This window comes from Exiguobacterium sp. E4787, assembly GCF_018618375.1.
GTDB classification, from domain to species: domain Bacteria; phylum Bacillota; class Bacilli; order Exiguobacteriales; family Exiguobacteriaceae; genus Exiguobacterium; species Exiguobacterium chiriqhucha.
Window position 1 is genome coordinate 112,361 of the sequence record NZ_JACSLY010000003.1, and the last position, 96,088, is coordinate 208,448.

Annotated in this window: 110 protein-coding genes, 8 tRNA genes, 2 rRNA genes, 1 pseudogene and 2 riboswitches (1 of these 123 only partly in view); of the genes and pseudogenes, 30 read left to right on the top strand and 91 right to left on the bottom strand. The window is 53.2% G+C overall.

All coding sequences use genetic code 11. The features are described from left to right. Together KNP80_RS05450 and KNP80_RS05455 are read left to right on the top strand one after the other, a co-directional pair. Positions 1-103 carry the 3' portion of a Gfo/Idh/MocA family protein gene (locus tag KNP80_RS05450; protein WP_214711242.1) on the top strand. It extends 809 nt beyond the left edge of the window, so 103 of the gene's 912 nt are visible here — the last part of the coding sequence; its start codon lies beyond the left edge, outside the window; its stop codon occupies positions 101-103. A 15-nt stretch (positions 104-118) separates the two neighbouring features. Beyond that, positions 119-304, top strand: a complete 186-nt coding sequence (locus tag KNP80_RS05455; RefSeq protein WP_214711241.1) for a hypothetical protein — start codon at positions 119-121, stop codon at positions 302-304. A 37-nt stretch (positions 305-341) separates the two neighbouring features. On the opposite strand, the gene KNP80_RS05460 is transcribed toward KNP80_RS05455, so the two are convergent. Beyond that, on the bottom strand, positions 342-1,259 hold the full coding sequence (locus KNP80_RS05460) for a DMT family transporter (protein ID WP_214719073.1): 918 nt from the start codon (positions 1,257-1,259) through the stop codon (positions 342-344). A 324-nt stretch (positions 1,260-1,583) separates the two neighbouring features. On the opposite strand from KNP80_RS05460, the gene abc-f reads away from it, so the two are divergent. Then, entirely contained in the window at positions 1,584-3,434 is a 1,851-nt protein-coding gene (abc-f, locus tag KNP80_RS05465) for a ribosomal protection-like ABC-F family protein (protein WP_214719071.1), read from the top strand. Between the two features lie 17 nt (positions 3,435-3,451). On the opposite strand, the gene KNP80_RS05470 is transcribed toward abc-f, so the two are convergent. Together KNP80_RS05470 and KNP80_RS05475 are read right to left on the bottom strand one after the other, a co-directional pair. Then, positions 3,452-3,613, bottom strand: a complete 162-nt coding sequence (locus KNP80_RS05470) for a hypothetical protein (protein ID WP_214719069.1) — start codon at positions 3,611-3,613, stop codon at positions 3,452-3,454. 709 nt (positions 3,614-4,322) lie between these two features. Then, positions 4,323-5,177, bottom strand: a complete 855-nt coding sequence (locus KNP80_RS05475) for an HAD family hydrolase (protein WP_214834060.1) — start codon at positions 5,175-5,177, stop codon at positions 4,323-4,325. Between the two features lie 192 nt (positions 5,178-5,369). Between KNP80_RS05475 and kynU the strand changes: the two genes are divergently transcribed. The 6 genes from kynU (at position 5,370) to KNP80_RS05505 (ending at position 12,113) form a co-directional block, all read left to right on the top strand. Beyond that, positions 5,370-6,647 (top strand): kynureninase, encoded by a 1,278-nt coding sequence (gene kynU, locus KNP80_RS05480; RefSeq protein WP_214834063.1) that lies wholly within the window; start codon positions 5,370-5,372, stop codon positions 6,645-6,647. An 11-nt stretch (positions 6,648-6,658) separates the two neighbouring features. Continuing rightward, a complete protein-coding gene (gene kynA / locus KNP80_RS05485) occupies positions 6,659-7,498 on the top strand; it encodes a tryptophan 2,3-dioxygenase (RefSeq protein WP_214834066.1) in 840 nt (279 codons plus the stop codon). 14 nt (positions 7,499-7,512) lie between these two features. Continuing rightward, positions 7,513-8,136 carry an arylformamidase gene (gene kynB, locus KNP80_RS05490; RefSeq protein WP_214834069.1) on the top strand — a complete coding sequence of 208 codons (624 nt, stop codon included), beginning with the start codon at positions 7,513-7,515 and terminating at the stop codon, positions 8,134-8,136. Positions 8,137-8,261: 125 nt separating this feature from the next. Continuing rightward, positions 8,262-9,248 (top strand): glycosyltransferase family 2 protein, encoded by a 987-nt coding sequence (locus KNP80_RS05495; RefSeq protein ID WP_214719047.1) that lies wholly within the window; start codon positions 8,262-8,264, stop codon positions 9,246-9,248. Beyond that, positions 9,196-9,585 carry a GtrA family protein gene (locus KNP80_RS05500; RefSeq protein WP_214719046.1) on the top strand — a complete coding sequence of 130 codons (390 nt, stop codon included), beginning with the start codon at positions 9,196-9,198 and terminating at the stop codon, positions 9,583-9,585. The genes KNP80_RS05495 and KNP80_RS05500 overlap by 53 nt, the downstream gene beginning before the upstream one ends. After that, a complete protein-coding gene (locus KNP80_RS05505; RefSeq protein ID WP_214834072.1) occupies positions 9,582-12,113 on the top strand; it encodes a YfhO family protein in 2,532 nt (843 codons plus the stop codon). Before KNP80_RS05500 ends, KNP80_RS05505 begins: the two co-directional genes overlap by 4 nt. Here KNP80_RS05505 and KNP80_RS05510 read toward each other — a convergent pair. Next, positions 12,106-12,990, bottom strand: coding sequence for a MurR/RpiR family transcriptional regulator (locus KNP80_RS05510; protein WP_214834075.1), 885 nt, complete (start codon positions 12,988-12,990; stop codon positions 12,106-12,108). The genes KNP80_RS05505 and KNP80_RS05510 overlap by 8 nt on opposite strands. A gap of 203 nt (positions 12,991-13,193) precedes the next feature. Between KNP80_RS05510 and KNP80_RS05515 the strand changes: the two genes are divergently transcribed. Further along, the gene (locus tag KNP80_RS05515) at positions 13,194-14,591 is read left to right on the top strand and encodes a 6-phospho-beta-glucosidase (protein ID WP_214719040.1); all 1,398 of its coding nucleotides are present in this window, start codon (positions 13,194-13,196) and stop codon (positions 14,589-14,591) included. 38 nt (positions 14,592-14,629) lie between these two features. Here the strand turns inward: KNP80_RS05515 and rbsB are convergent, their stop codons facing one another. The 7 genes from rbsB to KNP80_RS05550 form a co-directional block, all read right to left on the bottom strand. Then, positions 14,630-15,541, bottom strand: a complete 912-nt coding sequence (gene rbsB / locus KNP80_RS05520; protein WP_214834078.1) for a ribose ABC transporter substrate-binding protein RbsB — start codon at positions 15,539-15,541, stop codon at positions 14,630-14,632. 22 nt (positions 15,542-15,563) lie between these two features. Further along, positions 15,564-16,529, bottom strand: a complete 966-nt coding sequence (locus tag KNP80_RS05525) for an ABC transporter permease subunit (RefSeq protein WP_021065942.1) — start codon at positions 16,527-16,529, stop codon at positions 15,564-15,566. A 1-nt stretch (position 16,530) separates the two neighbouring features. Continuing rightward, positions 16,531-18,009 (bottom strand): sugar ABC transporter ATP-binding protein, encoded by a 1,479-nt coding sequence (locus KNP80_RS05530; protein ID WP_214719036.1) that lies wholly within the window; start codon positions 18,007-18,009, stop codon positions 16,531-16,533. A gap of 11 nt (positions 18,010-18,020) precedes the next feature. Continuing rightward, positions 18,021-18,410, bottom strand: a complete 390-nt coding sequence (gene rbsD / locus KNP80_RS05535; RefSeq protein ID WP_214719034.1) for a D-ribose pyranase — start codon at positions 18,408-18,410, stop codon at positions 18,021-18,023. Further along, positions 18,410-19,294 (bottom strand): ribokinase, encoded by an 885-nt coding sequence (rbsK, locus tag KNP80_RS05540; RefSeq protein WP_214719032.1) that lies wholly within the window; start codon positions 19,292-19,294, stop codon positions 18,410-18,412. The genes rbsD and rbsK overlap by 1 nt, the downstream gene beginning before the upstream one ends. Continuing rightward, entirely contained in the window at positions 19,291-20,274 is a 984-nt protein-coding gene (locus tag KNP80_RS05545) for a LacI family DNA-binding transcriptional regulator (RefSeq protein WP_214833399.1), read from the bottom strand. Before KNP80_RS05545 ends, rbsK begins: the two co-directional genes overlap by 4 nt. 101 nt (positions 20,275-20,375) lie before the next feature. Next, positions 20,376-20,927, bottom strand: a complete 552-nt coding sequence (locus KNP80_RS05550; RefSeq protein ID WP_214834081.1) for a GNAT family N-acetyltransferase — start codon at positions 20,925-20,927, stop codon at positions 20,376-20,378. 67 nt (positions 20,928-20,994) lie between these two features. On the opposite strand from KNP80_RS05550, the gene KNP80_RS05555 reads away from it, so the two are divergent. Further along, complete coding sequence (locus KNP80_RS05555) at positions 20,995-21,441, top strand: DUF4385 domain-containing protein (RefSeq protein WP_214719028.1); 447 nt, start codon at positions 20,995-20,997, stop codon at positions 21,439-21,441. Here the strand turns inward: KNP80_RS05555 and KNP80_RS05560 are convergent, their stop codons facing one another. The 3 genes from KNP80_RS05560 to KNP80_RS05570 form a co-directional block, all read right to left on the bottom strand. Beyond that, entirely contained in the window at positions 21,442-21,879 is a 438-nt protein-coding gene (locus KNP80_RS05560) for a GNAT family N-acetyltransferase (protein ID WP_214834084.1), read from the bottom strand. It lies immediately after the preceding gene. A gap of 88 nt (positions 21,880-21,967) precedes the next feature. Beyond that, complete coding sequence (locus KNP80_RS05565) at positions 21,968-22,417, bottom strand: OsmC family protein (RefSeq protein ID WP_214834087.1); 450 nt, start codon at positions 22,415-22,417, stop codon at positions 21,968-21,970. A gap of 45 nt (positions 22,418-22,462) precedes the next feature. Further along, positions 22,463-24,028: a GGDEF domain-containing protein gene (locus KNP80_RS05570; RefSeq protein ID WP_214719024.1), complete on the bottom strand. Its 1,566-nt coding sequence runs from the start codon at positions 24,026-24,028 to the stop codon at positions 22,463-22,465. Positions 24,029-24,089: 61 nt separating this feature from the next. Between KNP80_RS05570 and KNP80_RS05575 the strand changes: the two are divergent. Continuing rightward, positions 24,090-24,539: pseudogene (locus KNP80_RS05575) on the top strand (RNA-guided endonuclease TnpB family protein); the annotation flags it as partial. 71 nt (positions 24,540-24,610) lie between these two features. On the opposite strand, the gene KNP80_RS05580 reads toward KNP80_RS05575, so the two are convergent. From KNP80_RS05580 to KNP80_RS05645, 14 genes are all read right to left on the bottom strand, one after another. Further along, the gene (locus KNP80_RS05580; RefSeq protein ID WP_214834090.1) at positions 24,611-25,246 is read right to left on the bottom strand and encodes an SDR family oxidoreductase; all 636 of its coding nucleotides are present in this window, start codon (positions 25,244-25,246) and stop codon (positions 24,611-24,613) included. A gap of 23 nt (positions 25,247-25,269) precedes the next feature. Further along, positions 25,270-25,908, bottom strand: a complete 639-nt coding sequence (thiE, locus tag KNP80_RS05585) for a thiamine phosphate synthase (RefSeq protein WP_214834093.1) — start codon at positions 25,906-25,908, stop codon at positions 25,270-25,272. Further along, the gene (gene thiD, locus KNP80_RS05590; protein ID WP_251132336.1) at positions 25,880-26,719 is read right to left on the bottom strand and encodes a bifunctional hydroxymethylpyrimidine kinase/phosphomethylpyrimidine kinase; all 840 of its coding nucleotides are present in this window, start codon (positions 26,717-26,719) and stop codon (positions 25,880-25,882) included. The genes thiE and thiD overlap by 29 nt, the downstream gene beginning before the upstream one ends. Continuing rightward, a complete protein-coding gene (gene thiM / locus KNP80_RS05595; protein WP_214834095.1) occupies positions 26,716-27,504 on the bottom strand; it encodes a hydroxyethylthiazole kinase in 789 nt (262 codons plus the stop codon). Before thiM ends, thiD begins: the two co-directional genes overlap by 4 nt. Beyond that, positions 27,501-28,175, bottom strand: coding sequence for a thiaminase II (gene tenA, locus KNP80_RS05600; RefSeq protein ID WP_214719004.1), 675 nt, complete (start codon positions 28,173-28,175; stop codon positions 27,501-27,503). Before tenA ends, thiM begins: the two co-directional genes overlap by 4 nt. Positions 28,176-28,256: 81 nt before the next feature. Continuing rightward, positions 28,257-28,361: riboswitch (TPP riboswitch) on the bottom strand. 61 nt (positions 28,362-28,422) lie between these two features. Then, positions 28,423-29,871, bottom strand: a complete 1,449-nt coding sequence (gene pelG, locus KNP80_RS05605) for an exopolysaccharide Pel transporter PelG (protein ID WP_021065927.1) — start codon at positions 29,869-29,871, stop codon at positions 28,423-28,425. Then, a complete protein-coding gene (gene pelF, locus KNP80_RS05610; RefSeq protein WP_214833389.1) occupies positions 29,852-31,270 on the bottom strand; it encodes a GT4 family glycosyltransferase PelF in 1,419 nt (472 codons plus the stop codon). Before pelF ends, pelG begins: the two co-directional genes overlap by 20 nt. Then, positions 31,267-33,114 carry a DUF2194 domain-containing protein gene (locus KNP80_RS05615; protein ID WP_214834099.1) on the bottom strand — a complete coding sequence of 616 codons (1,848 nt, stop codon included), beginning with the start codon at positions 33,112-33,114 and terminating at the stop codon, positions 31,267-31,269. The genes pelF and KNP80_RS05615 overlap by 4 nt, the downstream gene beginning before the upstream one ends. Next, complete coding sequence (locus tag KNP80_RS05620; RefSeq protein WP_214834102.1) at positions 33,096-34,034, bottom strand: tetratricopeptide repeat protein; 939 nt, start codon at positions 34,032-34,034, stop codon at positions 33,096-33,098. Before KNP80_RS05620 ends, KNP80_RS05615 begins: the two co-directional genes overlap by 19 nt. A gap of 4 nt (positions 34,035-34,038) precedes the next feature. Beyond that, positions 34,039-35,196, bottom strand: a complete 1,158-nt coding sequence (locus KNP80_RS05625; protein ID WP_214834105.1) for a GAF domain-containing protein — start codon at positions 35,194-35,196, stop codon at positions 34,039-34,041. Positions 35,197-35,368: 172 nt separating this feature from the next. Continuing rightward, positions 35,369-36,196, bottom strand: coding sequence for a glycoside hydrolase family 191 protein (locus tag KNP80_RS05630; protein WP_353047973.1), 828 nt, complete (start codon positions 36,194-36,196; stop codon positions 35,369-35,371). A gap of 218 nt (positions 36,197-36,414) precedes the next feature. After that, positions 36,415-36,567, bottom strand: coding sequence for a hypothetical protein (locus KNP80_RS05635; protein WP_021065921.1), 153 nt, complete (start codon positions 36,565-36,567; stop codon positions 36,415-36,417). Positions 36,568-36,615: 48 nt separating this feature from the next. After that, entirely contained in the window at positions 36,616-37,455 is an 840-nt protein-coding gene (locus KNP80_RS05640; RefSeq protein ID WP_214834108.1) for an aminoglycoside 6-adenylyltransferase, read from the bottom strand. Continuing rightward, on the bottom strand, positions 37,452-38,054 hold the full coding sequence (locus tag KNP80_RS05645) for a pentapeptide repeat-containing protein (protein WP_214718982.1): 603 nt from the start codon (positions 38,052-38,054) through the stop codon (positions 37,452-37,454). Before KNP80_RS05645 ends, KNP80_RS05640 begins: the two co-directional genes overlap by 4 nt. A 53-nt stretch (positions 38,055-38,107) precedes the next feature. Between KNP80_RS05645 and KNP80_RS05650 the strand changes: the two genes are divergently transcribed. After that, the gene (locus KNP80_RS05650; RefSeq protein ID WP_214834111.1) at positions 38,108-38,554 is read left to right on the top strand and encodes an NUDIX hydrolase; all 447 of its coding nucleotides are present in this window, start codon (positions 38,108-38,110) and stop codon (positions 38,552-38,554) included. Here KNP80_RS05650 and KNP80_RS05655 read toward each other — a convergent pair. After that, positions 38,528-39,235, bottom strand: coding sequence for a YjjG family noncanonical pyrimidine nucleotidase (locus tag KNP80_RS05655; protein ID WP_214718978.1), 708 nt, complete (start codon positions 39,233-39,235; stop codon positions 38,528-38,530). The two genes, KNP80_RS05650 and KNP80_RS05655, sit on opposite strands and share 27 nt — an antisense overlap. A gap of 72 nt (positions 39,236-39,307) precedes the next feature. Here KNP80_RS05655 and KNP80_RS05660 point away from each other — a divergent pair, with 72 nt between their 5' ends. Further along, positions 39,308-40,150 (top strand): GNAT family N-acetyltransferase, encoded by an 843-nt coding sequence (locus tag KNP80_RS05660; protein WP_214834114.1) that lies wholly within the window; start codon positions 39,308-39,310, stop codon positions 40,148-40,150. Between the two features lie 12 nt (positions 40,151-40,162). On the opposite strand, the gene KNP80_RS05665 is transcribed toward KNP80_RS05660, so the two are convergent. From KNP80_RS05665 to KNP80_RS05675, 3 genes are all read right to left on the bottom strand, one after another. Next, complete coding sequence (locus KNP80_RS05665) at positions 40,163-41,110, bottom strand: alpha/beta hydrolase (protein WP_214834117.1); 948 nt, start codon at positions 41,108-41,110, stop codon at positions 40,163-40,165. 172 nt (positions 41,111-41,282) lie between these two features. Then, the gene (locus tag KNP80_RS05670; RefSeq protein ID WP_214709186.1) at positions 41,283-42,038 is read right to left on the bottom strand and encodes an HAAS domain-containing protein; all 756 of its coding nucleotides are present in this window, start codon (positions 42,036-42,038) and stop codon (positions 41,283-41,285) included. Next, complete coding sequence (locus KNP80_RS05675) at positions 42,013-42,366, bottom strand: PadR family transcriptional regulator (protein WP_214834119.1); 354 nt, start codon at positions 42,364-42,366, stop codon at positions 42,013-42,015. The genes KNP80_RS05670 and KNP80_RS05675 overlap by 26 nt, the downstream gene beginning before the upstream one ends. 170 nt (positions 42,367-42,536) lie before the next feature. Here KNP80_RS05675 and KNP80_RS05680 point away from each other — a divergent pair, with 170 nt between their 5' ends. Beyond that, positions 42,537-43,994: an aldehyde dehydrogenase family protein gene (locus tag KNP80_RS05680; RefSeq protein WP_214834121.1), complete on the top strand. Its 1,458-nt coding sequence runs from the start codon at positions 42,537-42,539 to the stop codon at positions 43,992-43,994. Positions 43,995-44,039: 45 nt separating this feature from the next. On the opposite strand, the gene KNP80_RS05685 is transcribed toward KNP80_RS05680, so the two are convergent. The 4 genes from KNP80_RS05685 to KNP80_RS05700 form a co-directional block, all read right to left on the bottom strand. Continuing rightward, on the bottom strand, positions 44,040-44,378 hold the full coding sequence (locus tag KNP80_RS05685; RefSeq protein ID WP_114165343.1) for a zinc ribbon domain-containing protein YjdM: 339 nt from the start codon (positions 44,376-44,378) through the stop codon (positions 44,040-44,042). Between the two features lie 66 nt (positions 44,379-44,444). Further along, complete coding sequence (locus KNP80_RS05690; protein ID WP_034779652.1) at positions 44,445-44,957, bottom strand: GNAT family N-acetyltransferase; 513 nt, start codon at positions 44,955-44,957, stop codon at positions 44,445-44,447. Between the two features lie 113 nt (positions 44,958-45,070). Further along, the gene (locus tag KNP80_RS05695) at positions 45,071-45,400 is read right to left on the bottom strand and encodes a four-helix bundle copper-binding protein (protein ID WP_034779654.1); all 330 of its coding nucleotides are present in this window, start codon (positions 45,398-45,400) and stop codon (positions 45,071-45,073) included. 83 nt (positions 45,401-45,483) lie between these two features. After that, entirely contained in the window at positions 45,484-46,095 is a 612-nt protein-coding gene (locus KNP80_RS05700) for a protein kinase family protein (RefSeq protein WP_214718969.1), read from the bottom strand. A gap of 153 nt (positions 46,096-46,248) precedes the next feature. On the opposite strand from KNP80_RS05700, the gene KNP80_RS05705 reads away from it, so the two are divergent. From KNP80_RS05705 to KNP80_RS05715, 3 genes are all read left to right on the top strand, one after another. After that, complete coding sequence (locus KNP80_RS05705) at positions 46,249-47,145, top strand: aldo/keto reductase (protein WP_214718967.1); 897 nt, start codon at positions 46,249-46,251, stop codon at positions 47,143-47,145. 286 nt (positions 47,146-47,431) lie between these two features. Continuing rightward, complete coding sequence (locus tag KNP80_RS05710; RefSeq protein WP_286038450.1) at positions 47,432-48,706, top strand: hypothetical protein; 1,275 nt, start codon at positions 47,432-47,434, stop codon at positions 48,704-48,706. 122 nt (positions 48,707-48,828) lie between these two features. Next, positions 48,829-49,686, top strand: a complete 858-nt coding sequence (locus KNP80_RS05715; RefSeq protein ID WP_214718965.1) for a pirin family protein — start codon at positions 48,829-48,831, stop codon at positions 49,684-49,686. 25 nt (positions 49,687-49,711) lie between these two features. On the opposite strand, the gene KNP80_RS05720 is transcribed toward KNP80_RS05715, so the two are convergent. Genes KNP80_RS05720 through KNP80_RS05735 form a run of 4 tightly spaced genes read right to left on the bottom strand, consistent with a single transcriptional unit; the run spans position 49,712 to position 51,437 of the window. Then, entirely contained in the window at positions 49,712-50,014 is a 303-nt protein-coding gene (locus tag KNP80_RS05720; protein ID WP_214833350.1) for a hypothetical protein, read from the bottom strand. A gap of 60 nt (positions 50,015-50,074) precedes the next feature. Continuing rightward, positions 50,075-50,539 carry a GNAT family N-acetyltransferase gene (locus KNP80_RS05725; protein ID WP_214833348.1) on the bottom strand — a complete coding sequence of 155 codons (465 nt, stop codon included), beginning with the start codon at positions 50,537-50,539 and terminating at the stop codon, positions 50,075-50,077. Beyond that, the gene (locus KNP80_RS05730) at positions 50,539-50,856 is read right to left on the bottom strand and encodes a hypothetical protein (protein ID WP_214718957.1); all 318 of its coding nucleotides are present in this window, start codon (positions 50,854-50,856) and stop codon (positions 50,539-50,541) included. Before KNP80_RS05730 ends, KNP80_RS05725 begins: the two co-directional genes overlap by 1 nt. A gap of 56 nt (positions 50,857-50,912) precedes the next feature. Then, complete coding sequence (locus KNP80_RS05735; protein WP_214718955.1) at positions 50,913-51,437, bottom strand: GrpB family protein; 525 nt, start codon at positions 51,435-51,437, stop codon at positions 50,913-50,915. 154 nt (positions 51,438-51,591) lie between these two features. On the opposite strand from KNP80_RS05735, the gene KNP80_RS05740 reads away from it, so the two are divergent. Both KNP80_RS05740 and KNP80_RS05745 read left to right on the top strand, forming a co-directional pair. Beyond that, the gene (locus KNP80_RS05740) at positions 51,592-52,134 is read left to right on the top strand and encodes a TraR/DksA C4-type zinc finger protein (RefSeq protein WP_214718953.1); all 543 of its coding nucleotides are present in this window, start codon (positions 51,592-51,594) and stop codon (positions 52,132-52,134) included. Between the two features lie 138 nt (positions 52,135-52,272). Then, on the top strand, positions 52,273-52,752 hold the full coding sequence (locus KNP80_RS05745) for a helix-turn-helix transcriptional regulator (RefSeq protein WP_214718950.1): 480 nt from the start codon (positions 52,273-52,275) through the stop codon (positions 52,750-52,752). A gap of 17 nt (positions 52,753-52,769) precedes the next feature. Here the strand turns inward: KNP80_RS05745 and KNP80_RS05750 are convergent, their stop codons facing one another. From KNP80_RS05750 to KNP80_RS05760, 3 genes are all read right to left on the bottom strand, one after another. Continuing rightward, positions 52,770-53,762, bottom strand: a complete 993-nt coding sequence (locus KNP80_RS05750) for a M23 family metallopeptidase (protein WP_214718947.1) — start codon at positions 53,760-53,762, stop codon at positions 52,770-52,772. A 182-nt stretch (positions 53,763-53,944) separates the two neighbouring features. Further along, a complete protein-coding gene (locus tag KNP80_RS05755) occupies positions 53,945-54,100 on the bottom strand; it encodes a hypothetical protein (protein ID WP_214834124.1) in 156 nt (51 codons plus the stop codon). Between the two features lie 23 nt (positions 54,101-54,123). Further along, on the bottom strand, positions 54,124-54,921 hold the full coding sequence (locus KNP80_RS05760; RefSeq protein ID WP_214833342.1) for a GNAT family N-acetyltransferase: 798 nt from the start codon (positions 54,919-54,921) through the stop codon (positions 54,124-54,126). 71 nt (positions 54,922-54,992) lie between these two features. On the opposite strand from KNP80_RS05760, the gene KNP80_RS05765 reads away from it, so the two are divergent. Continuing rightward, positions 54,993-55,457, top strand: a complete 465-nt coding sequence (locus tag KNP80_RS05765; RefSeq protein WP_214718939.1) for a GNAT family N-acetyltransferase — start codon at positions 54,993-54,995, stop codon at positions 55,455-55,457. Here the strand turns inward: KNP80_RS05765 and KNP80_RS05770 are convergent. The 4 genes from KNP80_RS05770 to KNP80_RS05785 form a co-directional block, all read right to left on the bottom strand. Beyond that, positions 55,438-56,025 (bottom strand): GNAT family N-acetyltransferase, encoded by a 588-nt coding sequence (locus KNP80_RS05770; RefSeq protein ID WP_214833339.1) that lies wholly within the window; start codon positions 56,023-56,025, stop codon positions 55,438-55,440. The genes KNP80_RS05765 and KNP80_RS05770 overlap by 20 nt on opposite strands. A gap of 91 nt (positions 56,026-56,116) precedes the next feature. Continuing rightward, entirely contained in the window at positions 56,117-56,710 is a 594-nt protein-coding gene (locus KNP80_RS05775; protein ID WP_214718933.1) for an NUDIX hydrolase, read from the bottom strand. Next, positions 56,707-56,880 carry a hypothetical protein gene (locus tag KNP80_RS05780; protein ID WP_214834128.1) on the bottom strand — a complete coding sequence of 58 codons (174 nt, stop codon included), beginning with the start codon at positions 56,878-56,880 and terminating at the stop codon, positions 56,707-56,709. The genes KNP80_RS05775 and KNP80_RS05780 overlap by 4 nt, the downstream gene beginning before the upstream one ends. Before the next feature lie 66 nt (positions 56,881-56,946). Beyond that, positions 56,947-57,252, bottom strand: coding sequence for a hypothetical protein (locus tag KNP80_RS05785; RefSeq protein WP_214718928.1), 306 nt, complete (start codon positions 57,250-57,252; stop codon positions 56,947-56,949). Between the two features lie 147 nt (positions 57,253-57,399). Between KNP80_RS05785 and KNP80_RS05790 the strand changes: the two genes are divergently transcribed. Then, positions 57,400-57,714 (top strand): hypothetical protein, encoded by a 315-nt coding sequence (locus tag KNP80_RS05790; RefSeq protein WP_214718927.1) that lies wholly within the window; start codon positions 57,400-57,402, stop codon positions 57,712-57,714. An 85-nt stretch (positions 57,715-57,799) separates the two neighbouring features. Continuing rightward, positions 57,800-58,585 (top strand): SDR family oxidoreductase, encoded by a 786-nt coding sequence (locus tag KNP80_RS05795; RefSeq protein WP_214834131.1) that lies wholly within the window; start codon positions 57,800-57,802, stop codon positions 58,583-58,585. Between the two features lie 32 nt (positions 58,586-58,617). On the opposite strand, the gene KNP80_RS05800 is transcribed toward KNP80_RS05795, so the two are convergent. The 11 genes from KNP80_RS05800 to KNP80_RS05850 form a co-directional block, all read right to left on the bottom strand. Continuing rightward, a complete protein-coding gene (locus KNP80_RS05800; RefSeq protein WP_214718925.1) occupies positions 58,618-59,412 on the bottom strand; it encodes a GNAT family N-acetyltransferase in 795 nt (264 codons plus the stop codon). A 67-nt stretch (positions 59,413-59,479) separates the two neighbouring features. After that, the gene (locus KNP80_RS05805; protein ID WP_214834134.1) at positions 59,480-59,980 is read right to left on the bottom strand and encodes an NUDIX hydrolase; all 501 of its coding nucleotides are present in this window, start codon (positions 59,978-59,980) and stop codon (positions 59,480-59,482) included. After that, positions 59,977-61,044 (bottom strand): saccharopine dehydrogenase family protein, encoded by a 1,068-nt coding sequence (locus tag KNP80_RS05810; protein ID WP_214834137.1) that lies wholly within the window; start codon positions 61,042-61,044, stop codon positions 59,977-59,979. The genes KNP80_RS05805 and KNP80_RS05810 overlap by 4 nt, the downstream gene beginning before the upstream one ends. Positions 61,045-61,172: 128 nt before the next feature. After that, a complete protein-coding gene (locus tag KNP80_RS05815; protein WP_214833332.1) occupies positions 61,173-61,802 on the bottom strand; it encodes an NADPH-dependent FMN reductase in 630 nt (209 codons plus the stop codon). Continuing rightward, positions 61,799-62,791 carry a ring-cleaving dioxygenase gene (locus KNP80_RS05820; RefSeq protein ID WP_214834141.1) on the bottom strand — a complete coding sequence of 331 codons (993 nt, stop codon included), beginning with the start codon at positions 62,789-62,791 and terminating at the stop codon, positions 61,799-61,801. The genes KNP80_RS05815 and KNP80_RS05820 overlap by 4 nt, the downstream gene beginning before the upstream one ends. 36 nt (positions 62,792-62,827) lie before the next feature. Continuing rightward, positions 62,828-63,262: a MarR family winged helix-turn-helix transcriptional regulator gene (locus KNP80_RS05825; RefSeq protein ID WP_251128983.1), complete on the bottom strand. Its 435-nt coding sequence runs from the start codon at positions 63,260-63,262 to the stop codon at positions 62,828-62,830. Positions 63,263-63,396: 134 nt separating this feature from the next. Continuing rightward, entirely contained in the window at positions 63,397-63,831 is a 435-nt protein-coding gene (locus tag KNP80_RS05830; protein ID WP_214834148.1) for a GNAT family N-acetyltransferase, read from the bottom strand. A gap of 10 nt (positions 63,832-63,841) precedes the next feature. Next, positions 63,842-64,969, bottom strand: a complete 1,128-nt coding sequence (locus KNP80_RS05835) for a tetratricopeptide repeat protein (protein ID WP_214834150.1) — start codon at positions 64,967-64,969, stop codon at positions 63,842-63,844. Between the two features lie 49 nt (positions 64,970-65,018). Next, complete coding sequence (locus KNP80_RS05840) at positions 65,019-65,558, bottom strand: ribonuclease FAU-1 family protein (protein WP_214718912.1); 540 nt, start codon at positions 65,556-65,558, stop codon at positions 65,019-65,021. 64 nt (positions 65,559-65,622) lie between these two features. Further along, the gene (locus KNP80_RS05845) at positions 65,623-66,675 is read right to left on the bottom strand and encodes a DUF58 domain-containing protein (RefSeq protein ID WP_214834153.1); all 1,053 of its coding nucleotides are present in this window, start codon (positions 66,673-66,675) and stop codon (positions 65,623-65,625) included. Positions 66,676-66,678: 3 nt separating this feature from the next. Next, positions 66,679-67,599 carry an AAA family ATPase gene (locus KNP80_RS05850; RefSeq protein ID WP_214718910.1) on the bottom strand — a complete coding sequence of 307 codons (921 nt, stop codon included), beginning with the start codon at positions 67,597-67,599 and terminating at the stop codon, positions 66,679-66,681. A gap of 98 nt (positions 67,600-67,697) precedes the next feature. Here KNP80_RS05850 and KNP80_RS05855 point away from each other — a divergent pair, with 98 nt between their 5' ends. Then, positions 67,698-68,393 (top strand): hypothetical protein, encoded by a 696-nt coding sequence (locus KNP80_RS05855; RefSeq protein WP_214718909.1) that lies wholly within the window; start codon positions 67,698-67,700, stop codon positions 68,391-68,393. Between the two features lie 92 nt (positions 68,394-68,485). Beyond that, positions 68,486-69,232 (top strand): hypothetical protein, encoded by a 747-nt coding sequence (locus KNP80_RS05860; protein ID WP_214718908.1) that lies wholly within the window; start codon positions 68,486-68,488, stop codon positions 69,230-69,232. A 1-nt stretch (position 69,233) separates the two neighbouring features. Here the strand turns inward: KNP80_RS05860 and KNP80_RS05865 are convergent, their stop codons facing one another. Next, a complete protein-coding gene (locus KNP80_RS05865; protein ID WP_214834156.1) occupies positions 69,234-70,202 on the bottom strand; it encodes an aminoglycoside phosphotransferase family protein in 969 nt (322 codons plus the stop codon). A 42-nt stretch (positions 70,203-70,244) separates the two neighbouring features. Here KNP80_RS05865 and KNP80_RS05870 point away from each other — a divergent pair, with 42 nt between their 5' ends. The 3 genes from KNP80_RS05870 to KNP80_RS05880 all read left to right on the top strand — a co-directional run bounded on the left by KNP80_RS05870 (position 70,245) and on the right by KNP80_RS05880 (position 71,571). After that, the gene (locus KNP80_RS05870) at positions 70,245-70,565 is read left to right on the top strand and encodes a hypothetical protein (RefSeq protein WP_214834159.1); all 321 of its coding nucleotides are present in this window, start codon (positions 70,245-70,247) and stop codon (positions 70,563-70,565) included. 24 nt (positions 70,566-70,589) lie between these two features. Then, positions 70,590-70,688: riboswitch (TPP riboswitch) on the top strand. A gap of 64 nt (positions 70,689-70,752) precedes the next feature. Then, on the top strand, positions 70,753-71,241 hold the full coding sequence (gene thiW, locus KNP80_RS05875) for an energy coupling factor transporter S component ThiW (RefSeq protein WP_214834162.1): 489 nt from the start codon (positions 70,753-70,755) through the stop codon (positions 71,239-71,241). Positions 71,242-71,304: 63 nt separating this feature from the next. Continuing rightward, complete coding sequence (locus tag KNP80_RS05880) at positions 71,305-71,571, top strand: hypothetical protein (RefSeq protein ID WP_214718900.1); 267 nt, start codon at positions 71,305-71,307, stop codon at positions 71,569-71,571. Here KNP80_RS05880 and KNP80_RS05885 read toward each other — a convergent pair. After that, positions 71,566-72,045, bottom strand: a complete 480-nt coding sequence (locus KNP80_RS05885) for a GNAT family N-acetyltransferase (protein ID WP_214711183.1) — start codon at positions 72,043-72,045, stop codon at positions 71,566-71,568. The genes KNP80_RS05880 and KNP80_RS05885 overlap by 6 nt on opposite strands. Then, positions 72,027-72,527, bottom strand: a complete 501-nt coding sequence (locus tag KNP80_RS05890) for a YcxB family protein (RefSeq protein ID WP_214834165.1) — start codon at positions 72,525-72,527, stop codon at positions 72,027-72,029. The genes KNP80_RS05885 and KNP80_RS05890 overlap by 19 nt, the downstream gene beginning before the upstream one ends. A gap of 93 nt (positions 72,528-72,620) precedes the next feature. Between KNP80_RS05890 and KNP80_RS05895 the strand changes: the two genes are divergently transcribed. Beyond that, entirely contained in the window at positions 72,621-73,019 is a 399-nt protein-coding gene (locus tag KNP80_RS05895) for a VOC family protein (RefSeq protein WP_214834168.1), read from the top strand. Positions 73,020-73,128: 109 nt separating this feature from the next. Further along, entirely contained in the window at positions 73,129-74,958 is a 1,830-nt protein-coding gene (locus KNP80_RS05900; protein WP_214834171.1) for an LTA synthase family protein, read from the top strand. A 19-nt stretch (positions 74,959-74,977) separates the two neighbouring features. Here the strand turns inward: KNP80_RS05900 and KNP80_RS05905 are convergent, their stop codons facing one another. From KNP80_RS05905 to KNP80_RS06050, 30 genes are all read right to left on the bottom strand, one after another. Further along, positions 74,978-75,862: a VOC family protein gene (locus KNP80_RS05905; RefSeq protein WP_214718885.1), complete on the bottom strand. Its 885-nt coding sequence runs from the start codon at positions 75,860-75,862 to the stop codon at positions 74,978-74,980. Between the two features lie 14 nt (positions 75,863-75,876). After that, positions 75,877-76,161 (bottom strand): putative quinol monooxygenase, encoded by a 285-nt coding sequence (locus KNP80_RS05910; RefSeq protein ID WP_214834174.1) that lies wholly within the window; start codon positions 76,159-76,161, stop codon positions 75,877-75,879. A 102-nt stretch (positions 76,162-76,263) separates the two neighbouring features. Next, positions 76,264-77,676 (bottom strand): methyl-accepting chemotaxis protein, encoded by a 1,413-nt coding sequence (locus KNP80_RS05915; protein ID WP_214833301.1) that lies wholly within the window; start codon positions 77,674-77,676, stop codon positions 76,264-76,266. A 192-nt stretch (positions 77,677-77,868) separates the two neighbouring features. Beyond that, on the bottom strand, positions 77,869-80,529 hold the full coding sequence (locus KNP80_RS05920; protein WP_214834178.1) for an MMPL family transporter: 2,661 nt from the start codon (positions 80,527-80,529) through the stop codon (positions 77,869-77,871). Positions 80,530-80,532: 3 nt separating this feature from the next. Beyond that, on the bottom strand, positions 80,533-80,976 hold the full coding sequence (locus KNP80_RS05925; RefSeq protein ID WP_021065862.1) for a MarR family winged helix-turn-helix transcriptional regulator: 444 nt from the start codon (positions 80,974-80,976) through the stop codon (positions 80,533-80,535). Positions 80,977-81,061: 85 nt separating this feature from the next. Further along, entirely contained in the window at positions 81,062-81,565 is a 504-nt protein-coding gene (locus KNP80_RS05930) for a GNAT family N-acetyltransferase (RefSeq protein WP_214834181.1), read from the bottom strand. Beyond that, entirely contained in the window at positions 81,553-82,026 is a 474-nt protein-coding gene (locus KNP80_RS05935; RefSeq protein ID WP_214833297.1) for a YfbM family protein, read from the bottom strand. Before KNP80_RS05935 ends, KNP80_RS05930 begins: the two co-directional genes overlap by 13 nt. Positions 82,027-82,098: 72 nt before the next feature. After that, positions 82,099-83,031 carry an NAD(P)/FAD-dependent oxidoreductase gene (locus KNP80_RS05940; RefSeq protein WP_251128982.1) on the bottom strand — a complete coding sequence of 311 codons (933 nt, stop codon included), beginning with the start codon at positions 83,029-83,031 and terminating at the stop codon, positions 82,099-82,101. A 68-nt stretch (positions 83,032-83,099) separates the two neighbouring features. Next, complete coding sequence (locus tag KNP80_RS05945; RefSeq protein ID WP_214834186.1) at positions 83,100-83,786, bottom strand: DUF975 family protein; 687 nt, start codon at positions 83,784-83,786, stop codon at positions 83,100-83,102. A gap of 95 nt (positions 83,787-83,881) precedes the next feature. Continuing rightward, complete coding sequence (locus tag KNP80_RS05950) at positions 83,882-84,088, bottom strand: helix-turn-helix domain-containing protein (protein WP_021065857.1); 207 nt, start codon at positions 84,086-84,088, stop codon at positions 83,882-83,884. A gap of 10 nt (positions 84,089-84,098) precedes the next feature. Further along, complete coding sequence (locus tag KNP80_RS05955) at positions 84,099-84,578, bottom strand: DUF2975 domain-containing protein (protein WP_214834189.1); 480 nt, start codon at positions 84,576-84,578, stop codon at positions 84,099-84,101. Positions 84,579-84,691: 113 nt separating this feature from the next. Continuing rightward, positions 84,692-85,252 carry a YdhK family protein gene (locus KNP80_RS05960; protein ID WP_214833289.1) on the bottom strand — a complete coding sequence of 187 codons (561 nt, stop codon included), beginning with the start codon at positions 85,250-85,252 and terminating at the stop codon, positions 84,692-84,694. 142 nt (positions 85,253-85,394) lie between these two features. Next, positions 85,395-86,576 (bottom strand): MFS transporter, encoded by a 1,182-nt coding sequence (locus KNP80_RS05965; RefSeq protein ID WP_214833287.1) that lies wholly within the window; start codon positions 86,574-86,576, stop codon positions 85,395-85,397. Between the two features lie 217 nt (positions 86,577-86,793). Continuing rightward, positions 86,794-88,590, bottom strand: a complete 1,797-nt coding sequence (gene glmS, locus KNP80_RS05970) for a glutamine--fructose-6-phosphate transaminase (isomerizing) (RefSeq protein WP_214834193.1) — start codon at positions 88,588-88,590, stop codon at positions 86,794-86,796. A 359-nt stretch (positions 88,591-88,949) separates the two neighbouring features. Beyond that, positions 88,950-90,308, bottom strand: coding sequence for a phosphoglucosamine mutase (glmM, locus tag KNP80_RS05975; protein WP_214834196.1), 1,359 nt, complete (start codon positions 90,306-90,308; stop codon positions 88,950-88,952). A gap of 35 nt (positions 90,309-90,343) precedes the next feature. Continuing rightward, complete coding sequence (locus KNP80_RS05980; protein WP_214711169.1) at positions 90,344-91,624, bottom strand: CdaR family protein; 1,281 nt, start codon at positions 91,622-91,624, stop codon at positions 90,344-90,346. Further along, on the bottom strand, positions 91,625-92,485 hold the full coding sequence (gene cdaA, locus KNP80_RS05985; protein ID WP_214718855.1) for a diadenylate cyclase CdaA: 861 nt from the start codon (positions 92,483-92,485) through the stop codon (positions 91,625-91,627). A 135-nt stretch (positions 92,486-92,620) separates the two neighbouring features. After that, positions 92,621-93,256 carry a bactofilin family protein gene (locus tag KNP80_RS05990; protein WP_214718853.1) on the bottom strand — a complete coding sequence of 212 codons (636 nt, stop codon included), beginning with the start codon at positions 93,254-93,256 and terminating at the stop codon, positions 92,621-92,623. Then, positions 93,253-93,828 (bottom strand): RNA polymerase sigma factor SigW, encoded by a 576-nt coding sequence (sigW, locus tag KNP80_RS05995; protein ID WP_114166576.1) that lies wholly within the window; start codon positions 93,826-93,828, stop codon positions 93,253-93,255. Before sigW ends, KNP80_RS05990 begins: the two co-directional genes overlap by 4 nt. Before the next feature lie 141 nt (positions 93,829-93,969). Continuing rightward, a complete protein-coding gene (gene rocF / locus KNP80_RS06000; protein ID WP_214834199.1) occupies positions 93,970-94,872 on the bottom strand; it encodes an arginase in 903 nt (300 codons plus the stop codon). Between the two features lie 199 nt (positions 94,873-95,071). Then, positions 95,072-95,147 (bottom strand) — tRNA-Ala (locus tag KNP80_RS06005). Positions 95,148-95,162: 15 nt separating this feature from the next. Beyond that, positions 95,163-95,237, bottom strand: a tRNA-Gly gene (locus KNP80_RS06010). Between the two features lie 7 nt (positions 95,238-95,244). Then, positions 95,245-95,317 (bottom strand) — tRNA-Lys (locus KNP80_RS06015). Between the two features lie 5 nt (positions 95,318-95,322). Then, a tRNA-Tyr gene (locus tag KNP80_RS06020) sits at positions 95,323-95,406 on the bottom strand. Between the two features lie 6 nt (positions 95,407-95,412). Then, positions 95,413-95,485, bottom strand: a tRNA-Thr gene (locus KNP80_RS06025). A gap of 29 nt (positions 95,486-95,514) precedes the next feature. After that, positions 95,515-95,590 (bottom strand) — tRNA-Val (locus KNP80_RS06030). 3 nt (positions 95,591-95,593) lie between these two features. Further along, a tRNA-Glu gene (locus tag KNP80_RS06035) sits at positions 95,594-95,668 on the bottom strand. A gap of 5 nt (positions 95,669-95,673) precedes the next feature. Then, positions 95,674-95,748, bottom strand: a tRNA-Asn gene (locus tag KNP80_RS06040). A gap of 8 nt (positions 95,749-95,756) precedes the next feature. After that, positions 95,757-95,872, bottom strand: a 5S ribosomal RNA gene (gene rrf, locus KNP80_RS06045). A 95-nt stretch (positions 95,873-95,967) separates the two neighbouring features. Then, positions 95,968-96,088, bottom strand: a 23S ribosomal RNA gene (locus tag KNP80_RS06050); the annotation flags it as partial.

The following is a 96,088-nucleotide window of genomic DNA, read 5'->3' on the forward strand; positions in this document are numbered from 1 at the left end:
CCACTTTATCTCGGCAGTGACCGAGGATACGGCCATCATGACGGACGGTCGTGAGGCGCTCCTCACACAACAGCTGGTGACGGAGCTGTTCGGCTCACACTAAAGGGAGGCGTATCAAATGGATTTCTTTTTCTACATTATGGTCATCGTCGTCGTGTCCATCGCCGCAGACACGTTCAACAAGACACGGAAGGCGCGTTTAGAAGAGCTTCGACTCAAAATCGAGCAAGAGAAACTCGCGATTCAGCGGCTCGAACTCGCGATGAAGCGCGACGAAGACAAACTCGACCATCACGGTTTTTAAAAAGACGATCGGCCCAGAGCGGGCCGGTCGTCTTTGGTTATAAAATATGGCGCTTCTCAGTTTGACGTGTCTCGCGGGTCCGCTTTTGCCGTCGCTCGGCGAGTGTCGACCACGTGACGGCCGTGACGATACAGGCGGCGCCGATAAAGAAGTTACGGTCGAGTCGTTCGTCGAGGACGAGCCAGCCGAGGTAACCCCCGACGAGCGGTTGGAAAAAGAAGAATAATGACCCGACGCTCGCATCCATGAGCTCGAGCCCTTTGTTCCAAAAGAAGAACGCCCCAGCTGTCGAGATGACGCCGACATACAATACGCTCATCCACAGCACCATGGTCATATTCGGTAAGCCGGATGCGGCCACTTCCACTCCCATGAGCGGCGTCATCAACACGAAGGCGATACCGATGGCGAACGTCGTGATCGTCAACGACGACATCGTCTCGGATGCGATTTTCACATAGATGGACATGAGCGCCCACGTGATGGCCGCACCGACCAAGACGAGGCTCCCCATGAAGTATGTGCCTTCGACGTGCCAGCCGACGACGATGATGACCCCGAGCGTCGCCAGCAAGAGTGACCCGATTTTGACAGGCGTGAGCCGTTCTTTCAAAATGACTCGGGCGAAAATGACCATAAACGCCGGGGTCGCCGCCGTGACGAGCGATCCCGTATGGGCGTCGGATAGTTTCGTACCGATGAACTGAAACGAAATCGAGGCGATGTACCCGATGACTCCGACGAGCACGATCCATTTCCAGTCGCGCCGATTGATTCGCTCGCGTCCGAACACTCCCCACATCGCCAATAGGACGATAAAGGCGACGGCATAGCGCATCCAGATGAGCGTGAACGGCTCGATATAACCAAGCGCATATTTACTGACGACGTACATCCCGCCCCAAATACTCGCGGCGAGCGTTAAACTGATAGCACCTATCCATTCCTTGCGCATGACGTCTCTCCTCTCTGATTCCTTAACAATACGACATCAGCTCCTAATATTCCTGTCTCCTTAGTTGTCGAACTGACCGAAATCGCTTACACTTATTGTAATGATGATTGAAAGGAGGGAGAAAGGTGAACTTTGTCGGACGTACGCATTGGTCAACAGAACATTTGTACATTTTGCGTGCGATTTTTCACGATGTCGCATAATCACAGGACCCGTCTGTCCTTTTTTAGACATTGCTGAAATACGACAAAGCGCCTCTCTCTTGCCGAGCGCTTCTTTGCGCTCGGCTTTTTTGATAGGCCTCTACTCTAGGAGGAATCACTCATGTTAATCGAGTTACAACACATCCAAAAACAATTTGGCGGCCATGCCGTCTTGAGCGATGCCAATCTTCATGTGAACGCCGGCGAACGAATCGGGCTCGTCGGACGGAACGGGAGCGGCAAAACGACGCTTCTGCGTCTCATCGTCGGCGCCGATTCGCCAGACGAAGGGACCATCTATCGCAAGCAACGGTTGCACATCGGCTATTTGGCCCAAATTCCGGCCCATCCCGGTAAGTCAGGTCGAGACGTGCTCTATACCGCATTCGCCGAGTTGACGCGACTCGGTGACGAGATGAGACAGCTCGAGGCCATGATGGCCACAAGCGATGACATTGAATCGCTTCTCGAGACGTACGGTGCCTTGCAGACCCGCTATGAGAACGGCGGCGGGTACGTCATCGATTCGAAAGTGAACGCGATGATCGACGGGCTGCGCCTGACCCGCTTCGTCGACAGACCGTTCGATACGCTGAGCGGCGGCGAACGGACAAAAGTCGGGCTTGCCTTGGCACTGCTCCAAGAACCGGAACTGCTCATCCTGGACGAACCGACGAACCACCTCGATTTAGAGGCGATGGCGTGGCTCGAGGCGTTCCTGCGTGACAGTCCATCCACCCTACTCCTCGTCTCGCACGACCGGGTATTCCTCGATGCGGTCGCCACGCGCATCGTCGAGTGTGAGGACGGGGAACTGACGAGCTTCGACGGCAATTATAGTGCCTTTATCGCGCAAAAAGAAAAACGGTTGCTCGATCAATTCCACGCCTACACGGAGCAGCAAAAGAAAATCAAGAAGATGAAAGAGACGATTCGCCAGCTTCGGCAATGGGCGAACGAGGGCAATCCGCCAAACGAGAAGTTTTACCGCCGCGCCAAATCGATGGAGAAGGCGCTCGCCCGCATCGAGACGATTAAACGGCCTTGTCTCGAAGCCGTACAACCAGACATCCAGTTCACAGCGAACGGACGGACCGGGCGCGATGTGTTCGAGGCGACCGATGTGACGGTCAGATACGACCGCACCGTCTTCGAGCATGTGTCGTTCTACACCGGTCACGGGGAGCGTGTCGCCATCGTAGGTCCGAACGGGAGCGGAAAATCGACACTGTTGAAAGTGTTGCTCGGCCAACTCGAACCGACCTCGGGTACGGTAAGACGAGCGGAACGCGCCCGCATCGGCTACTTGTCCCAACATATCGACTTCGAGGACTCCCACCGGCTCATCGAGGCGTTCCGCGACCGGATTGCCGTCGACGAGGGCAAGGCCCGTCAACTGTTGGCCCAGTTCCTCTTCTATGGCGCGAGCGTCTTCAAACCGGTCAAAGACTTGAGCGGTGGCGAGAAGATGCGGCTCATGCTCGCCATCCTCATGCATGAGGACATCAACGTGCTCGTCTTGGACGAACCGACGAACCACCTCGACATCGAAGCCCGCGAAGCGCTTGAAGACGCACTGGACCGTTTCACCGGTACGCTCGTCGCCGTCTCGCACGACCGCTACTTCTTGAACAAACTGTTCCCCGTCACCTATTGGCTCGACGGGACAGCGACACGTTTCCCGGGAAATGTCACGTATGCGCTTGAAAAACGTCAACTCGAACCGGGAGCCATCGTGGCGGTACCGAAGAAGAAAACGAAATCAACAGAAGCGACCGTGACGGCGGTCAAGGCTCAAGACATCTCGGTGGATGAGGCTCGCTTGTCTGCGCTCGAAGAAGCGCATCAGGAACTTCTTCATCAGATGAGTAAGACGAACGACCTCACCGAGCTGATGACGTTGCAACAACAAGCTGATGTCCTCCAAACTGACATCGACACGTTGCTCAACCATTTACTTGAATCCATGTAATGAAAAACGACGCCGGCTTAACGGCGTCGTTTTTGTTCGAACCAAGATTGAACGAGAAACCCGGTCACGCCGAGCGCCATCAAAAAATAGGGCACGATTCGCGGGACTCCTCCCGCTTCCCCCATCGTCGTCAGGATCACTCCGCTCACGAACGTCCCGAGCCAATACAGTTTCGGCATATGATCACTCCTCTACCACGTTCCTTTACATCCGCCGCTCGACCGAAATCAAGGAAAGCGAACGCGCCTTGCAGCCACAGCTTGCGACTCATTATACCACTTCACCCGACACTTATTTGATTGACGGCCCGCACCACAACATTCGCCCATAAGAAAAGCGCCACGAACGTGGCGCTTACCGGTGAGCGTTTCTAGCAAAGCGGACTTTCAACCGACCGGAACCTTCCCGGCCGACCGTCCCATGCGGTACATGAATCAACACTAGAAAACGGACGTGGTTCAGCACGTGATTTCGCGGCGTACGTTCGTCTGAACAGCAATCAAGTCTTGCCTAGAGATCTCGTCTCCACAATGACCATGACTGCGTTTTGACGGATATGGTTGAAATCAATCATGAACCTCATCGGCCCACCTTTTTTGAAACACCGAGTTGCCTAAACGTCTAGTCTCCCACTGATTCTCCTTTGTCTGCCCCCTCACCCCTTACGCGAGGTCAGGTGGACGACAGCTTGAACGAGGAGAACCGCCTAGTCAGCCGATGTTTCATCCAATACGTCTCTCATTTCACCGAGCCGGCCTCAGTCAAACAACGATGGAATCTTTGTTTCATCCGTTGCCCCCTTTCAGCTCAACACGTTGAATGAGGACTACACAGATACATTAACCGTTTTATCGATTGACGAATCCTTGTTCACCATTTCTCCAAAAATTAGTTATCGATATAGTGGTCGAGCGCATAGGCGACGCCGTCCGCTTCGACGTCTTTCGTGATATGGGTACTGATGTCTTTCAACGGATCGACGGCGTTCCCCATCGCAATCCGTTTTTCCGCCACTTCAAACATTGAGATATCATTCAAATTGTCACCGATGGCCACGATGTCTGATGGCGGGATGTCATGATGCTCCGCCAACTGCGTCAACACCATCCCTTTACTCGCCTTCGGATGTCCGATTTCAATCTTCGTCCAGCCTGCCGTCGTGATTAAAATATCCGTCCGTGGTTCATATAATTTCCGGAGCTCATGCAGCTTTCGCCGGTCGAACGAATAGACGAACACTTTATACACTTCGTCGGCCTCGAAGTCGATGTCCTCGATTGCATCGACATAAGTCAGTCCGAATTGCTCGTTTTGAATCTCAATCTCTCGCTCGCCCCACTCTCGTGTGAACGATTGGTCATGCGGCAACACCTCATCGAGCTCACCTTTCAGCAAATCGGTGCCCGAACGAAGTACTTTTACGCCGGCATTCGTATAAAATTCAACGTACGCCCCGTGCTCATGGGCCACGTTCCACAACTCTTGTACGACATCTTTCGGGAGCGCATGGTAATAAATCCGCTCATTCTCATAGAAAGCAATCGCGCCGTTCCCCGACAAAATCGGGCACGACAAATCACTCCGCTTCAACAGCTCCTCGATGTCATGAATCGAACGTCCAGAAGAAATCGACACCAAATCTCCTTTGGCCTGGCGCCGGCGAATCGCCTCCTGGTTCGCTTCCGTGATGACACCTGTCCGCGATAACAACGTCCCGTCTAAATCGATGGCAATTAGTTTCATCTCCTCTTCTCCTCTCACGCGGGTCGGATCACCCAATTCTTTCAGATTGACTCTCTCCATTTCATCATCACATATCCAGCCGTGAGAAGCACGTGCGAACCATGCCCGAACTGCGGTCATTCGTGTTGACACGCCCTGCCCTGATTGCTACGCTTTTGTCAGCATTGCATGACGAATTTTAGGGGGATGAGAATGTTACAAGATTTCACACGGGCGTACGCGGAAACACGCGACGCCAGCGACTCGCTCGCACCATACCGGGGAGAATTTTATTTGCCGCAGGACGGCATTTATATGGACGGTAACTCGCTCGGCCTGTTATCGAAACGGGCCGAACGAACGTTACTCGAATCACTGAGCGATTGGAAGGAGCTCGGGATTGATGGGTGGATGTCGGGACGCCACCCATGGTTCAACTTGTCGGAACAGTTGGCCGCGCTCAACGCCCCGCTCATCGGAGCGAGAGCCGAAGAAGTGATGGTGACAGGTTCGACGACGGTCAACTTGCATCAGCTCGTCGCCTCGTTCTTTGAACCGAAAGGCAAGCGGACAAAGATTTTAGCCGACACGCTCACCTTCCCATCCGACATTTACGCCTTGAAGAGTCAACTTGAGCTCCGCGGACTCGACCCGAGCGAACATTTGGTCCAAGTCTCGAGCCCGGACGGACGCTACTTGAAGGAAGAAGACATCATCGCGGCGATGACGGACGATATCGCCTTAATCGTCTTGCCGACCGTCCTCTATCGCAGCGGGCAGATTCTCGATATGGCCCGCCTCGCCAAGGCGGCACATGAACGGGATATCTTGATCGGTTTTGACGCCTGTCATTCGGTCGGCGCCATCCCGCACGCGTTCCATGACTGGGGCGTCGATTTTGCCTACTGGTGCAACTATAAACATTTGAACGGCGGACCGGGCAGTGTAGGCGGCCTGTTCGTCCATGAACGTCATTTCGGGACGACACCTGGCCTTGCCGGTTGGTTCGGTTCACGCAAAGATAAACAGTTCGATATGGATCACACGATGACGCCGGCCGATGACGCCGGAGCGTTCCAAATCGGGACACCGCACGTCTTGAGCCTGGCCCCGCAACTCGGCGCCCTCGAGATGTTCAACGAGGTCGGGATGGACGCCATCCGTGAGAAATCGCTCGCGTTGACGTCGTATATGACCGCACTGATTGATGAAGTGCTCGCCCCGTACGGTTTCGTCATCGGCAGCCCGCGCAACGAGACGCAACGCGGTGCCCACTTGAGCCTCGAGCATCCAGAGGCGGCCCGCATCTGTAAAGCGCTCAAACAGCATCGCGTCATTCCGGACTTCCGGGCCCCGAACATCATCCGTTTGGCTCCGGTCGCCTTGTATAACACGTTCACCGATGTGTATGACGTCGTGATGATTTTGAAGACGATCATGGAAAACAAAGAATACGAGGCGTTCGAGAACGTCCGCGAAGTCGTGGCCTAAGGAGAATTCATATGAGTGAACGGATTGAACATAACGTCGAGCAATCAATTCAGACCGATTTTTCAAAAGACATGTCATACGGTGACTATTTGCAGCTCGACCCGATTTTATCGAGCCAGCATCGTCTGTCGGACCATCACGATGAGATGCTGTTCATCATCATCCATCAGACGAGCGAGCTGTGGATGAAACTGATTTTACATGAACTGACGGCGGCGACGACCGCCATCGAGACCGGAGAGCTTGAGCGCTCGTTCAAGATGCTCGCCCGCGTCTCGAAGATTCAACAACAGCTCATCCAGTCGTGGAGCGTCCTGGCGACGTTGACCCCGGCTGAATATTTGGAGTTCCGGGACAAGCTCGGTTCGTCGTCTGGGTTCCAATCGTATCAGAACCGCCAAATCGAGTTCGCGCTCGGCTTCAAGAACGCGCGCACGCTCAACGTGTACGCCCATGACGAGAAGCTGTACCCGCTCCTCGAGTCGTCTCTGCAAGCACCGAGCGTCTATGACATGACCGTCCGCGAGATGCATCGCCGCGGTCTCGCCATCGATGAGGCCGTGCTCAACCGCGACGTCACGAAAGACTGGGAGTGGAACGAGAGCGTCGAAGCCGCTTGGGTCGAAGTGTATCGCGATGTGAACAAGTATTGGGACTTGTACGAGCTCGGCGAGAAACTGCTCGATATCGGCAGCCAGCAACAGATGTGGCGCTTCAACCATATGAGCACGGTCGAACGGATTATCGGACAAAAGATGGGGACCGGCGGCTCGTCCGGCGTCAATTACTTGCGCCGCGTCCTCGACCACCGCTTCTTCCCGGAACTTTGGACCGTCCGGACAAAACTGTGAGGAGGATGAACACGATGACATGGATTGATGTTTCGCAACCGCTCGACGATTCAATCACGACATGGCCGGGCGACACCGCCTTCCGTTACGAGATTGCCTGGCCGATGGCCGACAGCGGATCGGTCAACGTCGGCAAAGTGACGATGAGCCTCCATTCCGGCACGCACATCGACGCCCCGTTCCATTTCGACGACGCCGGACAGCGCGTCATCGACCTCGACCCGGGACTTTATATCGGGCCGGCCCGGGTCATCCATCTCCCGGGTCGAGAACGCATCGAGGCAACGGACTTGGACGGCTTTGACTTGACCGGCGTCGAACGGTTGATTTTAAAGACGGACGGCTGGCCGAATAAGCAGGAGTTCCCGAGCCATATCCCTGAACTCACGCCTTCACTCGCCGACCGGCTCGGCGAACTTGGGATTTATTTGATCGGTCTCGATTTGCCGTCGGTCGATGCAATCGACAGTAAAGAGATGGCGGCGCATCATGCGCTTGCCCGCAACGGGGTCCATATTCTTGAAGGACTTGTCCTCGACCATATCGCCCCTGGTGATTATGAATTGAACGCCGTGCCGCTCCCCATCGTCAAAGGAGATGGCAGTCCGGTGCGCGCACTGTTGCGTTCATTGGACTGAACGAAGAAACATCTACTCTTCCCGGGTAGATGTTTTGTTTTTACAGTCATTCTGTAAATCAGGCATGAGTTCCGGCTCGTTCGGGAACAAGAGACGTATGTGTCACGCCCGAAAGGAGTCAATCTATGCAACTCATTTCCTTTGTTCTCCCAGCTTATAATGAAGAGACAAACATCCCGCTCATCTTCCAAGCCATCCATGAACAATTTCTTGATAGCGACTATCATTATGAAATCTTGTTTATTGACGATGCAAGTACCGATCGCACTCTCGAGACGATCAAATCGCTAGCAGTTCGTCGTCCTGAAATCCGGTATATCTCGTTCTCTCGGAACTTCGGGAAAGAGGCGGCCATTTTAGCAGGTCTGCAACACGTGAACGGAGACGCGATGATTTTAATGGATACCGATTTACAACATCCGACGACACTCATCCCGAAACTGATTACGGGCTTTGAGGAAGGTTACGACCAAGTCATCGCTAAACGGGACCGGACCGGCGAGAGCGGCATCCGAAAATTGGCGTCCCAAACGTACTACTCGTTAATTAATAAAATTGTCGATATCGAACTCGAAGACGGGGTCGGCGATTTTCGATTGCTCAGTCGTGATGCCGTCGATGCGATTCTTCGGATGAACGAGAATCAGCGCTTCTCAAAAGGATTGTTCTCTTGGATTGGGATGGAACAAAAAATCATCACCTATCAAAACGTCCTTCGCCAAAATGGAGAGACGAAATGGTCGTTTCGTCAATTGTTCAATTACGGCGTCGACGGCTTGATTTCGTTCAACTCCAAACCGCTCCGCTTCTGCTTCTTTACCGGGGTCTCGATTCTCGTCCTGTCGATGTTGTACATTTTATTCACGCTGTTCGGGATTATTCAAGACGGCGTCGAAACGCCAGGCTATTTCACGCTCATTTCGGCCATCCTTTTGCTCGGAGGGATTCAACTCGTCAGTCTCGGGATTATCGGTGAATATGTCGGACGTATCTACTTCGAGACAAAACAACGTCCCGCTTATTTGATTCAAGAGACTAATATGCAAAGGAAGAGTGTGAATGAACAATCGGAAGGCAGAGTTTATAAGATTCATCGTCATCGGGGGAATTAACACCCTCAATTACTACGTCGTTTATATGCTGTTTCATTACGTATGGAACATCAGCTATGGGGTCTCTCATGTGGTGGCGTTCGCGCTCAGCATGGTCGCCTCTTTCTTTTTAAACAGCTATTTCACGTTCAACGTCAAACCGACGCTACGCAAATTTCTACAGTTCCCGCTGACACAAGTCGTCAACTTCACGGTCACGACCGTCTGTATTTATGTGCTCGTCGAACAGCTCCGGGTGTCGACTGCCATCGCCCCCCTGTTCGCCATTTTCATCGCCGTACCGGCGACGTTCATCGTCACGAGTAAGATTTTGAAGCAGGGGCACTCCGCCATATGAAGAAAAAATTGCTCATCGCCGCCGCTTTACTCGTGTCCATCGTCGCCCATTCCTTTTTCATCTATTATCAGTCACAAGGCGGTTACATCGCTGGCACGAATGACGGATTATCGCAGATGGTCCCGTTCAAACATTTCCTGTACGAGACGTTCCATAAAGGAAACCTCGTCTATGCGGAAGACTTCGGCTTTGGCGGTGGAATCATCACGCAGCTCGCCTACTACTATGCGACTTCGGTCGTGTTTTGGCTCACGGTCTCCGTTGTCTCCCTGTTCGACGCACTCGGACTCGTCACGCCAAATCTCGAACTATGGTTACAGCTCACTCTCGTCGTCAGCATCATCCGTCTCGCCGTCGTCCTATTGTTAGCGACACACGCGTATCGGCTGTTCCACGTCAAACTGCCACACGCCTTCGTGGGCGCTGTCCTATACGGAGTATCCGTCATGTATATTCGCCATGTGACGTTTTGGGAATTTTTCGCAGACGCCTTTCTCTGGGTCCCGCTCCTCGTCATCGGTCTCGAGCGCATCATCCGGCTTGGGCGCGCCGACTTCTTCATCGTCATCAGTGCGCTTATGCTCGTCAATAACTTCTACTTCGCCTACATCAACTTGGTGTTCGTCTTTGTCTACGTCGTGTTCCGCCAGTTCATCCGCTTCCCGGAAGATCGTCTCAGACGCCGACAACAGTGGCTACTGTATAGTGGATCAGGTGTGCTCGCGTTGCTCCTCAGCGCGTTCGCATTCATTCCGGCGACGTATGGATTTCTGCAAAACGAGCGACCGTCTCTCGAGCACGAGATTGACCTGGTGCGCTTCGATAATATTTTGTATGATAGCCGCCTGTTCATCATTCCGGCCGTCTTCATCCTGTTCGCCCTCTATCGTCCACTCTATCGCCAAACAGCGTTTCGTCTTTTTGCGGCGATGAGTCTTTTATTCACGGTACTTCACTTCAGCCCACACGTCGGAAGTTTCTTCAACGGTTTCTCGGCTCCGCAATATCGCTGGGAATATCTCGCGAGCTTTACGATTGGTGGTGCGGTCGCGGTCGGATTGTCACATTGGCGATTTGAAAAAAAATCGTTCTATATCGCCGCAACGAGTACGGTCTCGCTTTATCTCCTACTCGGTTTGTTCGGGGAGGTCGCGTCGTGGTCAGTCAGTCTTGTCATCTTTGGATTGATGCTCGCCACCGTGGCGTCGCTTTGGTGGAAACCAATGATTACGCCGTACCTGCTCATCGTCTCATGTCTCGTCGTCTTTAACGGCTACACGAAACTCGTGCTTCACGATCAAGCCATCGTTAAGACGAACGAGTCATTCGTGAACAGTTCCAACTATGACAGCGCCGAACAACGGGAACTGATTGCACTCGTACAGGAGCAGGCCGCCCCGCTCGAACGTCTCGATTGGATGGTTCCTTTGCGCAACAACACACCCATCGTCCAATCGTTCCTCGGGACCAGCCTGTACTCGAGCATATTGAACGGGAACCTGTTGATGCTCTATTGGAAAGACCTCGAAATTGATATGGGACGGGAAAGTGTGAGTCGATACGGTACGCTCGGCAATCGCGCCAACCTGCATCACTTAGTATCGAGCCCCTATTGGATGCGCCGTGACAATGCGGCGAGCGAAGCACCATACGGTTTCAACCTGCTCGCCGAGACGGAACGTTACGCCGTCTATGAAAGCGGGACGCGCCTCCCGTTCGTTCGCACGACGACGTCTACCTATCGCCAAGCTGATCTTGACGATGTCTCGATGTTGACGCGCGAGCAGACGATGCTCTCAGGTGTCATCTTAGAAGCTGGACGCGACACACCGACTCCGGCTCGGACCATCGACGTTATGACCGAAGAAGTCGAGGCTGCATTAGATGGCGATACACTTCGTGTCACCTCTGATGAAGGCGGCATCGACTTGATTCCGGACGTCCCGTCGACGGCGAGGGGAGACTTGTATGTCTCCTTCGACATTCGAAAGCTGGAGGGCGACGCGTTCTTCATCAAACTGGGTGGATACCGGACGACACGTAAACCAGAGGAGTCGATTTACCGGACCGACCTCACATCGATGACGCTACGCACGCCGATGTCCGAGCGCGTCCCGTTACGTCTTCCCGAAGGCACGTATGCACTCGAAAATGTGACCGTCGAGTGGGAAGATTATGCGACGCTCGACTCGGTAGTCGAGGAGACGAAGACGCGTCCTGACATCCCGGTCACTTGGGATGGTCCCGACTTTGACTTCACCGTCGAGGAAGCCGAGCCAGGAACGTATGCTGTTCTCCCTGTGCCGTTTGAACGCGGATGGCGCGCTTCCGTCAACGGAGAAACCCGTGACGTCTTACAGGCCAACTATGCGTTCAGTGCGATTCAGCTCGATCAAGGGCGAAACGAGGTCGAATTGACATATCGACCGCCATTCTTTAATATCACAACGGTGATGACGTTGCTTGGTCTCGTGTTGTTCATCAGCTATCGCGTATATGTACGCCGCAAAGAGCATCCGTTCACGTGAACGGATGCTCTTCTTCTTGCATGACCTCACTTGAAATTTTTCGATGGTCGAACCGTTTCGAAATTTGCACTTTGTAAGCCATGTTCGCCTCATAGTCTTTCGAGAACACACCCGCGTACAACAGGTCGAGCAGACAATGAATCGAATCGTTCGTCGTGAAGCTCCCAATTTTCGAGTAGAGGCGCTCACGAGTCGTCAAACGGAGCGTGCAGTCGGCCTGATTCGAGATCGCGTTCTCTCCGAGACTCGTCAAGGAGAGCACCGGCACACGTTGTTTCTTTAAGTAAAGGATGAGCCCGAGCGTGTAATCGCTCTCCCCCGTATACGAGATGAGGAGCGCGCACGTCGTTTCATCCGAGTTGGCCGCTTCGAACTCGGCATCGAATTCACAGAGGCTGACTTGTTTGCCAATTCGGTTCATCTTTGACTTGAAGTCGTGACAGAGCAACAAATTATGGATAACAGAAAAGACTTTGATGTGCCGTGCCTCACACAACATCGTTACGGCCTGCTCGTACGCCTCATGATCGAGCAACGACAACGTATCCTCAATCGTCATCTGTTTGAGCGCCGCTAACTTGTTCGCTACGACCATCAACTGGTCGCCGGCCGCAAACGGCTCGTTCGCATCGATGTCTGAGAAATGACGGTTCAAATACTCGATTTCCTCCAAAAACTGCTCCTTCAACTCGACCCAACCTGTGAACTCCAATTTCGCAGCGATTCGGCTAAGGATGGACGGGTGCGTATACGTCGCCGCAGCGATTTGCTTCATCGTCTGATCGTGAATCCGCTCCCGCTCGACGAACAAATAGTCGATGACGGCCCGTTCTGATTTAGAGAACAGGTCTTGCTTCATTTTCTCAGTCAATAGCATGTCCGGTCTCCTCTCGTGAATTGAATTCACAAAAATAAATGTCTATATGTTTCTTTTTGTAAACGCTTTCGGAGTTATCTTCAAATCTATTGTGTTCATTTTTCTATATTTTATACTGAATGAGAAATGAGAAGATACCTTCAGCGCTGATATTCATTTACACATCTAAGACTATTTTGTGAACATATGAGGAGGAGATTCGTATGACAACCGGAATTAAACTCGTCACCATTGGGGGCGGTAGCAGTTATACACCAGAATTGATGGAAGGGTTCATTAAGCGGTATGAAGAGTTACCGATTCGCGAAATTTGGCTCGTCGACATCGAGGCCGGTCAAGACAAACTCGACATCGTCGGACAAATGGCGCAGCGAATGTGGGACGCTTCTCCGTATGACGTTAAAGTGCATCTGACGCTCGACCGTCGAGAAGCGTTACAAGACGCCGACTTTGTTACGACCCAGTTCCGTGTCGGTTTGCTCGACGCCCGCATCAAAGATGAACGGATTCCGCTCTCGTACGGCATGGTCGGCCAAGAGACGAACGGGGCCGGCGGTATCTTGAAGGCGTTCCGTACCATTCCGGTCATCCTTGATATCGTCGAAGACATGAAACAGCTCTGTCCGGACGCCTGGCTCGTCAACTTCACGAACCCGAGCGGAATGGTGACCGATGCGGTCATCCGTTACGGCAAATGGGACAAAGTCATCGGCCTGTGCAACGTGCCGGTCAATGCGATGATGGCAGAACCGGAACTGATTGGTAAGAAACCGGAAGAGTTGATTTACTCGTTCGCCGGATTGAACCACTTCCATTGGCACCGGGTTCATGACGTGCATGGTCAAGACGTCACGCGCGACATCATCGACAAGATGTATGACGGCGATTCGGGCATCCCCGCCAATATTCATGACATGCCGTTCTTCAAAGAACAACTGCAACAGATGAACATGATTCCTTGCGGCTATCACCGATACTATTACCGTGCCGAAGAGATGCTCGCCCACATGCTCGAGGAATATCGGGACCCGGCCGTCGGCACACGTGCCGAGCAAGTGAAGCAAACCGAAGCCGAGCTGTTCGAGCTGTACAAAGACCCGAACCTCGACCATAAACCGGAGCAACTGTCTAAACGCGGCGGTGCCCACTACTCGGACGCGGCGTGTGAGACGATCGCCTCGATTTACGCCAATAAGAACACACATATCGTCGTCTCGACGAAGAACAACGGGGCCGTCCCGGACCTCGCCCCGGACGACGTCGTCGAAGTATCGGCCTATATCGGGGCGACCGGTGCGAAACCAATCGCGTTCGGCGCACTCGCCCCCGCTGAAAAAGGATGGCTCCAAGTGATGAAGAACATGGAGCGGTGCGTCGAAGAAGCGGCCGTGACCGGTGACTACGGACTCGCCCTTCAAGCGTTCATCATCAATCCGCTCATCCCGAGCGGCGAGACCGCGAAACGGGTGCTCGATGAACTGCTCATCGCCCATAAAGCGTACTTGCCACAGTTCGCCGATAAAATCGCTGAACTCGAAGCGAGCGGCGTCACGATCAAAGACGAAGTCGTTCAAGCACTCCAACCTATTCATCAAGCATAAAAACAGCCGACGCACCTCGAATGCGTCGGCTGTTCATATTATTTAATCAATTCGAGGTCGACCGGGATGTTCTCTTCCACTGTCTCCCCTTTTAAGTGGTTCACAGCAGCCTCGACACCGAGTTTTCCAATCTCTGTCGGTTTCTGTGCGACCGTCGCAGCCATCGTTCCGTCCTCGACCGCCTTGACGGCATCATCCGTCGCATCAAAGCCGATGACTTTGACATCGTTCAAGCCGGCACTGTTCAACGCTTGAACGGCACCGAGTGCCATCTCATCATTATGAGCGAATACGGCGACGATGTCTTTATTGTCTTGCAAGATGTTCTCCATGACCGTCAACCCTTGGGCCCGGTCAAAGTTAGCCGACTGTTTGGCAACGACGTCAAGTTTTCCATCGATTGCTTCGTTGAATCCTTGACCACGGTCACGTGTCGCTGACGCTCCTGGAATCCCTTCGAGTTCGACGACTTTCCCACCTTCGCCGACGAGTTCAACCATATAGTCACCTGCGAGCTTCCCACCAGCGACGTTATCTGACGCCACGTGCGCGACCACGTCGCCTGACTCGGCGTTACGGTCGACCGTGATGACCGGGATGCCCGCATCGTTCGCACTTTGAACGGCTGCACCGACTGCTTCCGAATCGGTCGGGTTGATAAGAATCAAGTCCATCCTTTTTTGAATCATGTCTTCGACGTCGCTCACTTGTTTGGCCGCATCGTTTTGCGCATCGGCGACCGTGAGTGTCGCATCGAGTTCAGTTGCTTGCTCTTCCGCACCGTCTTTCAACGCGACGAAGAACGGGTTGTTTAGTGTCGAAATCGAGAGCCCTATTTTGAAGTCCCCGTCTTTCGTCTCTTGCTCCGAACTTGTCCCCGGTTGTTCCGTCGAACAAGCTGCCATGACGACCATTGTCAATACGAGTAGCCAAGCTGTCCATTTTTTCATCTTCCGTTTCCCCTTTCGATGATTACGCGTTTTGTTTTCGATCGAGCAATACTGCGAATAAAATGACGGCCCCTTTGACGACGAGTTGGAAAAACGATGAGACGCCAAGAAGGTTCAAACCGTTGTTCAACGTGCCGATAATGAGCGCCCCAATCAGCGTCCCGACAATCCAGCCTCGTCCACCCGCAAGACTCGTTCCCCCGAGAACGACCGCTGCGATGGCGTCAAGTTCATAAGACGTCCCAGCCGTCGGTTGGGCCGAGTTGAGACGCGATGTCAAAATGATGCCGGCGAGTGCCGCCAATGTACCCGACAACGAGTAAATCAAGACTTTGACTTTGTTGACCCCGATGCCCATCAGTTTGGCAGCTTCCTCGTTACCGCCAATCGCGTACGTATGACGACCGAACGTCGTCTTTTTCAAAATGAAGTACAACACACCGAAAGCGATCAACATCGTCACAGCTGGCACCGGGATAATCCAGAAGTAACCGCGTCCGAGGAGTTCGAACCACGTCGAGTCGCCTAACCCGGTAATCGGACGGCCGTCCGTATAGACGAGCGTCAAACCCCGATAAATCGTCATCGTCGCGAGCGTCGCGATGAACGGTGCGACTTTCCCGTATGTGATGACGGCGCCGTTGAACGCACCGAGCACAGCACCGGCAATCAATCCGAGCGCGATCGCCATGACCGCGTGTTGCCCATCGACCATCATGCCGGCGACGAACGCCGAAGACAAGGCGAGAATCGAACCGACCGATAAGTCGATGCCGCCTGTCAAAATGACGAACGTCATCCCGAACGCAATCAAGGCGTTGATAGACACTTGGCGAAGGACGTTAAAGATGTTGTTCAACGAGAGAAAACCTGGTTCGAGCGCCGTCACCACAACGATGATGGCGAGCAATCCGAATAACGGTCCGAGCTTTTGTCCCCAACCAAGCTTTTGCGGCCGACCTAATGCAGTCGCAGCTTTCAATTCCATATCATTGTCCTCCTGTCGCATATGTCATGACTTTTTCTTGCGTCGCCTCGTCTTTGGCCAACGTTCCGGTGACGACACCTTCTCGCATGACGACAATCCGATCGCTCATCCCGAGTACCTCGGGTAAATCCGACGACACCATGATAATGGCGACGCCCGACTCGGCAAGCTCACTCATGATCGTGTAAATCTCTTTTTTCGCCCCGACATCGACACCACGCGTCGGTTCGTCGAGAATCAAGACGTCCGGCTCGGCGCCGAGCCATTTGCCGAGGACGATTTTTTGTTGGTTCCCACCCGAGAGCGACTTCACTTTCTGCTCCATCGAATGATGTTTGACGCGCAGCTTTTTCAAATAACCGTCCGCGAACTGTTCTTCCGCTTGCCGTGAGATGATGGTTCCCTTCGCTCGTTTATCGAGCGTCGGCAGCGATAAGTTCTCACGTAACGTGAAGTCGAGCAACAACCCTTCGCCTTTTCGGTCTTCCGTCAAGAAGGCGATGCCGTGTCGGATCGCGTCGGCCGGTTGCTTGATTCGGATTTCGGTTCCGTTCAGTTTGACGACGCCTGCTTTGGCCCGGTCGGCTCCGAATAAGGCACGCATCACTTCGGTGCGTCCAGCTCCCATGAGTCCCGAGAAACCGACGATTTCACCGGCTCGAACATCAAACGAGACATTGTGGAACCGGTTACCTATCAATCCATCGACTTCAAGTACGACGTCGCCAATCGTGGCGTTCCGATCCGGATAGCGTTCCCCAATCTCGCGCCCGACCATCTCTTTGACGATTTCTTCGAACGATGTCTCAGCGATACGGTGTGTCCCAATCGACACGCCGTCGCGGAGGACAGTGATGCGGTCGCACAGTTCAAAAATCTCTTCCATCCGGTGCGAGATATAGATAATCGACACGCCTTGGTCACGCAACGCCCGCGATACCGAGAACAGCGCTCGAATCTCGCGGTCGGTGAGTGCGGCGGTCGGTTCGTCCATGACGATGACTTTCGCATCCGTCATGAGCGCTTTGGCGATCTCGATCATCTGCTGTTGTCCGACAGATAATTGTTTGGCGAGCTGATCGACTTCCATGAACACGTTCAACTCGGCCAAATACTCCCGCGCCCGACGCTTCATCTCTTGCTGCTTGATGACACCGAACGGACCGGTCAATTCCCGTCCAAGGAACAAGTTTTCCATCACCGTCAGCTCCGGCAGTATGTTCAACTCTTGGTGAATAAACGCGATGCCCGCCCGTTCGGCTTCTTTCGGATGTTTGAACTGCCGGACGGCCCCATCGATGACGACTTCTCCTTCATCAAGCGGATGCAGCCCGGTCATCACTTTCATGAGCGTCGATTTGCCGGCCCCGTTTTCGCCCATCAACGCATGAATTTCGCCGGGTAACAATTCGAAGTCGACGCCTTTCAATACACTGACCGGACCGAACGATTTATGGATGCGCTTCAACTGGATGTGCATCGAACCCCTCCTTAAAAGATGACGCCGGCATGTAAAATGACGTTCGCATACGGAGTCGCTTCTCCTGTCCGGATGACGACTTTCGCTTGTTCGACCTCGCGTTTGAACGCTTCATGCGAACAAGTTTTCACCGTGTCAAATCGATCGGTCAACGCTTTGGCGATTGGCTCGTTCGCGGTGAACACCTCATCGGCTACGGTGATCTGTTCGATGACCATATCCGACTCGACCGCATCTAATACATCGAGGAACGACGGTTCACCGAGACGAAGCGCCAAATCGACTCGCGCCACGCCATTTGGAATCGGTAGTCCACAGTCCGCGATGACAACCGTGTCCGTATGACCCAAGTCCGCAAAGATTTTGGTCAAATGGCTATTCAAAATCCCATGTTTCTTCATCACACTCGCTCCAATCGTCTCATGACGTCGTTCCGGTTCGGCATGCCGCCTTGGGCTCCGAACCCTTCCACACTCAATCCTGAAGCGACGACGGCGAAGCGTACCGCTTCACGTAACTCGCTTCCTTCCATCAAGGCGGCCGCGAGGGCCCCGTTGAACGTGTCCCCCGCTCCCGTCGTATCGACGACATCGGCTCGGATGGCTGGAACGTGCTGAATCATCTCGCCATCAAAGAAGCGGACACCGTTGACCCCTTCGGTCACAATCAGTTTGTTCGGATAGCGGCGCAGCACCTCATCGAGCGGGATGTCTCCGAACAAGTCACGGCACTCGTGCTCGTTTGGCGTCACGTAGGTTACATGCTCGAGCAGTTCATCCGTGAGCGGTTGCGACGGAGCCGGATTTAACAACACCGGGATTTGACGGGCGCGACAGTACGCACTCACTTGTTCGACCGTTGCAATTGGAATCTCGAGTTGGAGCAAGACGAGTGTCTCGTCATCAATCAACTGTTCGAGCTCGGCTTCCGTGAAGACGACTTGTTTATTCGCCGATTGGACGACGACAATCGAGTTGTCACCTTCGGCGAGCACGATATGCGCCGTCCCGGTCACTTCGCCGTCAATCGTCCGCAGGTGTTGGGTCCCCACTTTATTCTGTTCAAAGTTTTGGCGGATACGCTGTCCGAATTCATCGGAACCGACACATCCGACCATCTCGACTCGTCCTCCGAGTCGAGCGGCGGCGACCGCTTGGTTGGCACCCTTTCCTCCGGGCACCGTCTGAAACGCCTGCCCGATGACGGTCTCTCCTGCCTGCGGACGTTTGTCTGTTGTGACCACTAAATCCATCGATACACTACCGATGACCACAATTCGCTTCATGTGTCATGCCCCTTTCGGATCGTCGTCTGTCGCTCCGTCAACGTGACGGGCAACAAGATTTCTTTCGTAACGGTATCTTTCTTCTCAATCAAGTCGAGGAGTCGCTCGGTCGCTCGGCGTCCCATCTCATAGATGGGTTGCGAGATTGTCGTGAGCGGCGGCGACGTCATCTCCCCGAGCTCTATGCCGTCGTAACCGATGACTTGTAAGTCTTCTGGCACACGCACATTCCGACGCACCGCTTCCTGCAACACCGCGGCCGCGATGACGTCATTGGCGGCGAACAATCCATCGAACGGCCAATGCTCATCAAACAGCGTTTGCGCCGCCGTGAGCGCTTCTTTGAACGTGAAACTCGAATGTGTCATGCCGACGAGACGATCTCCCGCGACGTCAAGGAACCCATCCGTCCGTCGCTTCACCGTCTGCAGCTGTTCCGGTCCGCCAATGTGAGCGAGCCTTGTCGCGCCACAATTCAACAGCGTCTCTGCCGCCAGCCGACCGCCTTCATATCCGTCTGAAATGACGGCATCAATGCCGGACTTGACGATTCGGTCGAGCGCGACCATCGGCACCTCTAACTTTTCATAGTTCGGATTGTCCGAGTGGTTCGTCGTGATGATTAGGCCGTCAACATGCATCGTCTGAAGCGCGACCAAGTACGACTGTTCTTTCGCCAGTTGCTCGTCCGTGTTGCACAAGACGACTTGATAGCCGTGCTGATTGGCCACGTCTTCGATCGCGCGGGCCAACTGCGGGAAGAACGGGTTCGTGATATCTGGCATAATCAATCCGATCAGCCCGGATGTTTTGGTGAATAACGAACGCGCGACCCGGTTCGGGGCGTAGTCGAGCTCGGCGATGGCCCGCTCGACGGCCTCCCTCGCCTCGGCGCTCACATAGCCGTTATTGTTCATGACACGGGACACGGTCGCGACAGAAACGTTCGCCCGTTTGGCCACTTGTTTGATTGTTGCCATCTCGACTCCCCCTTTTTTGGTAACGCTTACAAACACATCATAATGTGTAACCGGTTACATATCAAGTGTTAATTTTTCCGCACCAAAAAACGCCAAGCTCATCATTGAGCCCGGCGTTCCTCATACTCGTCTTTCGTCACAACGTAAATGAGGCTCTGCACCGTGCGCCCATCCAAGCGCGTCAACTGTTGGGATGTCGTGAAGACGTACGTGAAGCCCGTCTTTTCGACGACACGGCGCGACTGGTCGTTGAAGTCGAAATGTCCGCACCAGATGCGTTCGAGCTCGAGATCATCAAATCCGTGGCGCATCACTTCATGAACGGCCTCCGGGATGTACCCTTTCCCCCAGTGCTCCGGGCTGAGGACATACCCAATCTCGCGTTGGCGGTCATGCTGAATCTCAGGGTCCGGCCGGCGGTCGTGCAACCCGAGGCTGCCGATGACCTCACCTGTCTCTTTTAACGTGATGGCCCAGACGTCTTCGTCTTGTTGGAACAGCCGGATGACGTCACGCGTCTCCTCGACCGATTGGTGCGACGCCCATCCGGCTTTTGGTCCGACCCGCTCGTCTTGCGCGTATCGAAACATCTGTTCAGCGTCCTCGAGTTGAAACGCCCGCAACCGGAGCCGATCTGTATCAAGTTGAATCATGGTGTTCTTCCTTTCTGTCGTTTCCCTCGGATTCGTTACGGGAATGAGTCCATGAGGAGGGATGACGATGCCATTTGATTATGATTTAGATTTTGAAACGATTGATTTCCGTAAACAACCGGAGCTGTATCGGGTCGGACGAGGCGAACAAGGCGTCCTGCTCGTCGAACCGTATAAAAGTGAGATTCTTCCCCATTGGCGTTTCAAGACGCCCGACATCGCCAAACAGTCCGCCGATGAGATTATGGAGCTGTTCGAGGCGTATCGGGCCGCCGATGACTTCGTCGGGATGGATATGGCCCGCAAATTCATCCAGATGGGCTATACCCGGGCGAGACGTTACGCCAACTATAAAGGCGGACGAAAATATAAGGACGACGGCGACATCCACGACCGACAAATCGATGAAGAGAAGGCGGAATCGGCCCGCATCTTCAAGGAGCGATGGGACCAGCTTCGGGCCGATGAAGACTATTTGAAACGAAAGAAGGCCCACCAGAAACAGTATGGATGATTATTGGGTCATGACGAGAAAACGGGTCATCCCTTTTTCAAACGACGTGACCTGTTGAAACCCAAGCCGCTCATAGAGATGGATGGCCCGCTCGTTGAACGCGGCCACCGTCAGCCGGAGCGGTTTGCCTTCGCGCGCCGCTTCTTGCATCACTAAACAGACGAACGTCCGACCGTATCCTCGCCCCGTTCGGTCCGGTCGCATGCCGAGACCGAGGTCGACGTATGTGTCATCGTAAACGTATGTATCGTTCGGCACCTGGGCGTATTTGCCGAGACAGTAAAAACCGATCAACGTACCGTCATGGACGGCCTGATATGCCATTAGTTCATCCAGCCCTTCCGCTGAAGCTTCTTGGTTATAAAAATCATATGGTGACTCGTACGTCCACGCTTGAATCGCGCGGGCGTCTTGTCGCGTCATCGGGCGAATGTCCATCATGTCCTCCTTTCTCACGTCTCCTCTTGTTCGTGCTCGCCGGCAAACATTCCTGTCTGCATCAAGAAAAGGATGGGTCGCCCCATCCTCATTTCCGTGTCCACGTCGCCGTGAGGTCGACATCGGCCGCATGCATCAAATTTGTAATCGGACAACGTGCTTCGACGCCTTTTTGTAGCGCCGCAATCCGTTCATCCGATTCAATCGTATCGAGGACGATCTTCACATGCACCGCCTCGAAATACGTTCGCACTCCCTCGACCCCTTGGAAACCACGCGGGTCGAGCGTCCCTTCGGTCACGAACGTCACCCCGTCATAACTGAAGTCCTGGTCTTGCGCCACGTAAGCGATCATAATCGTCGTACACGCCGAGAGTGACCCGAGCAAATATTCGAGTGGATTCGGTCCGGCATCCGTTCCGCCAAGTCGTTCCGGCTCATCGACGATGAACGGTTCCAAGTCACGCACATGCACCGTCGTCTTCACACTTGTCGCTTCCCCTTCGGCGCGCATCGTCACCAATGGTTTTTCAGTCATCGCGTCTCCTCCTCCAAAATGATATCATCCTACTACTCGTTCCCGTTATTTCGGACCGTGTAACACCTCATCGTAAATCGCATAATCGTTTTTCCCTTGTTGCTTGATTTGATACATCGCTTGGTCCGCCTTATGGATCAGCGTGTCCAAATCGTTGCCTTGGGTTGGAGAGACGCTCACGCCGATGCTCGCTCGAATCGGGATTTTCTCACGGCCGAGACGGAACGGTCGCTCTTCCAGCAGCGATTGTAATCGTTCGACGAACGCGACGATGTCATCCGCCTCGACGTCTGTCACATACATATAAAACTCATCGCCGCCGACACGCGAGGCGAGACCCGTCTCCGGTGTCGCCAGCTCGAGCAAGACGCCGAGGTGGACGAGAAAATCATCGCCAACCTGGTGGCCGTACGTATCATTGATGCCTTTGAAGCCGTCGAGGTCGAGAATGACGAGCGCGAGCGTATCCGCTTGCAGCAACGCCTGATCGGCTTGTTCATAAAACGCGCGGCGGTTCGCGAGCTTCGTGAGCGGGTCGTGATAGGCGAAGAAGCGAATCGACTGCTCGGCCTCTTTGAACGTATGGACATCACGAATCAAAATCATCCCGTGAATCTTTTGGTCGATATAGACGAAATCGCCGTCGATGACGACGTACCGTTCTTGTCCCGATTTCGTCTGAATCTTCGTCTCGAACTCGAGGAACTTCTTTTGGGCTTTGAAGTGCTTGGTGTAGTGCTCGCACCACTCGTCTCGCTTCTTTTCCGGCAACAAGTCGACGAAGCGTTCATTGACGACACGAACGGTATGGAACAGTGTCCGCGCGGCCGGGTTCGCACTCTCGATGCGACCGGTGTCGTCGACGAGCAGGATGGCAGACGGATTCAAGTTATAGAGCGTGCCGTATCGTTTCGCGTAAGACGCGAGGAAGTCGAGCCGGTTCATCGCCACGACGAGCGCGACCGTCCAGACCAAGCCTCCGTACATATAGGCATACGGTGGCATGATTCCACGAAACTGGAAATAACCGAAGACGATGTCCCAGACGAGGACGACGACCGCCGTCCAAATGAGCATCCGGAGCACCAGTTGATGTTCGTGGCGATCTGCACGCTTCAAGGCATACATCAGCAACACGATAATCAAGAAATGAAACACGTTCCCGACCGTCATCGTCGTCAAATAGGACACGTTGAACTCCGGATATATCCAAGGACCGACTTGATCGAAGCGCTGACTGTTCAAGATGTTCTCTTGACGGATGAACGTCAACGCGACCGGGATGAGTGGCAAATAGATGACATACGGATATATCCATTTCGGCAGTTTCGCCCCGACTCCCGTCACTTTGACGATAAAGTGGACGGAACAGACGAAAATCAAAATGCCGGCATTGCCGAACCAGTACGTGACGAAGGCCGGGCTCGCGTCAATCGGCGACAGGTGCCGACCGAACTCGGCCAAGAACAGCATCGCGTAGCCGAATACGAATAGGCTGAGCAGTCGATGTTCGACTTGGCGCGGATTGCGGAGCAAGACATCTAGGGCCAGGTGGCTCAATAAGAATGCCGGCAATAAATACACGGCCATATAGAGAAATAATGTGGTCACGGATAGACCCCTTTCTTCAAACAAATCCATCTCTTACTTTCTCTATCGGTCGAAACGAATCCTTTCTCGAGTGTACGGACACATCCATACAAAAAGCGAGCGGAACCAAAGTCCACTCGCTGTCTTCATCTCGTTTATCAAAAATAGGATCGTCAAAAACCACGACGTCATCGGCATCGAGACCCTGCAGGTGAAACACATGCAGCAGGACCGCAAGCTCGGCAAAGCGATCTCCGATGTCAGTTGGTCGGAGTTCTTCCGCATGCTCGCATACAAGGCGGACTGGTACGGCAAAACCGTCGTCAAGGTCGGCAAGACGTTCGCCTCGAGCCAGCTCTGTTCGAGTTGCGGCCATCGACACAAAGACGTGAAGCATCTCGGTCTGCGCATATGGACATGCCCGGGTTGCGGGACGCACCACGACCGCGATGTGAACGCAGGACTGAACCTCAAACGAGAGGCCGAGCGCATCTTGGCCTCCACAACCGTCGGGACGACGGGGATAGCCTGATCAGGTTCCGGTCGTTCGACCGGATCACCCAGGAATCCTCCACCTCCAAGTGAAGCGTAGGTGGGGGTAGTTCAAAATGTGTCTTCGATTGCCGTATCGCCTGTGACGAGATCAATCGTTTGATTGTGGGCCGCGTCATGTCCGATGACGTGTGCCAAGAAGGCCGCTACGTCTGCGCGTGGGATTTCCCCCGTCTTGACGTCGCCCGTCTTCACTTTGCCCGTGCCGGCGTCGTCCGTGAGGGCGCCCGGACGAACGATCGTATACGTCAGTCCGCTCTCCTCGAGCAAACGATCGGCATGATGTTTCGCGACATAGTATGGTTTCATCTCTTCCGGCCATGCCGAACGATCTTCCGCCTTCAAGGCGCTGACCATGACGAACTGTTTTACATTCCCGTTCGCCTGAGCCGCCTCGACACTTTTCGCCGCGCCGTCAAGGTCGATTAACAGCGTCTTGTCGGCTCCGGTACTACCGCCTGAACCAGCCGCAAAGACGACCACGTCCATCCCAGACATCGCCTGTTCAAGTGACGACACGTCACCTTCGAGGTCGCCTAAAACGGCTTGATAGCCTTTCGATGTAAAGTCGTCGAGTTGCTCTTGTTTCCGCACCATCGCCGTGACTTGATGCTTCCCTTCCTCGTGCAATCGTTCGACGAGCTGTTTTCCAATCTGTCCATTCGCGCCTATTACAAATACGTTCATCTGTCTTCCTCCTCAAGTTGAATTCAGAGACAAGCGAAACGCCGTGTGGCCATGGCCACATCCGGTGCAGAAGCGATAGCCGAGATGACGGCGACGCCGTCCGCCCCGTCGTTCCGAATCATTGAAACGTGTTCCGGTAAAATGCCGCCAATCCCCACGATTGGCAGCTCTCGATACAAGGCTCGAACTTGGCGGATGAGCACCGTCCCGTTCACTGCCCCGGCGTCTTCTTTCGAATTCGTCGGGTGGACCGGACCGATGCCCACATAATCCGCATGCTCGATGGCCGCCGCTACTTCTTCGAGCGTGTGCACCGAGACACCAAGCCATTTGTCCGGGCCGATTCGCTCACGAACGCGTGCGGCCTCGGCATCATCCTGTCCGATATGCACGCCGTCGGCATCGATGCGCTCTGCTAGGTCGACGTCATCATTGATGATGAACGGAACATCGTATGAGCGGCAGAGTGTTTGCAACGCTCTCGCCATCGCTTCTTTTTTATCCCCATACAGTGCATGTTTACCTTTTTCGCGAAATTGAAAACATGTCACGCCACATTGAAGTGCCGTTTCCACCGTCTGGAGCATGTCTTCCGCGTTTGCGGTTCCGCAAATAAAATAAAGCCGCAACTGCTCAGCGATGGTTCGTTGTGATGGATTCAAGCGTCACACCTGCCTCTCCATGTGTCGCATACGCCCAGTGATTCGTCGGTCCATGTCCGGCACCGATATCGAGTCCATGCGTGATCGCGCTTTGGATGAACCGCTTGGCTGTAACCGTCGCCTCGAGGATGGAATGCCCTTTGGCCAGTTCCGCCGTGAGTGCTGCCGAAAACGTACAACCGGTTCCGTGTGTGTCACTCGTCTGGATGCGCGGGGCCGACAAGAGGAACGTCTCTGACGCCGTCATGACCAAATCGTCCGCAGTTGCGCCATCGAGATGTCCGCCTTTTAAGATGACAGCACGGACACCATACGCTAACATCTGCTCTGCTGCTTTAATCCGGTCTTCAAACGTCCGAATCGTCATGCCCGTCAACACTTCCGCTTCCGGCACGTTCGGCGTGACGACGGTCGTGAGCGGCAAGAGGGATGTCTTGAGCGCCTGGACCGCCGAATCCTGAAGTAGCGAGGCCCCGCCTTTCGCAATCATGACCGGGTCAACGACGAGCCGATTGAATGTGTGACGCCGCACCCCATCAGCGACCACCTCGATGCGCGCCGCATCGAACAACATCCCGGTCTTGCACGCCGCAATCGTAAAGTCTGAACCGATTGCATCGAGTTGTTGCGTCACGAGTTCTGGTGACACCGCCTCGACCCCATGCACCCCACGCGTGTTTTGGGCCGTGACGGCCGTCAAAACACTCGTCCCGAACACACCGAGCTCTTGGAACGTCTTCAAATCAGCTTGAATGCCAGCGCCACCGCCCGAATCTGAACCGGCAATCGTCAATACTTGAGGCCGTATCATGACACCACCTCGATGCGGTCACTCGGCAACTCGACCGCCGTCATCTTGCCTAGCTCATTCAAGAAGTGAACGGGGAAGTCACCCGGTCCGTCAGCCAAAGCGGTAGCGAGTTCGCCGCACCGGGCATAGCCGGCGAGCGCCGTCGCCGTGGCCGTAACCGCATCCCGTTCGACCGCAAGGAACGCACCGACGACCGCACTGAGTAAACAACCGGTCCCTGTCGTCCGGGCCATCGCGCCAGTACCGCCTTTAATTTCAATCGTCACGTCCCCGTCGCTGACGACATCCGTTTCTCCGGTCACGGCAACGACACAGGTGTAGCGTCGTGCCGCCTCACGCGCGATTTGATTCAAATCGTCTCGCGTTTCACCGGCGTCCACACCGCGCGCCGCCGCGTCGAGACCAATCAATGTCGCGATTTCTCCGGCATTCCCACGAATGACCGTCACGCGGACATGTTGCAGAATCGCTTTGGCGACGTCGCGCCGGAATGAGGTCGCCCCGACCCCGACCGGATCGAAGACGACTGGACGACCCGCTTGATTCGCCGCCTGCCCGGCTCGAATCATCGTACGTTCCGTCATTGCATCGAGCGTGCCGATATTAAGCACGAGCGCATCGCTCACGGATGCCATCTCGGCCACTTCTTCGACCGCAGATGCCATGACCGGGGCCGCACCGATGGCGAGCAACCCGTCCGCTGAAAAGTTGGCGACGACGATATTCGTGATGTTGTGGATGAGTGGCCGTTCGGCTCTGACTTTGTCCCATAAGTCGCGCTTCATCGTGTTACCCCCGCCGGTAAATCCCACGACTCGAGCGTCCACGCCATCTCCCAAAACGCGTGTTCATAATAACAACTCTTCAAGAACAGCTGCTGATACCGGAATCGCTCTTCCGCGGTCGCCTGTCCGGCGAGCACGTCGAGCCGTTCAATCTGTTCCTCGACGAGGTCGCGGAACCATTCCGACCCGTACGTCGCAATCCACGTCGTATAAATCGGATGATCGGGTGTCGCGTCTTTCAATCGCTCCCCGATCTCATAATAGACCCAGTAGCAAGGCAAGATTGACGCGAGCACGTCGCCGAGCGTCGGCCCAGCCTGTTGCATATGCATCGCATAGGCGTAAGCCGTCGGGGCCGGTTCGAACGTCGCCCACTCCGCCTCCGTCACGTCGAGCAACGTGAAAAACTCACGATGCAGCGCATGCTCCGCTTCAATCGTGTGAAGGGCGTGCGTCAAAAAACGGCTCGCCACTTCCATATTCGGGGCGAGCGTCGCGCCTTTCGCCTGTACTTTCGAAAACTGATTCAAATAATACGAGTCTTGCATGACGTAATGCCGAAATTTCGCCTCGTCGAGTTCACCCGTTCCGAGTTCGCGGACGAACGGGTGATCAAAACTGGCTTGAAACAAAGCATCTGCCTCTTGTCGTAGATGTGCGGTGAATGTCATGTGTTCTCCTCCTTTGTGATTAAAAAAGACGCCGCCTCCCATAACGGAAGCGGCGTCGGATTTACACAAAGTGTACGAGAACAATCGGTTCGCCCACTTCCCTACGCTAGCGTGAACTAGATCAGGTTCAAAGGGTCTGGACCTCGTCCATCTCAGCCGCGTCACGCGACTCCCCTAGTGGTAAACATTATGAAATTCGGTCGTCTACGACCACATCATATCAGTCTTTCCCTGTACTGAAAACCCTTTATCGCGAAAAGCGCCGGTTCAACAACGTTCCCATTTGCGAGAACCGCTCGGTGCCGAGCTTGCGCCGGTTCGACGCGGCGAACACGTAATAATCGACTTTGCCCATGTAATAAATCAAACGCAGGCCGGCCAAGAAGAACGTGATCGTCGTGCTGACGGCAAAGCCGACACCGTACCAATCGATGCCTCGCGGCAAGAGCAGTAACGTGAACAACGCGTTCAACGTGAAGAACGAGATGTTGACGAACAACGCCCCGCGCCGGTCCTCGAAATAGAGCAATAACAGCGTCAAGATGAGAATCATCGCATTCGCGAACGCCGCGAGCGTCGTCATCCGAAAGATTTGACCAATCTCATCCGGGACGCCGATCCAACTGACGAACGCGCCCGCCATCAGGATGGCGAACAGCGTCACGACGCCTTGGCTCCGCGCGAGTCGAATCAACTCATTTTTCAATACGGACGTCATCGTCTGTTTCGCCTTCTCGATTTGATGGAGTGCCCCGCCGTAGTTGATCAATCCATAAAACGTACGGTAGCGCTCATAAAATCGGGTCTCGACGGCGACGACGAACAACAGTTGCGTCGGGATAATCGTCAAGTACGACCAAAAGATGGCCGTATCATAATACGGGTTGAACAGGAACGAGTCCGCGATGATGACACGTCCTTCACCGAACCAGATGATGAAATTCGTGACCCAAATCCCGAGCACGTACAACACGCCGATGGCGAACAAGTCCGGATAGCGGTCGAAGTACTTGAAGTACGAGAACTCTTTCACCGCGTAACGGAGCGGGAACGTCCGGAGCATCGCGAAGAATAACCCGAACAACGTCACAATCATCCCGACCGTGAAACCGAGCAACAGCTCGAGACTCGACGGGTCGACCATGAGACGGCTGATCGCATAGACGCTCCCGACCGAGATGAGTCCACCGAGCAAGAAGCTATAGGCCACCGCTTGATAATACTTGGCGGCACTCAAGAACAAGAACATGACCCAGATGACGTTAATCGTCATAAATAAAACGAACAACGTCAGTTTGTACAGAAAATCGAGCGGCGACAATAGCCAAAAGATACTATACAGCAAGCCTGCGGCGAGAATCGTCACTTTGAGCATCCCGGTGAACACCGGAAAAATCTCATGCGCCTTTTTCTCATAAAACAAGTCCGCCACGTATCGTGTGACGACGAGCTGTTGAAAACTGAACAAGATTTGCGAGAAGATGAACGCGTACGAGACCGAGATCATGAAGAGCGTCCGTTCGGCGAGCGACAACGTCGGCATTTGGAATGCCAACCATTGAATCGTACCGACGACCAAGATGACGATCAACCACGGTCCGGACGTGACGAGACCGGAGAACGTGTACGCCTTCAGCCGGGACGAATAGTAGTCTTCTTGGAACAACTTCTGCAACTTAAACCCGATGCCCGCCATACTGTTCCCTCCTCGCTTCATAGATAGCCTTATAGCGGTCCACGACTTGTTGGAGACGATAATATTGGCGGACCCGCTCCCGTCCGTTCTTGCCGAACCGCATTCGTTCCTGCGGGTAATCCATCATCCATTCGACTTTGTCGGCGACCGCTTCCGGATGAACCGGCGGCACGATGAAACCGGCCGGACCGAACGGGTCATCCGCTCGTCCGTATAAAAGCTCGGAACAGGCGCCGACATCGGTGGCGACCCACGGAATCCCGGCGGCCATGCCTTCGAGAATCGCGAGCGGCTGCCCTTCCGAGATGCTCGTCAGGAGCAGTAAATCAAAGGTCGGCAAATACGTTTGGACGTCCACTTTCCCGGCCAGTTCGACATAATCGCTCAATCCGCTCTGTTCGATGAGCAGACGGCACTCTTCCGCATATTCTTCATCCTCATTGAGTGGACCCATGATCGTCAGTTTGAACAGACGATGCCGCTCCTGCAAAATCTTGGCGGCATAAATCATCGTCTTCAAGTCTTTGATTGGGACGAGGCGGACGATGGCACCGATTTGAAACAGGTCGTGCTCCGGACGATCGACCGTCGCCTGGATTTGTCGATCGGCAATCCCGTTGGCGATAATTTTCGTCTTCTCGCTCGGGGCGCCGATCCATTCCTGATATTCGCGATTCCGCTCGAACAAGGTGATAATCTCATCGGCCGCGTTATACGCCTCCCGGGACAAATGGTGGAAGAAACGGACCCATCTCGGTTTATACGGCGCCGGAATCCAATACGACTGTAAAATCTCTTCCTCGCGTTCACGGGAATAGATGCCATGCTCGGTCAAGATGAACGGGATCCCTTGCGTCTCTTTCATGTAGGAAGCGACTACCCCGGCATAACCCGTCGATACGGAATGGACGAGATCGACTTTCGGGAGCGGCTGATGGAGCACCCGCAAAATCGGGGTGTACATGCTTTGCCACATCCAGAAATAGTCGATGAACGAGCCGCCGTTCATCTCTTCGGCGTAGGCGGCCTTGACGTTGCGCCAAAAGAACTCGCTCGCGAAAAACGTCTCGCTCGAAGGCACTTCTTTCCCGAGTAGTCGCAGCGCTTGTCGGTTCGGGCTTCTCAACATGAGCCAGTCCGACACGTTCTGTTCGTCGTCGGCACCCCACTTCAATCGTCCCTTCGCTCGCTCCCCCACGTCGTTTAAATACAGATGGGTGATGCCGGAGACGTTCGGGGGAAACTCGTATTTCATATCTTCCGGTCGTTTCTCGGTCGGTTGAATTGAAATGATTTCAAACGACACCTCGGGCATCTCCTCGATCAACGTCTGCGTCCAGCTTGAGACGCCTCCGCTCACATACGGATAACTGCCCTCTAAGACAAGTCCGATTTTCATTGCGCTTCCCCCTTGATGGCGATTTCAGCATTCGCCGCTGACAGTTTGACGAGATAGAGAGGTCGGTCGGCCTCCCACTGTTCGACCGTCCCGAAGTCAAATTTCCCTGTCTCGAGTGATTGGCCCGGTTTCAGGCGAATCGTGAAATGAGACGGATTGATGAGTCCTTCCCCGGCCAAATAGACCGTCGACTCATCGAACGTGACGTTCAAATCAGCTTGTTGGTAGGTGATCATCTTCTCGGTCGCATAATGTTGCGTATACGCCTCGAGATGCGGATATTGGTCTCTCACGTCATGGACGATTTTACGCAGGCTTGTGAACATCGTATCCCAGTCCCGCCCGAAGGCCCGGTCTGGATCGATGACATCATCCGGGTGAATGAAGTGTGAAAACACGCCGAAGTTGGCGATTGCATCGACCATCTGGAAAATCGAGCCGCGCTCTTCCCCGTAATCGCTCGTCACGCGCGGGAAATGATAGAGGTTCGGGTGTGTCGCATCAAACTCGAACTCTTGCACGAAGTCTCCATTCTCGGGTTCCCCGGTGTAAAGGGAGGCAATCGTGCGAAGGTTAGGTAACGCCTCTGCGATTGCATCGACACCAGTCCGGTTGAGCGCATTCGATGGCGGGACGTATGACTTAAGCGTCTCGGCCGGGAAATAGTTCGCGAACACCGATTCAGCCTGCAATAACGACCGCTTCATCTCTTCTTTATCTTTCCACGGGATATAGCCATATGTCGGATCAATCGGTTCATCGGCCGTGACGAGCGATTGGTGATTATAACCATGTAACCCGATTTCTCCGCCGTGGGCAATCAGTTTACGTCCAAAATACAGCATCGGAAACTCGCCGCGCTTAATCAACTGCTCATCGACAAGTTCCATCTCTTCCTCATACGTCCCAATCATGGCTCCGGTGTAAATCACATCGTCGTCTTCTGCTAAATCGACCATGTCTTCCCACCAATCCTCGGCGAAAAAGTCTTTGACCGATTTATCGAGCGGCGTCGCGGACACATCTTTCATCTTCCCATCCATGACCGGTGCCGGGAAATCATCGATGTACATGAGTTTGATGGCCGCTTGTGCTGTGACGAACGCTGGCGGCATCGTGCCGAGCGTCTGCACGAACAAGCCGCGAATCATCTTTTGGTTCGTGATTGTCGTATTCCAATACAGGACGTTCCCTTCACCAACACGGTATTCCCAAAGGATTGGGAAACCTTCGGCTGACAACATGAGGTTGGCGTCATCTGCGACCGCAAAGTCGACGACGCTATGAACGAACAGGTCGTCCGGCGGATTCAAGTCGACATAGCCCGGGAAAATCGTCTCCTCGAAATTCAAGCCATATACGTCCGGCACATACTCACCAATTTCTTCAATCCCGGTCAACGCGTTCCACGCGGGGTCTTTGAACCGGTTCGCGAAGACGAGGTTGCCGCCCTGTTCGACGTAACGCTTCATCGCGACGAACGGCCATCTCGATGAATCTTCTCCGGTAAAAATGATAATCGTATACGGAGAAGGCGCAATCGATCCGACGGCACCAGGGCTGACATCGCGTACGTCGAGCTTCGCGTACTGTAAGCCGTGACGCAGATTGTCCGCCGTCTCGACCGCCAAATCCCCTTCATCCCGGACGAGATAAATTTGAAGTTGATGTTCGCCTGCTTTCGCTGACGCATCACTCTTCAATTGATCGATATTCATCTGCTGCTCGGCAACGTTCGGCAGTAGTGTGTGCAGCGAATGAATCCGTAAGTATTGAATCGCACCGACGATGACTAGAAATAAGACGATGAAGAGCGAGAATGAGATTACAGTTCGTTTTTCCATGATGTCGTGTCACTCCATTCTTCAAACAACAGTCGGTACTCATACGGCACATCGTCGAGCGTGAACTGGGTCTGCATCATAAACATGACCGCCTTCACTTCGTTCCAACGCTCCCGCTCATAATAGAAGTTGATGAGCATAAGATGGGCCTCGATTCGTTCCGGGAAATGGTGGACGTACTCCTTCAGGATGTTCAATTGCTCTTTTGGATGCTGTAACGTGAGATAAATCTCGTTCAAGTCTTCATAAATCCATGGCGTCGGGGGATAGAGCGTCTTCGCTTTTAACAATTCTTCGAGCCATGCGGTCTGCTTGTCCTTCAACATGACCTCGGTGATGAGCTCGCTATGAATCATCCGTTTATAGATTGTCGCGAGCCGTTGAATCGTGTCGGGATTCCCCAAATCATATTCGCGTTTCGCCAATTTCAGTTCTTGTTCATACTGGTCGATTAAGATATTCATCGTCGCCGCCGCATAATGGACGGTCTCGCTGTCCGTACTCTCGAGACCCATCTGCAAATACTTCCCTTGCTGGTCGATCGACTGATTGACGTGCGTCAAAATCGAATGTTTCCGGATGGCCGGATCTTTGGAATTGATGGCATCGTTGAGCGGCAACAAGTGCGTGCTGCTGTTCGCTTCATGACGAATCTGTTCATAGTTGACGACTTTGAAATCGATATAGTCGTCATAGTCTTCAATCAGACCGCTCCGGCCAAAGCGCTCGGCCAAACGATACACCGCATAGACGGCAAGTTCAGCCACAAACGGCAGGAACAGTCCGAAACTGAGTGCCGCCACCGCGACCCCATAGTCCGGTGCTTTCATCCTTCGTTTCAATGTGATTAACAAGACGAAGGCTAGCATAGCGTGAACGACATAAATCCCAATCAATCCGAGACGAACCGTCAGCTCCATACCGTCACACTCCCTTCTGGATCAAAATCCCTTCGATCCGATCATAAATCTGTTGACGGTGTTCTTCGCTCGTCCCAGGAAGTAAGAGCAACAGTTTGTTGTCTTCGGGATCGTAGCCGACGACGTCGATTTCCCGTAAATACGAGTGGACGATGGCCTCGATACTCTCGAGCGAGACCGGTTCATAGCCGAGCGCATAATCGAGCACGATATACGGCTGTCCGTGGTGAAGTTTCTTTTGTTCTTGAATGGCGACAAGTTCCGTGAACGCCTCTTTTTTATAGAACGAGGTGCCTTTATGCATTTTCTCGTGCTGCTCTTTGCGAATCAGATTTTCGGCGTTTTGGACGCGCGTCCCGATCCACGAGAACAAGATATTCAAGACGTGCAAGTCATCGGTCGTCAATTTGCGGAGCGGCAAGCGTTTGATGACGACAACTTCACGTGTCTGTCCGTCCACGACGATCGGCGCGAGCAACATCGGGTCTGTGTCTTCATCATCGAGTTGACGGAGTGTCGTCTCTTGGACTTGGAAGAACCGTTTGAACATGCTTGACGCCTCGTCGAGGAAAATTGTTTGCGGGAACTCTTTCTTTTCGGTTTGCCGAATCAAGAGACGCATCGATTTTTGTGAGCGATCGACGTGGTAAATGGCGACATCGCTAGCTAAAAACGTCTTTTTCAACAGGCGAATCGTTTCGCTTCGAATCAGTTCCGGGTGCGGCAAGTCGAGCGATACGGCAAGTTCATACAATTGGTTCAAGCTGTATTCGGATTGAAGTAGTTTTTGACGAAGTGTCGTTTGCGAAGTGTTGAGTAAATCGACGGTTTCTTTCAAATACGTGTTCTCATCTTTCAGTTCCTCATTGCGGAACTGACTGATTTCATAACGCTCTCGAAATGAGGTGCTGAACAACCCGACGATGACGGTGATGGCGAAGTAGTAAAACAGTGTAAGAAGTGAGTTTGTATCGTAGAACAAGAGGAAGATGTCCCCTCCCATTAAGCCGGTATATAACACCTTATAGAGGAGCAAGATGCCAAAACTGATTAAGCCGAAAATGGTGCCGTATCGTAAGGCGAATAAGATGGCGGCCGCATAAAACATGTTCAACTCATTTTGAATCGTGCCCAGATTAAAGAATAGATCGATTCCAATCAACAGCGCGAACACGACAAGAATTTCAACCCACTTTAGCCACGGACGGTCTTGAGCGTATAAAATGATAATCCCCTCCTCGCGATTGGTTCATCTGTACCAGTTTAGCAGCTAGCCAGTCGAACTTAAGTAACGGATCACGGCATCTTTTATTTCCTCATACCCTAATCAACACCTAAAAATCCCACGTATTGTAATACGTTGGTTCATGATAATGTATAAAGCCGTTCGCTTCGGCCAAATCACGACTCGTCGCCTCTTCTTGATCGGACACGGTGAGGACGGCAATTCCATACTCATCTTGAATCACGTTCATCCGGTCGAGCATCTCCATCGACCACGAATCAGACGTGATTTTGGTGTAGTTGAAGCCTTCCCACATGAAGCCTTCCACATATGGGGCACTCGTCCGTTCGAGCGTCTCGATGCCCCAATTTTGAACGACCGGGACGCCGGGATACGTACGCTCAATCGCCTGTAAGAATTTCTCGAGCCCAGCCAACTGTTCTGCTAAGTCTTCTGGATAATCCAAATGGACGTCATCGATGTCCCCGACCGTATCAAGGAAAATACCATCCAAATGTTTGTTGATGACTTGTTTTTGAATCTCGCGGATTAAAATTTTACGGAAGTCGGCCGAACTGATATCGGTCAAATACGAGTCCCATTTCGGAAAGTAAATCCGTTCCCCGTCCCGATAAAAGTAGTCATCCTTGTCCATTTGGCCGATCAGCGCTCGATTCCACGAATCTGCCTCCATTACATTGATATACCCGAACACTTTCGTCCCGTTCGATCGGATTGTCTCAATCTGTTCCGGTGTATACCAAATCGGTTCGATGATGACGAGGTCGTAGCGGGCCATATCCTCGATAATCGCCTCGGTCGGCATATTGTAGAAAATCTTGTAAGAGTGAATCTCATCAAAATCAAACGGCTCCCTTGTCGTACATCCTCCTAAACAGAAGATGAGCAATAAGCCGGTAAGCCACAATCGTCGCACGAGGACACCTCCTTGATGAGCAAATCTGTCTTGGTGTGAATCGGTCCGTTTGACGTTGAACGACGAGTAGATACACTCATCGTTTTTAGAAGGGAAAAATTGGATTTAGGTCATTGTATTCAGAGTTGCCCGGTTCTGGTCCAATCTAAACGTATCGCGTTCGATTCCGTTCAATACAAAAATCGCTATAAAAAAAGAAGACTGATGAAAACAGTCTTCTAACGTCCAGTAATGAGCAAATATAAGTTGAAGGCCACGAGTCCAAGCGGAAATAAGGCCACGACAACAATCGGCCATTTCTTCGTCCGGATGCCGACAAATAGTAGTAAACTCCCTACTAGGAGCGCGATGAACGTCGTATACGGATTCAAGCGTCATTCCCCCTTCTATAGAGGGGCTTTTCCCGACTCGACCTAAACTTAACCGTGTGAACCCCAAAGCGTCGAAAAAGCGTCACGAATTCGATGCGCTTCCTCTGCACGAAAAGGATACCCCGCCCGCTCGGCGACCCGTCTGCTCGTGCATTCAAACTGCTCGACCAACACTTTATGGGCCGCCTCGAGGGAAGTCGTCTCGATTGCCGGAAATGTATGAAGATAGCTGTCCCACCTTGCCGCATCCACGTACGAGGTCAGACCGTCACCGGCCTTCCCCGCGTTCACGGTGAAGTCCATCGTAAAACCGACTTCCCACGACAGCATCTGACGGAGCATCGCCCTCATGATTGTGACATGGTCGTACGCGTATAATAACTGCCCCCGCTTGATTCCTTTGACGACGTAAAGCGACACCCACCAAAACTCGTTCCAACACTGCTCATAGTCGAATCGGCTCGGTCGTTTGATGCGGTACGTGTCATCAGATGGGATCGGTTGACCGGCAATCTCGTCTTTATCAATGAGGACGAGACTGAGTGAGTCAGCGTGAATCGCTTCCTGCACGTCACGCATAGGGCGAACGGTCAAATCGACGCGATGACCGGCTGCAAACTGGACGAGAAACGCAAAACGCTCATATTTGTCGCCTCCCGGCACCTCGTCCGGCGTCTGCATAATCAAGACGTCCCCGAGCGGCAACATCCAAGAACGGTCCTCGATGAACGTGGTCACGTCTTCGACGAAACAAGTGACATCGACGTCTTGAAAACGGTCTAGTTTTACGTGCGGATTGACGAGCGACCCGTTCAAGACGAGGACGCGGACGTCTTCCCGCTCCGCGGCCATGGCCGTCAAGTGCTCGAGCACTTGCTCATTGGTCATATGACGTTCGCCCCGAGCGAGCGGGCGATTTGGACGGCCTGTATCACGTCAATCGTCGCTTGTTTCAGGATGACGTCCGAGAAATCGACCCCATCCATCTCGGCCCCGACAAAATCAGCCTTGGTGCAATCGGCATGCTGCAAGACGGCGCGAGACAAGACGGCGTTCGTCCAGCGTGACTCTGTCAAATCGGCACCGTATAAATCGGCCTCGGTCAACCGGACCCCGGACCAATCCATCTTCCGGAGCGGGGCGTGACGCAGATTGACGAACGACCAATCGCCCTCGCGTACGACGACGCCTTCAAACGTGCATGACTCAAACGAAGAACCCGTCATCTTGCACTGATCGAACTCGCTCAAAAACAGATTCGCCCCGTTAAACTGACAGTTTAAGAACGAGCTGCCACTGTGGCGCGAGGCGTTCCACTTCGAATCGGTGAAGTCACAGTTGATGAAACGACACTGTTCAGTCTCGAACTCGGTCGCATCGATATAGGTGAAGCGGCAGTTCTCGAACGTCGTCTGCGTGAGTTGGATGTCACGGAGCGTCTCGTCGCGGAAGTCCTCGCCTTTATAACTCTCATTTGATTGAAACATGACCTGCCTCCTTGGCATATACTTGATGTAGCTTATGGAATGGAGTGATACACATGGATATCGTATTTCCGACCGAACACGGCACGTTCAATTATCGCGTCGCCGGCATCTGGGTCCAAGACGGTCATTTGCTCGTTCATCGGAACGTGAACGATGACTTTTGGGCGTTGCCGGGCGGCCGGGTCGGCATCGGCGAAGAGGCCGAGCTCGCCTTGACGCGTGAGCTGCAAGAAGAACTCGAAGCGACACTGACAGGAACGACGTTCGCTTTCGTCTCCGAAAATTTCTTCACATATTTGGAGCGCACCGTCCATGAGATCGGCATGTACTTTTATGTGTCGGGTGACCTCCCGCTCCGGCATGGAGACTTCCATGGACCGGAAGGAGATCACCTCATCTATCGTTGGCAGCCGCTCGACGCGCTCCGGGACTTGAAACTCTTCCCGGAGACACTCTATGCGTTGCCGCAATCACTACCGCCCCACTTTATCAATCGCTGAGCTTGATAGAATCGACTTCAATTCGTGCAAGTCTTGAATTTCATACGTCGTCTCGACCGACGCCGCAATCTCGTGCGGGTTGTACCAGCACGTGTCGAGCCCATACATGCGTCCGCCGGCGATATCTGCCGTCAGCGAGTCACCGACGATGAGTCCACGTTCCGGTGCCACGTTCGGCACGCGGTCGAACACGTAATCGAAGAACGGTGTCATCGGCTTTTGCGATCCGGTCGCATCCGAGACGAACACGTCCTTGAAATAAGGAAGCAGTCCCGACGCTTCGAGCCGCTTGAACTGCGTCTCCGTCACACCGTTCGTGACGATATAGAGCGGATACTGTTCACTGAGCGTTTGGACGAGCTCGAGTGCCCCATCGATGATGTGTACCCCGTTGTGCAAATGGTCGCGATAGCGCTGTTCGACTTCATGTGCATCGATCGTGATGCCGAGCGTATCGAACAGTTGCGTGTGTCGGCCCATTAAGACGTCTTCCCGTCCGACCTCGCCGCGCTCGAACGCGCGCCATAATCCGTTATTGATCGTCACGTACTGTTGTTTCAATTCATCTGTCATCCGAACGTTGTGTGCCGCGAGCAACTGCTCCAAGGCGACGTGCTCGCTCTGTTTAAAGTCGAGCAACGTATCGTCGACATCGAATAAAATCGCTTCATACCGTTTCATAATCTGTATTACCCCTCTCTGCCTCTAATGTACAGGAACGGACCGAGAAGTTCAAAACAAGGAGTGAGTCATATGGCTAAACGACCTATCAGCAATCTCGAGTATTCAGGGGAAGAATTCGCGTCATTTTTCTATTTGGCCGATGAGATGTTCGGCATCGATTTTGGTGAATGGTACATGGCCGGCGAATGGACCGACCGCTATCGTTGTTACTCATTGACGTTTTATCGGAATGTCATCTCGAACGTCGGGATGAGCCGGATGACGATCGTGGCTGACGGAACCGCGCGCGAAGCGTATCAGATTGGGACGGTCATGACCGACGAGGATCGACAAGGACAAGGGCTCGCCACCCGTATTTTCAAGTATCTGTTCAAACAGCATGACGCCGATGCCTTGCCTTATTTTTTGGCTTGTAACGAAGGGGTTGAACCGTTTTACAAGCAACAGGGGTTCTCCGTCCAACTTGAACCGGAGCTATTCGTTTCAGTATCGGGATCGGCTTCCCCACTCGAACGTGTCGATGTCGATGCCGAGCAGTGGCGTCGTTTCAAGCTGGAGTCGCTCCCGTTTTCGCCACGCCTCTATGCGACGGACGACATGCATATTTGGATGTTCCATTACTACCAAGGGATGAACGAGGACGTGTATCGTTTCGATGACGTCCATGTCATTTATATGATTGAGCGCTCGCGCTTAAACTTGTATGCCGTGCTGTCGCCGCGACCTGTCGATATGCGTGACGTCGTGGCTCGCCTCTCCTTTGAAGGCATCACCGAAATCGTCTTTAAATTCACGCCCAATCTGGACGGTGTGGAACAACGTCCGTCCCGCGACGGCCAATGGATGATTCGCATGAACGAAGGACAACTCTTCCCGGAAGGTTGTCGCTTCCCTTATTTATCGAAAGCATGAAAAAAACTCGCCTCAGGGGCGAGTTTTTTGCGTATGGAAGGCATGTCCGAGCGCCTGCGCCGCTTCTTTGACGGCTCGTCGCGCTTCCGGAACGTATGCGTAGTAGTTGACGAATCCGTGGATGAGTCCTCCGTAATTGTGATACGTCACCGGGACACCGAGGCTAATCAATTTGTTGGCGTATGCGCGTCCGAGGTCGCGGAGCGGGTCGTATTCGGCCGTCAACAACGTCGTCGGGGGAAGGTCCCCTAAGTGGCCCGAAAAAATCGGCGAGGCGTACGGATGCATCAATTCCGACTCATCACGGAAATATTGTTGCTGGAACCACCGGATGAGCCCTTCATCGAGCAAATAACCGTTCGCGTAATCAATCAATGACAGCGGCAAGTTCTCCTCGGTCCCGGTAACCGGGTAAAACAGCAACTGATGCATGACGAGGGGACGACCTCGTTCAATCGCCATCAAGGCGCTGACCGTAGCGAGCGTCCCGCCGGCACTGTCACCGCCGACGGCGATGCGCTCGACATCGATTTCAAGTTCCGAGGCGTGATCCGCAATCCAAACGAGCGCCTCATAGCTATCGTAGACGGCTGTCGGAAATTTATGCTCCGGAGCGAGTCGGTAGCCGACCGAGATGACCGTGCAGTCGGCCTCGTTCGCGATCGTCCGACATATCGCATCATGGGTGTCGAGACTGCCCGTGACATATCCGCCACCATGAAAATAGACGAGTGCTGGCGCAATCGTTCGACCCGACCGATAGATGCGGATTGGGAGCGAACGGCCTGGGAGTGCGATCAGACGCTCTTCGACGTCATGCATGTGCTCTTTATGTTGAAACCGGGTCATCATTGCGTCTTCTTGTCGTCTTAATTCGAGCGGATCCAATTGGTCATATGTGGTCGAGATTTGATTTTGAAACTGGTTCAAATAAAATTGAATCGTCGGATTGACTGGCAACGGGAATCCCTTCTTTCTCTTTTAGGCATACAGTTGCCTATTCCCAGCCGCGTTACACTCTAAGCAGACGTGAGTGCTTTTTCGGACAACCTGTCTCATTGATCGTCGGCTGCGGCCATGAGATAGCCCAAAGGTAGGCTCAAGAAGAAAAATAATCCGAAGCGTGCCAACATCAAACTTGCCCCTTTTGGTTCTTTTTCCACCACACGAACAAGAAAATCCCCATCCCGACGAACAAAATCAGCATCGAGTAAATCAATTGTTGTTCGAGCGGCAAGCTTGTTTGGGCGAACGCATATTGCGGTCCAAACAAGAGAATCGGTATGATCAGATTGATCCATGTTTTCGTCCAAACCGAGACGATGAGCAACGTGACGACGGCAAGGCCGAGTAACACGAGTTGACCGGTTGGGCCGAACACGATCGTTGGGGTCTCGACGAAGATGTCGAGCACCATCAGCCCGAGGAATAACGTCATCGGCATCGCGGCGAGCGCAATGTATATCATCCCGTTTTTGAATTTACTTTCTTTCGAGCGGACCGACATGTTGCGGAACGCTTGTGAAGCGGCGAGTAAGAACAGGACAGCGACGAGCGGGAACCCAATCAACTGGACCGTCGAGAATGTCATCTCGCCTTGAATGAAGTTGGCGATGATGATGTAGGCGAACACGTTCGGAATGATCATCGCGATGATTTTGAAAAACCCTTTTCCATCGAACGCCATCTCACGCCCAAGATGCTGCATGTAGGCTTTCGGGCTCTGGCCGACGACATCGTCCACGCTTTTGCCTGCGCGTTCCGCCTCCTCGAGGTGGTCTTTCAGCTCGGCGACAACGTCTTGCACTTCCCCTTCCGATTTCCCGCTCGACATGAGATATACCGCTAAATCATCCAAAAAATCACGACTCTTTTTTGAAAGTTCCATCTTCATTCTCCTCTCCGAGTACGCGGTCGACACCGCTTGACACTTCCGCCCAACGTTGTTTGAAGGCGAGCAGCTCTTGCTGTCCCGCCTCCGTCAAAATGTAATATTTTCGTTTCGGTCCCCCTGATGGCAACGACTTTTGGACCGTCTCGACCCACCCATCTTTCTTCATCCGTAACAGGACCGGGTAAATACTGCCCTCGCTCACCATCGTGAAGCCATACGTCTGCAACTTCTCTGACATCTCATAGCCGTACGTCTCTCCTTTATCGATGATGGCCAACAGACAACCTTCGAGCAATCCTTTTAACATTTGACTCATCGCCATGGCGTGACCTCACTTTCGTTAAACTAACTTGTTATACATAATAGTAGTGGAAGGCACTACCAATTGCAACTACTTTGTAAAACAAGTCAGTCGCGCATCGAGAGGTTTATTTTTTCAAATCAGGTGAATACTTCTTAAGGTGAAGCAAAAAGATAAAGGAGTGTTTGAACATGTATACCGATTTTACAAAGATGTACATTGATGGCCAATGGGTCGAAGGGTCAAGCGACAAATCGATCGATAACACCAACCCGTTCACGGATGAGACATTGTTCTCGATTCGTTCGGCCGACGAGTCTGATCTCGACAAGGCTTATGCCGTTGCGAAAGAAGCACAAACCGAATGGGCGACGATGCTGCCACAAAATCGCCGGGCCTTGATTGAGAAGTTCGCCGAAGTGACGTTGCAGCATAAAGATGACATCATCGACTGGCTCGTCAAAGAGTCGGGCAGCACGCGCATCAAAGCAGAAGGCGAATTTTTAGCCTCGATGGCGATCATCAAGGAAGCGGCGACGTTCCCGTTCCGCATGGACGGGCTCATCAAGCCTTCAATCGTCCCGAACAAAGAGAACCGGGTCTATCGGAAACCGCTCGGCGTCATCGGCGTCATCAGCCCATGGAACTTCCCGTTCCACCTCGCGGTCCGCTCCATCGTCTCCGCGCTCGCGACGGGCAATACCGTCGTCGTCAAACCGGCGACGGCGACACCGGTCACAGGCGGTCTCCTGTTCGCTTCGTTATTTGAAGAAGCGGGCCTTCCGAAAGGCGTCTTGAACGTCGTCGTCGGTCGCGGTTCGGAGATTGGGGACGCGATCGTCGAGCACCCGGTGCCAAAACTTATTTCGTTCACTGGTTCGACCGAGGTCGGCAAAGGCATCGCCGAGAAGGCCGGACGCCTGTTGAAAAAGACAGCGCTCGAACTCGGCGGGAATAACGTCTTCGTCGTGTTAGACGACGCCGACATCGATCGTGCCGTCGAATCGGCCGTCTACTCGAAGTTCTATCATCAAGGGCAAATTTGTATGTCGACGAACCGAATTCTCGTCGCCGAGTCGATTCACGATGCGTTCCTTGAAAAATTTGTGGAGCGGGTTCGCGCCTTGAAGTTCGGCAATCCGAACGAATCGGATACACAAGTCGGGCCGCTCATCGATCACGATCAAGTCGACCGTATCCTCGATCAAATCAAGCAGACGGTCGACGCCGGTGCGACGCTCCAAGTCGGCGGTAACGCTGACGGGAACGTGCTCGAGCCGACCGTCGTGAGCGGTGTCACGAATGACATGCCACTCGCGAAAAATGAGATTTTCGGACCGGTCGCCGTCATTCTGTCGTTCAAGGACGACGCCGAGGCGCTCCATATCTCTAATGAGTTGCCATACGGACTAAGCGGTGCCGTCCACGGTTCGATTTACCGTGCGACCGAGTTCGCCCGCCAAGTCGAGACGGGAATGATTCACGTCAACGACCAATCGGTGAACGACGAGCCGCACTTGCCGTTCGGCGGAGAGAAAGATTCGGGTCTTGGCCGCTTCAACGGCGAGTGGGTGCTCGAGGAGTTCACGACGCTCCAGTGGGTATCCGTCATGCACGAACGCCGGGAATACAAACCATTTTTCTCATAAACAGCAAAAAGCGTGTTGGTCCGCGAACGGACCAACACGCTTTTTTTAGATTTTCTTCACGAATTCCGATTTGAGCTTCATCGCGCCAAAGCCCTCAATCTTGCAGTCGATGTCATGGTCCCCGTCGACGAGACGGATCCCTTTCACTTTCGTGCCTTGTTTGACGACGAGCGACGTCCCTTTCACCTTCAAATCTTTGATGACCGTGACTGTGTCTCCGTCTTGGAGCACATTTCCGTTCGCGTCTTTGATTTGCGCGTCTGCTTCCGCTTCGGCTACCTCGCTCGGCGACCACTCGTAGGCGCATTCCGGACAGACGAGCAAGCTCCCGTCCTCATACACATAAGTCGACTGACATTTTGGGCAATTCGGTAGTTCTGTCATACTGATTCCTCCATTCGATACACTGTTCCCAGTATACCGCAATTTTAGAAGTTCGACAGCTAGCGGTCAGCCTTCTTGCGGAGTCTCGGGGCCTTTCAAATCAAGCTGATAAAACGATAAGTCCAGCCATTTGCCAAACTTGTATCCGGCTTTTTTAATCGTGCCTGAATGGACGAACCCTAATTTTTCATGGGCTTTGACGCTCGCGATATTGGCGGCATCGATACCACCAATCATCGTCTTCACTTCCCGTTCTTCACCGATGCGGATGATTTCACGGAGCAATTTATTCCCAATCCCTTTCCCCCGATAGCCGGGATGCACGTACACCGAGTGCTCGACCGTATACTGATAGGCCGGCCATGGACGGAACGGGCCGAACGTGGCAAATCCCATGACGACATCGCCTTCCTCCCACACGATGATCGGGAGCCCGGACGCTTTTTTGTCTTCGTACCAAGCGACACGATTTTGAAGCGTCACCGGCTCGTAATGGTAAACAGCTGTACTGTTGACGATTGCGTCATTGTAAATATGTAAAACGGCTTGAAGGTCGTCTCGACGGCAGTTGCGAATCATGAGGACACCATACTTTCTATAAGTTTTCTTTATTATACTTATCTCGATTTCAAAATACACGTAACGATTTGCTGCCACAAAAAAAGTCAGCCGTTTCGACTGACTTTTTTACCTTAGGCTGCCAAACGGTCACACATCGATGCGCACTCGAAACAGACGCGCGCACATTCCTGACAATGTTCGTGCTTATGTTTCTCACACTCTTGGGCACACGCCTTACAGACGACCGCACAAGCCCGGGCCAGTTCCGGTACGAACGCCGAATCCCGTGTCATCGCCTCGGCGAGGAATGAACAGATTGCAGCGCACTCACGATCGAGTCGGATACAGTCGACCATCATCTTCACGTCATGTTCCTCGAGACAAGATTCAAGACAGTAATTGCACGTCTCCACGCAATCGTGCAACGTTTCCAGTTCGTTCGCATAAATTCGATGAGCCATGTATTCGTCCTCCTTTTGAATGACTACACAACGACAATACGTTACTGTTGTTCCCTAATCTTCAAAAGAAAAACGACCGTCGACTAACGTCTCGGGTCGTTCACGAATGTACGATATAGGTAGGCGACACCGTTCAACCAGCGCTCCGAATACCGCTTCGGCATGAAACGGAGGCGATAGAGCCGATACATCCGCTTCAAATCTTCCCATTGGTGATCGACTTGTTGCCCTTGTCGGAATCGCGCCAAGTCAATCAAATAGAGTCGGCCGTCCGGCGTGAGGATGAGGTTGCGCAAATGGACATCGGACGGGGTCAACCCGAGTCGCCGGGCCGCTATGAGCGCCTCATCGACTTGCTTGATGTACGCGGGGTCGATCCAAATGCCTTCAATCAAACATTCAAACAGTGTCTTCCCTTCGATATAGTCGATGACGATATAGTTCGGACCCGCTTCGTACAGACCCGGGAATTGTGGCAACCCTTCGAGCGTCCGATAGATCACGGCTTCCTCGGCCGCGATGTGCGTATAGCCAGGGAAAAACACTTTAATGACGAGTCGGGTAGCTTTGATGCGGAACACGGCAGCACTTCGCCCGATGCCGTGCAGTTCGAGGTCGGGATGATAGGCGGTCACACGCGTGTCTTGCCCATGTCGCTCAAACGTGACGCCCGCATATTGTTCATAATGATTCATAGAGCACTCCTCTTTTTCGGTTCATCTCTTTCCTATCATAACTGAAATCACTTTCATTTGACTCGGTCCGCGTCCGTCCGACACGCCCAATAAGTGACGCATCCCCCGACTATCTCTATAATGAAAGCGACAGAAAATGAGGAGGAATCAATCATGCAACGTATCGAACTGACAGAAGACTTATCATTCTCACGGATCATCCACGGCATGTGGCGTCTCGCTGAATGGGATATGAGCCCGCAGGAACGTCTCACGTTCATCGAGCAATGTATCGAACTTGGAATCACGACGTTCGACCACGCCGATATATACGGTGGCTATACATGTGAAGGACTATTCGGAGAAGCACTTCGCCTCAATCCTTCACTTCGCGATCAAATCGAGATCGTGACGAAGACTGGCATTAAACTGACAGGTTCTTTCAACCCAGGCCAAACAATCAACCATTATGATACGACGAAAGAGCATATCATCCGTCAAGCCGAGCGTTCACTCAAAGAGCTCGCCATTGACCAGATTGACACGCTGTTGATCCATCGTCCCGATCCGCTCATGGACCCGGACGAAGTCGCTGAGGCATTCATTACGTTACAACGCAGTGGAAAAGTCCGGACGTTCGGTGTCTCGAACCACGTACCGGCAACCCAACAGTTGCTCCAGTCACGCTTACCGTTCCAACTCGTGACGAATCAGCTCGAACTTTCACCGATGCAACTGAAACACTTCGAAGATGGTTCTGTCGACCTATGCCACGAGAAGCGGATGCCGCTCATGGCGTGGAGCCCTCTCGCCGGCGGACAACTGTTCACCGAGGCCGCTTACGCACCGCTTCGTGAAAAATTGGAGGAAATCAGCGATCGGCATCAAGCTGGCGGCATCGACGCCGTCGTCTACGCGTGGCTCTTAAAGCACCCGGCCAAGATCATGCCGATCGTCGGATCTGGGAAAATTGAACGAGTTCGGACCGCCGTCGATGCGCTTCAGATTGACCTGACGCGAGCAGAATGGTTCGAAATTTTGAAGGCGGCCCGTGGCCGTGACGTGGATTGAAGTTAAAAATAAACAAATAAAAGCCTTTTAATACCATTTAATTATTTCTGACGATTTTCGTCATTTTTAAGAACATCGTCATTACAATGTTCATTCGTCAAAAATCGACACGTGTCAAATGGAGAAATTCCATTTCATATCCATAAGTGTAAAACAAGCCCGTTCAGTTCAAGTTGAGCGGGTTTTTTGATTTTTTTTAAAAAAATCGCATTAATTTTCCTAAGACTAAAGTCACAAAAAAATGGTGCTAAAATGATGAAAGTTAATCATTAAAGGAGTGCACCCTGTGAAAAAGTACCTGATTCTTTGTACGCTCGCCATGTTGTTCGTCCTGTTCGGATGCGAAGAAGAACATGCATTTCGTTTACATACGGCTCCAGAGTACTATCAAGGTCGCGCCTCTCTGCCTTCTGGTCAACAAATCGAGATGACCGAGTCCGACCGGACGAACGTCCTTGATGCCTGTTATCCGGAGGACGCCATCACCCGCGTGCCTGACGGAGAGCGTCTCTTGATTAGCACGGTCAAATTGAGCCAACCGCTTACGACGACGGCCTCGACCGAAGTCTTTCCGACCGCCACATTTTTTGAAGTGGAAAATCAAACCTACGTCCAATGCCAAGCTGACACCTTCACCTATATGAAACAAATCGATGCGTTGCCGGATAGTCTCACTCCGTACCGCGAACAAGCCGTCTCATCTTCTGCGATGTCCAACCTTCGCGTTGCGCAACCGCACGAGCAAGTCCATTTCACCGAAGAGATGAAAAAACCGGTCGGCAATGAACCTTATCCAAAACGTCACGGTTTCGAACAAACGCTCGTCCACGTGACGATGCCGTTCAACGGTTCGTTCGAATTCACGTTCGAATCACCCGAATCGCGTGAGACCATCACGTTGCCCATCAACGAATCGTCACGTCAACCGTTCCTGTCCCTTGGCTTAGGGACCGAAGTGTCTCAAGACACGCAACAGTACGGGCTCCATCTGTCATCCGATCAGACGTTATATGAGGACGTCCTGCGACCACAGGATGCCACCTACGATCGAATGCTTGGGACGCGGCAGGCGAGCACGCTTCCGAACAAGCTCGTGCCGAACGAGCGCTATCCATTGTTCAGCTTCTCCTTCATCCGTGATGGCAAGCCTTATAAACAAGTCGTTTCTATCACCTATAAAGAAGAGACGTTGTTGCACGGCGATCGTTTGAAAACAAAAATGCGGCAACAATTCGCGCATCGACGTCACGTCGTCGCCCATGAACTGGCTCTAATCGGCACAGAATCAAAAGATGCACCGTTCTTGCATCATGCCAACGCCGAGACCGTCCAGTTCGTGTTTCAAGCCATCGATCGCTCAAAAGCCGTGGCGACGGCCGGAACCCCGGCGCCGACCCCTTATTTGACGGTGTTCGAGGGCATTTGTGCCCAAACATTCGATGTCAGTTACACGGAAGACGATGTGATTTTGACAAATACGAAGACAGGCTCACATTTTAAATTGCTCCGCGCCGATGCTGAACGGTGGCGCGACCTTTCCATCGGACAAGCAAACAACTGACGACACTTTTCAAGCCAGACCGGCTCACTGGTCTGGCTTTGCACGTTGTATAGGCAAAATCGGAAAGCCTCCTTGCCTCGCTATGCGACAATGACAGCAAACGGTGCAAAGGAGAGAGTGTGATGACGAAACGATTCGAGCGCGACGTCGCCAGCCATTGGCCAGTCGCCTATAAACAAAACGGATATCCGCACGTGCAGCAGGGTTGGGTCTTGCCTCCGGAACGAAAAGACGAGTTCGACCCGTTCATCTTGATGGCCGAGGACTGGTTCAAACGGGGAACGTTCTCTGACCATCCTCACCGCGGCTTCCAGACCATCACCTACGTGATTGATGGACGACTGGAACATATCGACAACCATGGCGGACATTCGATTTTAGATGCGGGTGACGTTCAATATATGAATGCGGGCTGGGCGGCACGTCATGCCGAGGAGGCCGTCGATGACGACTTGATTCATACGCTTCAACTATGGCTCAACTTGCCGAAAGCACTTAAAACGACGACGACATCTTACCAAAACGTATATGTCGAAGCGGCACCGCTCGTGCCGATTGACGGAGGACACGTGCGTGTCTATTCGGGCGACATCGCCGGAGTGACCGGACCGATGGACAGTCTCGTCCCCATCACGATGAGCGAAGTGAGCTTACAGAGTGGAGCCGCCTATGAGCACATCATCCCGACGAATCATAACGCTTTCGTCTACGTACTCGCGGGTTCCCTCGAACTCGGAACGTCAGCGACACCGCTTTCGAAGACGCACGCGGCGACGCTCACGTACGATGAGACGAGCGACGGTGAGAGCGTAGTCCGCCTCAACGCGACGTCACGTGCGAAACTGCTCATCTATTCAGGCAAGCCGATTCGTGAAGACTATATCGCCCACGGTCCGTTCGTGATGAATACGGAAGAGGAGATTCGGCAAGCGTTCCGCGATTATCATGCCGGTGGCTTCGGTCCCCCGGCTGTCAAATAAAATAAGCCGCGCCTGAAGGCGTGGCTTATTTTTTGTCTGGCATGAGCACGGTCTGCTGGGTCGGGACGCGACCGATTGGGACGGTGCGTTCGACGAGGACGTACGGTTTCCCGTCCACCTCGAACTTCCGATCGCCAAGATAATGGGCCGACTTCCCGTCTTCATACAGCTTTGTCAAAATCGCCGGCACATATTCGTTCAAATTTGTGTAGTGCTCATCAAGCGTCATGACGATATTACCTTTGCCATACCCCATCCATTGATTCGACATGAACAGCATGAGCGAAATCGTCCCAACGATCCCGATAATCAAAATGATTGTCTCCATCAAATCCTCCTCTATTACATATGTGGCGCCATTATGTTACGCCAAGACTATTCTTTTACTTTAGAGATGCTTGACGACGAACTGTCGCTTCGGTTGAAAGCCAATTTGGCTATAAAACGCTGCCGCCGCTTCGTTCACTGACCAATAATCCAGTTCGATCGATGGAAATCCGTGCGCAATGGCGTAGCGTTCTACCTCTTCCATGACCCAGCGTCCATACCCTTGTCGTTTCGCCTCAGGGTTCACGCTGATTTGATGCACGTAGAGTGTCCGCACGGCTTGCCGAAATGCGTTCGCCTCACTTACCCGCTCCTGAAAACAGACGTAGCCGATGATGTCCCCGCCGACCTCTGCCGTGAAAAAGTGATAATCGTCTCGCGCCATCATCTCCAAAAACGCCGCTTCCATCGAGGCGTGATTGTACGCCGCAAAGAAAGCCGGCGCCAACTGAAGATGATGTTCATGGATAGGCTGATTCAATGCCGCGATTAACGCCGCATTCTCGGTCCGCTGCAGGCGGACCATCAGCTACCTCCGCCAAACGGATGATTTCGATCTTCCGTGACCCCGTGCGGTTTTTCATTTCCGCGAAGCGTATGGCCTGCATAAGTGGAATCTTTCCCGTTCAAACGGTGCTGAATCGGTCGGGCCAAGAAATAGCCTCCAAACAGCGACGCCGGGAAGACGAGAAAGGCGGTGCCGAGGAAAACTAATCCGTAGTAACGGAGTTCATCAGCGCTCCCCACGTACTGCGAGACCCCGTAGCGCAATCCTAAAAACAAGCCGACAAACACGAGTGCGACAAACGCATACTCAATACATTTCCCGAGAAATCGTTTCATCTCATGACCCCCCTCAACTGATTAGTTTTCTGTACGAGATGAAACGGTAAAACGTTTCAAATTTGTTGGCGAGACATATACCACAACGTCGCCTCCTGCTCGGTCGCGGATACCCAGTCTTGTTTTCCTTGGATATAGCTCTCGATATCTTCCGGATGCTGGCTCGCCAATTGTTGTTTAAGCGACGCATACTCGTCCCGTACGTCCGGGAACGTCATCAAATAATCGCGGAACGCGAGATGGCGGGTCACGCCTTCATCCCCTTCCTCGAACATATGGACATGAATCGTCCGCACGTCTTCTCCTTTAGCGAAGAAGCGCCGTCTCGGAATCCCATGCTCGCCGAAACTCCGGTACCCTAGCGCCTCCATATGGCTGATCCAATCGTCAATCCGCTCGATGTCCTGCACGACCGGCATGATGTCGATAATCGGTTTCGCATCGAGTCCCGGCACCGACGTGCTCCCGATGTGATGAATGGCGACGACTTCCCCTTCAAACAAGCGCTCGAGCTTGGCCGCCTCTTCCTTGAATTTCGTCTCCCATATCGGATCATACGGGACGACCTCTACTTTTCTCATGGTCCATTCCCTCCTTCACAATCATCGTTCCGTCTCTTTCATCATACCCGTTTTCCGAAGCGTTTAGAATTCGCCTTCGCCAATCGAAAGGTTTGTCCCGACGCAAAATGGGAAATGCTAATATTAATGAAATCAGAACTGGAGAGTGGACCGCATGTTGACACAACAGCAGATTGATACGTTCAAGGAACGTCTATTAAAAGAGAAAGCGAAGACCGAAGGATATATGGAAAACCGGGAAGAAGTGTATGACGAAGGAGAACTGTCACACTACGATAACCATCCGGCAGACTCAGGAGAAGAACTCTTCTTACGCGAACGCGATCAAGCGCTCACCGAACTCGATGAAGAATTTTTAACTGACGTCGATAAGGCGTTGCTCGCCATCGAGAATGGGACGTATGGCAAATGTGAGGTGTGCGGCGAAGACATCGAGTTGGACCGTCTTGAAATCATCCCTGAGGCGACGCTCTGCATCCAGCACGCGCGCGAGCAAGAAGAGAACGAGCACTTGACCGACCGCGAACGTCCTGTCGAAGAGGACGTGCTCAATCCATCTGAGACGGCTGCCCGGAAGCAACTCGACGGGACGGACGAACCGGGGCAAAGCACGGATGCGTTCAGCCAAGTCGAAGATTTCGGGAGTTCGGATACGATTGCTGATAGCGAGGGCAATCATGACCCGACACGTGAATAACATCAGTCAGTGACCGAGCGAAAGGAGTCCCTCTCCTTTCGCTTTTTGCTTGCCACGGGAGCCTGCTTCTTCATCCGATATCTTCCATCTTTCTATACCGCATGATACACTGTGTAAAAATACACTTTAGGAGCAGGTATGCATACAAAAGAGACGTTTTCCGAACTGATTTCAAGCAAACTCAAATTGATTCGTACCGAGCAAGGATTATCCCAAGAAGAACTATGTACGCTCGTCGGCATCTCGAAAAAAACATTGATTCAAATCGAGAAGCGACGTCTGAACGCGAACTGGACGACGACGGTCGCCATCTGCGCCCTCTTCAATCAAAGCCCGTATCTCTATTCGTTGATTGGGGATCAACCCATCGAATTCATTCGTCTTGTCGCCCATACTGACCCGAGCCTGGCAACGAAAACGTTGGGCGGACACGTCTGGTGGACGACGATCGAGCATCAAGGGAAATACCGGATTCAACAGAATATGGTCAGTCAACATTACCGGATTCTCGACCACGACGACTTCCGCTGGTTCAGCACGTTCGACCGCGATGAGGCGTTCCGGAAATTGATCGAACTGCGCTCGACCCAGGACGAGCAGGGAGACACAAAAAAATGACGCAACGAATCGTTGCGTCAATACGTCGCTTTGATGGGCGACACGCCACCGAGCACTTCGGCGACATCCATCGGGTTGACCGTGTTGCCGGCCGAACTTGATGAATAAGCGTATTCTCCTTGATGCACTTCGAAATGGAGGTGCGGACCTGACGAGTTGCCCGTATTGCCGATTTGGCCAATGCCTTCGCCTTGGAGCAACGTCTGGCCTGTCTTCACTTCGATTTTATGCATATGGGCGTAAACCGTCGTCCACTTTTGACCATCGATTTCATGCTCGATGAAGACGTGCTTCCCATAAGGGCCGCCCGATTTGACGTCCGTGACCGTTCCAGCCGCCGCTGCGTAAATCGGTGTGCCCACGTTCGCCGCGATATCGATTCCGTTATGGAACGTATATCCGAACTGGCCACTCGCCGGTCCGTAGCCTTGTGACAGACGTCCAGTCGCTGGCATCATAAACTTGTCAGGCGCAAGCGCGGCCGTTTGTTGCTTCAAGTCTTTCAATTGGGCCGCTTGTCCTTTCAACTGTTTATAGGCAGCCACATGAGCCGAGCGGGCTTGTTGTCGTTCTGCTTCCACGTCCGCCTGTTTGCTCTCAAGCGCCTTTAACGATTGCGTTGTCTCGGCTTGTTTGGCTTGCAAATCACGCTTCGTCTCTTCAGACTCCGCCGCCTCTGCCTTAGCGCTCGGTAGCACAGTCGACAACACTTGTTTGAATAGAGACTTGTCAGCTGTCTCAGGATTCAATGCTGTCTCATATGACGCGAGTTTTGATTTGGTCTGTTCAATCTTTTGATTGATTGCTTTCGCGCTCTGATCGATCGTTTCGACGTGACGTTTGGCTTTGGCAACCGATTGTTTCGAAGTTTGAATCCGTTGTTCGGTCTGTTGAAGCGATTTCGTCGTCTTGACGAGGTCTTGCGGGGTAATTTGATCCGCGGATACGGCTGAAGTCCCTGACAGAATCAGGACGCCTGTACCGACGGTAACGAGTAGTTGTTTCCACATATATCGATAAAACCTCCAGATTGGATGATTCGCTAGCTTGATTAAAAAGCTACAAGTGCGAATATAGCATCCATGTCTGAAAAGTTCAATATATGAAGCATTTCATTTGTATGTCGAACATATCAAAATCGTGAACTCTCCATACATAAACTTCACTCAAATTTCATAAGGTTCATCCGTCGTCATCGTCTTCGTTGTAGGACGATCACGACTATACTGACAGCGGCCAGGATGGTCAGCGCCGGTCCGCCGAACAAAAAGAGTCGATTCAGGTCCGATGGCAGATTCGTTGTCAGGCCAAGAATCGTGAACAAATTCCCGACAATCAGACCAATCATGAGGACAGGCAACAGGACTCGCATTACGTCTCCGTCCCGGGCTTGATCATCTCGAATTGAGCAATCTCGTCCTGGACGAACCCGAGCTGTCGGGCTGCCGAGAGCAACGTCGGGCGATCCGACGTCAACGTCAGTCGAATCGGTCCTTCGGCTGCGGCCGCACGCAATAACCACTCGGCGTCCTCTTCGCGACCGAACACATCTAGCAACAGATTGTCCCGGAAGAGCAGTGCCCCGGTTTTCTCACCTTCTACCACTCGAACGAGTTCAGTCTGTTGTTGTGTCGTGCGGACATCAACTTGCCAAGTCGGCTTGTGCGCCGCTGCCGGATAATACGTATCGAACAGTTCGAGAATCGACGACCGTTCCCGTGTCGCACTCGTCTCAGTCAATACGGATTGAAAGTACATAATCTCTCGGACGACACGGTACCCGAGTCGGTCATAGAGGGCGAGCGCGGGATTGTTCCCTTGGATGACCTCGAGCAGACGCGTTCCCGTCGCCTGTTCATCGAACTGTCGCATCAATTCGTGCGCGATGCCGAGATGTCGGTAATCAGGGGCGACGGCCAAGCCGCCACAACGAGTGACCCATCCTGTATCGAGGTGTGCCACGCCGCTCAACATGACAGCAACGGGCCGACCGTCCGCATAGGCGACGACGGAACGCGTCGGCTGGTTTTGATCGCGGACGAGGAAGACGGCCTCGAACTGGGCCTCATCCATGTCAAAGCGAATCATGTAATCGGAAAAACCGTCCATGAAGGCTCGATACAAATCTTGGAGCGGTGGATGTTGGACATAAGTAATCACTGGATGCATCACGTGTTCGTTCCCTTCACTTATAATTCGGTATACTGATGGAGACAGCTAATCATGGAGGAGGATTCATCATGACGACGAGACTCGAACCACTTCGAGAGGCCCATTGGTCCGTCTTGAACACATTCACGTTACCGCTCGATCAAGAAAAATATACGACACTCCCAATCGACCTCGATTCCCCCCTCTTAGACGGGATTCACCCTATCGTCATCGTGGCCGAGGAGCCCGTCGGTTTCTTTTTGCTCCACGATACGGAACGGGTCGCCTCGTATACGGAGGCAGACGACGCATTGTTGCTCTCGATGTTCTCAATCACCCATTCGGCGCAAGGGAACGGTCATGCCAAAGCGGCACTCCGCCAACTGCCGAACTATGTACGAGCGCATTTTCCTCATAAACACGAGGTCGTGCTATCGGTCAATCTGAAGAACGAGGCCGCCTTTTCCCTTTATCAAACGGTCGGCTTCATCGACACGAAGCGCCGAATCGACGGCCCCATCGGTCCGCAGCGCATCATGTCGCTAGCGGTCTAAGCTCGCCTGGCAACAGGCCATACACGGCCGTGTCCGTCAGCCGCATCCCGTCAGCGGACAAATCTTCGTTCCGGAGCATGCCTTCTAGCTGAAAGCCGAGCCGTTCGGGAATCAAGCGACTGCCTTCGTTCGTCGACTCGCAGCGAATCTCGATCCGTTTGAAATCGAACTGGGCGAAACTGAAACGGACGACCGCCTCGACCGCTTCCGTCATATAGCCACGACCGGTATGTCTCGAATCGAGCCAATACCCGATTTCTGCTTTCGGGACGTCCCAATCAATCCCGAACAGGCTGACCGTCCCCACGAACGTCCCCGTCTCCCGTAAAAAGATGAGATACCGAAAACTTTCGCCTGTCCCGTACAAGTTTTGCGCCCGTTGTAAATTCACTTCCGTCTCAGACAACGTCGGTACGTCTTGCGCGAACGGGAGCCATCGCTTCAACTCTTCATGCGAGCCCCGAATCGATTCGTTGACGACACGTGCATCTATATCGGCGAGCGGTGCCCGTAAATACAGACGCGCCGTCTCCAAGCCGAGTGGGATTGTGTCTGGTCCTGTTTTCATCTTTCTTCCCCCTCTTTACTTACGAAAACACCAAATGAGCAAGCCGCCCAGCCCGACCACAAGCACGACGTGAAGCAGTTGCCATAGGACTTCAATCATGGCGTTCCTCTTGAGCGGCTTTTACACCTGCCAGCACTTGCTCCCAGTAGTTGGTCGGGTGTGGTACGAGATCGCGTTTCGTCACGACCCGGGTATTTCCTGAGATGGCCGAGGTCGTCTCCACCTCGGATTGCGTCCCGCCAATCAGTTCGTGCAGCGCCGTAATTTCGACCGAGACGACATCGGCCACTTCCGCTTCGTCCAACGTGAACGCTTCGCCATCATACGCATAGACATACGTATGGGCGAACTCGCGGTCTAAAAACGTATCCGTCTCGATGACGTCTTCGAAGACGCCGAGCGGGGTCAGTTGATCGAACGTCAATTCGAGTCCTAACTCTTCTTGAATCTCGCGCACCCCGTCACGAACGGTCTCTCCGGCGGTCAAGTGCCCGGCGGCCGTGATATCGAACAACGCGGGAAAGTCCGCCTTCGTATCGCTGCGAAGCTGTAACAGGAGGCGGTCGTGATCCATCATCCAGCAGTGGAACGTCTCATGCCAATCCCCGTCCCGATGGACGTCTGCTCGTGATTTCAATCCGATTTTCTTCCGGCGGTGGTCGACGATTGTAATGAACTCGATCATGACGTCACCCCGTTCTCTAAAAATGTGATGGTTCCCGCCGTCGCGTCAAGTTCGACCTCGATCCCAATCGGAAACACATGGGCCGGGAACCGTGCCGGTGCCGGGAACGACGGCGTGATGATTCCAATCGTGTCTCCCGATCGTAACGCCGGGGGCTTCCTCGTTAACACAGTCATCCCTCCATCAAGTGCGATGCCTTCACTGTACGGGTTTCAGAAGTCGGATGACAACCCGGTTCAAAACAGATCAGGGTCTTCCGAAAGGGTCCGTACTTTACGGATTTTCTGCGGCCGTCCAGTCCAACCAAGTGTGAGAAAGAAGAAACCGCCTCCGATGACACAGGACAACCCGACCAGTCCCGCGACGATGCCATCAAATCCGAAGCGTTCCCCGCTCACGACGAGCAACAGTGGCGAAAAGACAAAGGCAATGCCGAGCAATAACGCGCCACCCCACATCCGTCGCCGTGGAAACCCGATTGTCCACCAGCCGAATGCCACCAATCCTAAAACGATTAATCCAATCATTCCGATTAGAACCATCCTCAGCGCCTCCACTCTTCAAATTGTCTTGTCTTATTCCGCACGAACAATTCAAAATCCTGTCAAAAAGACCCTATAGAATTCCTGCAAACCGGGTAAATAACTATTGGAAACCATCGTACCGGAATCGCACAGAGGAGGAACACCATGAGAACCCGACTCATCTTTGCTCTGGCATTTATCGGTCTTTTTTTAGTTGCTGTTTATTGGATCAGCACACGGGACGACCATCAAATCGAAGGACGAATCGAACAGATTGACATCCCACAGCTGATGATTGGACCACATGACTTGTCAGACGACGAGTTAACGTTGCAGACGATATTAATCAACGAACGAACGAAAGTGACAGGAGAAGCGAACGATGTGCAACAACTCCGGGTCGGACAAGTCGTCACGGTCGAACTCGATCGCGACGCCAAGTTGAAAATCGCGGTATCGATTCACGTTCAACCCGATTGAGTCGTTTCACCTTTTTTCAGAAAACGGGCTTAGGTTTCATAGAACGGTGGAATATGAGAACAGGAAGCTGAAAGGAGCGAATTGAATGATTTCAAATACATTGTTATCGGGGAAGGTCGCATTCATCACAGGCGCGGCATCTGGAATCGGACGTGCCACCGTCATCCGGTTCGTCCAAGCCGGGGCGAAAGTCGCTATCGTCGATTTGAACTTAGAAGACGCGGAACAACTTGCGACTCTGATTGGAGAAGAGCGTGCCATCGGCATCAGTGCCGATGTGGGGAACGAAGACGAGATAAAACGAGCGTACGAGCAGACGGTTGAACGCTTCGGCCGTGTCGATATCGTCTTTGCGAACGCAGGACGGAACGGTACCATCACACCAATCGAGCACTTGTCGCTCGAAGATTGGAACGGTGTCGTCGAGACGAACTTGACGGGTACATTCTTGACGGTGAAACATGCCATCCCTCATTTAAAAGAACGAGGCGGCAGTGTCATCATCACGTCGTCCATCAACGGAAACCGTTACTTCAAAAACTTTGGATTCAGCGGCTATGCGACGACGAAAGCCGGCCAGACCGGATTCGCCAAAATGGCAGCGGCCGAGCTCGCCCAATTCGGCATTCGCGTCAACTCGATTTGCCCGGGGGCCATCGACACGAACATCGATGACTCGACGAATCGCGATGACGCCTTGCTCGAAGAAATCGTCATCCCGATCGAGTATCCGGAAGGAAATCAACCGTTGGCCGGGAAATCCGGCACGGCCAAACAAGTCGCGGACGTCGTATTGTTCTTCGCGAGCAACATGTCGAGTCACGTCACCGGCTCTGAGGTGTACGTCGACGGCGCCGAATCATTACTTTAACAGACAAAAGGTCGCCCCGCGGGGCGACCTGTTTATTTGAGAATTGGGCTTTTCATGACGGCTTTCTGGTAAAACGGAATGAATCCTAAGCGCTCCATGTTCCGTCCCGAGGCCGTATCGACTTTCGTCGTCACGGTCACGTACTGGCAACCGGCTGCTTTTGCGGCCGCAATCCGTTCCAAGATGAGCTGCGTCTGATAGCCTCTGCCTCGATAAGCCGGAATCGTGCTCGTCAAAAACAGTTCGCCCATCCCGTCCTGGATGGCAAGAATCCCGCCGGCGACGGCCGTCTCACCTTCGCGGACGAGATACGCCTGGTTTTCGGGTAACGCGTAGAAGCCTTTCGCGGTATCAATCGTCTCTTGCATGACCGTCCCGGTTTCGGCGAAGCCGGCCGCGATGGCCCGGGCCCATTCGTTCACGTTATCGGCGTGCACGCGTTCGACCGTATGCTCCATATCTGGGAATACGAACGTGTTCACGTCGAGCAACCACACGTCCAGGAAGTGGTCGAGCGTATAGTTTCGCTCTTGGAGCAACCGAATGAGTGACATGTCCGCGAGCGGACAAACCTCGATATGTAGGCGGGACACGTTCTTGCCGCGTACCCATTTCTCCATCTGGTGCAAATCGTAAAAACTGGTCGGTCGATTCAAACCGAATCCGACCGCAAAACTCGTATTGCCCATCCGAAAGACGTGGCCTTTGTTTTCGACAATCAATTCCGAACCTTCATAGGGAGGGGACTGTTTCCGATGCCGAATATAGGCAGACGTTCCTTCCGCTTTGATGCGTTCGATCCGCCTGGCTAGTTCTAAGCGTCTCATCTCGTTCCCTCCCCACTAATCTCCCCTGAGTTTACCATACTTCGATTACGAACAGATTGTGATTCCGTTACAAGGCGAGACGCAAGTCTGACTCAAATCGAAGTAACCGTTCCCGGACAGATGGGACGAGATCATCCAGGGCCATCAATTCTGACCAATCGACGAGACGAACCGCTACGACTTCGTCTTCCTGAAGCACCAAGTCATCAAGTTGCAGCGGAGTATCGGTTTGATAGCGATACAGGTCTAGAAAATATGTCTCGCGGCGTAACGTCGCCACCCACTCCAACTGGTCAGGTTCGACTGAGAGACCGATTTCTTCCCCCAGCTCCCGAACAGCGCCTTGTCGACTCGTCTCACCAGCCAGAATGGAGCCTCCCGTCCCTTCCCAAAGGAGCGGGTACGTCTTATCAGGGTGGCGTTGCGAGAGCAACACGTTTCCGTTCACATCAAACGTGAACACCTCGATGACGGTATGATACGTGTCCACTGCCAATTGTTCGCCGCGCACGTGCGTCTTGCCGAGCGGACGCCGCTCTCCGTCGACTAAATCCCATTGCTCACTCAAAGCCGGACCTCGTCAACGACAAACGAGGATGACCCTTCAATCTCTTCGATGAAGTGTGATCCGAACAGCATCGCCGGTGTGAAGCTGCCAGGGATGACGCGGCCTGAACTGACAAGTCGTGACACGACCTCAAGCGCCCCGTACACGGTAAAGGCATATGTGCTCGCCGTCTTGATGCGGACGATCACTTTACGTCCTGAGGCGTTCGTCGCCTCGCCCCAGACATACGTCGAGGAGCGTTCCCGTTCTGACTTGTCCGGTCCGCTCACATGTTCATCAACATAACGGAGCAGTTTCCCTTGCACCGCGTCGCTGCCGAGAATCGGACCGAACCAAGACAAAAGACGCGCCCCGTAAGCGTAAGCCGTAGGGACCGGGACCCACGTCGTGATGTTCGGAATGCCCGTCGTATAATAGGCGGTCGAGACGTCTCCCCATGGAATGGCGATGGCCGTTTTCTTGCCGCGTCCGAAATCGATGTGACGACGTTTCTCGCCCAGCGGGAACGGTGTCAATTCGCCATCTTTTCGTTCGGCACTGCTCGACCCTAGCCCACGGATTGCTGTTTTCAGCGTCCCGCGTGAGATACCGGCGGCGGCCGAGAAACCGAGTGCGAGATTCATCGCGTCCGGCATCAGCTCTTTCAGCTTCCGGGCCACACAGTCGGTCGGAATGACGTCGAAGCCGACACCCGAACAGAGCAACACGCCCACTTCTTGCGCGAGCTTGGCCCGTTTCTTCGAGTGGATGTATTCGAACACCTCGATTTCCCCGGTAATATCCAAGTAATGTGTCTTCGTGGCGAGACACGCCTCGACCATCGGCCGACTCGTATCGGCGAACGGTCCGGCACAGTGTAACACGAGGTCGATGTCTTCCAATTGGCGTGTCGCCTTATCAAGCGACAAGTTGAAGACGCGCGTCTCGCACCCGAGCTCCTCCCCGAGCTTGGCGATCGCGTCCGCACGCCGACCCGCGAGCACCGGTGTCATCCCTTGTTTCACCGCTTGACGGGCAATCAGTTCGCCTGTATATCCGTTCGCCCCATAAATCATCCATTTCATCACGATTCCTCCTTCAATCATATGTATTTTTTCCTCTTCCCTTCTTTTACCCACGATACACGACGTCCCCTTCATTGAAAAGAAACGCCAAAAAAACAATCGCCCTCGTTTAGGCGATCGTTTGTCGATTAGTTGTTAGCAGCTTCTGCAGCTTTCGTACGGACCGTCTGCATCGCTTCTGTCCATGGGACGAGCTGATCGAGCATGTCGTTGACCGATTGGACTTGAACGTCTTTCGGTGCGAAATGTGTCCCGTTCTCGAAGTCTGTGAAGAGCGAGAGCGCTGGGTGGACACGGACGTGAGCGACCAAGAGTTCGCTCAAGACACCACGCAAGTGTTCTGTCGCACGTGCGCCGCCGACCGAACCGTACGAGACGATTCCGGCTGCTTTGTTATGCCATTCGTTGCGTAAGTAGTCGAGGGCGTTTTTGAGCGCGCCAGTGATTGAGTGGTTGTACTCTTGGACGATGAAGACGAAGCCGTCCATTTCCGCGATTTTCTCAGACCATGCTGCCGCACCTGATGCGTCGCCGCCTGGCTCGCCGAGAAGCGGGAGGCTGTAGTCTGCGATATCGATGATTTCATAGTTAGCGTCACCGCGTTTGTTCGCGATTTCTTTCACCCATTCTCCGACTTGCGGGCTGACGCGTCCTTCACGAGTAGATCCGAGTACGATTCCAATTTTCAACATGTTAGTTCCTCCTTGTGAGTTGGTTGGTTCTTCTTGTTTACCGAACAAACGATTCAAAAAGCTCATTTCATTCCCTCATATTCTTTCTCAAACGTTTTTGTACTTCTGACCGTATCAATCGGTCGAACCATCGCTTCAATCTGTTCCCGCTTCGGTTCTAAGAACGGCGGGAGTGACAATTTCTCACCGACCGTCTCATACGGCTCATCGCCCATGAACCCTGGTCCGTCCGTTGCCCATTCGAACAGGATTTGCGGCGCGACGCGTGCGTAAGACGATTCAAAGAAGAAGCGGTCGACATAGCCTGACGTCGGTAACCCGAACTGTTGCAATCGTGCCGTCCATTCATCGAGGACACTGCGGTCATCGACACGGAAAGCGACGTGGTGCACGGTTCCGAACCCTTGGCGCGCGACTGGTGACGTCTCGTCATGGATGACGACGACTTGCGCTCCGTTTCCACCCTCACCTCCTTCAAAGAGATGCGCGTCGCCTTCTTGTCCGATTTCTTCGAACAACATGACTTGCTCCATCACTTGTTTGAAATACGTAAAGTCCGCGATGCGGATAAAGATTGGACCGAGACCCGTGATAGCGTATTCGAGCGGGACCGGGCCGTTTTGCCACGGCTCGCCTGACGCGACACCGACATTGAACTCATCCGAGATGAGTTGATACGCCTGTTCGTCAAAGTCGACGAACGCGAGCGTCTTCTTGCCGAACTGCTCTTGAATCCCTTCATGCTTCACGCCGAGGCGGTCGAAGCGACGTTCCCAATACGTGAGCGCCTCGTCGTTAGGGACGCGGAACGACGTCTTGGCGATTTCGTTCGTCCCATGCACGCCTTTTGGGATGCCAGGGAAATCGAAGAACGTCATATCCGTTCCGGCGCTGCCTTTGTCATCGGCGAAAAATAAGTGGTACGTCTGAATGTCGTCTTGGTTGACCGTCTTTTTGACGAGACGCATTCCGAGGACGTTCGTAAAGAAGTCATAGTTCTTCTCGGCGCTGCTCGTAATCGCCGTCACGTGGTGAATTCCTTTTACAGGGTTCATTCGAATCGCTCCTTCGAAATCTTGATTTCGAGATAATTAATTAAATTTTTTTGAAGCTTCGGCGCGTTTGCCGACCGTCTTCAATTGAGTAATCGTGTCTGTTAAATCGAGTCCGTCGAACAGCTCGTCCATCCGTTGTTCATGGGCTGGAAAGATGCGCGCCATAAGTGTCTGACCGTCTTCCGTCAACGCCGCATACGTGACGCGCCGGTCGCTCGGACAGGCTTTGCGAATCAAGTAGCCTTTCGTTTCGAGCCGGTCGACGATGTACGTCATGCTCCCACTCGTCAGCAATACTTTTTTGCCGATCGTCTGAATCGGTTGATCACCTTTATGGTACAGCAATTCAAGGACCGAGAACTCGGTCGGATTCAGCCCGTACTCGGCGACTTCATGCTTGACCACGTCTTGAATCGATTGCGAGGCCCGAAGCAATACCGTGATCGCTTTTAACGTTTGCCGTTCTTCCATGTGTTCCCCTCCTCTGCTGAGAGAAAACAATACTTTAAATTTAATTATCTTTAATTCGAGATAAATATAACATGACAAATTTGATGGGTCAATCATTTTGTTTCAAAAAAAAAAAGACGAGTTGCTTCGTCTTTTCACGCGCGGCGAATGACCGCCATCTCCCGCCCGAAGCGATCGCCTTCATCGACGAAGCCCAAGCTTTCGTATAGTCGATGCGCACCCGCATTGTCCGGATGATAGCCGACAACGATCGGTTCGGTGCCGAACTGCCCCATTTCATCGAGCATGAGTTCGGTCGCCTGACGGCCAATGCCTTTCCCTTGGTGCGTGTGATCGACCATGATGCGATACACCCAGCGCGCGTCCAACTCTTCGAGTACCGTATTGTACATAAGAAACCCGATCATCGTCTCGTCCTCGTAAATCGCATACGCCCGCAGCGTCGGTTCATACATCGCTTGCAGCAGCGAAATCGCATTCGGTTCCATATACGCTTGTTGCTCGTCACTCAGAGTAAGCTGACAGCACGTATACCAGTTTTGTTCTGTAATCGGTTGAAGTGTGATCATCCGGTTCTCCTTAATCGTATGTCTCGTCCAAGTTACGCGCATAAAACGCGATGGCGCGACGATACCGTTTAATGCTGTCATCCGGCTCCGGGCTTGCGAGCAGTTCGAGCAACGTGCCGGTCGCTTCACTATGGCGCCCGAGATTGTAGCGGGTCATCGCCTGGAACACTTTGAGCGCCCCGATGTCCGGGAACTGTTCAATCGCCTTGGCGAACAACGCCTCGGCGTCCTCGTAGCGGCCGAGCGCCCGGTACGTGCTGCCGAGTCCGATATACGTCTCCCGGAGCTCATCTCCGGCGAGCCCGAGCCGGATCGCCCGTTCATAATGCGGGACGGCTTGACGCTCTTCTCCGAGCGAGTCATAACACCAGGCACAATGGGCATGAAGGCGCGGATTCTTCTCGTCTTGCCGAAGCAACATGAGGAGCAGTTGCTTCGCCCGTTCAAGCTCTCCGTTCTCGCGGAGACGAATCGCCTCGTCAATCCCTTTCTCTTCCGGGGTTTGGACTTCCAAGTCGCTCAAGTCATCGAGCCATGCCTGCAACAATTCGTAATAGCGCCCGACATGGACGCCATCGACGAGTGCATGGTGGGCTTGGACCGAGAGGGGCATCGTCACCCGGTCGCCGGTTGCGGTGAATTTCCCCCAGGCGATGCGCGGCACGGTATCGTGTTGCTGGTCGTTCGTCGGATGACTGATGCTCGTGAACGTGACCCAAGGCACGCTCGTGATATAAAGCAGGCTGTCCGGCTCATCGTCGCCGACGACGACTTCCCGTTTCGTCCCGCTCATCCGGGCCGTCACTTCTTCCATGAAGTCCGGGAACGCGTCTTTATAGGTCGCCGTGCAAAAGTTGAAGACGTCATCGTCCATCATGACGGTGAACGATGGATGTACGACGTCGTGCTCGATGACCTCGTCGCCGCGGATCCGATAGCGAAGCTCAGCCACGGCATTCGCCGTCTTGACGGCACCGTACAAGAACAGTTTGAAGAACGACTGGCCGGTCCGTTTGGCGTGTGTATGTAACTTCGTCACATCGACGCTCGCCGTCACGTTGAAATGCGGAGCGTCGAACGCCTTGAAGAATTCGTAGTGCTTCTTGCGCGACCACGTCTCAGTATTGATGATTTTCATAATGCGTCCCCCTGTTTTTTCTTTCACTGTACCAAAGGGAACAGGCCGTTCAAAGTTTTTGCTTCAACTCGGTGTAATGTCCGTTCGCCAAGTCGAAATAGACGAAGTCCCCACGTTCAATCCGGTCGAGCGTCGCATGGAAGTCACGCCAGCCCTGCTCGACGAGCTCCGGCGTCAGTTCTCCGGCCTCCGTCGCTTCCTCGAACTCGTCCTCGTCTTTGCGGACGACGTCCCCGTTCGGGAAGATGAGGATGTCGAGCAACAAGTCGTCCATATACGGGATTCCGTCCTCATATCCGATTGCTTCGACAATATCGATGTACCATTGAACGATGTGCCCTTCATCATTAAACATGACGGTCACACCGAACGGCTCGTCGTCCGGGAAATATTGGAGCCAGCTGTAACCGGCATCGGCGACGATGAACTCTTCTCCCTTGTGCATCTTATATTGAGGTGCGCGGACCGCATCGATTTGAAACAAGGCGACGGTCCCGGAGAAACGGTCATCATGTACCTCCATTTGCGCGTAGCGATGTTGCAAAATCCGTTCCCAGTCTCGACGATTGGCAAATTTCCGTTTTGGCATATGTCTCTCTCCTTTTGACCCAATTCATACGTAAAGAGTTCGCCAAAATCCGACATTTCCCTGTTCAATCGTACAGATTGTGTTGATTGAACGAGACGAGGTGGCTTTGCTTCAATCTTTTTCGCTCGACCATCCGGGTAAAAGCATCGGTCGAGATGAACCGGTTGCCTGGGTGGATGGTCGCCAACTGCAGCAAGATGAATCGTATGCCGCGCTCACCTTCCTGAAGCGGGACATGGAGCATCGTCCCATCCTCATTGAATCGATTCAAGAACAACTCGATTTTGCAGTCCTCTTTTAACAGGCGCGATGTGACGAAGGCGGTTTGGCTGATGAGCGATTCGAAGTCGTGATGGAGCGTATAACCGGACGGACCATTCAAATCCAAGGCGAACGTGAACGTATCGAGCGTCGTCTGTTGAAATACTTTTGACTGCAGTCGTCCGAGTTTGGCGGTCGCGTACCAATCGATCTCCTTCACCGGTTCCCCTTCATACGGTTTCGACCCGATTAGTTGCAACGGATTTCGAAGCGGTGACGCCAAGAGCGGCCGGTCCCCGAGCGCTAACCGTTTCGTCCCGACCGGTGGATGCAACAGGAGCGATGGAAGGACGGCCCACTCTATATCGACCGGTCGTTCATATAAATACGTCCCGAGTCGGAACGGGAGCGTGACGGCGATGACGCATTCCTCGAACGTGGCTGGTCCGCGATACTCAGCGCGCACGACCAATTCGTGGCGGGCGCGACTGACATCGACCTCATAGTCGAGCACGTTCGGAAGGCGCTCATGCGCCGGAAAGCTTATTCCCGAGCTCGACTTCAGGCGAATCCGTAGCGGTAGTCCGAGCCGATCCAACTCGTCCACCCCATCGACCACTAACACGATCCGGCTCTCATCTCCGACAAACAGCAATTCTTCGTATTGCGTGAACCGGAGATCGATGTGCCGCTCGAGTTGTTGCCGCGTCCGCTCGAGCATCCAAATCGCACTCGCTACAATGAAGCATATGTAACCCAATCCGTATACGTACGGGAAGAACACGAGCATGGCTCCGCTCACGAGATATATAGGGAGGAGCCGGCGCTGCAACCAAGCGTGCGTGGACAGAATCATCCGTCAGCCCTCGACCGGCACGGGCACGGTGTCTAAAATGTGTGCGATGACGTTCGCTTTCGTCGACTTGATGCCGCCTTCGAGCGTCAAGCTGATCCGATGGGCGAGGACGTACGGCGCCACGGCTTTGACGTCTTCCGGGATGACGTACAGTCGGCCGGCCAAATAGGCATAGCTTTGACAAGCGCGGAGCAGCGCGATCGCGCCGCGTGGGCTGACTCCGACCTCGACGGACGCGTGTGCCCGGGTCGCATGGACGAGACCGAGCATATAGTCGAGGACATCGTCCTGAATCGCGACTTGTCTCGTCTCGGCCTGCGCTTCTTGCAGCGAGGCGAGTGACGTCACGGCCTCGATGTGTTTGCGGGTCTCGGTCAACACTTGCAACAACAGTTCTCGCTCTTCGGCGGCTTCCGGATAGCCGACCGGAATCGAGATGAGGAATCGGTCGAGCTGCGCGTCTGGGAGCGGGAACGTCCCGGCCGATTCAATCGGGTTCTGCGTCGCGATGACGAAGAACGGTTTCGGCATCGGATAAGTCTTCCCGCCGATTGAGACTTGTCGTTCTTCCATCGCTTCAAGCAGCGCGGACTGGGTGCGCGGGACGGCCCGGTTGATTTCATCAATCAGGACGATGTTCGCGAAAATCGGACCTTGCCGATGGTCAAAGCCTTGCGTCTGCATGTTGAAGTAGTCGGTCCCGATGACGTCGGACGGGAGCAAGTCGGCTGTGAATTGGATGCGCGAGAATGATCCATCAAAACTGCCGGCAATCGCTTTGGCGAGCAACGTCTTCCCCGTGCCCGGAACGTCCTCAAGCAAGATGTGCCCTTCGGCGAGAAGGGCCGTGCAGCAGAGCCGGACGACCTCATCTTTTCCTAAATACACTTCATTCAACTGTTTAATGACTGCTTCGATTCCCATGTCGTTCCCCTCCGTTAGTATATGTCTTATTCGAAGTTTACCTGTTTATGGTAATATAGACAATAAATAGTCTGAACATTCTGGTAAGGAGGTAGAACATGAAGTGGTCGTCTCGATTTATCGGGTTCTTGATTGTGACAGCTTGTCTCGTTGTGATGTTTGTCTTTGTCAGCAAGGAGACGTTCAGTTGGTTTCAAACGATTAACACCTCATCTCCAGTTAGCGTGACCGAGATGGGCAGAGAAGAAGATGAGAATCCTCCACCAAAAGATGGTATTGATTTAGGTTCGACCGATGAGCCTGGAAAAGCTGGAGAACGGCAAGAGAAGCAAGACATGCTCAAATTCAAATTTGGTAGCGGGAATGGTGATGCCCCCGGCGGACTCGGCACATTGTTCGCCTTCCTCGCCGCCATCGGGTTGACCGTCTATGGCGTGCATCGATGGCTGCGTCGTCGACGGTGGGAAAGATTCACGTTCTCGTCTAGGCCGGATGCTCCGGTGCCACTGTCCCTCAACGCGGACGCCTCGATCGAGGCACAGACGTTCCCGCTGCTCACGAATATCGAACTGAGAGATTGGCTCATCACGTTCAACGCCTCACTCGCCCCTGAGCTAAAGCTTCAGACGAATGAGACGCTCATCGACTGGTTCGAGCGCATCGAACTGACGGACATCGACGCCTCGCTCTATCATCTGATTCGCTATGGGGCCGCATCCGAGCATGACATCCCGGTCGAGCAGCAACAAAGGTTTCACGAGGCACTCGACCGCTACTTACAGCGACACCCCTGAACGAGAAAGTACCCAGGTTCTCACAAAGACGTAAACGTGCTACGCTCATTGATAATAGGGAAAAAATGTAACTTTCTTAGGAGGTTTGATTAATGAAACGCCTAGGCTTGCTCGGATTCAGTGTGTTCTTGCTTACCGGATGCACGGATCCAGTCGAGAAACCAATCGTCCCGGCTGATACAAACGAGCCATCGTCCGAAGAAATCACCACATGGACGCGCGAAGACTTCAAGGACGTGTTCGACCAATACGAAAAAGTCCCGCCGCTCTTGAAGGCCCTCGAGAACGATGGAATCACCCCGTTCCGCGAGACGTTCGAGCACGTCGTCATCGCCGGCGACGGCATCCATCATACATACGCCGATATCCATCCGTTCAAACTCGACGACGGCACTTATGCCACCATCTATGAGAGTGAAAATGGAGACATCGCCAACGGTCCCGAGTCGGTCGCGCCGCTGTTTTGGCAAGAAGCGTCGTTCCTTCAATTCGTCGAAGAGATTGAGAAACGAAAATACGGAACGAGTGCCCCGCCGACGGACGTCGTCTTGACACAAGACGAGTTCCAGGCGCTCTATAACCACCACGCCTATACGTCCGCGCTCATCGTCGAGCTCGACGAATGGGGCGTACAAGTGGCGCGCGACCCGCTCGAAGATGTCATCATCGCTGGGAACGGGGTCAAGGAAGTGAAGGCCGATTTAATCGTCTTTGAAGTCGAGGGCGGTTACGCCATCGTCTACGACCAAGACGGTGAGATCTTCAAAGGGCCGGAGTCGATTGCCCCGCTGTTTTGGAACGAGACGGATTACGAAACCTTACTTCAGAAGCATGAATGACTTATCGGACGCGTCGTTTCAAGTCCCGGTACTCGAGTAACAAGTTGAGCCATTGCGCCGGCTTATCGCTCGACGCTGCCGCATTGTGCCGATATTTTGTCACGTACAGGTACCACGACAAGGCCCGGTAGACGCAACCGAGCTCCTCGGCAATCAACAGATGGCGCCAAAGCACGTCGTCGGATGCGACGCCGCTCCACGCTTCTAAGTAAACCGCGCGCATCGTTTGAATCTGTTCATACCAGGCGACCTCGTCCTCTTCCGGCAATACGTCGTACAGCGCGTTCCAATACACACGCACGCTGAAAAACGGATGCGTGACGGTCGCGTCGCCCCAGTCGAGGATACACAAATCGTTCGTCCGTTCCCGCCAGAAGATATTACCGCCGTGCAAATCACCGTGCTCGAGGCTCATCGGCATCCCGGTCGCGAGCTCGTCACACATGGCAATCAGTTCGTCTTCAAGCACAAGTATGGCCTCGGCTTGGTATGGCTCGAGCCCGGCACAGAGCTCAGGCAGATACGTTTGAATTTCATCCTTCAACTTGGCCGGTCGCCGGTCCGGGATGCCGTAAGACAAGTAGGTCTCGATCTGGTCGATCTCCTGTCGCTGCAGCTGTGCGTATTGACGCAACGCCGCTTCGTATCGACTCACGTCAGGTCGTTCACGTAGCGCCTCTCCGCCGATGTCTCGCATGAGCAACCAGTTCCGGGCTGAATCGATGGCGATGACGTCAGGCACGACATCAGGATGCCGCTCGGCCAGAAACGCCGACAATCCGGCCTCGCCGCGGCTGATATCGGTCACCGCTTTGGCGTAGTAACGTTCCTCATCGAGCGCGCCAACAAGAAAGTACGTCAAATCGGTATCTTTGATCACGTGCCACCTCGCATTCGGCACGTTTGCCTCAATCCATCGTTCGAACCGTTCACGAAACGATCGGTCACGCCATGGGATTGCCTGTCTCATCCTGTTCACCCTTTCTTTCATCATCTCCTAGGAGGAAACGATATGGACGTTGTATATTACTCATACCCGGTCGATGCCATCTTGTATATGTACTTAGGGGCGACGGCCGTCGTCAGTCTCATCATCGGGCTGCTCGTTTGGCGTCTGTTCAAGCGCCGAGATTTCGGCTTTTGGACAACGCTCGTTCTCAGCTTTGTCGGGCTGTCGCTCTCGCTCGTCTGGTTTCAAAACGCGTCCGTCGCCGTGTTCATGGGGACACTCCCCTGGCTGATCAATCTCGTCTTCTCCCTTTTGTTGTACGGCCTGTTCGTCGGCATCATCTATGTCACGTTCCGACCACGAAAGCTCGACCGCGTCAAATGACGGTATGCTATACTCATGTTAATAAACGACCACTAGGGGAGCCTTCGGGCTGAGACGGCATGCGCCGGACCCTTCGAACCTGATCTGGCTCATACCAGCGTAGGGAAGTGGTGTGGGATTCGTCTGTCTTTCCACGCCACTTTTCCACTTGGAGAAGTGGCGTTTTCATTTTGAAAGGAGACTATCTATGCGTATTCAACAACTCACTTGGATGGCGATGCTCATCGCCATCGCCGTCATCGGTTCCCTGTTCATCTCGATTCCGACCGGTGTCGCCCGTGCCTATCCGATTCAACATATGGTGAACGTCATCGCCGCCGTCACCGTCGGGCCGATCGGGGCCGTTCTCGTTGCGTTCGTGACCGGAATCGTCCGTGTCATGACCGGTACCGGGTCGCTCTTGGCCTTTCCCGGAGGTATGATTGGGGCGCTTTTGGCCGGGGTCTTCTATATGAAGACGAACCGCGTAGCCTTCGCCGCATTTGGTGAAGTCATCGGGACCGGCCTCATCGCTTCGCTCGTCGCCGTCCCGTACGCCAAGGTGTTGATGGGGACCGAGTTCGGGGCGCTGTTCTTCTTCCCAGCCTTCCTTGCCTCGAGTGTGACTGGGGCCGTGCTCGGCTGGATCGTCTTGGCTCGGGTCAAGCAATTGCGACCGCTCACGGCGAAGCGATAAATACTTCCCTCCCACCGATAGTAAATGGTAAAATCAGGATATCAGATATTAGGAGGTCATTTCTTGAATCGATTGACGCTATTATTGGCGGCCACCGCTTGCCTGTTCATGTCCGGTCTCTTGTACACGCTCGAACGCATCGCCACGTTCACCCGCTGGAATGCTCAGATTGCGACGGGCACGTTTTCCAGCGAGCCGATGTTCGTCGATGTGTTGCTTCAAAACGTGTTCATCTCGATTTTCGGAGTGGCCGCGATCGTTCTCTTTTTCAAAGCGGGCAGTGCTGTCCAAAATACATCGTCCACAAAAGCAGGGACGGCCGACTTATGACGGCTGTCCCTGTTTGACGTGATACACCCAAATCTCTTCCCCGTTTGCCTCATCAATCAAGCCGCTGTCGACAAATCCACCCTTCGCATAAAATCGTTTCGCCGGTTCGTTCGTCGGATGGAGACTGAGGATGAGGTCATCCACATCGAATCGCTCTTGAATCCACACGAGTGCCAACTGTAAAAAGCGTGACCCGATTCCTTTCCCTTGCTCTGTCACATCGATCATAAATCGATCGAGCCAGATGTAACGCTCCACCTTGTTCTCGGCCCCAATCATTATGAAGCCGACGGGATGATCATCGCGACAAAGTGCATAGCACTGCCACGCATATTTGACATCGGTTTCCATCTCGCGGAGCGATTCGGCGTTTGTTTCGATAAAGCGAGCTTGGTCAGAAGCGACGGTCAAGGCGACTACGGCATCCCGATTCGTGTCATCGACGAGTTGAATCGTCAGCGTATCGGCAGCCATCGGCGCACCTCTTCCATGTCCAGTCCGCGCTTCGGCAAGATATAGGCGCTGACCGAGGAGTTGTATAGATACACATAATCGTCCTCCTCGACGACTTCCTTGATTCCTGCCCATGACACACGCGCCTCGCCGAATTCGTTTAAATCGCGCAGACCGTTTTCCTCCAAATCCATCGTATGCAAGCCAAGCATACCTTCGTTGCTGCGTTCGTCGATGAGACGCCGCGTCTGCTTCCGGACGTGCCGTTCAAAGTATTTCGGATAATATAGGAACCACAGAACGCTCGCGATTCCGTATATCCCGTACAGCCACCAGTCCGTCTCTTGGAGCCACGTCGCCAGCACGAAAGCAGCGCCTAAAAAGATAAGTGGTCCGATGATTCGCTGCAGGAGAATCATTCGCTTTCCGGTCTTCGAACGTTTAATATGGCTCAAGTTGAACCGGATATAGTCGTCTTCCGTCAATTCGTATTGGATTTTCATCATCATTCCCTCCTCGGTGTCCTATACGTCTCACGTGAAGAAAAGTTCCGTTCAGAACGTTGATTGGATAAACTAAAAGAAAGGAGTGACATCATGAAACAAATCCACCATCTCTGCATCCAAACGCCCGACTATGAGGCGTCCAAACGATTTTATGAGGCGCTCGGCTTCGAGCTCGTCCAAGAGTCACCCGACTTCCATACGCGCGCGTTCAATAGCTGGCTCAAACTTGGCGATTTCTATATCGAGCTTCAAACGGCAAAAGTCGACGAGACGTTGTCTCCTTATTCAAAGCACGTGGCCGGCCCGGTCCACTTCGCGCTTTATGTCGATGACCTCGAAGCGGAAGTGACACGGCTAGAATCACTTGGCGTGACGTTCCTACCAAAGCACGGCGGGAACATCTACTTCGTCGTTGACGGTCATTTGAGTAAATTAAAAGCCCCGGAAGGCACGATTATCGAGCTCCGGGACACGTTTGTCATCAAGTGAGGCGCTGCCTCGCTTTTTTATTGGATTCGCACACCCTCATGTTTTTCGCCGTCTTCGAACAGGTACAAGACAGAGAACACACTTTGTCCGTAACGTTTGGAGGCCTTTCATGAAATATCTCGATTATTGGAGTTACTTATCGCTCTCCCTCGCCAAGCTGTTCCTATTCAGTCTATTGACGGCGAGCGCGTTCGACCTGCGCTTTTTGTTCATCAATCTAGCGACCATCTTGATGATGACGAGTTGGGCGCTACTCATAAAACAACAGACGCGCCGCTGGATTTTGTTCGCGTCGCTGTTTCTGCACAGCACGCTCCTCATCTCGGACGTCTGGTACTACCGCTATTTCGGTAACTTGCTGTCGGCCGCCCTACTGTCTGATATCGGCCAGATGGGAGACGTCGGGGGCGGCTTTCTGACACTGATTCAAGCGCCCGACTTCATCTTGTTCACGGACTTGCTCGTCTACGCGGCTGTCCTCCTCTATATGAAGCGACACCCCATCACGGAACCGAAACGTCTCGGTCGCCGTTTGGCGGTCGCCGGTTTTCTTGTCGGCTTCATCGTCTTTACCGTCCCGACCGTCGTTCATTACGCCGAAACAGATCACCGGAAAAGCTCGATTTCGAACATGCGCGAGTATTATCAGCTCGGCTTTTGGGGCTATCACGGCCTCGATGCATTCCGCGGCATTCAGGACGCCCTTCATCTCGGTGACGACCTGACAGAACGGGAGCGCAGCCAAATCGAAGCGTTGGCGACCGAACCAGTTGACGCCACAGTCGATACGAACGTCATCGTCGTCCAACTCGAGTCGTTCCAAGCGTCCGTAATCGGCCAGACGGTCAACGGGCAAGAACTGACGCCGAATCTGAATGCGCTCCGCGATGAAATGCTGTATTTCCCGAATTTTTATCATCAGACGCACGAGGGTCGGACGTCTGATGCGGAATTCACCGTCAACGCTTCGCTCTATCCTGTCAAATCAGGTTCGGTGTACACGCAGTATGCGACGAACACGTTTGACGCCTTGCCTGAGCAGTTAAGACGAGCCGGCTATGATACGGCCGCGATGCATGCGTTCGACAAGGAGTTTTGGAATCGTGCCAACTTCTATGAGCAAATTGGCTACAACCACTTCTTCCACCAAGACGATTATCCGGCCGATCCGGTCATCGGTATGGCCGTCGGCGACAAGGAGTTCCTGACGACATCGGTCGACCACTTGGACACGTTGGACGAGCCGTTCTATTCCTTCATGGTCGCGTTGACGAGCCATACGCCGTATGAGATTCCGGACGAGGAGAAACGATTGGATTTGTCGGGGTACGACGACTCGCTCCTCGAGGACTATTACCACACAGTCCACTACAGCGATGCCGCCGTCGGTCTTATGGTCGAACAATTGAAAGCAGACGAGAAGTGGGACAACACCCTCGTCGTCTTTTATGGTGACCACGACAGCGGATTGACCGCTGCCGGTGACGAGATGGCCGTAAAAGCAGATGCCGACTCCACGGTCGAGTTGTTCCAGCTTGACCGCTCCGTCCCGTTATTCATCAAACCGGCCGGGCTCGAACGAGGTCAGACGGTGCAGGCGAGCGGCGGGCAAGTCGACCTGGCCCCGACCATCCTCGATTTGCTCGGGATGACACCGACGTACATGCTTGGAAATTCGCTCCTCGATGATGAGCCCAATTTGACCGTGTTCCGGAACGGCTCGTTCCGCTACGACGACCTCTATTTTGTCCCGGATTTGACAGAGCCGGTCGGTGGCGGCATGTGTTATTCGGTCGAGACCGGTGATGACTTACCGCTTCAAGCATGTGAACCATACATTGACGAGGCCGCCGAACAGCTTCGTTTATCCGATACAATGATTGAGAAGGACGCCCTGTCCGACTTCACAGCAAACGACAAACAAGCCGCCCCGAAGTAATTGGGACGGCTTGTTTTGGTCAGTAGACGTTTCGTAAAGCGGCGACATCGATTTTCTTCATCGGTAAGAACGCTTGCGTCACGCGCGCCAATTGTTCCTTTGTTCCGGTCGTCAGCATCTCTTCCATCTCCCACGGCACGATTTGCCAGAAGACACCATACCGGTCTTGGAGCCAGCCGCACTGTTCCGCTTCCGGGACGGCCGACAGCTTGGCCCAGTACTCGTCAATCTCGGCTTGCGACTCACAAAATGCGATCAGCGACTGCATCTCATTGAAGGCGAATTGATGATTCTCCGCGCTGTCCATGGCGACGAACTCGCGTCCGGACAAGACGAAGCGGGCGTAATTGAGCTTCCCTTCCAACTCTGGACCGTCTGTCGCTTCGTAACGAATCATATGGTCTTCGAGCACGTAAGAATCCGGGAAGATAGAAATCCAGTCATTCATCGCCGCCTCAGCGCGGCCGAAGACGTCCCCAACGAATAAAAAGCATGGGGTCACCGTCTGGATGTCCATCCCGCCGCTATGCATGATTTGCCAGGAGACACCGTACTTGTCTTTCAACCAGCCGTAGCGCTCACTAAAATCATACGTGTCGAGCGGCATGAGCACCTCTGCCCCCTCCACAAGCTCGTTCCACAGCGTCTCCACTTCTTCCAACGTCGGAAACGTGACCATGTACGAGATGGACGGGTTGCGTTCCTTCAGCGGACCAGCACCGAGCAGTTGAAAGAACTGTCCCGCCAGCGAGACGGTCGCAATCGTCGTCTCACCTGATGGCGTATCCGTCAGTTTCGTCGTATAGTCGATGAATGAATCGGGGAACTTCGACACATACCACTCCGCAATCGCCTCGACGTCGCCTTCGAACCAAATGCACGGGATAATCGGTTGAGTAATCATAATCCTTTCTCCTTTCAGACTTCACGCAGACGGTACACGTCACGGACGGCGAGTAGCGTCTCAGCTGCCTTTCGGTATGCTTGGTAATGTGGTGAGTTGATGTGATGGTCAAGCGCCATCTCGTCTTCGTACTTTTCATAGAACACGAACGTGCCCGGGACATCGATTGACTCATGGAGCACATACGTCAGGCACCCCTTCTCTTGTCGCGACGGAGGAATGACCTCATCGAGCGCTTGCCGCAACTCGTCCTCTTTCCCCGGATGTGCCTTCAAAATAGCGGTGATTGTAATTGCCATATGCGATTCCTCCTCATTTTAGGACTGACGCAAAACTGTTCCCGTTTTGGAAGAGATGTATACGCAAATGGACACGCCTATTTGTAAAGGCGTGTCCATCGTTTAGACGAGTTCGTTCGCAATCTCGTTCAGTTCTTCAATTTGATCTTTCAACGAAGCTAACGCTTCTTGCTGTGACATCGTCAGCACATGAACGTCTTGACTGTTCACTTCGAGCGCTGTCATTAGTGCCGACATTTGGGAAGTCACTTGGTGAACTTTGTTCAGTTCTGATGCGACGACTTGGAGCTGTGTCGACGTCTCATCCACGGTGCTTGCGACCGTTCCTGTCGTTTGGATCATGGAGAGAATCGATGTCCCGCTCTTACGGACTTGTTCTTCCTGCGTCGATAAACGTTCTGTACTACCGTCGATTGCACGTTCCGTCACTTGCACCTCCTGCATGACGAGTTGGATAATATCATTGATTTGAGATGAGGCTTGGGCCGTTTGAGCCGATAGATTCCGAATTTCGGACGCGACGACTGCAAATCCTTTTCCGTGTTCCCCCGCTCGCGCTGCTTCAATTGAAGCGTTGAGCGACAGCAGGTTTGTCTGAGACGAAATCTGCTGGATCGTACCCGTGATGGTCCGCACTTCTTGGAAACGCTCCGCCAATCCTTTAAACGCATGATTGACTTCACTGATACTTAAGTTCAGTTCAGCGAGCGACCGTTCTGTCGAGTCCATATTTTCATGCGATACATGAGCGTCCTGCAAGACCCCACTCACTTGAGACGTCGTCTCCTGGAGCTGTTGTTGCATCCGCTCAAACGCCTGTACAGTTGAACGAATTTGCGAAGCGACGTTTTGAATCAGACCTGCTTGTTCCGACGTCCGTTTCGTCATCAAACCGATTTGTTCTGTCACTTGCTCCGAAGCATTTGTGACAGAGTCGACTGAATCATTCATCGTGAAGACGGCCCCATGAAGTGTGGTCGCACTCGCTGTCGTCTTCGCCATCGTTAGCTCGATTTCGCTAGCGTGTTGTTCTGACTTTTCTTGTTGCGTGAACGTCTCATGTAACAACTTCGCACCAAAGAATGACACAAAGTATGCGCCAGACAAAGCCATTGTGAGCACAGTGAACCAAATGACGAGATCGAGCGGCGTTTCAAATGAAAAGCGCCCAATCAATACAGCTCCGACCGATACGATAAGCGCGAGAATGCTGCCGTACAGCACAAGATGCCGATTCAAGTACATCAACATCAATACGATATACAGAAAGACGATATTTTGAATCGCAGTACCTGGCAGCGTCAAGATAATTGCTGAAGCTGCAATGTACATCAACGTGACGAGCCCATACTTCAACCAAGTATGTTCCACATAGAAGCGATGGCCCAGCCACGATGCGGCTTGAATGACACCACCTATCAGAATAAAATTGACTGCGCCTTGCCCCGCGAGCTCCCCCATCCAATACAAAACACCCATGATCGGATAAGAGAGGAAAAATAAAATAATCACCATGCGCGATACAAACAACGAACTCATTTTTTCAAAATGATTCACCATAATTGTTGCCTACTTTCAATAGAATAAAGATCTATATTATATTTCGGCGTATTTTTATTAATCTCAAGTCCGTCTTTCTCCATTTCGCTGACATTGACTCAACAAATAAAAACAGCACAACAATTGTTGTGCTGTCCATCGCAAAATTTAGTCTCTATCTTTACTTTTTTGTTTAAATGGCCACCATACCCCGTCCCCGAACGATACGGTGATCGCTGGGATGAGCAGTGGCAACACAATCAATCCGTATAACAACAGTCCGGTGATAACAATTGTCGCAATCTGGACGAGACTGAGCACGCCAGACGGGATCATCGCCCCGAACGTTCCGGCGAGGATGACGGCCGCGGTCATGATGACCGTCCCCATCTTCGTCATCGAATGGACGAGCGCATCGCGAACCGTCATCCCGTTGATCGACTCCTCGCGGAACCGGTCGAGCAGGAAAATCGAATAGTCGATGCCGAGGGCGATCAACATGACGAACCCGAAGAACGGAACAGCCCAACTGATGCCGTCATAACCGAGTCCTTCGACGAAGATGAGCTCCGTGATGGCCGCCGACGTGTAATACGTCAGTAAGAGCGAGCCGATCATATAGAGCGGCATGACCATCGAACGGAATAACACCGTCAAGACGAGGAACAACGTAACGAGCATGATGGCGACCGTCCGATTGAAGTCGTTCGTCGACGTCTCATTCAAGTCGCTGTTAATGCTCGAGATACCGGCATATCCGATTGTCGCATCCTCGAACGGCGTATCGGTGACGACCCGGTCCATCGTCGCTTTCACGGTCTCGACCGTGTCAATCGCTTCCGGCGAATATGGGTCCATCTCGAGGATGACCTCGAGCTGTGTCGCCGTCCCGTCGTCAAACACGTAGCGCTCGACCGCCGGGGCGAACTCCTCTGACGTGAGCGTCCCTTCCGGTAGATAGACGCCCGTATCGCGCAGGCTGTCCGAGCTACTCAGGTCTGATAAGAATGCTGCCGCTTCATTGATGCCGGTCTCGATTTGAGCGAGCCCTGCGTTCGCTTCACCGACACCTGCAGCGAGTTGTCCGAGACCCGTTCCGAGTTCTCCGGCTTGGGCGCCTTGTGCCGTCAACGTAGATGCTGCCTCGTTAATGCCTGCCTCGATTTGACCGAGACCGGCCGACACTTGCCCGAGCTGCGTTACGGTCGCCGGAATATTTTGCGTCGCCGTGAGTCCTTGGCCAATCAGACCGAGCTGAGCGTTCAATTGACCAAGTCCCGCTGCCGCTTCCGCGAGCGGGGCGCCGGCATTCGTTGAACCGGCCGGTAATTGGCCAACAACGGCGTTAAGCCCAGATTCGACTTGCGCGAGTCCGTCCTGGACGTCACCGAGACCAGTCTCGGCTTCCGTCAGTCCTGCGCTCACTTGTTCGAGCTGGGTGTCGACGTAAAAGTCATCGATGACGTCACCGGTCGGACGCGTCACGGAACGGACGCCGCTCACCCCGTCGACGTTTTCAAGTTCACTCGAGAACTTCTCGATGTACGGGATGTCCGTTTCGGACAGCGTGCCATCTTGTTTCAAAATGACTTGGACCGGCAGCGACTCCCCTTGTCCGAATCCTTCTGAAATCAAGTTGAGGCCGCGCACGGAATCATAATCGTCACCGATCTCGTCGACCGTATTGAACGATCGGGCATCGTCGTACGTGAACAACACCGGTACGGTGATCAACGCGACGACGAGAATCGAAACGAACGGTCGATTGACCGACAGACGGCTGAATCCGGCCCAGAGACGGCTGTCGTGATGTTCGCCCGCCTTCTTCGATGGCCAGAACAAACGATGCTTGAGCGTCGCCATAAAGAACGGCACGACCGTGAAGAGAATGAGCAAGAGCACGGCAATCCCGACCGCGACGGCGACGGCTGATTTGAAGATTGGAAAATCGGCGAAACCGATGGCCGCAAAGCCGACGAACACGGCAAGACCGCTGATGAGGACTGTCCGCCCTGCTGTCTTGTACGTGTTGACGATGGCATCTTCAATCGCGTGGCCCGCGCCGAGCTCTTCTTTATACCGGCTGAGCAGCAAAATACAATAGTCGGTTCCAATCCCGAACAAGATGGCCACGAGGAAAATCTGCGTGTAGTTCGAGACCGGGAAGCCAAACCAATCGACGAAGAATGCGACGAACGATTGGCTCAATAAATACGTGAATCCGACCGCGATGAGCGGGATGAACGGCGTCACGATTGAACGGAACACGAGCAGGAGCAGTCCGAAAATGAGGACGACCGTGATGATTTCCGTCTTCTTCAAGCCTTCCTGCGCACTCAAGTTCACATCGTTGTTGATGATTTCTTCACCTGTGATGTAGACCGTCTCGTCTTCCGGGAGAATGTTTGCCCGCACGTCGTCCGCGAAGGCGTTGATGTCTTCCATCGACCCTTCGACCGTGATTGGGACGAGCACGATGCGGCCGTCCTCCGAGACGAGCTGTGCTTCCGTCTCTTCATTTTCAAACGGGTCGAGTACGTCTTTGACGACCGTGTCGTTTTGTTTCATCTCGCCGATGACCCGGGAAATATCGGCCCGTTCGGCATCACCGAGCGTTTCGAACTCATAGACGAGCGAGATCGTCTTATCGCTCTTTCCGGCGGCGTTCAAGATGTCCTGCGCCCGCTGCGAGTCCATGTCCTCGGATAATTGGAAGCTGCCGGCTTGTTCGGCCTGCTTCGTCAAGTTCGGCGCCACCACAAACAAGGCGGCCGTCAAGACGATGAGACCGATTAAGATGCCCCAGCGCCATTGGATGATTTTATGCACGTGTTATTCCTCCCCAATTCGAAGCAGCTGTTTAATTTTCCGGAACGTCCGGACGAACTGTTCGATTTCTGTCTCTTCGATGTTTCCGTCGAGCAACGATTCAACGTAACGGTAGACGGCCGCATCCGCTTCTTCGACGATGCGATGTCCGGCTTCCGTCAACTCGATCAACCGCTCGCGCTGGTCATGCCCGCGTCGACTGACGACGAGCTCTTTGTCGACGAGCTTTTTTAACCGGTTGGAGACGGCGCTCTTATGAACTCCTTGTTTTTGGGCCAACTGGCCGGCTTGAATCGGACCGAACTGTTCGAGCAGCTTGAGTAGCTGCAGTTGTTCCCGCGAATAGTCATGCCAGACGTCACCGTCCATCGCCTCGATGACATGCTCCGCACCTTGGAACATGACCTCTTCGAACAACTGGACGGCTTCCCGCATCAATTCTTTCATTTTGGTTTACCCCCTAAACTAGATAAAGATAGTTTATGCCCTAAACTATCAACCGTCAACTAAAACGACCGACGAAGTCGGTCCTTCATCGGTCAAATTGATATACATATTCATAAAACGTCAGCGTTTGTCCTGCCCATTCCAGCTGTCGCGCCTCGCCATCACGTCTAAAGCCGGCACGCACTAATACGCGCTGGGACGCCACGTTGTCGCTCGTCGTCTCGGCTCTCAATCGTTTGAATCCAGGCAACTCGAACGTCAGCAATTGGCGCAGGGCCGCCGTCGCGTACCCGCGTCCCTCATGCTCCGCTCCGACCCCGTACCCGACCTCGCCGGTGTCGGCATCGGTGTGATGGACGTTCAGACGCCCGACGATTGTGCCATCACACCACATCAAATAATAGCATCCGTCCCCATTCGTCTGCTCGCTCAACAGGTGCTGCAACGCCTGATGGAACGATTCCGGCTCGTAGTAGGCGTTGCCACGGCTCGGGACCGTGCGTTCGAAATGTGTGCGATTCGCGCACTCGAACGCATACAGCAACGTCTCATCTTGAAGACGTAACGCCTTTACGCTTACCCGATCCATGTGACGAGCGCCTCCCGTTCTCGCGACGCCTGGGCGAAGACACGTTTCAACTCATCGAACTGGTCCAATAAGTACTGTTTTTCCTCGAGTCCCCACTCACGTTCAAACGGATACAGTTCCTGCTCGTTCATCGTCGTGACATCATAGCGCGCTTCTAGCGCCTCCAGCTCGATGTATTGAAGTCGGGTCGACAAGTCCTCGACTTCTCCCGGCATCAAATAGGCGATGCCCGTCTCTTCGTCGATGACATCCCCTCCGAAGACTGCCTTCCCGAGCGAATGACGGTCGATCTCGTTCAAATCGGTCGCCCCGGTCAATAAAAAGTAAAGACCGTGCCACGCCTTATCGATATCGGTCTGTCGTTCCTCATCTTCTAACAGTCGCTCGAAACGCTCCGGCTCTTGAAGCAGTGCTGTCAACTCTTCGACCGATACCCGCATGTATGCGCCAACCATCCCCATGTCTGATTCCCCTCTCCAATTCGTATGTCTGACTATTCGGCACGGTCATGAAAAAAACCTTCCGAAGAAGGTTTAGCGCATCGCTTTCGCAACGCGGAGTCCTGAGACGTATGCACTCTCAAATCGCGTTCGACCTGAGGCGTCATCCGGCTCGAGGAAGACGTCACCGGCCAAGAAAATCGGCTCGTCCCGCAATCGATAGTAAGCCCCGTTCCAGACGTCGGTCGCCTGCGCATAGCGCCACCGTTTCAACTGTCTCGATTGAATCACGGCCGTCCCCGTCACCGTTTGCAACAGACGCTCAATCTCACGAAGCGTGTCTTCGTCCGCTCGTTCATACCACTCCTCGCTCCACGACTCGTCCATGTAGACGCTGACGAGTTCGGTCGCCGAGATGCCTTTTTGGCGGTTGTTGATGATTTTCAACAGACCCGGTGCCAAGTCCGTATCGAGAATCCCGTCCGGACCGATGGCAATCTCACTACTGAACTCGAACAAGCCGACAAACGTCGGGGCGTAAGTCAATTCACGCAACGCCGCATCGACTGAAAAGTCTGTGAGCAAGTCGAGCGTCTGCGGAAGCGGCGACGTGATGAGGAGACGATCATACTGTCGCGTCGTCACATCCGTCTGGACGCTGACCTGACCATCTCGTGTCGTGACCGTCTCGGCCCATTCGTTCAAATGGACGGTCAATCCGTCAGCCAACCGTTTGGCCAAGGTGTTCATCCCGTCGACGGCGACGTAACGAGGATACGGGTCGGCGTACCAGACTTTCACCCACCCTTTTGTCTTCCAGTCGGCGACATCTTGTTTGAGTTCTTCCCCTCGTACGGTGAAATAGACTGCTCCGTGATCGGCTTTGCCGTCTCCGATCCGTCTCGTCGCCAAGCGTCCCCCGACGCTCCGACTCTTTTCAATCAATTCAACTGTATGACCGTGACGGGCGAGCTCGCGTGCTGCGACAATCCCGCTCAATCCCGCTCCGATAATGCCGATGTTCATGTCCATTCCCCCTTCTGTCAGGAAGATTGTATCATGACCGAGGACTTATACGCCGGAACCGATGCGCTTCAGGCCGAACGATTCCACTGCGCATCATACTCGATTCGTGCGTGTTCATACATGACAGCGAAACGACTGACGATGAACGGGCGAATCAGTGTCAAGGCAACGAGGTAAATCCACGATCCGAGAAACATCATGTCGAGTTGTATGAAAAAAATCCAACCAACTAGATACATCGGGATGAATGGCAAAATCAACTTGAATGCCTCCCACTTTCGTCCGCGCATCAACGTCCGTGATTTCGTGATCGCCTCCGTGATGGACAGCTCGGGTTCGTCACGCAAAATAAAGAAAGTGAAGGCGTACGAGAAGTACTTCACAATGCCCGGTACAAGCAGTAAAAATGACCATAGCACTTGGAACAACATGACGAGCAGTGGGGCGAGCAAATGTTTCACGTAGCGATGTCGGAACGGCGTAAGGACATCGCGTAACGACATCGACTTCCCACGGATTGTTTCTAACATCACCCAGTTATAACCGACGAGGACCGGGAGCAACCCGGCGTATAAGATGAGACCCGCTAGGCTAATAAATGTGAGTGCCAATGTATCATACTCGAATCCGTAATAATACGGGTCCATCATCAATCCAACTTCTAATACAATCGAGCATACAAATGACCAGAGGATCAATGTACCAGTCTTCCCTTTTATTGCGGTGCGCGCCCGATCATTCCATGTCTGGACCATCTTGTTTCCCCTTTTCGTTCTTCTTTCCTGTCTTATACGCAACGTGATGGAAAACGTTTCAAACTCCACAAAAAACAGGGCAATCGCCCTGTCCATCACTCTTCCCGATATTCTAAAATGTCGCCCGGCTGACAGTCGAGCGCCTGACAGATTGCTTCGAGCGTCGAGAAACGAATCGCTTTCGCTTTGCCGGTCTTTAAAATCGACAAGTTCGCCATCGTGATACCCACTTTTTCAGACAGCTCGGTCACACTCATCTTTCGTTTCGCCAACATTACGTCAAGATTTACGATAATCGCCATATGTCTCACCTCAGACCGTCAAATCATTTTCTTGCTTCATGTCGATGGCACGCTTCAATAGTTTCTGTAACAGTTCCGCAAATACGGCGACGACGAACGCGGCAAACACAAAGACGAGCCCGATGAGAAGGAACCCAGGCGCATCATCTCGCTCGGCGAACCAGTAGAAGAAAGGGAGCGTCCCGATATAGACGGCCGTGATCGCCAGCGCACAATACTTGATCGTGCGGAGTGATTGGACAGCTCGATACGAGAACCCTTCGTCGCGGTCAATCAACCGTAGTAGCATGAACGCTTGGAACAACGCAATGAAGAACGGGATGGCCGATACGTACATGCCAATCACAATCGGACGAATCGAGTCCTCAACCCAACTCCCACTCTCGACCGCCTCGCGCCAAATGTACGGAAGCAACAACAAGCAGGCCGCCACAATCGGGACAGCCAGAACGAATACGGCCAACCGTAAAAAAACCGTCTCTCGTTTCATGATTCAGACACCTCACCTCGTTTGATACCTTCATCATAATCTTATTTTTATCGTTTATCAATAAATAATCACCGTTAATGAATAAAAACCTCAGGATATCCTGAGGTTGATTTTTATTTTACGGCTTCGAGTTCATCTTCTGTGACCCATTTGTGGTTCGTGACGTCTTCCCCGTCGTTTGTCGTGAAGTCGACCATATACACCGTCGTCTGTTCGGCCGAATCAATCGTCGCCTCGGCGCCGTCCATCCCGTCCATATGGTCCGTGGCCAGAGTGGCTTCGGCGCCTTCTTCTAACGGTGCCTCGCCTGGATTATCGAGTTCTTCGTGAATGACCCACTTGTGATCCTCGACCGGATTGCCCTCATCCGTCGGGGTATAAGAAACCGAATAGACGGTCGTGTCATATGCACCGACGATTGTCGCCTCGGTGCCATCCATGCCCGGCATGTGGTCGGCCGTCATCATCGCGGTCGACCCGACCGGGAACGTCGGATCTGTCGCTTCACTTAACCCGCTCGGCACCTCCCCTGATCCCGAATGGTCCATCATCGAATGGTCCGAATGTTCTTCTGTCGAATCGCTCGTCTGTTCTTCCTCGGCATCCCCACAAGCTGCCAAAGTCGTCGCGAGCAACATCGCGCTCAAACCCGTCATCCATTTTTTCTGTCTCATCGAATCTCTCCCTTACGTCTTTATGTGTATACGTTACCCTGCTATCGAGGAGATGAGACGTTTTTGAGACCGATACGATGATTTGTTAGCAGTTTGACACATAAAAAGACCGTCCCCGAACGAATCAAGGACGGTCTGTGCCTCAATGGTGCTTGATTTTTCTCAAGAAAACCAACATCGGGAGGAGCAAGAGCGCCGCTACCCCAAGCCCTCCTTGAATCGACGTGTACAAGGCGAGCAGTCCAATCAGCGGACCTCCGGCGACTTGACCGAACGCGTCGACCTGACCGAACATCGATAAAATCGTCGCCCGCCCTTTCGACGGGAGCCGCTCGTTCGTCATGACGCTCATGAGCGGGTAGTGCACGTTACGTAGTGCCGCAATCGTCCAATACAGCAGCACGGCCACCCAAAACTGGCCGACCGAAGCAAAAGCAAGCATCGCGATGATAAGCAACACGTTGAACCAAAACAAGGTCGTCGCATAGCGTCCTTTGACGTATAGCTCGACACCTTTCAACACCAGCATGTTGAGTAGAAACGCGACAGCATAAAACAAGCCGAACCAATACACGGCCGCCTGTTCCGACAACTGGAACGTCTCAATCAGATGCGCGCCCCATAACCGGTCGAATCCTTCACTAGCAAGACCCCAAACGAGCGTGATGGCAGCCAAGCCGACGAGAATCGAATTGCCACGGATATGGGTGTATCCGTACCGAACCGTCCGTTTCGCTTGCGCAAGATTCGACGTATCGGCTCGCGTGATCGGTTCGAACCGAGTCTCTGGCAAGACGCGCCATGCGATAATCGCGAGCATGACCAACATCCCACCGGCGAGCACGATTGTCATTTGGACAGACGTGACTTCAGCGAGGAGCACGGCAAGCCCAATTCCGACGAAGCGGCCGAGCGAACTATATTGAGCGCCTCGCAAAAACACTTGTTCTAACCCGTCATTCCCCATCTCATCGGCAATCCATGCCTGTTCGGCCCCGCTGATGAACGTCCAGCCGATACCCCATAGCGCTGACGCGACCGCGATGGCCCAAAATTCAGGGATGCCCCCTTCTAGCAAATGGGCCAGTCCAATCAAACTGATGCCGATGACCATCGACTGCTTCCGTCCATATAAATCGGCGACGAGACCGGTGGGCAGCTCGAATAGTAAAATTGATACTTCTAAAATCGTTCCGATCAAGACGAGTTGTAACGCATTCAACTCGGCGGTCGTCACATAATAGATGGCGTTCAACGTGAACACCATCTGTATGATGAGCGAGCGCGAACTCGTGACCGCATAGTAAAGCTGTTGAATCTTCAATTGTATGGTTCCTCCGATAGTTTGTTCCAATACAGTGAATCATCGGAGGAGGTGGCCAACTTATGAACGCACGTCCTCCGGCAGGATGAATGTGTTAACTAGTTGGATTCGCATGGCGTTCTCTCCTTAGTCGTTATACCTTCAGTATACAAGCCGGTTCGCATGACGTAAATCACAACAAAAAAAGCCAAGATCCCGAAAGATCTTGGCCTACCGTTTATTCGACTGTGACTGATTTCGCCAAGTTACGTGGCTTGTCGACATCGCAATCACGCGCAAGAGCCGCGTAATACGAGATGAGTTGAAGCGGTAATACCGTCACGAGCGGCGTGAGCAGTGGCTCGACACGCGGCAAGACGAATGAATCACTCTCGTGTTCCATGCCTTCCATCGAGATCGTGCAGGCAACGGCGCCACGGGCGACAACTTCCTTGATGTTTCCACGGATGTTGAGGTGCGTGTTCGGTTGCGAGACGAGCGTGATGACCGGTGTGCCATCTTCAATCAAGGCGATCGGTCCGTGCTTGAGCTCACCACCTGGGTAGCCTTCTGCTTGGATATACGAGATCTCTTTGAGCTTGAGGGCACCTTCGAGACCGACGTATGAGTCCATGCCGCGACCGAGGAAGAACGCGTTGCGTGACTCTTTCAAGAACTTGTCTGCCAATTGCTCAAAGATTTCTTTTTGAGCCATGACCGAGTCCATGATCGTCGCGACACGCGCGAGCTCTGTCATGAGGTCAAACGGAAGCTTCTTGCCGTTCGCACGAGCGATGTCGTAGGCGAGGATGGCGAGCACGGCGATTTGGGCCGTGTATGCTTTCGTCGATGCGACCGCGATCTCCGGGCCGGCGTGGAGGAGCATCGTTTCGTTCGCTTCACGTGAGAGCGTCGAACCGGCAACGTTCGTGAGTGTGAGCGCCTTGTAGCCGCGCTTCTTCACTTCGACGAGGACGGCCCGGCTGTCCGCTGTCTCACCTGATTGTGAGATGAAGAGGAACAACGGCTTCTCCGTGAGGAGCGGCATGTTGTAACCGAATTCTGAAGCGACGTGCACTTCTGTCGGCACACCTGCGACGCGCTCAATCAATTGCTTGCCGACGAGACCGGCGTGGTAGCTCGTACCGCAGGCGACGATATAGATGCGGTCCGCTTCCGAGACGAGCGAGCGCACGCCTTCCGTGAGCTCGATGTCACCGGCGTCGTTCTGGTAGTGTTGGATGATGTTGCGGATGACGGCCGGTTGCTCGTCCATCTCCTTCAACATGTAGTGCGCGTACGTGCCCTTCTCGATGTCTGACGCATCGATCTCGGCCGTGTACGGGGCACGTTCGAGGACCTCGCCGTCGAGCGTCTTGATCGTCGCCGATTCGCGCGTCAAGATGACAATCTCACCGTCGTGGAGCTCGAGGTACTGGTCCGTCACTTGGAGCATCGCCATCGCGTCAGACGCCACGACGTTGAACGTGCCGTCGCCGAGTCCGACGAGGAGTGGTGACTTGTTCTTGCCGATGTAGAGGCGCTCTTGATCCTCTGAGTCGATCATCGCGATCGCGTACGAGCCGTGGAGCTCAGACAACGTCTTGCGGAACGCCGCCTCGACGTCGCCGAGGGCTACGAAGTTCTTCTCCATCAACTGGACGATGACTTCCGTGTCCGTTTCAGACAAGAACGGGACGTCGAGCGTCGCCTTGATCTGCTCGTCGTTCTCGATGACACCATTGTGGACGAGCGTGAAGCGGCCCGTCGTGCTTTGGTGCGGGTGGGCGTTCGGGACGCTCGGCACGCCGTGTGTCGCCCAACGTGTGTGACCGATTCCGATCGTACCATCTACTTCTGCTGGGACGACTTCGCGTAGCGCAGCAATCCGGCCGACTTCTTTATGCACGTTCACGTTATCATGCATCAAAGCAAGACCTGCCGAGTCATAACCACGGTACTCAAGTTTTTCAAGACCTTTGAGAAGGATTTCCTTCGCTCCGGTGTTCCCAATCATTCCTACAATTCCACACATACAAAAATCTCCCTTTATCTTCGATTTCTCGAAAAAGGAAACGGGCTTTTTCTAAGAGCTGTCAACGCGCTCCCCTTTGGCCGTCCGGTCGCCCGGGCGTTTTGAGGGTTTGCTTGTAGTCGTGACAGGCGACTAGGAGGCATCCGCCGAAAACTCGATAACCTCCAACCTCGTCAACTCCGTAGAGTTCTGGCGCTTGTTTCGTACTGGGTGTCCTTCCGTTTCTAAGGGCACGCTCTTAATAGTACAAATCACACCTCCATTCGTCAAGAAAATCACATAATTTCACAGTGACAAAACGGAAACAAAAAGGGAACCCGCAGACGGATTCCCTTGTTTTATTCCCTATTTCGACAAAATTATCCTTCTACGCCGTAATCTTCGCGGACAACTTGTGCAATTCGTTCGACATAACGGTCACACTCTTCTGATGTCGGTGCTTCAGCCATGACGCGCACGAGCGGCTCCGTACCAGAAGCGCGGACGAGGATGCGGCCGTTGCCGTTCATTTCCGTTTCCGCTTCTTGAATCGTCGCGAGGACGCGGTCGCCGTTCATCGCCTCGTTTTTGTCCGTGACACGGATGTTGACGAGTTTTTGTGGGTAGACCGGCATCTCAGCCGCGAGTTCTGACAGCTTGCGTCCTGTCGTCTTGACGATTTGGGCGAGTTGAACGCCAGAGAGCATGCCGTCTCCCGTCGTCGAGTGGTCGAGGAAGATAAGGTGACCCGACTGCTCGCCACCGAGTGTGTAGTTGTGTTTCTTCATCTCTTCGACGACATAACGGTCACCGACCGCCGTCTGAAGCGCCGTCATACCAGCATCTTCAACCGCTTTATGGAAGCCGAGGTTACTCATGACCGTCGCGACAATCGTGTTGTCTTTGAGACGGCCTTTCTCGCTCAAGTACTTCCCGCAGATGTACATGATTTTATCGCCGTCGACGATATCACCGTTCTCATCGATCGCAATCAAGCGGTCGCCGTCGCCGTCAAAGGCGAGACCCATGTCCGCTCCTTTTTCACGAACGAACTGTGCCAAGTGCTCAGGGTGTGTCGAGCCGACACCTTCGTTGATGTTCAAGCCGTTCGGCGAGTTTCCGATCGTCGAGACGTTCGCCTCGAGGTCAGCAAACAGACGTGCTGCCAATCCGCTCGTCGCACCATGGGCGCAGTCAAGGGCAATATGGAGACCGTCGAAATCTTCTTCAACCGTCTGTTTCAACATTTGAAGGTACTTCTGTGCACCCTCGTAGTAGTCTGAGACAAAGCCGAGGTCTTTTCCGACCGGGCGTGGCAACGTGTCTTCCGCCGCATCCAAAATCGCTTCGATTTCCGCTTCTGTCGCGTCGTCGAGCTTGAAGCCGTCGCTACCGAAGAACTTGATGCCGTTATCTGCGACCGGGTTGTGCGACGCCGAGATCATCACACCAGCCGTCGCATCGAGCGACTTCGTCAAATAAGCGACACCTGGCGTCGAGATGACGCCGAGACGCATCACTTCGGCTCCAATCGATAGGAGACCCGCGATGAGCGCGCCTTCAAGCATATGACCTGAAATGCGTGTGTCACGGCCAATCAATACCTTTGGCTGTTCGCCGGCTGGCAAGTGTTTCGATAACACGTAGCCGCCCGCACGACCTAAACGATATGCTAACTCTGCTGTCAATTCTGAGTTCGCGACACCGCGGACTCCATCAGTTCCAAAATATTTACCCATAAATTCAATTCCTCACTTTTGTATGATTGAACGCCTCATTGAATCGAGGACGTTTCGGTTTGTTCATCGACGCTCGTTAACTCGATGTCGATTGTCTTCGGTGAGACGACGGTCACACCTTTTGGTACTTCATAATCGACGTCGACCCCATGCAGTCCGCTCGGGAGACCTGTCAAATCCAAGGTCACACTCACACTGTTCGACGTGATGTTTTCCAACAGGGATCGCTTCCCGGACAACGTCACTCCAATCACTTCAGGAGCTTGGAGCGTAAAGTTGGTCCGGTCATACCCCCGCACGGTCACAGGGACCGTCAAGCGAACCCGTTCCGTCAATTCGCCTGTGTCGTCTCGCGTCTCATCTGCAGCCCGGACGAGCAATTGGACTTCCGCTTGCTTTGTCGCAAGGGATGAAGCGCCTTCTGGCAAAGCGAGATTGGCGGTCACTTTCCCGGTCTTGTCGATGCCGTCTAAATCAATCGGCTCCGTCTCCACGGTGTCGATCGCATCGAGCACGTCTTGTGGCGCAAAGACACGGACTTCCGTCTCTTCAAGCAACGTATCGACAAGTCTGTAATCGTCGGCCACTTCACCAGTCGTGACTGCTTCGATCGGGAAGACGGCACTTTGTTCGTAGACCGGGACCGACACACTGATGATGTTCGGTTCAACAGTCACGTTGAGCGGATTGCCGTTCGCATCTAAAATCGTCGGCGTCAATTCTCGCGTGAACGTTTGACTTTGGTTGGCGACATCGACGTTCAACGTGATCTCTTTGACGTTTTGAATCCGACTGGCACCGCCCGAGACTTTCACCGTTGCCGGTTCAATATCGGCGTCACCAACCACTTTCCCTTCTGGCAACTGCTCTTTGTTCAAAAGGTTGACCGATACGGGAACTTCAATTGTCTGTTTACGGTCGATGTAAATTTCTACTGTATCCCGTTCGAGCTTGACGTTGACGTCTCCGCCAAAGCCGCGTGCCTCAACCGGAACACGGTGGAAGCCGGTCCCGAGATTCGTTAAATCGACGAAGACTTGATAATCTTTCACCAATTTCGTCATCGTTAAACTGCTAGATGGTCCTTGAAGTTCAACGTTCATTTCTTCTGGAACGTTATATGCCACGTACTGCACCTCATCGAAGAACACTTCGACGGGAACGTCGAGCGTCATCGAACTTTGTCCGACGATCGGGAGGGCATTCGTGGAGTTGGTCGACGAACTCGTTTCGGCGACCATGAAATAAAGCAGGATGGCTAAAGCAAGTGCGATGATGCGGAGAAACCATTTATGTTGTAACCACTGATCAATCACTTACTTGTCCCCCCCTTTTTTATTAAAGAACGAGAGCGTCGTCTCTTTTTCTTCATTAACGAGTTCTTGGATCAACTTATTGCGAAGTGCCTCCTCATCCAACTCTCGATACAGACGACCGGCAATCGCGAGTGACACGGCGCCTGTTTCTTCAGAGACGGTGAGGGTCACGCTATCAGTCACTTCACTGACCCCGATGGCGGCCCGGTGTCGTGTCCCTAACGCTTTATCGATGTGCGGGCTCTCGGACAACGGCAAATAACAAGCCGCGGCCGCAATTTTCCCGTCCTGGATAATCATCGCCCCGTCATGCAGCGGGGTGTTCGGAATGAAAATGTTGATGATCAGTTGTGATGTGATGTGCGAATCCATGCGAATCCCGGTCTCGACGTACTCATTCAAGCCCGTATCGCGTTCAATCGCAATCAATGCACCGATACGACGTTTTGACATGTATTGCGCCGAACTGACGATCGCTTCGATCATTTGGCGTTGCTTATCCTCATCGCTCGTGCTCGTTCGGCCGAACAAATTACTTGTTCGTCCTAAATGCTCGAGTCCTCTTCGGAGTTCTGGTTGGAAGATGATAATGATCCCAAGTAGTCCATATGTGATGATTTGATTCAATAAGAACTGTAACGTCTTCAACCCAAAGAACCCACTGAGGAACCAGCTGACAAGGATGATGGAAATCCCTTTAATCAATTGGACCGCTTTTGTCCCACGTACAATCATCATCAACTTATAGATGACATACGTGACGACGACAATATCTAAAACGTCATTCAAATAATCGTACCAATGTACGTTCTCTGAAAGACTAAAAAATGATAAGAATGATACCTGTTCAAGTAGCGGCAAATGCTCCCCTCCTCAACTACCTAGCCAATTCGTGCAAATTACATTATATCACATTTCCGAAACCGCGCATCGCTAGACAATAAAACGAAACCAGATTGAAACGAACACAAAAAGACGCCGTCTCCGGCGTCTCCGTTAGAAGATTTGTTTGAACGAATACCACATCCACTCAAACATCCGATCGATCTGCTCAAGTTCTCCCGTGACTTCTCCAGCGCTAGCCAGATAAGCCCGACCATTTACAGCCGTCGCGTTCCCATTGACGGTCCCTTCAATTCGAAGGTCCCCGCCTTGGACCGTGATATCCCGCTCGACGGTAACGCCTTCCGGGATGACGACCTCGTTCGACGTGACAACGATGCCCGGCACTTTCGTGTACGTCATCGTCTCTGTCGATTCGTTCCATAGGCCGAGTGTCGCGCTCGACATCAAACTGAAGAATAAGGCGGCTGCCATCAGTCCTGGATGCTTACGGAACCACGTCATCCATTTGGATGGTGGTTTGCGTTTCGTCTGGACTTTTTCATCAAATCGAGTCACCGGTGTGACCTCGACCCGTGCTTTCGCGTCCGGTAGAGATGCCATCACACGGGCTGTAAAATCATCGGATAGTTTCGGCCGTGGTAAGGCCTTCAGTTCGGCATCTATTCGTTCGTATTGGAGGTACGCTTCATATAAGTCGTCGTCCTCCAACAAGTGACGTAGTTCGTCAGATTCTTCGGGCAGGATGCCATCTTCCAAATATTGTTGTACTTTTTCTTCAGGAGTCAATTGAACCCCTCCCTGTTTTGAAAGATTGTCTTTAACATTTCTCTTCCCCGGAAGATCCTTGTTTTAACCGTAGCGACCGGCATATCGATCATGACGCTAATCTCTTTGAGCGATAAATCATCCACGTACTTCAGCAGGAGCGGAATCCGATACTTATCGGGCAACTGCTTAATCGCGTCATGCATCTCGCCTCGAATTTCGCGATGAACGACTTGGGCATCGGGTTGGGGTGCTTCATCAGCCAAATGGTCCTGATAGGTCAAGCCGTCGGTGCCCGCAATCTCGGCATCCATCGAATACTCCGGCTTTCGTTTTCTGAGACGATCGATTGCGACGTTCGTTGCAATGCGATAGAGCCACGTCTTGAACTTGTACTGAGGATCGTACGTATCAATCCGGGTATACGCCCGAATGAACGTCTCCTGGGCTGCGTCTTCCGCTTCGCCACGATCATATAATATCTTATAAGCGACAGCAAAGACACCATCCTTGTACAGTTCTACCAGCTCAGCAAACGAATCATGATTCCCCGACCTTAATTCGTCGACTAAACGGGTGGTCAGCCGTTCCATCAGTCCACTTCCCCTCTCCGCAACCTATGCGGTCATCCTTCTATACGGATTTGTCTCTATGTAGGTTTCATTAAAATCGCATGACAATAAAAAAAGTTTCCAAGTCCATTGTAGCAAACAGACTCGGAAACTGTAAGGTCGTCAGACAGTTTCACTTTCCAATAACAGGTTTTCTTTGGATTTCAAAATCGTTTTACATAACTCGAACGCCAACTGGGCCGTTGTGTCATCATGGTCGAGCGATGGATTTAATTCTACGAGTTCGACCGCAATCAAATCGTCAGCCTTCATCACTTCGGCCAAGATGGCTTTGCCTTCTTCGGCGGTCAGTCCTTGATCGACTGGCGTGCCGGTGCCTGGAACAAGTTTCGCATCCAAGCTATCCATATCGAAGCTGAGATAGAAGCGATCCACACGTGCGCGCAAATAAGCGAGTGCCTCGTCCATCATGACATCGACACCCCGTGTCCGAATCTCTTCGACCGTGATTACTTTAATACCGAGTCGATTGATTTCTCGAATTTCACCTTCGTCGATGTCCCGAAGCGCCATATACACCAAATGTTCGGGCGCGAGTTTCGGTTCACGTCCGCCGACCTCAGTCAAGCGGATATCTCCCATCCCCATCGCCGCAGCAAGTGGCATCCCATGAATATTGCCTGATGGTGAGGTCTCACCCGTGTTCAAGTCAGCGTGCGCATCGACCCAGATGACACCATATGGCCCCGTTTTGGCAAGACCCGCCAGCGTTCCGATTGCCATGCTGTGATCGCCCCCAACAATCAACGGGAATCGCTTCGCTTGAATGTCTGCATCGACAACCTCCGCGAGTTCTTGCACCGTGTATAAGACTCCATCTACCCGCTTCAAATGCTCTTCACTGTTAATCATTTCAGATTCAGGTAAGACACGGATTATCTGTTGCTTCGCTTCTGCTGGCAATAGTGTTTCCAATCCGAGTGCCCGTAATTTTGATGGACCTTGCTCTACGCCATGTTTCCCCTGTCCATAACGTAACGGTACTTCAATATATGACCAATTCATCCCCATTCCCCCTTGAACGTTTATAGCTTCATTGTAAACGCTACCAAACTCGTGGTTCAACTTCACACAATGATGAATAAACATACAAAAAGGCAGCCTGAATGGTGGCAGGCTGCCTTTCTCTGTACTCTCAAGTGAATGGTTCATGGATTTAGGCAAAAAAAAACTTAAGTCATAAGTAACTTAAGAAAAAAACAAATGGTGGAGCCTAGCGGGATCGAACCGCTGACCTCCTGCGTGCAAGGCAGGCGCTCTCCCAGCTGAGCTAAGGCCCCGTCAAGGGAATAATATGGAGCGGAAGACGGGATTCGAACCCGCGACCCCGACCTTGGCAAGGTCGTATTCTACCACTGAACTACTTCCGCATAAAAATGAGCCATGCAGGGCTCGAACCTGCGACCCTCTGATTAAAAGTCAGATGCTCTACCAACTGAGCTAATGGCTCAAACCTGGTGGGGGGGGGCGGATTCGAACCGCCGAACCCGAGGGAGCGGATTTACAGTCCGCCGCGTTTAGCCACTTCGCTACCCCCCCAAGGAGTGCCGGCGAAAGGATTCGAACCCTCGACCCTCTGATTACAAGTCAGATGCTCTACCAACTGAGCTACACCGGCATATATGGTTTGATTATTTATTAAAAAGATGGTGGAGGATGACGGGATCGAACCGCCGACCCCCTGCTTGTAAGGCAGGTGCTCTCCCAGCTGAGCTAATCCTCCAAATGGTGACCCGTACGGGATTCGAACCCGTGTTACCGCCGTGAAAGGGCGGTGTCTTAACCGCTTGACCAACGGGCCTTAATTGGCTCCGCAAGTAGGATTTGAACCTACGACCTACCGGTTAACAGCCGGTTGCTCTACCACTGAGCTATTGCGGAACGATCTTGCCTGGCAGCGTCCTATCCTCACAGGGGGAGACCCCCAACTACTTTCGGCGCTGAAGCGCTTAACTTCCGTGTTCGGCATGGGAACGGGTGTGGCCGCTTCGCTATCGCCACCAGACAAAAGAATATTAACATCGCCCCAAGGGCGTGTCAATCCATTTCAGGGTTGTTCCCTGAAAACTGAAGACTCATCAATTCACACAAACCTTAGACTAGATCAAAGCCTCGACCGATTAGTATCATTCAGCTCCACACGTCGCCGTGCTTCCACCCATGACCTATCTACCTCATCGTCTCTGAGGGGTCTTTCTTGATTGCTCAAAGGGAAATCTCA

Coding starts and splice junctions, on each gene's coding strand:
- KNP80_RS05455 (WP_214711241.1), top strand. CDS start 119: ATGGATTTCTTTTTCTACATTATGGTCATCGTCGTCGTGTCCATCGCC.
- KNP80_RS05460 (WP_214719073.1), bottom strand. CDS start 1,259: ATGCGCAAGGAATGGATAGGTGCTATCAGTTTAACGCTCGCCGCGAGT.
- abc-f (WP_214719071.1), top strand. CDS start 1,584: ATGTTAATCGAGTTACAACACATCCAAAAACAATTTGGCGGCCATGCC.
- KNP80_RS05470 (WP_214719069.1), bottom strand. CDS start 3,613: ATGCCGAAACTGTATTGGCTCGGGACGTTCGTGAGCGGAGTGATCCTG.
- KNP80_RS05475 (WP_214834060.1), bottom strand. CDS start 5,177: ATGAAACTAATTGCCATCGATTTAGACGGGACGTTGTTATCGCGGACA.
- kynU (WP_214834063.1), top strand. CDS start 5,370: ATGTTACAAGATTTCACACGGGCGTACGCGGAAACACGCGACGCCAGC.
- kynA (WP_214834066.1), top strand. CDS start 6,659: ATGAGTGAACGGATTGAACATAACGTCGAGCAATCAATTCAGACCGAT.
- kynB (WP_214834069.1), top strand. CDS start 7,513: ATGACATGGATTGATGTTTCGCAACCGCTCGACGATTCAATCACGACA.
- KNP80_RS05495 (WP_214719047.1), top strand. CDS start 8,262: ATGCAACTCATTTCCTTTGTTCTCCCAGCTTATAATGAAGAGACAAAC.
- KNP80_RS05500 (WP_214719046.1), top strand. CDS start 9,196: ATGAACAATCGGAAGGCAGAGTTTATAAGATTCATCGTCATCGGGGGA.
- KNP80_RS05505 (WP_214834072.1), top strand. CDS start 9,582: ATGAAGAAAAAATTGCTCATCGCCGCCGCTTTACTCGTGTCCATCGTC.
- KNP80_RS05510 (WP_214834075.1), bottom strand. CDS start 12,990: ATGCTATTGACTGAGAAAATGAAGCAAGACCTGTTCTCTAAATCAGAA.
- KNP80_RS05515 (WP_214719040.1), top strand. CDS start 13,194: ATGACAACCGGAATTAAACTCGTCACCATTGGGGGCGGTAGCAGTTAT.
- rbsB (WP_214834078.1), bottom strand. CDS start 15,541: ATGAAAAAATGGACAGCTTGGCTACTCGTATTGACAATGGTCGTCATG.
- KNP80_RS05525 (WP_021065942.1), bottom strand. CDS start 16,529: ATGGAATTGAAAGCTGCGACTGCATTAGGTCGGCCGCAAAAGCTTGGT.
- KNP80_RS05530 (WP_214719036.1), bottom strand. CDS start 18,009: ATGCACATCCAGTTGAAGCGCATCCATAAATCGTTCGGTCCGGTCAGT.
- rbsD (WP_214719034.1), bottom strand. CDS start 18,410: ATGAAGAAACATGGGATTTTGAATAGCCATTTGACCAAAATCTTTGCG.
- rbsK (WP_214719032.1), bottom strand. CDS start 19,294: ATGAAGCGAATTGTGGTCATCGGTAGTGTATCGATGGATTTAGTGGTC.
- KNP80_RS05545 (WP_214833399.1), bottom strand. CDS start 20,274: ATGGCAACAATCAAACAAGTGGCCAAACGGGCGAACGTTTCTGTCGCG.
- KNP80_RS05550 (WP_214834081.1), bottom strand. CDS start 20,927: ATGATTCAACTTGATACAGATCGGCTCCGGTTGCGGGCGTTTCAACTC.
- KNP80_RS05555 (WP_214719028.1), top strand. CDS start 20,995: ATGCCATTTGATTATGATTTAGATTTTGAAACGATTGATTTCCGTAAA.
- KNP80_RS05560 (WP_214834084.1), bottom strand. CDS start 21,879: ATGGACATTCGCCCGATGACGCGACAAGACGCCCGCGCGATTCAAGCG.
- KNP80_RS05565 (WP_214834087.1), bottom strand. CDS start 22,417: ATGACTGAAAAACCATTGGTGACGATGCGCGCCGAAGGGGAAGCGACA.
- KNP80_RS05580 (WP_214834090.1), bottom strand. CDS start 25,246: ATGAACGTATTTGTAATAGGCGCGAATGGACAGATTGGAAAACAGCTC.
- thiD (WP_251132336.1), bottom strand. CDS start 26,719: ATGATACGGCCTCAAGTATTGACGATTGCCGGTTCAGATTCGGGCGGT.
- thiM (WP_214834095.1), bottom strand. CDS start 27,504: ATGAAGCGCGACTTATGGGACAAAGTCAGAGCCGAACGGCCACTCATC.
- tenA (WP_214719004.1), bottom strand. CDS start 28,175: ATGACATTCACCGCACATCTACGACAAGAGGCAGATGCTTTGTTTCAA.
- pelG (WP_021065927.1), bottom strand. CDS start 29,871: ATGGCGGGCATCGGGTTTAAGTTGCAGAAGTTGTTCCAAGAAGACTAC.
- pelF (WP_214833389.1), bottom strand. CDS start 31,270: ATGAAAATCGGACTTGTCTTAGAGGGCAGTTATCCGTATGTGAGCGGA.
- KNP80_RS05615 (WP_214834099.1), bottom strand. CDS start 33,114: ATGGAAAAACGAACTGTAATCTCATTCTCGCTCTTCATCGTCTTATTT.
- KNP80_RS05620 (WP_214834102.1), bottom strand. CDS start 34,034: ATGGAGCTGACGGTTCGTCTCGGATTGATTGGGATTTATGTCGTTCAC.
- KNP80_RS05640 (WP_214834108.1), bottom strand. CDS start 37,455: ATGACCAATGAGCAAGTGCTCGAGCACTTGACGGCCATGGCCGCGGAG.
- KNP80_RS05645 (WP_214718982.1), bottom strand. CDS start 38,054: ATGTTTCAATCAAATGAGAGTTATAAAGGCGAGGACTTCCGCGACGAG.
- KNP80_RS05650 (WP_214834111.1), top strand. CDS start 38,108: ATGGATATCGTATTTCCGACCGAACACGGCACGTTCAATTATCGCGTC.
- KNP80_RS05655 (WP_214718978.1), bottom strand. CDS start 39,235: ATGAAACGGTATGAAGCGATTTTATTCGATGTCGACGATACGTTGCTC.
- KNP80_RS05660 (WP_214834114.1), top strand. CDS start 39,308: ATGGCTAAACGACCTATCAGCAATCTCGAGTATTCAGGGGAAGAATTC.
- KNP80_RS05670 (WP_214709186.1), bottom strand. CDS start 42,038: ATGGAACTTTCAAAAAAGAGTCGTGATTTTTTGGATGATTTAGCGGTA.
- KNP80_RS05675 (WP_214834119.1), bottom strand. CDS start 42,366: ATGGCGATGAGTCAAATGTTAAAAGGATTGCTCGAAGGTTGTCTGTTG.
- KNP80_RS05680 (WP_214834121.1), top strand. CDS start 42,537: ATGTATACCGATTTTACAAAGATGTACATTGATGGCCAATGGGTCGAA.
- KNP80_RS05685 (WP_114165343.1), bottom strand. CDS start 44,378: ATGACAGAACTACCGAATTGCCCAAAATGTCAGTCGACTTATGTGTAT.
- KNP80_RS05690 (WP_034779652.1), bottom strand. CDS start 44,957: ATGATTCGCAACTGCCGTCGAGACGACCTTCAAGCCGTTTTACATATT.
- KNP80_RS05695 (WP_034779654.1), bottom strand. CDS start 45,400: ATGGCTCATCGAATTTATGCGAACGAACTGGAAACGTTGCACGATTGC.
- KNP80_RS05700 (WP_214718969.1), bottom strand. CDS start 46,095: ATGAATCATTATGAACAATATGCGGGCGTCACGTTTGAGCGACATGGG.
- KNP80_RS05705 (WP_214718967.1), top strand. CDS start 46,249: ATGCAACGTATCGAACTGACAGAAGACTTATCATTCTCACGGATCATC.
- KNP80_RS05715 (WP_214718965.1), top strand. CDS start 48,829: ATGACGAAACGATTCGAGCGCGACGTCGCCAGCCATTGGCCAGTCGCC.
- KNP80_RS05720 (WP_214833350.1), bottom strand. CDS start 50,014: ATGGAGACAATCATTTTGATTATCGGGATCGTTGGGACGATTTCGCTC.
- KNP80_RS05725 (WP_214833348.1), bottom strand. CDS start 50,539: ATGGTCCGCCTGCAGCGGACCGAGAATGCGGCGTTAATCGCGGCATTG.
- KNP80_RS05730 (WP_214718957.1), bottom strand. CDS start 50,856: ATGAAACGATTTCTCGGGAAATGTATTGAGTATGCGTTTGTCGCACTC.
- KNP80_RS05735 (WP_214718955.1), bottom strand. CDS start 51,437: ATGAGAAAAGTAGAGGTCGTCCCGTATGATCCGATATGGGAGACGAAA.
- KNP80_RS05740 (WP_214718953.1), top strand. CDS start 51,592: ATGTTGACACAACAGCAGATTGATACGTTCAAGGAACGTCTATTAAAA.
- KNP80_RS05745 (WP_214718950.1), top strand. CDS start 52,273: ATGCATACAAAAGAGACGTTTTCCGAACTGATTTCAAGCAAACTCAAA.
- KNP80_RS05750 (WP_214718947.1), bottom strand. CDS start 53,762: ATGTGGAAACAACTACTCGTTACCGTCGGTACAGGCGTCCTGATTCTG.
- KNP80_RS05755 (WP_214834124.1), bottom strand. CDS start 54,100: ATGATTGGTCTGATTGTCGGGAATTTGTTCACGATTCTTGGCCTGACA.
- KNP80_RS05760 (WP_214833342.1), bottom strand. CDS start 54,921: ATGCATCCAGTGATTACTTATGTCCAACATCCACCGCTCCAAGATTTG.
- KNP80_RS05765 (WP_214718939.1), top strand. CDS start 54,993: ATGACGACGAGACTCGAACCACTTCGAGAGGCCCATTGGTCCGTCTTG.
- KNP80_RS05770 (WP_214833339.1), bottom strand. CDS start 56,025: ATGAAAACAGGACCAGACACAATCCCACTCGGCTTGGAGACGGCGCGT.
- KNP80_RS05775 (WP_214718933.1), bottom strand. CDS start 56,710: ATGATCGAGTTCATTACAATCGTCGACCACCGCCGGAAGAAAATCGGA.
- KNP80_RS05785 (WP_214718928.1), bottom strand. CDS start 57,252: ATGGTTCTAATCGGAATGATTGGATTAATCGTTTTAGGATTGGTGGCA.
- KNP80_RS05790 (WP_214718927.1), top strand. CDS start 57,400: ATGAGAACCCGACTCATCTTTGCTCTGGCATTTATCGGTCTTTTTTTA.
- KNP80_RS05795 (WP_214834131.1), top strand. CDS start 57,800: ATGATTTCAAATACATTGTTATCGGGGAAGGTCGCATTCATCACAGGC.
- KNP80_RS05800 (WP_214718925.1), bottom strand. CDS start 59,412: ATGAGACGCTTAGAACTAGCCAGGCGGATCGAACGCATCAAAGCGGAA.
- KNP80_RS05810 (WP_214834137.1), bottom strand. CDS start 61,044: ATGAAATGGATGATTTATGGGGCGAACGGATATACAGGCGAACTGATT.
- KNP80_RS05815 (WP_214833332.1), bottom strand. CDS start 61,802: ATGAGCTTTTTGAATCGTTTGTTCGGTAAACAAGAAGAACCAACCAAC.
- KNP80_RS05820 (WP_214834141.1), bottom strand. CDS start 62,791: ATGAACCCTGTAAAAGGAATTCACCACGTGACGGCGATTACGAGCAGC.
- KNP80_RS05825 (WP_251128983.1), bottom strand. CDS start 63,262: ATGGAAGAACGGCAAACGTTAAAAGCGATCACGGTATTGCTTCGGGCC.
- KNP80_RS05830 (WP_214834148.1), bottom strand. CDS start 63,831: ATGATCACACTTCAACCGATTACAGAACAAAACTGGTATACGTGCTGT.
- KNP80_RS05835 (WP_214834150.1), bottom strand. CDS start 64,969: ATGAAAATCATCAATACTGAGACGTGGTCGCGCAAGAAGCACTACGAA.
- KNP80_RS05840 (WP_214718912.1), bottom strand. CDS start 65,558: ATGCCAAAACGGAAATTTGCCAATCGTCGAGACTGGGAACGGATTTTG.
- KNP80_RS05845 (WP_214834153.1), bottom strand. CDS start 66,675: ATGATTCTGTCCACGCACGCTTGGTTGCAGCGCCGGCTCCTCCCTATA.
- KNP80_RS05850 (WP_214718910.1), bottom strand. CDS start 67,599: ATGGGAATCGAAGCAGTCATTAAACAGTTGAATGAAGTGTATTTAGGA.
- KNP80_RS05855 (WP_214718909.1), top strand. CDS start 67,698: ATGAAGTGGTCGTCTCGATTTATCGGGTTCTTGATTGTGACAGCTTGT.
- KNP80_RS05860 (WP_214718908.1), top strand. CDS start 68,486: ATGAAACGCCTAGGCTTGCTCGGATTCAGTGTGTTCTTGCTTACCGGA.
- KNP80_RS05865 (WP_214834156.1), bottom strand. CDS start 70,202: ATGAGACAGGCAATCCCATGGCGTGACCGATCGTTTCGTGAACGGTTC.
- KNP80_RS05870 (WP_214834159.1), top strand. CDS start 70,245: ATGGACGTTGTATATTACTCATACCCGGTCGATGCCATCTTGTATATG.
- thiW (WP_214834162.1), top strand. CDS start 70,753: ATGCGTATTCAACAACTCACTTGGATGGCGATGCTCATCGCCATCGCC.
- KNP80_RS05885 (WP_214711183.1), bottom strand. CDS start 72,045: ATGGCTGCCGATACGCTGACGATTCAACTCGTCGATGACACGAATCGG.
- KNP80_RS05890 (WP_214834165.1), bottom strand. CDS start 72,527: ATGAAAATCCAATACGAATTGACGGAAGACGACTATATCCGGTTCAAC.
- KNP80_RS05895 (WP_214834168.1), top strand. CDS start 72,621: ATGAAACAAATCCACCATCTCTGCATCCAAACGCCCGACTATGAGGCG.
- KNP80_RS05900 (WP_214834171.1), top strand. CDS start 73,129: ATGAAATATCTCGATTATTGGAGTTACTTATCGCTCTCCCTCGCCAAG.
- KNP80_RS05905 (WP_214718885.1), bottom strand. CDS start 75,862: ATGATTACTCAACCGATTATCCCGTGCATTTGGTTCGAAGGCGACGTC.
- KNP80_RS05910 (WP_214834174.1), bottom strand. CDS start 76,161: ATGGCAATTACAATCACCGCTATTTTGAAGGCACATCCGGGGAAAGAG.
- KNP80_RS05915 (WP_214833301.1), bottom strand. CDS start 77,676: ATGGTGATTATTTTATTTTTCCTCTCTTATCCGATCATGGGTGTTTTG.
- KNP80_RS05925 (WP_021065862.1), bottom strand. CDS start 80,976: ATGAAAGAATTGATGCGGGAAGCCGTCCAGTTGTTCGAAGAGGTCATG.
- KNP80_RS05930 (WP_214834181.1), bottom strand. CDS start 81,565: ATGGATCGGGTAAGCGTAAAGGCGTTACGTCTTCAAGATGAGACGTTG.
- KNP80_RS05935 (WP_214833297.1), bottom strand. CDS start 82,026: ATGGGGATGGTTGGCGCATACATGCGGGTATCGGTCGAAGAGTTGACA.
- KNP80_RS05940 (WP_251128982.1), bottom strand. CDS start 83,031: ATGAACATCGGCATTATCGGAGCGGGATTGAGCGGGATTGTCGCAGCA.
- KNP80_RS05945 (WP_214834186.1), bottom strand. CDS start 83,786: ATGGTCCAGACATGGAATGATCGGGCGCGCACCGCAATAAAAGGGAAG.
- KNP80_RS05950 (WP_021065857.1), bottom strand. CDS start 84,088: ATGGCGATTATCGTAAATCTTGACGTAATGTTGGCGAAACGAAAGATG.
- KNP80_RS05955 (WP_214834189.1), bottom strand. CDS start 84,578: ATGAAACGAGAGACGGTTTTTTTACGGTTGGCCGTATTCGTTCTGGCT.
- KNP80_RS05960 (WP_214833289.1), bottom strand. CDS start 85,252: ATGAGACAGAAAAAATGGATGACGGGTTTGAGCGCGATGTTGCTCGCG.
- glmS (WP_214834193.1), bottom strand. CDS start 88,590: ATGTGTGGAATTGTAGGAATGATTGGGAACACCGGAGCGAAGGAAATC.
- glmM (WP_214834196.1), bottom strand. CDS start 90,308: ATGGGTAAATATTTTGGAACTGATGGAGTCCGCGGTGTCGCGAACTCA.
- sigW (WP_114166576.1), bottom strand. CDS start 93,828: ATGGAACGGCTGACCACCCGTTTAGTCGACGAATTAAGGTCGGGGAAT.
- rocF (WP_214834199.1), bottom strand. CDS start 94,872: ATGAATTGGTCATATATTGAAGTACCGTTACGTTATGGACAGGGGAAA.